The organism is Pseudomonas sp. BS3767 (assembly GCF_900099665.1).
GTDB lineage: Bacteria > Pseudomonadota > Gammaproteobacteria > Pseudomonadales > Pseudomonadaceae > Aquipseudomonas > Aquipseudomonas cerasi.
The window spans coordinates 57035-172377 of sequence record NZ_FNCX01000005.1; the positions used below are offsets into that span (position 1 = coordinate 57035).

At 60.1% G+C, this 115343-nt stretch carries 102 protein-coding genes and 4 pseudogenes (1 of these 106 cut by a window edge); 50 read left to right on the plus strand and 56 right to left on the minus strand.

What is annotated here, in order from left to right; all coding sequences use genetic code 11:
* Window positions 1-175 precede the first annotated feature (175 nt).
* Window positions 176-1336: an efflux RND transporter periplasmic adaptor subunit gene (locus tag BLR16_RS15710; protein ID WP_003367240.1), complete on the plus strand. Its 1161-nt coding sequence runs from the start codon at window positions 176-178 to the stop codon at window positions 1334-1336.
* A 33-nt stretch (window positions 1337-1369) separates the two neighbouring features.
* Complete coding sequence (locus tag BLR16_RS15715) at window positions 1370-4513, plus strand: efflux RND transporter permease subunit (RefSeq protein WP_074808151.1); 3144 nt, start codon at window positions 1370-1372, stop codon at window positions 4511-4513.
* 21 nt (window positions 4514-4534) lie between these two features.
* Here the strand turns inward: BLR16_RS15715 and BLR16_RS15720 are convergent, their stop codons facing one another.
* Window positions 4535-6127, minus strand: coding sequence for a sensor domain-containing diguanylate cyclase (locus tag BLR16_RS15720; RefSeq protein WP_054081814.1), 1593 nt, complete (start codon window positions 6125-6127; stop codon window positions 4535-4537).
* Between the two features lie 319 nt (window positions 6128-6446).
* Window positions 6447-7547: a dimethylsulfone monooxygenase SfnG gene (gene sfnG, locus BLR16_RS15725; RefSeq protein ID WP_003432900.1), complete on the minus strand. Its 1101-nt coding sequence runs from the start codon at window positions 7545-7547 to the stop codon at window positions 6447-6449.
* A 323-nt stretch (window positions 7548-7870) separates the two neighbouring features.
* On the opposite strand from sfnG, the gene BLR16_RS15730 reads away from it, so the two are divergent.
* Both BLR16_RS15730 and BLR16_RS15735 read left to right on the plus strand, forming a co-directional pair.
* A complete protein-coding gene (locus BLR16_RS15730) occupies window positions 7871-8206 on the plus strand; it encodes a hypothetical protein (protein WP_074808158.1) in 336 nt (111 codons plus the stop codon).
* Between the two features lie 207 nt (window positions 8207-8413).
* A complete protein-coding gene (locus BLR16_RS15735) occupies window positions 8414-9451 on the plus strand; it encodes an LLM class flavin-dependent oxidoreductase (protein ID WP_074808161.1) in 1038 nt (345 codons plus the stop codon).
* Window positions 9452-9742: 291 nt separating this feature from the next.
* Here BLR16_RS15735 and BLR16_RS15745 read toward each other — a convergent pair whose 3' ends face one another.
* The 5 genes from BLR16_RS15745 to glnT form a co-directional block, all read right to left on the minus strand.
* Window positions 9743-11068 (minus strand): ammonium transporter, encoded by a 1326-nt coding sequence (locus BLR16_RS15745; RefSeq protein WP_044308355.1) that lies wholly within the window; start codon window positions 11066-11068, stop codon window positions 9743-9745.
* Between the two features lie 666 nt (window positions 11069-11734).
* Window positions 11735-13075 carry an FMN-binding glutamate synthase family protein gene (locus BLR16_RS15755; protein WP_003423978.1) on the minus strand — a complete coding sequence of 447 codons (1341 nt, stop codon included), beginning with the start codon at window positions 13073-13075 and terminating at the stop codon, window positions 11735-11737.
* 15 nt (window positions 13076-13090) lie between these two features.
* The gene (locus tag BLR16_RS15760; protein ID WP_003432904.1) at window positions 13091-13774 is read right to left on the minus strand and encodes a GltB/FmdC/FwdC-like GXGXG domain-containing protein; all 684 of its coding nucleotides are present in this window, start codon (window positions 13772-13774) and stop codon (window positions 13091-13093) included.
* Window positions 13771-14691: a class II glutamine amidotransferase gene (locus tag BLR16_RS15765; protein WP_074808165.1), complete on the minus strand. Its 921-nt coding sequence runs from the start codon at window positions 14689-14691 to the stop codon at window positions 13771-13773. The genes BLR16_RS15760 and BLR16_RS15765 overlap by 4 nt, the downstream gene beginning before the upstream one ends.
* Before the next feature lie 117 nt (window positions 14692-14808).
* Complete coding sequence (gene glnT / locus BLR16_RS15770) at window positions 14809-16143, minus strand: type III glutamate--ammonia ligase (protein ID WP_092194353.1); 1335 nt, start codon at window positions 16141-16143, stop codon at window positions 14809-14811.
* A gap of 289 nt (window positions 16144-16432) precedes the next feature.
* On the opposite strand from glnT, the gene BLR16_RS15775 reads away from it, so the two are divergent.
* The gene (locus BLR16_RS15775; RefSeq protein ID WP_003423969.1) at window positions 16433-17038 is read left to right on the plus strand and encodes a helix-turn-helix domain-containing protein; all 606 of its coding nucleotides are present in this window, start codon (window positions 16433-16435) and stop codon (window positions 17036-17038) included.
* 48 nt (window positions 17039-17086) lie between these two features.
* Here BLR16_RS15775 and BLR16_RS15780 read toward each other — a convergent pair whose 3' ends face one another.
* The 4 genes from BLR16_RS15780 to BLR16_RS15795 all read right to left on the minus strand — a co-directional run bounded on the left by BLR16_RS15780 (window position 17087) and on the right by BLR16_RS15795 (window position 20865).
* On the minus strand, window positions 17087-18253 hold the full coding sequence (locus BLR16_RS15780; protein WP_003432906.1) for an acetyltransferase domain-containing protein: 1167 nt from the start codon (window positions 18251-18253) through the stop codon (window positions 17087-17089).
* Between the two features lie 51 nt (window positions 18254-18304).
* Window positions 18305-18865, minus strand: a complete 561-nt coding sequence (locus BLR16_RS15785) for a gamma carbonic anhydrase family protein (RefSeq protein ID WP_003367212.1) — start codon at window positions 18863-18865, stop codon at window positions 18305-18307.
* 11 nt (window positions 18866-18876) lie between these two features.
* Window positions 18877-19782: a GTP cyclohydrolase FolE2 gene (gene folE2 / locus BLR16_RS15790; protein WP_054081820.1), complete on the minus strand. Its 906-nt coding sequence runs from the start codon at window positions 19780-19782 to the stop codon at window positions 18877-18879.
* Window positions 19783-19956: 174 nt separating this feature from the next.
* Window positions 19957-20865 (minus strand): LysR substrate-binding domain-containing protein, encoded by a 909-nt coding sequence (locus tag BLR16_RS15795; RefSeq protein WP_054081821.1) that lies wholly within the window; start codon window positions 20863-20865, stop codon window positions 19957-19959.
* Window positions 20866-21073: 208 nt separating this feature from the next.
* Between BLR16_RS15795 and BLR16_RS15800 the strand changes: the two genes are divergently transcribed.
* The 8 genes from BLR16_RS15800 (at window position 21074) to BLR16_RS15835 (ending at window position 30786) form a co-directional block, all read left to right on the plus strand.
* On the plus strand, window positions 21074-22594 hold the full coding sequence (locus tag BLR16_RS15800; RefSeq protein ID WP_003367204.1) for an ABC transporter substrate-binding protein: 1521 nt from the start codon (window positions 21074-21076) through the stop codon (window positions 22592-22594).
* Window positions 22595-22696: 102 nt separating this feature from the next.
* Window positions 22697-23614, plus strand: a complete 918-nt coding sequence (locus tag BLR16_RS15805; RefSeq protein ID WP_002553855.1) for an ABC transporter permease — start codon at window positions 22697-22699, stop codon at window positions 23612-23614.
* 8 nt (window positions 23615-23622) lie between these two features.
* Window positions 23623-24531, plus strand: coding sequence for an ABC transporter permease (locus BLR16_RS15810; RefSeq protein WP_003367201.1), 909 nt, complete (start codon window positions 23623-23625; stop codon window positions 24529-24531).
* Between the two features lie 16 nt (window positions 24532-24547).
* Window positions 24548-25549, plus strand: a complete 1002-nt coding sequence (locus BLR16_RS15815) for an ABC transporter ATP-binding protein (RefSeq protein ID WP_004418028.1) — start codon at window positions 24548-24550, stop codon at window positions 25547-25549.
* Window positions 25546-26568: an ABC transporter ATP-binding protein gene (locus BLR16_RS15820; protein ID WP_003432910.1), complete on the plus strand. Its 1023-nt coding sequence runs from the start codon at window positions 25546-25548 to the stop codon at window positions 26566-26568. The genes BLR16_RS15815 and BLR16_RS15820 overlap by 4 nt, the downstream gene beginning before the upstream one ends.
* On the plus strand, window positions 26565-27992 hold the full coding sequence (locus BLR16_RS15825; RefSeq protein WP_074808175.1) for a M20 family metallopeptidase: 1428 nt from the start codon (window positions 26565-26567) through the stop codon (window positions 27990-27992). Before BLR16_RS15820 ends, BLR16_RS15825 begins: the two co-directional genes overlap by 4 nt.
* Window positions 27989-29140: a M20 family metallopeptidase gene (locus BLR16_RS15830; RefSeq protein WP_074808180.1), complete on the plus strand. Its 1152-nt coding sequence runs from the start codon at window positions 27989-27991 to the stop codon at window positions 29138-29140. Before BLR16_RS15825 ends, BLR16_RS15830 begins: the two co-directional genes overlap by 4 nt.
* Before the next feature lie 122 nt (window positions 29141-29262).
* Window positions 29263-30786, plus strand: a complete 1524-nt coding sequence (locus BLR16_RS15835; protein WP_074808182.1) for an amidase — start codon at window positions 29263-29265, stop codon at window positions 30784-30786.
* A gap of 62 nt (window positions 30787-30848) precedes the next feature.
* On the opposite strand, the gene BLR16_RS15840 is transcribed toward BLR16_RS15835, so the two are convergent.
* The 16 genes and pseudogenes from BLR16_RS15840 to BLR16_RS29305 all read right to left on the minus strand — a co-directional run.
* Complete coding sequence (locus BLR16_RS15840) at window positions 30849-33230, minus strand: glucose/quinate/shikimate family membrane-bound PQQ-dependent dehydrogenase (RefSeq protein ID WP_074808186.1); 2382 nt, start codon at window positions 33228-33230, stop codon at window positions 30849-30851.
* A gap of 207 nt (window positions 33231-33437) precedes the next feature.
* On the minus strand, window positions 33438-34187 hold the full coding sequence (phnP, locus tag BLR16_RS15845) for a phosphonate metabolism protein PhnP (RefSeq protein WP_074808189.1): 750 nt from the start codon (window positions 34185-34187) through the stop codon (window positions 33438-33440).
* Complete coding sequence (gene phnN, locus BLR16_RS15850; protein WP_024663751.1) at window positions 34178-34744, minus strand: phosphonate metabolism protein/1,5-bisphosphokinase (PRPP-forming) PhnN; 567 nt, start codon at window positions 34742-34744, stop codon at window positions 34178-34180. Before phnN ends, phnP begins: the two co-directional genes overlap by 10 nt.
* The gene (locus BLR16_RS15855; protein ID WP_074808192.1) at window positions 34744-35889 is read right to left on the minus strand and encodes an alpha-D-ribose 1-methylphosphonate 5-triphosphate diphosphatase; all 1146 of its coding nucleotides are present in this window, start codon (window positions 35887-35889) and stop codon (window positions 34744-34746) included. Before BLR16_RS15855 ends, phnN begins: the two co-directional genes overlap by 1 nt.
* A complete protein-coding gene (gene phnL / locus BLR16_RS15860; protein ID WP_003367180.1) occupies window positions 35883-36599 on the minus strand; it encodes a phosphonate C-P lyase system protein PhnL in 717 nt (238 codons plus the stop codon). Before phnL ends, BLR16_RS15855 begins: the two co-directional genes overlap by 7 nt.
* A gap of 41 nt (window positions 36600-36640) precedes the next feature.
* Entirely contained in the window at window positions 36641-37462 is an 822-nt protein-coding gene (phnK, locus tag BLR16_RS15865; RefSeq protein WP_032609383.1) for a phosphonate C-P lyase system protein PhnK, read from the minus strand.
* Complete coding sequence (locus BLR16_RS15870; protein WP_003432920.1) at window positions 37459-38331, minus strand: alpha-D-ribose 1-methylphosphonate 5-phosphate C-P-lyase PhnJ; 873 nt, start codon at window positions 38329-38331, stop codon at window positions 37459-37461. Before BLR16_RS15870 ends, phnK begins: the two co-directional genes overlap by 4 nt.
* Window positions 38332-38342: 11 nt before the next feature.
* Complete coding sequence (locus BLR16_RS15875) at window positions 38343-39422, minus strand: carbon-phosphorus lyase complex subunit (RefSeq protein WP_044308344.1); 1080 nt, start codon at window positions 39420-39422, stop codon at window positions 38343-38345.
* On the minus strand, window positions 39422-40018 hold the full coding sequence (phnH, locus tag BLR16_RS15880) for a phosphonate C-P lyase system protein PhnH (RefSeq protein WP_074808195.1): 597 nt from the start codon (window positions 40016-40018) through the stop codon (window positions 39422-39424). The genes BLR16_RS15875 and phnH overlap by 1 nt, the downstream gene beginning before the upstream one ends.
* On the minus strand, window positions 40018-40482 hold the full coding sequence (phnG, locus tag BLR16_RS15885) for a phosphonate C-P lyase system protein PhnG (RefSeq protein ID WP_003367168.1): 465 nt from the start codon (window positions 40480-40482) through the stop codon (window positions 40018-40020). Before phnG ends, phnH begins: the two co-directional genes overlap by 1 nt.
* A 14-nt stretch (window positions 40483-40496) precedes the next feature.
* Window positions 40497-41246, minus strand: a complete 750-nt coding sequence (gene phnF / locus BLR16_RS15890) for a phosphonate metabolism transcriptional regulator PhnF (protein WP_042930461.1) — start codon at window positions 41244-41246, stop codon at window positions 40497-40499.
* Window positions 41247-41282: 36 nt separating this feature from the next.
* Window positions 41283-42071: a phosphonate ABC transporter, permease protein PhnE gene (phnE, locus tag BLR16_RS15895; RefSeq protein ID WP_003367163.1), complete on the minus strand. Its 789-nt coding sequence runs from the start codon at window positions 42069-42071 to the stop codon at window positions 41283-41285.
* A gap of 28 nt (window positions 42072-42099) precedes the next feature.
* A complete protein-coding gene (gene phnD / locus BLR16_RS15900) occupies window positions 42100-43110 on the minus strand; it encodes a phosphonate ABC transporter substrate-binding protein (RefSeq protein WP_058396779.1) in 1011 nt (336 codons plus the stop codon).
* 44 nt (window positions 43111-43154) lie between these two features.
* Entirely contained in the window at window positions 43155-43988 is an 834-nt protein-coding gene (gene phnC / locus BLR16_RS15905) for a phosphonate ABC transporter ATP-binding protein (RefSeq protein WP_044308342.1), read from the minus strand.
* Between the two features lie 241 nt (window positions 43989-44229).
* Window positions 44230-44994, minus strand: coding sequence for a methyl-accepting chemotaxis protein (locus tag BLR16_RS29300; RefSeq protein WP_371124460.1), 765 nt, complete (start codon window positions 44992-44994; stop codon window positions 44230-44232).
* Window positions 44995-45087: 93 nt separating this feature from the next.
* Window positions 45088-46119: pseudogene (locus BLR16_RS29305) on the minus strand (cache domain-containing protein); the annotation flags it as partial.
* Between the two features lie 333 nt (window positions 46120-46452).
* Between BLR16_RS29305 and BLR16_RS15915 the strand changes: the two are divergent.
* The 3 genes from BLR16_RS15915 to BLR16_RS15925 all read left to right on the plus strand — a co-directional run bounded on the left by BLR16_RS15915 (window position 46453) and on the right by BLR16_RS15925 (window position 49892).
* A complete protein-coding gene (locus tag BLR16_RS15915) occupies window positions 46453-47280 on the plus strand; it encodes an HDOD domain-containing protein (protein ID WP_032609424.1) in 828 nt (275 codons plus the stop codon).
* A 170-nt stretch (window positions 47281-47450) separates the two neighbouring features.
* Entirely contained in the window at window positions 47451-49427 is a 1977-nt protein-coding gene (locus BLR16_RS15920; protein ID WP_074808200.1) for a DNA topoisomerase III, read from the plus strand.
* 63 nt (window positions 49428-49490) lie between these two features.
* Window positions 49491-49892, plus strand: a complete 402-nt coding sequence (locus tag BLR16_RS15925; protein WP_003367150.1) for a RidA family protein — start codon at window positions 49491-49493, stop codon at window positions 49890-49892.
* 6 nt (window positions 49893-49898) lie between these two features.
* Here the strand turns inward: BLR16_RS15925 and BLR16_RS15930 are convergent, their stop codons facing one another.
* Window positions 49899-50210 carry a DUF6482 family protein gene (locus tag BLR16_RS15930; RefSeq protein ID WP_032609388.1) on the minus strand — a complete coding sequence of 104 codons (312 nt, stop codon included), beginning with the start codon at window positions 50208-50210 and terminating at the stop codon, window positions 49899-49901.
* 206 nt (window positions 50211-50416) lie between these two features.
* On the opposite strand from BLR16_RS15930, the gene BLR16_RS15935 reads away from it, so the two are divergent.
* Complete coding sequence (locus BLR16_RS15935) at window positions 50417-50788, plus strand: PH domain-containing protein (protein WP_003367147.1); 372 nt, start codon at window positions 50417-50419, stop codon at window positions 50786-50788.
* A gap of 45 nt (window positions 50789-50833) precedes the next feature.
* Here BLR16_RS15935 and BLR16_RS15940 read toward each other — a convergent pair whose 3' ends face one another.
* The 3 genes and pseudogenes from BLR16_RS15940 to BLR16_RS29315 form a co-directional block, all read right to left on the minus strand.
* Complete coding sequence (locus BLR16_RS15940; protein ID WP_054081831.1) at window positions 50834-52630, minus strand: methyl-accepting chemotaxis protein; 1797 nt, start codon at window positions 52628-52630, stop codon at window positions 50834-50836.
* Window positions 52631-52791: 161 nt separating this feature from the next.
* Entirely contained in the window at window positions 52792-53655 is an 864-nt protein-coding gene (locus BLR16_RS29310; RefSeq protein WP_371124462.1) for a methyl-accepting chemotaxis protein, read from the minus strand.
* Window positions 53650-54405: pseudogene (locus tag BLR16_RS29315) on the minus strand (MCP four helix bundle domain-containing protein); the annotation flags it as partial. The gene BLR16_RS29310 and the pseudogene BLR16_RS29315, both read right to left, overlap by 6 nt.
* 208 nt (window positions 54406-54613) lie before the next feature.
* Here BLR16_RS29315 and BLR16_RS15950 point away from each other — a divergent pair.
* Window positions 54614-55558 carry a DNA/RNA non-specific endonuclease gene (locus BLR16_RS15950; RefSeq protein ID WP_003367137.1) on the plus strand — a complete coding sequence of 315 codons (945 nt, stop codon included), beginning with the start codon at window positions 54614-54616 and terminating at the stop codon, window positions 55556-55558.
* A gap of 124 nt (window positions 55559-55682) precedes the next feature.
* Here BLR16_RS15950 and BLR16_RS15955 read toward each other — a convergent pair whose 3' ends face one another.
* The 5 genes from BLR16_RS15955 to BLR16_RS15975 form a co-directional block, all read right to left on the minus strand.
* Complete coding sequence (locus BLR16_RS15955) at window positions 55683-56519, minus strand: DUF1206 domain-containing protein (RefSeq protein ID WP_003423890.1); 837 nt, start codon at window positions 56517-56519, stop codon at window positions 55683-55685.
* A gap of 108 nt (window positions 56520-56627) precedes the next feature.
* A complete protein-coding gene (locus BLR16_RS15960; RefSeq protein ID WP_074808204.1) occupies window positions 56628-57719 on the minus strand; it encodes an SMP-30/gluconolactonase/LRE family protein in 1092 nt (363 codons plus the stop codon).
* Window positions 57720-57834: 115 nt separating this feature from the next.
* The gene (locus BLR16_RS15965; RefSeq protein ID WP_074808209.1) at window positions 57835-58146 is read right to left on the minus strand and encodes a hypothetical protein; all 312 of its coding nucleotides are present in this window, start codon (window positions 58144-58146) and stop codon (window positions 57835-57837) included.
* Entirely contained in the window at window positions 58143-58673 is a 531-nt protein-coding gene (locus BLR16_RS15970; protein ID WP_074808212.1) for a DUF2778 domain-containing protein, read from the minus strand. Before BLR16_RS15970 ends, BLR16_RS15965 begins: the two co-directional genes overlap by 4 nt.
* 22 nt (window positions 58674-58695) lie before the next feature.
* The gene (locus tag BLR16_RS15975; RefSeq protein ID WP_003432945.1) at window positions 58696-59196 is read right to left on the minus strand and encodes an Hcp family type VI secretion system effector; all 501 of its coding nucleotides are present in this window, start codon (window positions 59194-59196) and stop codon (window positions 58696-58698) included.
* 503 nt (window positions 59197-59699) lie between these two features.
* Here BLR16_RS15975 and BLR16_RS15980 point away from each other — a divergent pair.
* From BLR16_RS15980 to BLR16_RS15990, 3 genes are all read left to right on the plus strand, one after another.
* Window positions 59700-60071 carry a hypothetical protein gene (locus tag BLR16_RS15980; protein WP_003432947.1) on the plus strand — a complete coding sequence of 124 codons (372 nt, stop codon included), beginning with the start codon at window positions 59700-59702 and terminating at the stop codon, window positions 60069-60071.
* 2 nt (window positions 60072-60073) lie between these two features.
* Complete coding sequence (locus BLR16_RS15985) at window positions 60074-60256, plus strand: DUF1289 domain-containing protein (RefSeq protein WP_003315517.1); 183 nt, start codon at window positions 60074-60076, stop codon at window positions 60254-60256.
* Window positions 60257-60361: 105 nt separating this feature from the next.
* Window positions 60362-61615 (plus strand): MFS transporter, encoded by a 1254-nt coding sequence (locus BLR16_RS15990; RefSeq protein ID WP_003432948.1) that lies wholly within the window; start codon window positions 60362-60364, stop codon window positions 61613-61615.
* A gap of 6 nt (window positions 61616-61621) precedes the next feature.
* On the opposite strand, the gene BLR16_RS15995 is transcribed toward BLR16_RS15990, so the two are convergent.
* On the minus strand, window positions 61622-62371 hold the full coding sequence (locus BLR16_RS15995; RefSeq protein ID WP_074808220.1) for a carbon-nitrogen hydrolase family protein: 750 nt from the start codon (window positions 62369-62371) through the stop codon (window positions 61622-61624).
* 239 nt (window positions 62372-62610) lie between these two features.
* Between BLR16_RS15995 and BLR16_RS16000 the strand changes: the two genes are divergently transcribed.
* The 11 genes and pseudogenes from BLR16_RS16000 to BLR16_RS29325 all read left to right on the plus strand — a co-directional run bounded on the left by BLR16_RS16000 (window position 62611) and on the right by BLR16_RS29325 (window position 75557).
* Window positions 62611-64722: a TonB-dependent siderophore receptor gene (locus BLR16_RS16000; protein WP_003432952.1), complete on the plus strand. Its 2112-nt coding sequence runs from the start codon at window positions 62611-62613 to the stop codon at window positions 64720-64722.
* Window positions 64723-64775: 53 nt separating this feature from the next.
* Window positions 64776-65504, plus strand: coding sequence for a DUF4198 domain-containing protein (locus BLR16_RS16005; RefSeq protein ID WP_003367111.1), 729 nt, complete (start codon window positions 64776-64778; stop codon window positions 65502-65504).
* A gap of 361 nt (window positions 65505-65865) precedes the next feature.
* Entirely contained in the window at window positions 65866-66321 is a 456-nt protein-coding gene (locus BLR16_RS16015; protein ID WP_024663487.1) for a hypothetical protein, read from the plus strand.
* Between the two features lie 294 nt (window positions 66322-66615).
* A complete protein-coding gene (gene purU / locus BLR16_RS16020) occupies window positions 66616-67482 on the plus strand; it encodes a formyltetrahydrofolate deformylase (RefSeq protein WP_003407853.1) in 867 nt (288 codons plus the stop codon).
* A complete protein-coding gene (gene folD, locus BLR16_RS16025) occupies window positions 67479-68381 on the plus strand; it encodes a bifunctional methylenetetrahydrofolate dehydrogenase/methenyltetrahydrofolate cyclohydrolase FolD (protein WP_072364746.1) in 903 nt (300 codons plus the stop codon). The genes purU and folD overlap by 4 nt, the downstream gene beginning before the upstream one ends.
* Entirely contained in the window at window positions 68363-69604 is a 1242-nt protein-coding gene (locus BLR16_RS16030) for an FAD-dependent oxidoreductase (protein WP_003432957.1), read from the plus strand. The genes folD and BLR16_RS16030 overlap by 19 nt, the downstream gene beginning before the upstream one ends.
* 13 nt (window positions 69605-69617) lie before the next feature.
* Window positions 69618-69923 (plus strand): sarcosine oxidase subunit delta, encoded by a 306-nt coding sequence (locus BLR16_RS16035; RefSeq protein ID WP_003367099.1) that lies wholly within the window; start codon window positions 69618-69620, stop codon window positions 69921-69923.
* Window positions 69920-72826, plus strand: a complete 2907-nt coding sequence (locus BLR16_RS16040; protein ID WP_074808223.1) for a 2Fe-2S iron-sulfur cluster-binding protein — start codon at window positions 69920-69922, stop codon at window positions 72824-72826. The genes BLR16_RS16035 and BLR16_RS16040 overlap by 4 nt, the downstream gene beginning before the upstream one ends.
* A 3-nt stretch (window positions 72827-72829) precedes the next feature.
* Complete coding sequence (locus BLR16_RS16045; protein WP_058416754.1) at window positions 72830-73402, plus strand: sarcosine oxidase subunit gamma; 573 nt, start codon at window positions 72830-72832, stop codon at window positions 73400-73402.
* A gap of 370 nt (window positions 73403-73772) precedes the next feature.
* Window positions 73773-74699 (plus strand): annotated as a pseudogene (locus BLR16_RS29320) (cache domain-containing protein); the annotation flags it as partial.
* Window positions 74700-74828: 129 nt separating this feature from the next.
* Window positions 74829-75557: a methyl-accepting chemotaxis protein gene (locus BLR16_RS29325; RefSeq protein ID WP_371124464.1), complete on the plus strand. Its 729-nt coding sequence runs from the start codon at window positions 74829-74831 to the stop codon at window positions 75555-75557.
* Between the two features lie 104 nt (window positions 75558-75661).
* Here BLR16_RS29325 and BLR16_RS16055 read toward each other — a convergent pair whose 3' ends face one another.
* On the minus strand, window positions 75662-76552 hold the full coding sequence (locus BLR16_RS16055; protein ID WP_241689259.1) for a LysR family transcriptional regulator: 891 nt from the start codon (window positions 76550-76552) through the stop codon (window positions 75662-75664).
* A gap of 108 nt (window positions 76553-76660) precedes the next feature.
* Here BLR16_RS16055 and BLR16_RS16060 point away from each other — a divergent pair, with 108 nt between their 5' ends.
* The 3 genes from BLR16_RS16060 to BLR16_RS16070 all read left to right on the plus strand — a co-directional run bounded on the left by BLR16_RS16060 (window position 76661) and on the right by BLR16_RS16070 (window position 78603).
* Window positions 76661-77536 (plus strand): MBL fold metallo-hydrolase, encoded by an 876-nt coding sequence (locus tag BLR16_RS16060; RefSeq protein WP_074808233.1) that lies wholly within the window; start codon window positions 76661-76663, stop codon window positions 77534-77536.
* A gap of 121 nt (window positions 77537-77657) precedes the next feature.
* Window positions 77658-78056, plus strand: a complete 399-nt coding sequence (locus BLR16_RS16065; RefSeq protein WP_003367095.1) for a hypothetical protein — start codon at window positions 77658-77660, stop codon at window positions 78054-78056.
* A 61-nt stretch (window positions 78057-78117) separates the two neighbouring features.
* The gene (locus tag BLR16_RS16070) at window positions 78118-78603 is read left to right on the plus strand and encodes a GNAT family N-acetyltransferase (RefSeq protein ID WP_003367094.1); all 486 of its coding nucleotides are present in this window, start codon (window positions 78118-78120) and stop codon (window positions 78601-78603) included.
* A 71-nt stretch (window positions 78604-78674) separates the two neighbouring features.
* Here the strand turns inward: BLR16_RS16070 and BLR16_RS28905 are convergent, their stop codons facing one another.
* The 6 genes from BLR16_RS28905 to BLR16_RS16100 form a co-directional block, all read right to left on the minus strand.
* On the minus strand, window positions 78675-78800 hold the full coding sequence (locus tag BLR16_RS28905) for a hypothetical protein (RefSeq protein ID WP_003315538.1): 126 nt from the start codon (window positions 78798-78800) through the stop codon (window positions 78675-78677).
* A gap of 55 nt (window positions 78801-78855) precedes the next feature.
* A complete protein-coding gene (locus tag BLR16_RS16080) occupies window positions 78856-80343 on the minus strand; it encodes a chemotaxis protein CheW (RefSeq protein WP_054081842.1) in 1488 nt (495 codons plus the stop codon).
* Window positions 80340-82472 carry a methyl-accepting chemotaxis protein gene (locus BLR16_RS16085; RefSeq protein ID WP_074808242.1) on the minus strand — a complete coding sequence of 711 codons (2133 nt, stop codon included), beginning with the start codon at window positions 82470-82472 and terminating at the stop codon, window positions 80340-80342. Before BLR16_RS16085 ends, BLR16_RS16080 begins: the two co-directional genes overlap by 4 nt.
* Before the next feature lie 770 nt (window positions 82473-83242).
* Window positions 83243-84778, minus strand: coding sequence for an amidase (locus BLR16_RS16090; protein ID WP_074808246.1), 1536 nt, complete (start codon window positions 84776-84778; stop codon window positions 83243-83245).
* Between the two features lie 222 nt (window positions 84779-85000).
* Window positions 85001-85633 (minus strand): ANTAR domain-containing response regulator, encoded by a 633-nt coding sequence (locus tag BLR16_RS16095; protein ID WP_003367076.1) that lies wholly within the window; start codon window positions 85631-85633, stop codon window positions 85001-85003.
* A complete protein-coding gene (locus tag BLR16_RS16100) occupies window positions 85630-86778 on the minus strand; it encodes a transporter substrate-binding domain-containing protein (protein ID WP_074808250.1) in 1149 nt (382 codons plus the stop codon). Before BLR16_RS16100 ends, BLR16_RS16095 begins: the two co-directional genes overlap by 4 nt.
* A 727-nt stretch (window positions 86779-87505) precedes the next feature.
* On the opposite strand from BLR16_RS16100, the gene urtA reads away from it, so the two are divergent.
* The 11 genes from urtA (at window position 87506) to BLR16_RS16155 (ending at window position 97405) form a co-directional block, all read left to right on the plus strand.
* Window positions 87506-88687, plus strand: coding sequence for an urea ABC transporter substrate-binding protein (gene urtA / locus BLR16_RS16105; RefSeq protein ID WP_016567925.1), 1182 nt, complete (start codon window positions 87506-87508; stop codon window positions 88685-88687).
* 66 nt (window positions 88688-88753) lie between these two features.
* Window positions 88754-89656 carry an urea ABC transporter permease subunit UrtB gene (urtB, locus tag BLR16_RS16110; protein WP_003432973.1) on the plus strand — a complete coding sequence of 301 codons (903 nt, stop codon included), beginning with the start codon at window positions 88754-88756 and terminating at the stop codon, window positions 89654-89656.
* 1 nt (window position 89657) lies between these two features.
* Window positions 89658-90800 (plus strand): urea ABC transporter permease subunit UrtC, encoded by a 1143-nt coding sequence (gene urtC, locus BLR16_RS16115; protein WP_092194355.1) that lies wholly within the window; start codon window positions 89658-89660, stop codon window positions 90798-90800.
* The gene (gene urtD, locus BLR16_RS16120) at window positions 90797-91534 is read left to right on the plus strand and encodes an urea ABC transporter ATP-binding protein UrtD (RefSeq protein ID WP_003367067.1); all 738 of its coding nucleotides are present in this window, start codon (window positions 90797-90799) and stop codon (window positions 91532-91534) included. The genes urtC and urtD overlap by 4 nt, the downstream gene beginning before the upstream one ends.
* 2 nt (window positions 91535-91536) lie before the next feature.
* Window positions 91537-92226, plus strand: coding sequence for an urea ABC transporter ATP-binding subunit UrtE (gene urtE / locus BLR16_RS16125; RefSeq protein ID WP_003432976.1), 690 nt, complete (start codon window positions 91537-91539; stop codon window positions 92224-92226).
* A 22-nt stretch (window positions 92227-92248) separates the two neighbouring features.
* Complete coding sequence (ureE, locus tag BLR16_RS16130) at window positions 92249-92689, plus strand: urease accessory protein UreE (RefSeq protein WP_003432977.1); 441 nt, start codon at window positions 92249-92251, stop codon at window positions 92687-92689.
* Window positions 92686-93417: an urease accessory protein UreF gene (locus BLR16_RS16135; protein WP_003367062.1), complete on the plus strand. Its 732-nt coding sequence runs from the start codon at window positions 92686-92688 to the stop codon at window positions 93415-93417. Before ureE ends, BLR16_RS16135 begins: the two co-directional genes overlap by 4 nt.
* 34 nt (window positions 93418-93451) lie before the next feature.
* On the plus strand, window positions 93452-94147 hold the full coding sequence (locus BLR16_RS16140) for an urease subunit beta (protein ID WP_074808255.1): 696 nt from the start codon (window positions 93452-93454) through the stop codon (window positions 94145-94147).
* Window positions 94148-94150: 3 nt separating this feature from the next.
* Window positions 94151-95863 (plus strand): urease subunit alpha, encoded by a 1713-nt coding sequence (gene ureC, locus BLR16_RS16145; protein ID WP_074808258.1) that lies wholly within the window; start codon window positions 94151-94153, stop codon window positions 95861-95863.
* 25 nt (window positions 95864-95888) lie between these two features.
* On the plus strand, window positions 95889-96551 hold the full coding sequence (gene ureG, locus BLR16_RS16150; RefSeq protein WP_003367054.1) for an urease accessory protein UreG: 663 nt from the start codon (window positions 95889-95891) through the stop codon (window positions 96549-96551).
* A complete protein-coding gene (locus tag BLR16_RS16155) occupies window positions 96548-97405 on the plus strand; it encodes an urease accessory protein UreD (RefSeq protein WP_092194357.1) in 858 nt (285 codons plus the stop codon). The genes ureG and BLR16_RS16155 overlap by 4 nt, the downstream gene beginning before the upstream one ends.
* A 41-nt stretch (window positions 97406-97446) precedes the next feature.
* Here the strand turns inward: BLR16_RS16155 and fabF are convergent, their stop codons facing one another.
* From fabF to BLR16_RS16175, 4 genes are all read right to left on the minus strand, one after another.
* The gene (gene fabF / locus BLR16_RS16160) at window positions 97447-98736 is read right to left on the minus strand and encodes a beta-ketoacyl-ACP synthase II (protein WP_032609396.1); all 1290 of its coding nucleotides are present in this window, start codon (window positions 98734-98736) and stop codon (window positions 97447-97449) included.
* Window positions 98737-98738: 2 nt separating this feature from the next.
* Window positions 98739-101858 carry an efflux RND transporter permease subunit gene (locus BLR16_RS16165; RefSeq protein ID WP_074808265.1) on the minus strand — a complete coding sequence of 1040 codons (3120 nt, stop codon included), beginning with the start codon at window positions 101856-101858 and terminating at the stop codon, window positions 98739-98741.
* On the minus strand, window positions 101855-102958 hold the full coding sequence (locus BLR16_RS16170; RefSeq protein WP_092194359.1) for an efflux RND transporter periplasmic adaptor subunit: 1104 nt from the start codon (window positions 102956-102958) through the stop codon (window positions 101855-101857). The genes BLR16_RS16165 and BLR16_RS16170 overlap by 4 nt, the downstream gene beginning before the upstream one ends.
* A gap of 77 nt (window positions 102959-103035) precedes the next feature.
* On the minus strand, window positions 103036-103650 hold the full coding sequence (locus BLR16_RS16175) for a TetR/AcrR family transcriptional regulator (protein ID WP_032609397.1): 615 nt from the start codon (window positions 103648-103650) through the stop codon (window positions 103036-103038).
* Window positions 103651-103737: 87 nt separating this feature from the next.
* Here BLR16_RS16175 and BLR16_RS16180 point away from each other — a divergent pair, with 87 nt between their 5' ends.
* Complete coding sequence (locus BLR16_RS16180) at window positions 103738-105210, plus strand: efflux transporter outer membrane subunit (RefSeq protein WP_003432990.1); 1473 nt, start codon at window positions 103738-103740, stop codon at window positions 105208-105210.
* Window positions 105211-105248: 38 nt separating this feature from the next.
* On the opposite strand, the gene BLR16_RS16185 is transcribed toward BLR16_RS16180, so the two are convergent.
* On the minus strand, window positions 105249-106340 hold the full coding sequence (locus BLR16_RS16185) for an NADH:flavin oxidoreductase/NADH oxidase (protein WP_003367039.1): 1092 nt from the start codon (window positions 106338-106340) through the stop codon (window positions 105249-105251).
* Between the two features lie 59 nt (window positions 106341-106399).
* Between BLR16_RS16185 and BLR16_RS16190 the strand changes: the two genes are divergently transcribed.
* Window positions 106400-106735 (plus strand): ArsR/SmtB family transcription factor, encoded by a 336-nt coding sequence (locus tag BLR16_RS16190; RefSeq protein ID WP_003367037.1) that lies wholly within the window; start codon window positions 106400-106402, stop codon window positions 106733-106735.
* A gap of 12 nt (window positions 106736-106747) precedes the next feature.
* Here BLR16_RS16190 and BLR16_RS28910 read toward each other — a convergent pair whose 3' ends face one another.
* From BLR16_RS28910 to BLR16_RS16220, 7 genes are all read right to left on the minus strand, one after another.
* On the minus strand, window positions 106748-106876 hold the full coding sequence (locus BLR16_RS28910) for a hypothetical protein (protein ID WP_255301099.1): 129 nt from the start codon (window positions 106874-106876) through the stop codon (window positions 106748-106750).
* Between the two features lie 56 nt (window positions 106877-106932).
* Entirely contained in the window at window positions 106933-108555 is a 1623-nt protein-coding gene (locus BLR16_RS16195; RefSeq protein WP_032609426.1) for a methyl-accepting chemotaxis protein, read from the minus strand.
* A gap of 580 nt (window positions 108556-109135) precedes the next feature.
* Window positions 109136-110458: an MFS transporter gene (locus BLR16_RS16200; protein WP_003432993.1), complete on the minus strand. Its 1323-nt coding sequence runs from the start codon at window positions 110456-110458 to the stop codon at window positions 109136-109138.
* A gap of 83 nt (window positions 110459-110541) precedes the next feature.
* Window positions 110542-111420, minus strand: a complete 879-nt coding sequence (locus tag BLR16_RS16205) for an SMP-30/gluconolactonase/LRE family protein (RefSeq protein WP_003367029.1) — start codon at window positions 111418-111420, stop codon at window positions 110542-110544.
* Window positions 111421-111467: 47 nt separating this feature from the next.
* A complete protein-coding gene (locus BLR16_RS16210; protein WP_003432995.1) occupies window positions 111468-112400 on the minus strand; it encodes a 3,5-dioxohexanoate:acetyl-CoA acetone transferase in 933 nt (310 codons plus the stop codon).
* Between the two features lie 90 nt (window positions 112401-112490).
* Entirely contained in the window at window positions 112491-113279 is a 789-nt protein-coding gene (locus tag BLR16_RS16215; protein WP_003432996.1) for an SDR family oxidoreductase, read from the minus strand.
* Window positions 113276-113998, minus strand: a complete 723-nt coding sequence (locus BLR16_RS16220) for a GntR family transcriptional regulator (protein WP_003432997.1) — start codon at window positions 113996-113998, stop codon at window positions 113276-113278. Before BLR16_RS16220 ends, BLR16_RS16215 begins: the two co-directional genes overlap by 4 nt.
* A 193-nt stretch (window positions 113999-114191) precedes the next feature.
* Here BLR16_RS16220 and BLR16_RS28915 point away from each other — a divergent pair.
* Window positions 114192-114493, plus strand: a pseudogene (locus BLR16_RS28915) (site-specific integrase); the annotation flags it as partial.
* Window positions 114494-114929: 436 nt separating this feature from the next.
* Window positions 114930-115343 carry the 5' portion of a hypothetical protein gene (locus tag BLR16_RS16230; RefSeq protein ID WP_092194450.1) on the plus strand. The gene runs 216 nt beyond the window's last position, so only the first 414 of its 630 coding nucleotides appear in the window; it begins with the start codon at window positions 114930-114932; its stop codon lies beyond the right edge, outside the window.

Consider the following 115343-nt stretch of genomic DNA (forward strand, 5'->3'; position numbering starts at 1 on the left):
TACGTATTCAACTCGTATAAGTGGCAGGCGGCGCATTGTGCAGAAACCTTACCGGGTTCTCAAAGCACATACACAATTAGTCACTAAAGGCTCATGTGAGTCAATATTGACTCACCGGCTTTCAGAGTGGATCATTCGCGGCTTTAGCATCTGATGGGCTGCGGCCGGGTGAACGATGAGTAGTTTCAGCGATTGGCGTGTGATGCCTGCAGTAGCCCTGCTGGCAGCGTTGGGTCTGGCCGGGTGCGAGCAGAAACAGCAGCAGGATCACGCGGCATCGAAAGCGCCCAAAGAGGTGGAAGCCATTACGGTCAACGCCGAATCGTTCACGGTCGTTGACGAACTGCCCGGCCGTATCGAACCGGTGCGTGTGGCGCAGGTTCGCGCGCGGGTGGCCGGCATCGTGCTGAGCCGCAACTTCGAGGAAGGCGCCGATGTGAAAGCCGGCGCAGTGCTGTTCCAGATCGATCCGGCGCCGTTCAAGGCTGCGCTGTCCAAGGCGCAGGGAGATCTGGCCCGCACTGAAGCCACGCTGTTCGAGACTCAGGCCACGGTCAAACGTTACGAGTCGCTGGTGGAAATTGAAGCGGTCAGCCGCCAGACTTTCGACACCGCCCGCTCTGCACTGCAAAACGCAATCGCCGCTAAAAAGTCGGCTCAGGCTGATGTCGAAACGGCCAGGCTGAACCTGGGCTATGCCACCGTCAAGGCGCCGATTTCAGGCCGCATCGGCCGCGCGATGGTGACCGAGGGCGCGCTGGTCGGTCAGGGCGAAACCACGCTGCTGGCAACCATTCAACAACTCGACCCGGTCTACGCCGACTTTACCCAGCCGGCTGCCGAGGCCTTGCAGATGCGCGCCGCGATACAGGAAGGCCGCTTGCCCAAGGGCGGCGAAGACGCGTTATCACTGAGTGTCGACGGCACCGATTACACGAGCACCGGCACCCTGCTGTTTACCGATGTCGCAGTAGACCGGACCACCGGCCAAGTGTCGTTGCGCGCCCGCTTTGCCAATCCCAAGGGCGTGCTACTGCCCGGTATGTATGTGCGGGTGCGCACACCGCAGCGCGTCGACAGCAACGCCATTCTTGTCCCGCAGCGCGCCGTTCAGCGCTCCGGCGACGGTGCGGCACGCGTGCTGGTGATTACCCAGGACGGCACGGTCGAAGCGCGTCCGGTCAAAACCGGGGCGATGCAGGATTCGCGCTGGCAGATCACCGAAGGCCTGAAGGCAGACGAACAGGTCATTGTCGGCAATATGACCGGGCTCAGCGCCGGCGACAAGGTCGCGCGCAAATCGCCATCCGCCCAACCGCAGGCCAAGGCGCAATAAAGCCGCCTTCAGCGCGACCGAGGATCACTGTCAATGTCTCTCTTCTTTATCAAGCGCCCCAACTTCGCCTGGGTACTTGCCCTGTTCATCCTGCTCGCCGGGTTGATGGCTCTGCCGTCCCTGCCTGTGGCGCAGTACCCGGACGTGGCGCCACCGCAGATCACCATCACCGCCACCTACCCCGGCGCATCCGCGAAGGTGCTGGTCGATTCGGTGACCAGCGTTATCGAGGACGAACTGAACGGCGCCAAAGGGATGCTGTATTACGAGTCGACCAGCAACTCGACTGGCAGCGCGGAAATCAACGTCACGTTCGTGCCGGGCACCAACCCGGACCTGGCTCAGGTCGAAGTCCAGAACCGTATCAAGAAAGCCGAAGCTCGCTTGCCGCAGACGGTCCTCAGCCAGGGCCTGCAGGTCGAACAGGCCAGCTCCGGTTTTCTATTGATCTACACCCTGAACTACAAGGACGGCGCGGCCAACAAGGATACCGTCGCGCTGGCCGACTACGCGGCACGCAACGTCAATAACGAAATCAGCCGGGTGAACGGTGTCGGCAGGCTGCAATTCTTCGCTGCCGAAGCCGCGATGCGGGTATGGATCGATCCGCAGAAGCTGGTGGGCTTGGGGTTGTCCATCGATGACGTGAATGCTGCGATTCGGGCGCAGAACGTGCAGGTTCCGGCAGGCAGCTTCGGCAGCAGCCCGGCCTCGTCACTGCAGGAATTGACGGCCACCCTGGCGGTAAAGGGCACTTTGGACAACCCGGAAGAGTTCGGGCGCATCGTTCTGCGTGCCAACGAAGACGGCTCTGCGGTGCACCTGTCCGATGTGGCGCGTGTAGCGGTCGGCAGCCAGGATTACAGCTTCGAATCACGCCTGAACGGGCAACGTGCCGTCGCCGGTGCCGTACAGCTGTCGCCGGGCGCCAACGCGATCCAGACGGCCAGAGCCGTCGAGCAGCGGCTCACCGAGCTGTCGGTCAATTTCCCGGAAGGCGTCGGGTTTTCGATACCGTACGACACCTCGCGCTTCGTCGACGTAGCCATCGACAAGGTGATCTACACCCTCATCGAAGCCATGATCCTGGTGTTTCTGGTGATGTTCCTGTTTCTGCAGAACATCCGTTACACGCTGATACCGACCATCGTGGTCCCGGTGTGTCTGGCGGGAACGCTGGCGATCATGTACCTGATGGGCTTCTCGGTGAACATGATGACCATGTTCGGCATGGTGCTGGCCATCGGTATTCTGGTCGACGACGCCATTGTGGTCGTGGAAAACGTCGAGCGGATCATGGCTGAAGAAGGCCTCTCTCCCGCCGCCGCAACGGTCAAGGCGATGCAGCAGGTTTCCGGAGCGATTTTCGGCATCACGCTGGTCCTGGCCGCTGTGTTTCTGCCATTGGCGTTCATGGGCGGCTCGGTCGGGGTCATCTACCAGCAGTTCTCGCTGTCGCTGGCCGTGTCGATTCTGTTTTCAGGTTTCCTGGCCCTGACGTTCACCCCGGCGCTGTGTGCCACGCTGCTCAAGCCGATCCCGGCCGGGCACCATGAAAAGCGTGGTTTCTTCGGTGGTTTCAATCGTCTGTTCGGCACGTTCACCGACCGTTACGAGCGCGTCAGCTCGAGCATGATCAAGCGCGCCGGCCGCTACATGCTGCTGTACCTCGGTATCGTCGGTCTGCTGGGCTTTTTCTACCTGCGCCTGCCTGAGTCCTTTGTGCCCGTTGAAGATCAGGGCTATCTGATCATCGATGTGCAACTGCCTCCCGGCGCCACCCGGTCGCGTACCGACCTCACCGCGCAATTGCTCGAGAACTACATGCTGTCCCGCGAAGCCACGGGGGCGGTGACCATGCTGCTGGGGTTCAGCTTCTCGGGCATGGGTGAAAACGCCGGTCTTGCGTTCCCGACCCTGAAGGACTGGTCGGAGCGCGGCAAGGGCCAGTCAGCGGCTGAGGAAGCGGCGGCATTCAACCGGCATTTTGCAGGGCTCGGCGACGGCACGGTGATGGCGGTGACGCCACCGCCTATCGACGGCCTGGGCACCTCGGGCGGCTTCTCGCTGCGCCTGCAGGACCGTGCAGGCCTGGGCCGCGAAGCCCTGCTGACGGCACGCGACAAGCTGCTCGGCGAGGCCAACGGCAACCCGAAGATTCTCTACGCGATGATGGAAGGTCTGGCCGAAGCGCCGCAATTGCGCCTGAACATCGACCGCGAAAAGGCCCGGGCGCTAGGCGTGAGTTTCGAATCGATCAGCAATGCGCTGTCCACCGCCTTCGGTTCCTCGGTAATCAGCGACTTCGCCAATGCCGGACGTCAACAGCGCGTGGTCGTGCAGGCCGAACAAAGTTCGCGAATGACCCCGGAAAGCGTGCTCAAGCTCTACGTACCCAATAGCAGCGGCACGCTGGTGCCGCTGGGCGCCTTCGTTTCGACGCACTGGGAACAAGGCCCGGTGCAGATCGCCCGCTACAACGGCTACCCCGCATTCAGGATTTCCGGTGATGCAGCACCGGGCGTCAGTACCGGTGAGGCCATGGCGGAAATCGAACGGATCGTTTCCGGGCTGCCGCAAGGCATCGGTTACGAATGGACCGGCCTCTCCTATCAGGAAAGAGTCGCCAGCGGCCAGGCGGTCGGACTGTTCGGCCTGGCGCTGCTGGTGGTGTTCCTGCTGCTGGTCGCGTTGTATGAGAGCTGGGCAATCCCGCTGGTGGTGATGCTGATCGTTCCCGTCGGCGCGCTGGGCTCCGTGCTGGCCGTGACGGCCGTCGGCATGCCCAATGATGTGTATTTCAAAGTCGGCCTGATCACCATCATCGGGCTGGCCGCGAAAAACGCGATTCTCATCGTCGAGTTCGCCAAGGAACTCTGGGATCAGGGCCATTCCCTGCGCGACGCGGCACTTCAGGCTGCACGGCTGCGCTTTCGGCCAATTGTCATGACTTCGCTGGCCTTCATCCTTGGCGTGGTGCCGCTGACCCTGGCCACCGGCGCAGGCGCTGCAAGCCAGCGCGCCATCGGCACTGGCGTCATCGGCGGCATGCTCAGCGCGACGCTGCTGGGCGTGGTTCTGGTGCCTATATTCTTTTTCTGGGTGTTGACCGTGCTGCGCCGCAAACCGCATGCGCAACAGATTACCGACGATCAGCAACTGACGGAGAAGCGATAGGCAGCAAGCGGCCAGCGGGTATCAATCCCGCTGGCCCGACCTTGGCTCCGTGTCGGCTTGCGCGTCCATAGAGGACTTGACGCGGGTCCAGGCCGGTAATGTGCCGGTCGCGATTTCCGACGCCACATTCACCCGGTTGCGACCCTGCGACTTGGCGGCATACAACGCGCGGTCGGCAAGCTCAATCAGGCCACGCTGATCGAGTTGGCGATCGGTGCCGACGAATGTCGCGACACCGAGGCTGATCGTCACGATGCCAAACGGGCTGGCGGGATGCTCGATCTGCTCGTCACGGATGGCCTGCAGGATGTTCTCGGCCACCTGGCGAGCGTTCGACTCGTCAGTACCTGGCAACACCACGGCGATCTCTTCACCGCCATAACGGGCGGCGACGTCGCTGGGACGACGAATGAACTGCTCGACCACTCGGGCCAGCGCAATCAGGCATTCGTCACCGGCCAGGTGGCCGTAATGATCGTTGTAGCGTTTGAAATGATCAGCATCGATCAAAATCAGCGACAGCAGGCTGCGCTCGCGTCTGGCGCGCTTGAATTCGACTTCCAGAAACTGATCGAAACGTCTGCGATTGGCCAGCCCGGTCAGCTTGTCTTCGGAGGCAATCAACTCCAGGTGCTGGTTGAGCTGGATCAGGGCTGCCTGTGAATCGAGCAACTGGTCTTCTGCGCGTATGCGGCTGTGAATGTGCCCAATCAGACGAACGCCGAGTCCGATCACCAGTCCGAGCAGCACCAGCATGACCAGAATGGACTGTTTGGTCTGGCCCAGCCAGTCGAGCATGGCTTCTTTCTGACCCAGCGCAACCACGGTGACGATCGGGTAGACATCACTGCGTTTGAACGCATAAAAACGCGCAACACCGTCAATCCTGGAAACGAACTGGGCGGTACCTGACACTCGGCCGCGTTCCGACCTGAAAATGGGCGTCGATGACAGATCGCGACCGATCTCCTGCTCCAGATGGGGATAGCGCACCCGCAACTGCCCTGCGGTCGACGTCAGACTGATAATGCCGGTTTGCCCGACCTTGATGTCCGAATAGAACTTCAACAGGTGGTCGACACCGATGGTGGCGACCATCAGCCCGGCAAAACTCGCGTCGGGATTATTGATGCGTCTGCTGACCGATATGACCCATTCGCCGGAGGCACGGCTGCGAATCGTCGGACCGATGTAAGGGGCTTTGTCAGGCATCTTCAGGTGGTGCTGAAAGAACTCGCGCTGCGCGCTGTTGATGCCGATAACCCTGGGATTGCTCGAAAAGATGCAAATCCCGTCGGCGTTGTACAGCGACACGGTATCGATCTGCGGCAGCGCGCCCATTTCACGCGCAATGACCCACCTGAGACGCTCGATCTGTTCAGGCCCGACGCCGTCCTTTTCGACACGCTCCGTCAGGCCGATCAGCATCAGCTCGCTTTGCTTGAAAATGCCATCCGTATAGGTGCTTAGCGCTCCAGCCAGATTGATCGTGCTGGTCTGGATGTTTTCCAGGGTGTTGCGGCGTGCGGTCCATGCTTGCCAGGCCATCAACATCACCACGCAGGCGCACACTACGAAGATCAGCCATGACGCAAGCCGAAGGTCGCGTTTCAAAACTTGCCTCCACAACAGGTGAGAACCAGTGCATCTGGTTTTTCTGAAAACCGGACCTGATTGCTCAGGGGCCATCGACAATCCTTTCGCTACTAACTGCCATTGTCGGCAAGTGCTCGGCCATACCTGGAAGGCCTGGCATCGATAAAAGCATGCCAGTGAGTGGCATCATAATGCCACGTACAGCTGTCTATGGGTTGATCGGGGATGAACATACGAAAGCAGGCGCACACTGGATCACAGTGGCGCCTGATTTTATGGAGGGCTGTAAGCGCGGCCGGCTTACAAGGGCATGGCGGGTTGTCGTTATTGGCGGGGGTCAAGCCGTCTCGGCGACAGGCTTGCGTTGTGCAGCGGCTTCCAGTTCGCGTACCAGAGGCAATACGTGCTGGCCGAAATAGGCGACTTCTTCCTGGAAATGCAGGAACGCTGAAAGCACCAGGTCTACGCCAACGGACTTGAGTTCGACGATGCGCTCGGCAATCTGCCGCGGTGTGCCAATCAGGTTGGTCTTGAAGCCATCGTTGTACTGCACCAGATCCTGAAAGGTGGATTTGGCCCAGTTTCCCTCGCCTTCCGGACTGGCCTTGCCCGCCTGCTTCGCGGCATCACCAAAGGCGTTGACGGCTTCCGGATCTGCCTTTTCGACGATTTCGGCCAGCACGGCACGCGCCTCTTCTTCGGTATCCCTGGCAATGATGAAAGCATTCACACCGATCTTCACCGAATGCCCGTTCGCGGCAGCCTTGGCTCGGATGTCATCGACCTGGGCCTTGATGCCTTCGACGGTATTGCCGTTGGTGAAATACCAGTCCGACACCCGCGCCGCCATATCACGTGCGGCCCGCGAGCTGCCGCCCTGAAAGATTTCCGGGTGAGGACGCTGGATCGGCTTGGGCTTGAGGGTGTAATCATGGAAGCGATAGAAATCCCCCTTGAAGGTGAAGTTGTCGGTGGTCCAGATCCCCTTGAGGGCGCGGATGAACTCCTCGGAGCGGCGATAACGTTCATCATGCTCCAGCCAGGGCTCTCCGATAGCCTGAAACTCGCCCTTGAACCAGCCGCTGACAATATTGACCGCCACGCGCCCGGCGGTGAGCTGATCGATGGTCGCCAGTTGCTTGGCGGCCACCGATGGGGTCCATGGCCCGGGCAATATCGCGGCAATGACCTTGAGCTTCTCGGTGGCCGCGAGTAGCGCATGGCTGAAGGCTACGGATTCATGCTGGAATTCGGCGCCATAACCGGCGGTAAAGCGAATTTGCGTCAGCGCGTAGTCGAAACCGGACTGCTCGGCGATCTGCGCCAGCTTGCGGTTGTAGTCGATGGTCCAGCTGGTGCGCTGTTCGATCTTGCTGACTACCAGCCCACCGCTGACGTTGGGTACCCAGTACGCAAATTTTATGGACGATTGGCTCATATCGGTACTCCTCTGGCTGCAAGCTTCCCGAGCGCATTAAGCACAAGGGCCTGCACATCCACAGAGCAGCAACCGTGCCATTCAATAAAACACTGGCATATCAAAGCGTTGCGACAGCTGACTTACAGCGCCAACTGTCCGTGTCAAGCCAGGGTGTGGAACTGCTGTTGGCGGAGCAACAGCTTTGCGGATTTCCTGACCATGCGCAGGACGTGATTCGCTGAAAACAAGCCGACGAGAGGCAGCTCGCCCTGCTATCCAGAATCGCATGGCTGGGGTAAATTTTGGATCCAATGAAACCGCATTCATCTGCAGGAGCACCGATGAAATTGCATGCCTGTTTTCTGACCCTGATGATCCCTGCCCTTTCGGCGCATGCCGAAGGCAAAAGCATATCCATACCTCATGATCCAGCCGGCCAGCACGCACTGGTAGAGAAAAGCGGCAGCGCAAAGGAACGCGTGGTGATCACCCGGCGTGAAGGCATGCTCGGGGTGATCTACTTCAAGCGGATCTATAACTGCGCCAACCACACGGTGAACCTGGTCGGCACCGGTTCCACGCTGGAAATCATGGAACAGGCAAAGGCCGTGAGTGGCATGGGACCGGTGATTCGCGACTCCACGGCCGACTACATCGAATCCGAGGCCTGCAGTTGATTCTGACCTGATCAATCCTGCCCCGGCTGAATATGCGACATCCGAAAGCGCCTCCCATGAGGCGCTTTTTTCGTTCCTGCCGTTGGGTTTTACAGCAGGGAGCAGCACCGCAAAAAACACTTGCACCGAAAGTATTACGGTATACCATCAGACAACAATAACTCATCACGCCGGTGCAGGCGCCAGGATTTAAGCGAGGTAAGTGTCATGAAGTTTTCGTTGTTCGTGCACATGGAGCGCTGGGATGAAAGTGTCAGTCATCGCCAGCTGTTCGAGGACCTGACCGAGCTGACGCTGATGGCCGAGCAAGGCGGCTTCAGCACAGTCTGGATAGGCGAACACCACGCGATGGAATACACCATCTCGCCAAGCCCGATGCCGTTGCTGGCGTATCTGGCGGCCAGGACCACACAGATTCATCTGGGCGCCGGCACCATCATTGCGCCGTTCTGGCACCCATTGCGGGTCGCGGGTGAATGCGCGCTGCTGGACGTGATCAGTAACGGGCGTATGGAAGTCGGCCTGGCACGCGGCGCCTATCAAGTGGAGTTCGACCGCATGGCCGGTGGCATGCCGGCCTCCGAAGGCGGCAAGGCGTTGCGTGAAATGGTCCCGGTGGTACGTGCGCTGTGGCAGGGTGACTACGCCCACGACGGCGATATCTGGAAATTCCCGACCTCGACTTCCGTGCCCAAGCCGATCAACACGCCGCCGATGTGGATCGCTGCGCGCGACCCTGACTCGCACAATTTCGCCGTGCAGAACGGCTGTAACGTGATGGTCACCCCGTTGATGAAGGGTGACGAAGAAGTTGTCGACCTGAAGAACAAGTTCGCAGCCGCGCTGGCCAACAATCCCGACGTGCCCCGCCCGCAATTGATGGTACTGCGCCACACGCATGTGCATGCCGCAGACGATCCTGAAGGCTGGAAAGTGGGCGCCACTGCCATCGCGAAGTTCTACCGCACTTTCGACGCATGGTTCGGCAATAAACAGACGCCGGTCAACGGTTTTCTGGCCCCCAGCCCGGAAGAGAAGTTCAAGGACCGTCCGGAGTTCGAGCTGGAGAATATCCGCAAGAACACCATGATCGGTACTCCTGAGGAGATCATTCCGCGCATTCGTCATTATCAAGAGTTAGGTGTCGACGAGTTCAGCTTCTGGTGCGACAACAGCCTGCCGCACGCCGAGAAGAAAAAGTCGCTTGAGCTGTTCATCAAGCACGTGGTGCCGGTGTTTCGTTGAGCTGAGCGCGCGGTCTCCAGGCTGTATTGATTATCGTCCCCACGCTCTGCGCTCAACGTTATGCGCAAATCCAACTGCTTATCGTGCCAATGCTCCGCGTTGGCATGCAGTTCGTGACGCTCTGCGTCACACAGCGGTCTTTCTTTGTCAGGTGGATTGGTGGTCGACTCAGGTCACCTTTTCTCCCCTCGGCGACCTGCTTTGATGGGCCGAAGCAGGCAAAACACGCAGCTCCGTTTCCGGCCCGACGTCGTCGGGTTCCCTCGCCCTGACACTGATCCGACAGCCTTCTCAATGGTTGTAGGCCCGCTCGTTATGCTCGGCCAGATCCAGGCCCATTTCCTCCACTGACTCATGCGCGCGTAGGCCGATCAGTGCCTGCACAGCCTTGAGGATGATCCAGCTGACCGCGAAGCAGTAGACCGTGGTGAACAGCACGCCTTTGATCTGGGCAATCACTTGGGCGCCCATGCTGACATCGGGCACCAGACCGCCCAGTGAGGGCACGCAGAACACGCCGGTCAGTAGTGCACCGATCATGCCGCCGATGCCGTGCAGGCCGAAGACGTCGAGGCTGTCGTCATAGCCCAGGCGTTTCTTCAGCACAGTCACGCTCAGGTAGCAGAACACTCCGCACAGCACGCCGATGGCCAGTGCTCCGCCGACTCCGACGTAGGCACACGCCGGGGTGATGCCGACCAGGCCCGCCAATGCGCCGCTTGCCAGACCCAAGGCGCTGGGCTTGCCGACCTTGAACCACTCGGTGAACATCCAACCGAGTATCCCGGCGCACGCCCCCACTTGCGTGTTGAGCATGACGATACCGGAGGTGCCGTTCAGGCCGCCACCGGAACCGATGTTGAAACCGAACCAGCCGACCCAGAGCATCGCCGCGCCGGCCATGGTCAGGCTCAGGTTGTGCGCCGGCATCGGGGCGTTCTGATAACCCTTGCGCTTGCCCAGTACCAGGCATGCCGCCAGTGCGGCGACACCGGCGTTGATGTGCACTGCGGTGCCGCCGGCGAAGTCCAGCACGCCCCAGTTGTGCATCAAGGCGCCGGCACCACCCCAGACCATATGCGCGACAGGCGCATACACCAGGGTGAACCACAGTGCCATGAACAGCAGCGCCGCAGAGAACTTCATGCGTTCGGCGAAGGCCCCGGCAATCAGCGCCGGAGTGATGATCGCAAAGGTCATCTGAAAGGTCACGAATACCCCTTCAGGGATGTCGCCGACCAGGCTGTCGGGCGTCATGCCGGCCAGAAACGCACGACTCAGACCGCCCACGAAACTATTGAAACTCACTTGCCCTTCGACCATGTTGCTGGTGTCCACCACCATGCTGTAGCCATAGATGACCCACAGCACGCCTACCACTCCGGCAATGCCGAAACACTGGGTGAACAGCGAGAGCATGTTCTTGGCCCGTACCAGCCCACCGTAAAACAGTGCCAGCCCCGGAAGGCACATGAACAGCACCAGCACGGCTGCGGTGACCATCCAGGCCGTGCTGCCGGTGTTCAGTACGGGGGCGTCAGCTGCCTGCGCAATCGGAGCAAAGGCGCCGAGCGCGAGTAAAGCTGTAAGGGATTTGCCGTGTAGACGATTGACCATGTTCAAAGCTCCCGCAAATGAATGGAAAGTGTCTGGCAGCAAAGAGGTTCATTGGGACAGGCGAGGCTCTTCGGCCTCTTGTGGGTCAAGTTCTCGTTGCGCGAATGGCGTTATATATAAGTCCGATGAGCCCGAAAGCGGGGCTTAACCACCAAGGTTCTCGTTCCCACGCTCCGGGTGGTAATGCATTTCGTGACGCTCCGCGTCACACAGTTCTGCGACTCAGTGAGATTCAGGCTCGACTTGAGTTACCTTTTCGCCCCTCGGCGACCTACTTTGATGGGGCCGAAGTAGGCAAATCCCTTCGCTCCTGTTTCCGGCCCGACTTCGTCGGGTTCCTTCGCCCTGTCACTGATCCGGGGGGCGCCGCAACGGGCCATCCATGGCCCAAGGTGTGTAAAAAACGTCACGAGCGAAGGCAAGACAAGGCAAAAACAGGCGAAAACGGCCGGGGTCGCGACCGACTCTAGGTGTTCTAAATGAGCATTTTTCGCCTGTTTTTAACGCAGTATTGCCAAGCGCAGTAGTTTTTACACAGCCTGGGCCCGGTGCGGCTAGCCTGGCGTCATGCCAGGCTACCCCCGGATCAGCGCCAGGACTCAGCCGTCACTTAGGTCGCACTCTGCGTCAGTCGGTGCCATTGCGGTCGATAAGCCCGTTAAGGCGTCAGTATCCAGAGCCAGACCCCGGAATCCACGATGTTCCGGCCAGGGGCACTCGGGCCATGGCCGCTGATTCGACGGTCAGTGCCACCAGATCTTCCGGGTCGAGGTTGTGCAGGTGTGATTTACCGCACGCGCGGGCCATGGTCTGGGCTTCGAGGACGAGTACGCGCAGGTAGTTGGCCAGACGCCGACCGCCTTCGACCGGGTCGAGACGTTTGGACAGTTCCGGGTCCTGGGTGGTGATGCCCGCCGGGTCGCGGCCGTTCTGCCAGTCGTCGTAGTAACCCGCTGCCGAGCCGATCTTTTTCAGTTCTTCGTCGAGCCGCGGATGGTTGTCGCCCAGCGCTATCAGCGCCGCCGTGCCGATCGCCACTGCGTCGGCACCCAGCGCCATGGCCTTGGCCACGTCGGCGCCGTTGCGGATGCCGCCGGAGACGATCAACTGCACCTTGCGATGCATGCCCATCTCCTGCAGCGCCTGCACGGCTTGCGGGATGGCAGGCAGAATCGGGATGCCGACGTGTTCGATGAACACTTCCTGAGTCGCCGCCGTACCGCCCTGCATGCCGTCGAGTACGATCACGTCGGCGCCGGCTTTCACGGCCAGTTTCACGTCATAGTAAGGACGGCTGGCACCGATCTTCACGTAGATCGGTTTTTCCCAGTCGGTGATCTCGCGAATCTCGGCAATCTTGATCGCCAGATCGTCAGGGCCTGTCCAGTCCGGGTGACGGCATGCCGAACGCTGATCGACGCCGACCGGCAAGGTACGCATGCCAGCCACACGTTCCGTCACTTTCATGCCCAGCAACATGCCACCGCCGCCCGGTTTGGCGCCCTGCCCCAGCACGATCTCGATGGCGTCGGCCTTGCGCAGATCGTCCGGGTTCATGCCATAACGCGATGGCAGGTACTGATAGACCAGATGCTGCGACTGGCCACGCTCTTCCGGGGTCATGCCGCCGTCGCCGGTGGTGGTGCTGGTTCCCGCGATGGTTGCGCCACGGCCCAGTGCTTCCTTGGCGTTGGCCGACAACGCGCCGAAGCTCATGCCTGCAATGGTTACAGGAATTTTCAGGTACAACGGCTTCTTGGCAAAACGATTGCCGAGCACCACGTCGGTCCCGCACTTCTCGCGGTAGCCTTCCAGCGGGTAGCGCGACACGCTGGCGCCGAGCAGCAACAGGTCGTCGAAGTGCGGCAGCTTGCGCTTGGTGCCGCCACCGCGAATGTCGTAGATGCCGGTTTCCGCAGCGCGCTGGATTTCCTGAATGGTCAGGCGATCGAAGGTGGCCGATTCGCGCAGGACTGGAGCAGGTTTGTGGCTGATGGGGTCGCTCATGGTAATGCTCCTGAATCAGTACGCGGAGGCGTTATCGACTTTGAAGTTGTAAAGCTGACGGGCCGAGCCGTAGCGTTTGAAATCCGCTGCCTTCTCGTTGAAGCCAGCGCGATTGAGCAACTCCTGCAGCTCCTGCAGATGCTCTTCACGCATCTCCTTGGCGATGCAGTCAGAGCCCAGTGACTCGACCTTGCCTTTGACGTAGATCCGCGTTTCATACAACGAGTCGCCCAGCGCATCACCGGCGTCGCCACAGACCACCAGCCGACCGGCCTGGCCCATGAAGCAGCTCATGTGGCCGATGCTGCCGCCGACCACAATGTCGATACCTTTCATGGAAATACCGCAACGCGCTCCGGCATCGCCTTCAATCACCAGCAAGCCGCCATGTGCCGTCGCACCGGCCGCCTGCGAGGCGCTGCCCTTGACCCGCACAGCGCCGGACATCATGTTTTCCGCGCAGCCGACGCCGACGTTGCCGTGCACAGTGATCGACGCTTTCTGGTTCATCCCCGCGCAGTAGTAACCCGCGTGGCCCTGGATATCGATGGAGATGGCTTCGTTGACGCCGACCGCCAGGTTGTGTGCGCCATCGGGATGCGTGACCAGCCATTCGCGGTCCTGCAATTCCTTGACCTGGTCGTGCAGGGCCTGATTGAGATCACGCACGGTGGCGTTGGAAAGATCGACGGTTTTCATGGACGTGCTCCCTCGGCTGGCTCGCGTTCCCAGATGTACATGGTGGCCGGGACCGGTTCCCAGACCCTGGCGTTTTCGATCCCCGGCAGGCTGGACAGCGCCTGATATTCCGAAGCCATGGCGACGTAGTCATCGGTTTCGGCAAGGATCGCCGGTTTGCAGGCGATCGGGTCGCGAATCACCGCAAAGCCATTGCGTGTGCCGATGGCGAAGGTAAAGAAGCCATCAAGGTCTTCGAGCGACTTGTCGAGCGCCTGTTTCAGGCTGTCGCCCTGTTGCAGACGCCAGGCCAGATACCCCGCCGCCACTTCGGTGTCGTTGTCGGTCTCGAAGTGAATGCCTTCGCGGCGCAGGTTCTGGCGCAGACGAAAGTGATTGGACAACGAGCCGTTGTGCACCAGGCACAGGTCGGAGCCCGTGGAAAATGGATGACTGCCCTCCATGGTCACGGCGCTTTCGGTGGCCATGCGCGTGTGGCCGATGATGTGACTGCCTTTCATGGACGCCAGACCGAAGCGTTCGGAAATCTCCCGCGGCAGGCCCATGCCCTTGAGGATCTCGATGCTCTGCCCGGCACTCATGATGCGCACGCTCGGTGCCAGTTCCGTCAGCGCGGCACGCACCGGGGCTTCTTCGGCCTGAATCTTCAAGACCACGGCGCTGGCGTTCTGAAACCAGTCCAGAGGCGCGCTCAACCTGTCTTGCAGCGCCGCGATCAGCGCCGTGAAATCATACTGTTCGGTGGTGGCCTGCAAGGTCAGCTTGACCCAGCCCTGCGCCACTTCATCGCCATAGATGGCGAACCCGGCACTGTCCGGTCCGCGGTCGGTCATGGCTTCGAGCATCGGCTCGAACAACTTGCCGAGTTGCGACTCCAGCGCCGGGTTTTTCAGATACAAACCAACGATTCCGCACATAAGCCTCACCTTGTTCGGGAGCGGCAAGCTTCACGCTGCAAGCCAACCGCATAGACAGAAAAATCAAATTCGCCGCAATCCAGCTTCTTCTTGCAGCCTGAAGCCTGAAACGTGCCGCTAGAAAAACTCGATATAGCGTTTCACTTCCCAATCGCTCACGTGGCGGCTGTATTCCACCCACTCCATGCGCTTGAGGCGGATGAATTCATCGACAATCTCGCTGCCCAGCACTTCGCCAAACAACGGGTCGGCCTGCAGCGCGTCGCAGGCTTCGTTGAGCGACTGCGGCAGGGTCTTGATGCCCCGTGCGGCAATCTCTTCGAGGCTCAATGTGTAGAGGTTCTCGTTGCAGACGTGATCGATCTCCAGTTGCCGGTCGATGCCGTCCAGCCCTGCGGCAATGATTGCGGCACTGACCAGATACGGATTGCACCCGGCGTCGGGCAGACGAAACTCCAGGCGGCCATAGGGCACGCGTACCATCGCCGAGCGGTTGTTGGCACCAAAGGCAATGAAAGCCGGGGCCCAGGTGGCGCCCGAAAGTGAGTTGCCGACCACCAGGCGTTTGTAGGAGTTGACCGTGGGCGCGGCAAAGGCACACAGCGCATGCCCATGAGCCAGCAGGCCCGCAGCGAAGTGATAGGCCAGCTTCGACAACCCCATGCCGCTCGGGTCACTGGCATCGTGGAACAGGTTCTTGTTGCTGGCACTGGCGATCGACAGGTGAAAGTGCATGCCGTTGCCGGCACGTTTGGGGTCAGGCTTGGGCATGAACGAGCAGATCATGCCCATATCATTGGCGATCTCTCCGGCGGCCATGCGGAAGAAGGTGAAGCGGTCGGCCGATTCCATGGCCTCACTGTAGGTGTAATTGATCTCGAACTGGCCGTTGGCATCTTCATGATCGATCTGATAGATGTCGAAACCCACCGGCTGCAGTGCCTCGGTCAGGCGCTCGAGAAACTCGCGAGAGCGCGACAGCCCCTTGTAGTCGTAGCAGGGCTTGTCGAGGTTATCGCTGGCATCGACCATCTGCAGGCTGCCGGTGACATCGCGCTTGAACAGGCTGAACTCGGGCTCCAGACCGGTATTGAGGGTCCAGCCACGCTGACTGAGGCGTTCGACCTGCTGCTGCAGCACGTAGCGGCTGTCATAGGGCCAGGGTTTGCCATCCACATGGCCGATGCACACCACACGTCCATAGCCCGGCTGCCACGGCACGGGTGTCAGCGACGACAGATCGCCCTTGGCCATGAAGTCTGGCCCGTGGGGCTCCATGCCCATGCCGCAGATCGCGAAACCGGCAAAACCGGCGCCGTCCTCTGCAACCATTTCCAGACCTGTCACAGGAACGGATTTGGTCTTGGCCGAACCATGAATGTCGACGAACTGAGCCAGTACGTACTTGATGCCGTGCTGTTCGATCAGACGCTGTGTTTCGGGTGGCAACATGGGACGTGTCTCCTGGCAAAAGCAAAACGTTTCAGGGAAGGACCGCTGTTCACTGCCTCTCGGGATATATTCCGAACAGGAAAGTTACTTTCCCTTTAGGAATGCAAGGCGCTTGCCAGTTTGGTATGCCAGTTAAACGAAGTGACTCGGGAGGGGTAATTCGGCTGTTTATATGGGAAACTCGTTTTCCCTCTGGGAATAATCTGCGACTCGGCCAGACCAAGGCTGCTTCAAAACGCACATTCCCAGTGCGAAATAAAAATTATTGAACGGAAACTGTGCAAAGCCGATGAATATGCCGACCGACCCTCATCCGAAATTGAAGCTCGAGCAGTACCTGGGCATTCAGATCAAGCGTCAGCGCCAGGCTCAGGAACTGAAGCTCGCCGACGTGGCGCGCATCGCCGGCATCAGCCAGGGCATGCTGAGCAAGATCGAGAACGCGCAGGTCTCGACCAGCCTCGACAACCTCAGCCGCCTGTGCGACGTGCTGGGCATGCCCATGTCCAAACTGTTCAGCCAGTACGACCAGCAAGGCAGCAGTGCCTTGCTGGTGAAGGCCGATGAAGGACTCGAAGTGGTGAGGCGCGGCACCGAGAAAGGCCACACCTATCACCTGCTCAACCATACCCGTGGGCCGAAGAAGAGTTTCGAGGCATACATGGTGACGATGGACGATGCCAGCGAAGAGTTTCCGACCTTTTCACACCCAGGTACGGAGTTTCTGCACCTGCTGGAAGGCGAGCTGATCTACCGCCACGGCAACCAGTTGTATCCGATGCAGGCCGGTGACAGTCTGACCTTCGACGGCGACATCCCCCATGGCCCCGAGCAACTGGTGCAGGTGCCGATCAAACTGCTGTCGATCATGAATTACGGGGCGCACGGAGATTGACGCCAGGCGAGACGCGGTACGCCAGCAGGCGTACCGCTGTTGCGGGGATTAGAAGTATTTCAGCCAGCTGATATCCCGACGACGGGCCTTGAGCGCGGCGAACCAGCGCACCGCCGGGAACAGCAGAACGGCCAGTACCACCGAGGTCAGCCAGACTCCCCACATGTGGTCGAAACCGAAGTACGTGCCCTGATTGGTGCCCCAGATCGCCAAGGCAATCAGGTACAGGACTTTCAGCACGTAAAGGTGCAGCAGGTAGAAAAACATCGGCGCCGAACCGAGCACCACCAGCGGCCTTAACCCGCTTTTCTCCTGACTGCGTTCGAAGGCGATGAGGATCAGCAGACCAATCCCCAGCGTCAGGCAGATGAACAGCAGCGAGGGCGGGTATTTGGTGATGTTGAAGAAGCTCATGACTGTCTGTATGCCGCTGTCGCCGACGCTCCACGGTTTTTCACCGTAGCCGTTGATCAGGCGCAGGACCACGAAGCCCAGCAGTGCCCCTGCCCCACACTTCCACAGATTCGCACGGCGTTTCGCCGCGTCGTAGCTGCTTGAGAACCAGGGGCCTGCGGCGTAGCCCAGTGCGATGATGCCGATCCACGGCAACAACGGATACGACGTGCGCAAGCGCAGGTTATCGGAAGCCTCGATCCAGCCACGGTCGTGCAGGACCGCCCACGGCACGTGCATGGCCGACTCGACACCGAAATGCACCGTGTCCAGCAGGTTATGCCCGGCAATGATCACCACACCGATGACCACCAGCGCCCAGCGCGGCAGAAACACCATCAACGACAGCGCGACCATGCTCAGGCCGATGGCCCAGATCACTTGCAGGTAGATGATGGTTGGCGGGAACTGGAAGGTCCAGGCAAAGCTCACCAGCGTGAATTCCAGCGCAATCAGAAACAGTCCGCGCTTGAGCAGGAACGCCGAAACGTCGCTTTTGCCCTGATGTTTCTCGCCGTAGAGAAACGCCGAAAGCCCGGTCAGCAGGACGAACAGTGGCGCACACAAATGCGCCAGCGTCCGGCTGAAAAACAGCTCCGGCGCGGTGGTCGTGACGTCCATCGGGTCGATGACCTGGTGGTGCATGAAGAACGTTTCGCGGACATGGTCCAGCAACATGAAAAGAATGATCAGCCCGCGCAGAGCATCGATCGAGCGCAGCCGTGATGCGGGTGCCCGGGTTGAGTGAACAGCTGTTGTCATGAAAGATCCAGATCCGTGGGCGGAAGTGCAATGAGTCAAGGGTGTCTTGGGTCAGAACTCGTTCTGAAGCGCCTTGTAGCCGCGCACCAGATCAATGTTGGTGTGCGCCACATCTTCGGAAAATTCCGAAGCCGAAATGCTCACCGGTGGAAATTGCGAAAGGTCAGTGCCCGGCCCGATCCGGGTGGTGGACGGCACGTAAAAGTGCTCCGGCAAATCGCGACCATCGACCACCGAGTTGTGCCTGACCACGCTGCCGTTGCCGACCTGGCAATTGAACAACACGCTATTGAAACCGATGAACACGCGATCTCCGACCATGCAAGGTCCGTGCACGATGGAGCGGTGGGCAATCGAGGTGAACTCGCCGATGGTGACAGCAGCACCTGATTTCGAATGGATCACCACGCCGTCCTGAATGTTGGAATTGGCCCCGATGACGATCGGCTCCATGTCCCCGGTGGCATCGACTTCGTCGGCGCGGATCACGGCGTAGGGGCCGACAAATACGTTGTCCTTGATGATCACCTTGCCGCAGATGATCGCGGTTTTATCGATGTAGGCGGACTCGGCAATGACCGGCAGATGGCCGGAAGGATTTTTACGGATCACGGAATGAAACCTCAGGACAGGTAGTTGGAAGTCTGGGCAGCGGCATCGTGCGGATGCAGGCTTTCGAAATGGCGGACACTGACGCTGGAAGCTGCATAGCGGCCTTCAAGTGCTTGCTGGACCTTGCGCGCAGCGTCTTCGACGTACATCAGGTTCTGGCCGTTGAGCCGCGCGAAGGCCTGCTCGTCGGCACGCTTGACCGCGGTTTGCACCGGGGTGCCCAACGCCTGTTCGACAAGATCGATCAGCGTCATCAGGCCCAGCTCGGTCGCCTGGTCCGCCACCCGCACCTGCACCGTCGCAACGCTGCGCTGGCTGTGCGGCGTGGCAAACGATGCGTTCTCGCGCAGCCAGCTCGCGACCTGCATCGGATCGACAAACGACTGCCTGCCGAAGCGCGCTGCGAATGCCTCTTCCAGCAATTGGCGAGACAATGCAGCCGAGCACGGGCAGGTGGAGGAGTAGGTGATATCCACCGAACTGTCGAGGCACAGCCGACCGGCATGCCAGGTGGCATCGAGCTTCACGGGGTAGGATTTCCAGCCGCTGAGCCCTTCGGTAATCAACGCCGGGCGGCGGCACAGCAGATTGAAGCTCAGCATCAGTCGGGCATGACTGGAGTGGCAGTCGAGGTGGCTCTCGACCATGGCTTCCAGCAAGGCCGACAACGTATAGGGGCTGACGATCTGATGCTCGGCGTAGCCGTCGAGCAGCCGATAGAGTCGCGACATGTGGATACCCTTGACGCTCGGGTCAGCCAGATCGACCTGCAGATCGACATGCGCGTGAACAGGATGACGGATGCCCGCTTCAGCCAGTCTGATCGGCACTTCCACACCTTGCATGCCGACCCAGTCGAGTGAAACCAGCGCCGGGGAAATTTCCGTCAGGGCAACATCCGGGAGAGGTTTGTTCATGTGCGTCGTTCGTCTCTTTGGCGAACTTCACCACGCGGGCGAAGCCTGATGTTGGCGGTTCACAGCCGTACAGTGCACGGCCATAAATTCGTTACACTATAACATCATGATTGTTAACTTCATCAACCAAACGTTACTCACCCCGCACGGCGCCCACGTAACACCGCCAGCGGCTCAGGTCTTTGCCAGCTCCTCGATCAGAAAATCCCGGAAGGCAGTGACTGCTGCGGGCAGGTTGCGCCCGGCCATGCTTTGCAACTCGATACGCCGTGCCTTCATGCCATCGTCGCTGATCGGCAGCGATTTGAGCTGTTTCTCATGGGCGCGTTTATCCAGGGTCATTTCGCTGGACAGGCTGATTCCGCCCTCCTCCCGAACAAACCGCAGCAAGGCGCCGATGTAGTTGCTGGTCAGCACCGGGTCGAACAGCAGGCCCTGCACGCCGCAGCAGATATCAAACAACTGGCGCAAGGTCGTGTCGGTATTGGTCAGGGCGATGGCGTAAGGCTGCAGTTCAGCCAGCGTGACCTCCTTGCGTGCCGCCAACGGATGGTTATGACTGACCACCGCGCAGATCGCGCCGCTGTGGATGTGCTCGACCTTGATCTCATTCTGCGGCGTCAGGCTGAAGGTCAGGCACAGGTCAGCGTCGCCCGAGCGCACCCGCTCGGTGGCCTGCGCCGGAGCACAGACCTCCATCGAGAAATGGATACCCTGATACTGCCGCCGAAAACGCGCAATGCACTGCGGCAGAAAATCCAGGGCAAAGCCCTCCGAGCATGCGATGCGCACATGCCCACGCTGCAAGCCTTGCAGCTCGGTGATTTCCAGCACCACCTGCTCGGCCTCAAGCTGTGATTTGCGCGCGTAGGCCGCCAGGCGAACGCCCGCCTCGCTGAGCATCATGCCGCGCGCCTGGCGCTCAAAAAGCACTGCGTCCAGCTCCCGCTCCAGTTTACTGATCTGTCGACTGACCGCCGAAGACGCGACATTGAGGCGGATCGAGGCTTCGCTGATCGATCCGCACCGCGCCACTTCGAGGAAGTAGCGCAAGGCCGTGGACTGTACGCCATAGAGTTGCATGACTGCTCCTGCGTTGCCTTTTCAGCAATGAAAGGTTCGAAATATTGTGCTTGTGGCATTGATACGCTTTGCCTAGAGTCATGTCGAGGCGCAACTCACCAAAAGAACCCAATCAAAAGAACACTGCGGCCTCGTTGTTTCCCCCTCTTCTCGCATTTGCGACCCACTGCCCTTTGATACATCCACTTTGCCTTTTGGAGACGACGGCATGGGAATCAAGGGTTTCGCTCGCAGCATCGCGCTATTGAGCCTGTTCAGCAGTTTCTCCGTCCTGGCCGGCAAGGCCGACGACACACTGGTCTACGCCTCCGACAGCGAACCGGAAAACATCAGCCCCTATCACAACGATTTGCGCGAAGGCGTGATCCTCGGTCGCCTGATCTGGGACAACCTGGTCTACCGCAACCCGGACAATGGCGAGTACCAGCCGATGCTCGCCACCAGCTGGAAACAGGTCGACGATACGACCATCGATTTCCAGCTGCGCCAAGGCGTGAAGTTTCACAACGGCGACCCGTTCACCGCAGATGACGTGGTGTTCACCCTCAATTATGTGGTGTCTCCAGAGTCCAAGGTGGTCACGGTACAAAATGTCGACTGGATCAAGAGCGCCGAAAAGCTGGGCGACTACAGCGTTCGTCTGCACCTGAAAAAGCCTTTCCCGCCTGCGCTGGAATACCTCTCCAACGCCGTACCGATGTTCCCGAAAAAATACTTCGAAGAAGTCGGGCTGGCAGGCTTCAGCCGTAAACCGATCGGCACCGGGCCTTACAAGGTGACGGCCATCGCCACCGGCGAAGGCGTGAAAATGGACAAGAACCCGGACTACTTCAAGGACAGCCCACAGGGTCAACCGAAGATCGGTCACATCAACTTCCGGGTGATCGCCGATGCCGAAACGCGTCTGGCCGAGCTGATGACCGGCGGCGTCGACTGGACCTGGCGGGTTGCACCGGATCAGGCGGAAAACCTCAAGGCCATGCCCAATCTGGTGGTCACCAGCGGCGCGACCATGCGTATAGGTTTTCTGATTCTGGATGCGCGCGGCACCTCCAGCGCCGATTCGCCGATGAAACACCTGAAGGTGCGCCAGGCGATCAACCACGCGATCAACCGTGACGGTCTGGCCTCGCAACTGGTCGGCGGCGAGAGCAAGCCGTTGCAGGTCGCCTGCTACCCTGGCCAGTTCGGTTGCGACACCAGCGCAGCCACGGTCTACAACTACGACCCGGCAAAGGCCAAGGCGCTGCTCGCCGAAGCCGGCTACCCGAACGGCTTTGAAACCGAAATCTTCGCCTACCGTGACCGCGATTACGTGGAGGCCATCATCGGCAACCTGCGCGCCGTGGGCATCAACGCCAAGCTGCGCTACCTGAAGTACGCTGCTCTGCGTGATCAGCAGCGTGGCGGCAAGGTACCGATGTCGTTCCAGGCGTGGGGCTCGTTCTCGATCCTCGATACCTCGGCGTCGGCCGGCACCTGGTTCAAGGGCAATCCCGACGACAACATCAAGGACCCGCAAGTCCAGGGCTGGCTGCAGACCGCCGACAACGCGCTGGACCCGCAGGTGCGCAAGGACAACTACCGCAAGGCGTTGCAACGCATCAGCGAGCAGGCTTACTGGGCGCCGTTGTTCAACTACTCGATGAACTACGCCTATGTCTCGGACCTGAACTTCAAGCCTTACCCGGACGAGTTGCCGCGCTTCGTGCTGTCGAGCTGGAAATAAGCGCCTGACCAAGACCGTCGGCAAGCCTGGCTGTGAGGCGCATGACGCGCCTTGCAGTTGGGTCAGCCCCCCCGTCATTCCCTGAACACAAGGTCACTTGCCATGTTCGGATTTCTCTTGCGCCGCCTGGGCATTGCCCTGTGCGTAGCGATTACCGTGTCGGTGATCAGCTTTTCCCTGCTGCACCTGTCCGGCGATCTGGCCACTGCCATCGGCGGGCCGGAAGCCACCAGCGAGCAGATCGAACAGATCCGGGTGCAGTACGGCCTCAACAAGCCGTTGGTTACGCAGTATTTCGAATGGCTGGCCGACGTGGTGCGTCTTGATCTGGGCGACTCGTTCTTCTTCCAGGAGTCGGTTTACAACCTGATCGCCTCGCGCCTGTCGATCACCCTCGGGCTGGGCGCAATGGCCCTGAGTATTGCGCTGCTGATCGCCATTCCGCTGGGTGTGCTGGCCGCCGTGAAACGCGACACGTGGATCGATCGCCTGGCACTGAGCATCGCGGTACTGGGTCAGGCCATGCCCAGTTTCTGGTTCGCGCTGATGTTGATCGTGGTGTTTTCGGTCACCCTGAAATGGCTGCCGGTGTCGGGCAATTCGACCTGGGCGCACTTCGTGATGCCGGCCATCGCCCTCGGTTACTACGCCACGCCCGCGATTATGCGCCTGACCCGTGCGGGCATGCTCGACGTGCTCAACTCCGATTACATCCGCACCGCGCGGGCCAAGGGCCTGCGCCCCGCCACCGTGCTGTTCAAGCATGCGCTGCGCAACGCGCTGATTCCGGTGGTGGCCCTCGCCGCGGTGGAATTCGGTTTCATGCTCGGCGGCTCGGTGGTCATCGAGACGGTTTTCTCGCTGCAGGGCATTGGCCAGTTGGCCTGGGACGCGATTGCCCGTGACGACTTTCCGGTGGTGCAGGCGGTTGTGCTGTTGATCGCGGTGATCTACATCGTCCTCACCCTGCTGGCCGACGTGCTCAACGCACTGCTCGACCCGCGCATCCGCGTGAAATAGGAGGCCCCATGAGCACAACCACCTCATCGCCGCTGCTGATCAACGATTACCAGCCTCCGGCGCGCAGCGTCTGGCGCACATTACGCAGCAGCTTCGCGCATCGCGGCTTCGCCATCGGCGCAGTATTGCTGCTGATTATCCTGCTCGGCGCCCTGTTCGCGCCCTGGCTGGCCCCCTACGACCCTTATGCGCAGGACGTGATGCTGCGCATGAAACCGCCTGTCTGGATGGCCAACGGCACCTGGGACTACGTGCTGGGCACCGACAAACTGGGCCGCGATTACCTGTCGCGACTGCTCTACGGCGCACGCATCTCGCTGTTCATCGGCTTCTCGGCGGCACTGATTTCCGGCGTTATCGGCACCATCATGGGCCTGCTGGCCGGCTACTTCGGCGGCAAGACCGACGCGGTGATCAGCTACCTGATCACCACCCGCCTGGCGATGCCGGTGGTGATGATCGCGCTGGCCTCCGCGTCGCTGATCGGTGGCTCGCTGAAAGTGGTGATCGTGCTGCTTGGCTGCCTGCTCTGGGACCGCTTTGCCGTGGTGGTGCGCGCTGCCGTGCAGCAGATTCGCGACGCTGAATACGTCGCCTCGGCCCAGGCCCTGGGCTGCTCGACGCTGCGCATTCTGGCCAGCGAAATCCTGCCCAATCTGGTCGGCGCGCTGATCGTTGTCGCTACCCTGGAAATGGCTCACGCGATCCTCCTCGAGTCGGCACTGTCGTTTCTCGGGGTCGGCGTGCAGCCGCCCATTCCTTCATGGGGGCTGATGATCGCCGAGGGCAAACCGTACATGTTCTTTTCCCCTTGGGTCATCGCCATTCCCGGCGTCGCCCTGATGGTGCTGGTGCTGGGCATCAATCTGGTCGGTGACGGCCTGCGCGACCTGATCCTGCCCGACGGGCGCAACTGACAGAGGAGATACGCACATGGCGCTGTTGCATGTTGAAAACCTGCGTGTCGAGATTCCTCTCGGCCAAGACACGCTCCACGCAGTGCGCGGCCTGGACTTTCAGGTCGAGCGCGGCGAAATGCTGTGCATCGTCGGCGAGTCCGGCTGCGGCAAATCCCTGACTTCGCTGGCACTCATGGACCTGCTGCCGCGCAAGGCCCGGCGTACCGCAACGACACTGAGCCTGGACGGCATCGACATGCTGACCCAGAGCGAGCGGCAGATGTGCGACCTGCGCGGCAACCGCCTGGCGATGATCTTTCAGGAGCCGATGACCTCGCTGAACCCGGCCTACAGCATCGGCGATCAGCTCAGCGAAGTGCTTACCCGACACCGCAAGGTGTCCCGCAAGGAGGCCCTGCAGCGCGCCGCGCAGATGCTTGAGAAAGTCGGGATCAGCAATGCGGGCGAGCGCCTGCGTCAGTACCCGCATCAACTGTCGGGCGGCCTGCGCCAGCGGGTAATCATCGCCATGGCCCTGATGTGCGAACCGGACGTGATCATCGCCGACGAACCGACCACTGCGCTGGACGTGACCATTCAGGCACAGATCCTGCGCCTGATCCGCGACATTCAGAAGGAGCTGGGTCTGGCCGTGATCTTCATCACCCACGACCTGGGGCTGGTGGCACGTATCGCCGACCGGGTTGCGGTGATGTACGCCGGGCAGATCGTCGAAACCGCCCCGGCCATCGAGTTGTTCGAGAACCCGCAACACCCCTATACCCGCGGCTTGCTGGCGAGCATACCGATCCCCGGACGCACTCAACCGGGTCAGCCGCTGGGGTCGATTCCGGGGCTGGTGCCCAGCCTGGTCGGCGAACAACACGGCTGCGCATTTCGCAATCGCTGCCCGCAAGCGATCCCCGCCTGTGCCGACGACGTCCCGCCGATCAATAGCCACAACCATATGACTCGCTGCCTGTTTGCCGCAGCGGGTGCCGAACCTGTGTTTCACCGTGAGGGCGTACCGTCATGAATACCGCCGTGAAACAGGTCCCGGCTGCCAGCGTCAAGAAAGACATCGCGCTGGAGCTGTGCGATATACGCCGCGAATTCAGCATCAGCCGTGGCTTTTTCAAACCCAATGCCACGCTCAAAGCCGTCGATGGCGTGTCGCTGCGTCTGATGCGTGGCGAAACACTCGGGCTGGTCGGCGAATCGGGCTGCGGTAAAAGTACCCTGGCGAAGATGCTGCTGGGGCTGCTTGCGCCCAGCAGTGGCGACGTACTGGTCAACGGCAAGCACCTTGCCGGCACCGATCGCAAGGAGATGGCGCGGCGCATTCAGCCGATCTTCCAGGACCCCTACTCGTCACTCAACCCGCGCAAGACCCTGCGCGAGATCGTCACGCTGCCGCTGATCGTGCATGGCATCGGCACCCCGGCCGAACGTCGCCAGCGCGCCGAAGCGATGATGGACGTGGTCGGCTTGCCCAAGCGCGTGATCGACAGTTACCCGAGCCAGCTTTCCGGTGGCCAGCGCCAGCGCGTGGCGATTGCCCGGGCGCTGGTGATGCGCCCGGATGTATTGATCTGCGACGAGCCGACTTCGGCGCTGGACGTTTCAGTGCAGGCACAGATTCTCAATCTGTTGCAGGACCTCAAACAGGAATTCGGCCTGACTTACCTGCTGATCAGCCATAACCTGGCCGTCATCGAACATCTGGCCGACCGCGTGGCGGTCATGTACCTGGGGCGGATCGTCGAAGAGCGCAGCCGCGAATCATTGTTCGCCCGGCCTGGCCATCCCTACACCCAGGCGTTGCTGGACTCGGTGCTGACCCCGGACCCGCACTTGGGCATTCCCGATCTGGGTTTGCACGGGGCCTTTCCCAATCCCATGTCGCCGCCGTCCGGCTGCGCCTTTCATCCGCGCTGCCCGGCCTGCATGCCCCAGTGCAAGGAAAAAGCCCCGGCCATTGGCCGCATCGAAGGCGGAACCGTTCGCTGCCACCTGCACGACACCTCAAAACCTCTGGAGCAGATGCCCTCATGAGTAGCCGTTCGCACGCCATCGAAAACGTCACTGAACAGTTCGACAACGGCGCGTTTTTCGCCCTGCTCGGCAAAAGCGTTGCCTACCCGACCCAGAGCCAGGAGACCGAAAGCCTGCCCGAGCTGTATCGTTATCTTCATGAGTTCATCACCCCGCATGTCGAGCGTCTGGGTTTCAGCGTTACCGTGCATGACAACCCGGTCGCCGGACGCGGCCCGCTGATGATCGCCACGCGCATCGAAGCCCCTGAACTGCCAACGCTGCTCAGTTACGGCCACGGTGACGTGGTTCGCGGCTATGACGCACAGTGGCAGACAGGCCTGTCGCCGTGGCAGGTGATCGAACGTGGCGAGCGCTGGTACGGACGTGGCACCGCCGACAACAAGGGCCAGCACCTGATTAACCTGACGGCACTGGAGCAGACCCTCAAGGCGCGCGACGGCAAGCTGGGTTTCAACGTCAAACTGCTTCTGGAAATGGGCGAGGAAGATGGCTCCCCCGGCCTGAGCGCGTTCTGCCAGGCGCACGCAGAAGAACTCGCCGCCGACATCTTCATCGCCTCCGATGGCCCGCGCCTCGCAGCGGCACGCCCTACCCTGTTTCTCGGCTCGCGCGGGGTGTTCAACTTCGAGCTGACGGTGAACCTGCGCGAAGGCGCGCACCATTCCGGCAATTGGGGCGGTCTGCTGGCCAACCCGGGGATCATTCTGGCCAATGCCATCGCGAGCATGGTCGATGAGCATGGCCGGGTGAAAGTCGCGGGGCTCATGCCCAAGGCCATCCCCGACGCGGTGAAGGCCGCATTGGCGGATATCGAGGTCGGCGGCGGCCCTGGCGATCCGGACATCGACGCCGACTGGGGCAACCCGGCGCTGTCGCTCAGCGAAAAAGTCTTTGGCTGGAACACCCTCGACGTGCTCGCCTTCAAGACCGGCAACCCGGACGCCCCTGTACACGCCATTCCCGGCAAGGCTCACGCGTTGTGTCACATTCGCTTTGTGGTCGACAGTGATTACAACGCTTTCATCCCCGCGGTGCGCGCGCACCTGGATGCCCATGGCTTCGATCGTGTCGAGGTCAGACAGACGCGCATGGACGTGATGCACGCCACGCGCCTGTCACCGGACAGCCCGTGGGTCGGCTGGGCGCTGGATTCGCTGGCCGCCACCACGGGCAAGAAACCCGCGCTGCTGCCCAATCTGGGCGGTTCGCTGCCCAATGACGTATTCGCTGAAGTGCTGGGCCTGCCGACGGTCTGGGTGCCACACTCATACCCGGCGTGCTCGCAGCATGCACCTGACGAGCACTTGCTGGCTCCGGTGGTCAAGGAGAGCCTGCAAATCATGGCCGGACTGTTCTGGGACCTGGGCACGGACGGCGCACGACTGACCCGGGAGCAGCGGGCACAGGAGCTGAGTGAATGAATGAGGCACAACTGCACGCCACCGCGTGGCTGGCCGAGCAATATGAGGCGATGGAAGCGCTGCTGCAGCGCCTGGTCGATACCGATTCCAACAGTTACGACAAGGTCGGCGTCGACGCAGTCGGTGACCTGCTCTGCGCACAATTGCAGGCTGACGGAATCAGCGTAGAGCGTATCCCGGTCGAGGGTTTCGGCGATGTGCTGCTGGCTGAATTGCCCGGTGGCCCCGGCAAACCAGTGTTGTTGCTGGGTCATCGCGACACGGTATTTCCCAAAGGCACCACGTCCGCTCGCGGTTATACCAAAGATGCTGAACTGGCCTACGGCCCTGGCGTGGCCGACATGAAAGGCGGACTGGTGCTCAACTGCTTTGCGCTGAAGGCCTTGAAGCGCGCAGGCCCGCTGCCGTTCCCGGTGCAGATTCTGTATACCGGCGACGAGGAAATCGGCTCCGCCAGCGCTCGCACTCACATCGAACACTACGCCCGCCAGGCGCGCGCGGTGCTTAACCCCGAACCGGGACGCGCCAGTGGCAATGTGGTCAGCGCGCGCAAAGGCGGTGCCACGCTGATTATCGAAGTCAGCGGCCGCGCGGCGCATTCCGGGGTCAATCACGCCGACGGTGCAAGCGCCATTCAGGCGCTGGCGCACAAGGTGATCAAGTTGCATGCGTTGACTGATTATGCAGCGGGCATCACCACCAATGTCGGGCTGATCTCTGGCGGCACCTCCAGCAACACGGTAGCGCCCAGCGCTACGGCGAAGCTCGATGTACGTTTTGTGGAGCTTCGGCAATGGGAGGAAATACTTGCAGCCGTGCAAGCGATCGTCGCCGAAGAGGAACTGCCCGGCACGTCAGCCAGACTGCTGGAAGCCACGACCTTCCTGCCGATGGAAGCACGGCACAGCACTGAACTGCTGGGTATTTATCAAGGTCTTGCGCAGGAACTGGGGTTCAGCGTGGAAGGCGAATTCACCGGGGGCTGCGCCGACTCGGGTTTTACCGCCAGCCTGGGGATCCCGACCCTGTGTGGCCTCGGCCCGGTGGGCGGCAAGGTTCACACCGACCGCGAGTACCTGGAACTGAACACCCTGGTGCCCAGAGGCCAGGCGCTGGTCGGGACGATACTGGCGTTGGGGGATGTTTGAAGAGACTGCCCACGTGCGCCCAATCTGGAAAAAGAGGCGCGACGCAAATGTGTGATGCAGAGCGTCACGAAATGCATTCCCACGCGGAGCGTGCGGAACGATGACATTCGGGAGAACACTCCATGCAAAATTCGTCCGAGCTGCTCGGTAAATCCGCCACCGAACTGCGTGCGCTGATCGGCAACAAACAGCTCTCTCCGGTGGAATTGCTGGACGCTTGTATCGAGCGGATTGAAAGTCTGAACCCGAAGCTCAATGCCTTTGCCGCGACCTGTTTCGAGCGCGCCCGCGACGAGGCACTGCTGGCCGAACATGCCGTCCTGCAGGGTAAGCCACTGGGGCTGCTGCATGGCCTGCCAATCGGCATCAAGGACCTGGAAGAAACCGCCGGGGTACTCACCACCTACGGCTCGCAACTGTTTCGCGACAACATTCCCGCGCAGGACAACCTGTTCGTCGCACGCCTGCGTGCTGCCGGGGCAATCGTGGTCGGCAAGACCAATGTTCCGGAACTGGGCGCAGGCGCCAATACCCGCAATGTGGTGTGGGGCGCGACCGGTAACCCGTTCAATCCTGAACTGAACGCCGGCGGTTCCTCGGGTGGATCCGCCGCCGCACTGGCCGTCGACATGGTGCCGTTGTGCAGCGGCTCGGACACCGGCGGTTCGCTGCGCATTCCCGCGGCGCTGTGCGGTATCGTCGGCCTGCGTCCCTCACCAGGGCTGGTACCGAGCGAACGCAAGAAGCTTGGCTGGACACCGATTTCAGTGGTAGGCCCGATGGGTCGCAACGTTGCCGATACCCTGCTGCAACTGCGCGCCAGCGCCGGGCTGGGGCAGTCCGATCCGTTGAGTTATGCCATTGCCGATGACGCGTTTGCACCACGCACCGTCGACCTAAGCCAGCTGCGCGTCGGCTACAGCGAGGACTTCGGCGCGTGTGCTGTGGATGACAGGATCCGTGCCGTCTTTCGGGAAAAGATCAGCGCCCTGAAATCGCTGTTCAAGTCCTGCGAAGCCATCGACCTGAACCTGACCAACGCCCATCGCACCTTCGACGTCCTGCGCGCCGAAGCGTTCGTCGCCGGGCTGCAGGACGCTCACGACCGCGATCCTGATGCACTGGGGTCCAACACCCGCGCCAATTTCGACATGGGTGCCGCGATGTCACTGCAGGACTGCGTCAAGGCGCATGGCGAGCAAAGCCGGATCTTTCGCGGCTTCCAAAAACAATTCGAGCACTACGACCTGATCCTCGCGCCCACCACGCCAGTCTCGCCCTTCCCCTGGAGCGAGCTGTACCTGCGCGAAGTCAACGGCGTGCCTCTGGACAATTACTATCGCTGGCTGGCGCTGTGCTACACCATCACCCTGACCACCAACCCCGCGCTGTCCCTGCCCTGCGGCACCGACCACAACGGCATGCCGTTCGGGCTGCAGGTGATCGGCGGGTTCCGCGGCGACGCAAAACTGCTCGCCTGCGCCGAAGCGCTTGAACAGGCGACGGCGAATGACCCACGCTTGTCTCGCCCACGCCCGGACCTACAGAAACTGCTGGCCTCGGCGGTCGACCTGACGCACATCGTCACGCATCCGCCGGTTTACGGCGGATCGAGAACGGGCAAGCCGGAGATTGGTGCGATGTGAAAGCGGCGCAGCAAGATAAACAAGGCTGAGGGGCAGCATCTGCCCCTCAGAGGTGACATGCGTTACTTGGGTAACGCGTAGGCAATCACGTAATCGCCACGATCCGGCGATTGGCGGGCGCCGCCTGCGGTGAGCAGGATGTACTGCCTGCCGGTCTTGGGCGACACATAGGTCATCGGGCCGGACTGGCTGCCGACTGGCAGACGGGCCTTCCAGATTTCATTGCCGTTGCCGCTGTCGAAGGCACGCAGGTAGAAGTCCTGAGTACCGGCGAAGAACAGCAAGCCCGACTGGGTGGACAACGAAGCGCCCAGCGTCGGCATGCCAATCGGAATCGACAGGCCCATGCGGATGCCCATCGGGCCTGTGTCTTTCACGGTGCCGACCGGAACCTGCCACATCAATTTTTTGGTTTTCAGGTCAATTGCCGACATGGTGCCGAACGGCGGAGCCTGGCAGGGGATGCCGACGGCAGACAGGAAACGCTGACGCATGGCCCCGAAAGGAGTGCCGGTCTGTGGCACAACGCCCATTTCGATACCGCTGGCACCGGCGGCGATCTTGTCGCGCGGGATCATGTAGTTGGCCAGGCCCAGGCGCATGTCATTGACGAACATGTAGCTGTTGGTCGGGTCAACCGAGACACTCCCCCAGTTCATGCCGCCCAGCGAACCGGGGAACTGCAACGCCGGGTCGAGCCCCGGTGGCGTGTAGACACCCTCGTGACGCATGCCTTTGAAGGCGATCCGGCACATCAACTGGTCGAATGCCGTGGCGCCCCACATGTCCGACTCTTTCAAGGTCTGGTTGCCGATCGACGGCATGTCCACCGAGAAAGGCTGGGTAGGCGAATAGCGTTCGCCCGGCACGTTACCTTGCGGCACAGCGCGTTCCTCGACCCGCGAGATCGGCACGCCGGTTTCGCGGTTGAGCAGGAAGATCTCGCCCTGCTTGGTGACTTGTGCCAGTGCCGGCTGGGTACCGCCCTTGCCGTCCGGGATGTCATACAGCAACGGCTGCGCCGGAATGTCGAAGTCCCACAGATCGTGGTGAGTCATCTGGAAGCTCCAGCGCACCTGACCGGTCTTGACGTCCACCGCCACGACTGACGAGGACCACTTGTCATCCTGCTCGGTACGCGTCCCGCCGAAGAAGTCGGGTGTTGCGTTACCGGTCGGCAGGTAGATCAGGCCAAGCTTGTCATCGTAGGACATGGCCGACCAGACGTTAGGCGTGCCACGGGTATAGGTTTCGCCTGCGGGCGGACGTTTGGTGGTATTCGGATTACCCGGATCCCACGCCCAGACCAACTCACCCGTGTGCACGTCGTAGGCGCGTACTACGCCCGGTGGCTCACCGGTAGAGAAGTTGTCGGCAACACGACCACCGACAACCACTACATTGCCCGCCACCAATGGCGTCGAGGTTTGCTGGTAGTAGCCCTCCTTGACTTCGCCCATGTCGGTTTTCAGATCAACCACGCCTTGACTGCCGAAGTCCTTGCAGGTCTCGCCCGTCTTGGCGTCGAGTGCGATCAGACGCGCGTCGCCAGTCGGCAGGAACACGCGCGCGACGCATGCGCCTGAGACTGATGGTGCTGGCGCATTGGCTGTCGCTGCTTCGGCTACAGGTGCCGCGAAGTAGCCCAAGCCTCGGCAACGTTGCCAGTTGGGCGCACTGCCCTGAGGATCGAACTTCCAGCGCTGTGTGCCGGTATCTGCATCGAGTGCGAAGACCTTGCCGTAAGCGGTACAGGTGTAAACCGTGTCGCCGATTTGCAGCGGGGTGTTCTGGTCCTCTGCGCCGGCCCCGGTACTTTGCGGGATGTCGCCGGTATGAAAGGTCCAGGCAACCTGCAGCTTGTCGACGTTGCTTTTGTTGATCTGATCCAAAGCGGCAAAGCGATTGCCTGCCGGGGTATTGCCCCAGTGCGCCCAGTTCTTCTGCTCGGAGCCCGGAGCCACCGGAATCACATCAGGCATGCTGGCGGCGCTGACCACATGGCTCGGGACGAACATATAACCGATGGTCGCTACAACACCAATGGCCAACAGACCGGCCAGGCCATAGGCACCGCGGCCTGCCTGAGCACCCGAGGCGCGAACCAGTGTCGGATAGATCAGTGCCACCACCAGGCCGATAACGGCGAAGGTCAATACTCGGGAAACCAGCGGCCAGTAATGCAGGCCTGCATCCCAGACAGCCCAGATGGCGGTCAGTATCAGGGCAATGCCATACAGTAACGCACCTTTGGGCTTGCGGGCGGCGATCAGTGCACCACTGACCAGCATCGCCAGGCCCATCAGTAGGAAGAACCAACTGCCGCCGAGCGCTACCAGATAGCCACCTACACCTGCCAGCCCGAGTCCGATCAAGGCGATCAACCCACCCAGTCCAGGCAGCAGGAACCTGCCGGCTGCCCCTGTATTTTGCGCATTTGTCATTTTTCAAACCTGTCGGATTTTCACAGGCGCGCAGAATGTACTAAACGGTTCATTAAGACAAATTGTCGCAGCCTGCCAGGCATGGATAAAGTCATGGCCGAGCGACATCAGGCAGACTCAGGTTACTGACAGGACCGGGCAAAGCCGCGAGGCGTCTGGCGCGATGGATTGCGGGCGATCAGCGAACAGAATTTTCGCGCCAGCGTCTTACAGGATCATCCTGTCCTGACCGACGAACACTTGATCAGGCAGTTGCCCCGCTCGCCCCATCAACCACGCATCCAGCGTATGGCCGACATGCGTCAGCACCGCCCTGCCCGGTCTTAGCCACTCGATGGTTTGCAGCGCCAACGTCAAGTCGTTGTGATTACGCGGCGGCTGAGGCTGTGGAGGCATCGAGCAGTCGAGTACCAGCAGGTCCAGCGGTGCACGTTGCAGGTACTCGCGGGTGTCGTCGGGCAGGCCGACGGTGTCGGTCAGGTAGGCAAAACGTTGCCCGTCGCCTTCGAACAGGTAACCGAACGTAGGTTTTGAGTGCGCCAGTGGCAGCGCTGTGACCTGCAACGCACCCAGTGCACGGCGTTCGAAGGCCGCGAATGGCTGGCTGAAATCCAGAATACCGGGGTGTTTGTAGAGGTCGGCCAAGCCTTCCGGATCCGCCGGGCCGTGGACCGGAATCACCAGCCCCTGGCCCCAGCGCAGGTGCAACAGCCCCTGCGCATGGTCGGCGTGATAGTGCGTCTGCAGAATCCCGCTCAGGCTGCGCGGTGGGAAACGCTCGGTGAGGTCGGTCAGGCCGCTGTCGATCAACCAGCGTTGGTCGGCGCACTCGATCAGCGCGCTGCACGGCAAGCGGCGCAGATCATGGTCGGCCCGCGCGGCAGCACACGCCACGCACTGACAACCGTAGACCGGCACCTGCCGGGCGTCACCGGTGCCCAACAGGGTCAGGCGCATGCGTGACGCTTGTCGAGCAAGCCGAGCAGCGTGGCAACGGTGTGTTGCAGATCAGCGGAATTATCCAGCGGGAAAACCTGCGGATTGCTCGCCAGCAAATCTCCGGCAAAGCGCGAGTTGCGCGCAAGGCGCTCCTCGATTTCCGCGAGGCTTTCCCGGTTGCGCGCCAGCAGGCGCTTGCGTAACACCTCCTGATTGACGGTCAGCAACACCGCCAGCAGCGTGGGATAGCGCGCCTGCGCCTTTTGCAGATGCGCCCTGGAGCCGTTGATAAGGACGTCATGGCCTTCCAGCAGCCACTGATCGATCTCGACGGGAATGCCGTAGTGAAGACCATTGGCCTGCCAGCTCAAGGCGAACGCGCCTCGCTCGCGCATCTGCTCGAACTGCTCGACGGTCACCGCCTGGGCTGCCTCGCCCACCGCTTCGGCGGAACGGGTGATCACCCGCCGAACGACCCGGCAATCACGTTGCGCCAGGGTATCCCGGGCCGCGTCCAGCAGGCTGTCCTTGCCTGATCCGGACGGCCCGATGAGATAGATCAACCTGCCAACCATCAAAACACCCTCTTGCCTTGTCGCCAGACCCTGTCGATAACCGGCAGGCCGGCATGATCACGCGCCTGGATCAGATCAGCGCGCAGCCCCACACGTATTTCACCACGATCCGCCAACCCGGCAGCCACGGCCGGCGTACGGCTGACCATGTTGATCGCCTGCGGCAGGTCACATGCGTTGTCCTGAGCGGCGAGCATGAATGCAGACTGCAACAGGCTGGCCGGGTAGTAATCGCTGGACAGAATATCCAGCAACCCGTCACGGGCCAGCGATGCTGCCGCCACGTTACCGGAGTGCGAGCCGCCGCGCACGATGTTCGGTGCGCCCATCAACACGCTCATGCCCAGTTGCCGACAGCCACGGGCCGCTTCGAGCGTGGTCGGGAACTCGGCGATGTTCATGCCGAAACCTGCCGACTCCTCGACATGCGCCATGGTTGCATCGTCGTGACTGGCAATCGACAGGCCGCGCGCCAGGCACAGTTCGACAATCGCACGCCGGTAACGGTCGGCGTACTCGTTGGAGTTGGCCACCTGTTCAACGATGAAACGGTCCATTTCCTCATTGTTCATGTGGTACTTGCCCATGTAGTACTCACGGTACTTGGACTCCAGGGCAAACTGACGCTGGCCGGGCGCGTGGTCCATCACCGAGACCAGTTGCACCATTGGCTGGTCCACCAGATCGCGAAACACGCTCAAGGTGTCCGGGTGACTGACCTCGCAGCGCAGGTGCAACACGTGCTCGGCGCGAGTCAGGCCTGCCGCATTGGCGTCGGCAATCGCCTGTAGCATGGCGGGCAATTGCTGCATGCGCTTGCCTTTGGGGTTGATGTCGCCGATCGACAGCGCGTCGAACACGGTGGTGATGCCCGCCGCGACGATTTGCGCATCGTGGCTGATCACCGCCGACATCGACGGCCAGTCGACACCCGGACGCGGCGACAGATGCTTTTCCAGGTTGTCGGTGTGCAATTCCACCAGCCCCGGCAGCAGGTAATCGCCCTGCATGTCCTGGGCCTGACTCAACTGGCTGCATCCACTCTCGACCTCGGCAATCAGGCCGTCACGGACCACCACAGTGCCGGTGAATACCTGCTCGGCCGTCACCACGCGGGCGTTACTGAAAACCTGTTCATTCAGCATTGCAGCAACTCCTTGGCGGTAAGGTCCACCGGGGTCATGTCGAGTTGACGATTGGCGACAGCGTCACGGGCGTCGCGGTCATGGAAGATACCGATCAGGGCGGCACCGGCCTGTTTGGCCTCATCGACCAGTTCCAGCACCACCCGGCGATTGGCGTCGTCCAATGACGCAGTCGGTTCGTCGAGGAGCAGCACCGGCCACGGCACCATGAACGCGCGCGCAATGTTGATGCGCTGCTGTTCGCCACCGGAAAACGTGCTGGGCGCCAACGGCCACAGGCGCTGCGGAATATTCAGCCGCCCCAGCAGCAGTTGCGCGCGCTCCTGCGCCTGCTCACGGGACCAGCCGCGCGCCAGAGCCGGTTCCATGACCACGTCCAGGCTGGACACACGCGGAATCACGCGCAGGAACTGGCTGACGTAGCCGAGCGTTTTGCGCCGCACCTCAAGCACCTGGCGCGGGGTTGCGCCGACCAGCTCGGTCCACTCGCCTTCATGCTGCACGCGAATGCTGCCGGCGGCAGGCAGGTAGTTGCCATACAGGGTGCGCAGCAGCGTGCTCTTGCCCGCGCCGGATTGCCCGCTGAGCACCAGGCATTCGCCGGCGCGCACCGAGAAATTCAGGCCGCGCAGCACATTGAGGACCACGCCGTTGTGCTGATGCAGGGTGAAGGTTTTCGACAGGTCACGGACCTCGATCAAGGTTGTCATCGGGCTCACCTCTTCTGTACAGGCTGTTCGGACAGTGCGACTCATGGCTGCAATACCGAGGACACCAACAGTTGCGAATACGGGTGTTGCGGGTCATCGAGAATCTGGTCAGTCAGGCCGCTTTCGACCACTTCCGAGCGACGCATGACCATCAACCGGTCGGCGAGCAGCCGCGCGACCGCCAGATCGTGGGTAACGATGACCACGGCCAGATCCAGCTCCCGCACCAGGCCGCGCAACAAATCGAGCAAGCGGGCCTGCACTGACACGTCGAGCCCGCCGGTGGGTTCGTCCATGAACACCAGTCTGGGGCTGGAGACCAGATTGCGGGCGATTTGCAGGCGCTGCTGCATGCCGCCGGAAAAGGTCCGCGGCAGGTCGTCAATGCGCTGCGGATCGATCTCCACCTGGGTCAGCCAGTCCAGCGCGGCACCCCGCAACTGCTGATAATTACGTACCCCCTGCGCCATCAGACGCTCGCCGATATTGGCGCCGGCCGACACGCCCATGCGCAGGCCATCGCGCGGGTTCTGTTCGACAAAACCCCACTCGGTGCGCAGCAAGGTGCGCCGCTGCGCCTCACTGGCGCTGTACAGGTCGAACCAGTCGCCCGCCTTGCTGCGATAGTCGATGCTGCCGCGGTCCGGCGGGCAACGTCCGCTCAACAGCGAGAGCAGCGTGGATTTCCCCGAGCCGGACTCGCCAACGATGCCCAGCACTTCGCCGGGGTACAGATCGAAACTGACGTCCTGACAGCCCTTCTGCACACCGTACAGGCGAGTCAGGCCGCGTACCTTGAGCAGCGGCTGCACCGCATCAGGAAGGCGCCCGCCCGCCGCGTCCAATGAACGTGCACTGATCATCGGTCGTTCTCCTGCTGTTTGACGCGCTGGGCGCAGTAATCGGTGTCGGAGCAGACAAAGCTCTGCGTCCCGGCATCGTCGAGAATCAGCTCGTCGAGAAAGGAATCATGACTGCCGCAGATCGCACAGCACTGCTCCCAGCGCTGCACCTCGAACGGGTGATCTTCAAAGTCCAGGCTTACTACCTGCGTATACGGCGGCACGGCGTACAGACGCTTTTCGCGCCCCGCACCGAAGAGCATCAATGCCGGGCTCATGTGCAGCTTGGGGTTATCGAATTTGGGAATCGGCGACGGGTCCATCACGTAGCGTTCATCGACCATCACCGGGTAGGCGTAACTGGTGGCGATATGGCCGAAGGTGGCGATGTCCTCGTAGAGTTTGACGTGCATAACGCCATAATCATCCAGCGCGTGCATGGTCCGGGTCTCGGTTTCCGAGGGCTCGATGAAACGCAGCGGCTCGGGAATCGGCACCTGATAGACCATGATCTGATCGGCCTGCAGCGGCGTTTCCGGGATCCGGTGACGGGTCTGGATGACGGTCGCCTCAGGCGTGCGCTCGGTGGTGGCAATGCCGGCCGTGCGGGCAAAGAAACGCCTGATCGAGACAGCGTTGGTGGTGTCGTCAGCGCCCTGATCGATGACCTTGAGCACATCATCAGCGCCCAGGATCGCAGCGGTCAGCTGCATCCCGCCAGTGCCCCAGCCATACGGCAGCGGCATTTCGCGCCCGCCAAACGGCACCTGATAACCGGGGATCGCCACCGCCTTGAGCAAGGCGCGACGAATCATGCGTTTGGTCTGCTCGTCCAGATAAGCGAAGTTGTAGGCCTCATCCCGTGCAGGCCTTTGCTGTGCGGTGTTCATCGGTGCATTACTCATTGGTCGCTCCCCGGTTTCGGTGCAGACTTGCGCAGCTTGCGGATCAACTCCAGTTCGGACTGGAAATCGACGTAATGCGGCAGCTTGAGGTGCGAGACGAAACCCGCCGCTTCGACGTTGTCGCAATGCGCCAGGACGAACTCTTCCTGCTGGGCCGGTGAGCGGACTTCTTCGTTGAATTCCTCGGCGCGCAGCGAGCGGTCCACCAGCGCCATGCCCATCGCCTTGCGCTCCGCGTTGCCGAAGGCAAGGCCGTAACCCCGGGTAAACTGCGCGGGTTCGCTGGCCGAGCCGACGAACTGATTGACCATCTCGCATTCGGTGACTTCGATGTCGCCAATCGCAATCGGGAAGCCCAGTTCTTCAGGTTCGATCCAGACTTCCACCTCGCCGATGCGGATTTCCCCGGCGAACGGGTGATTGCGGCCATAACCGCGCTGGGTCGAATAACCCAGCGCCAGCAGGAACCCCTCATCGCCACGCGCCAGCGCCTGCAGGCGCTGGGCACGACTGGACGGATACTCCAGCGGTTCGCGGGTGATGTCCGCCACGCGCTCACCGTCGTCGACTTCGGGCTTCATAAGCCCCTCCTTGGCCAGCAACCCGAGCACTCGCGGACAGGGCTCAAGGGTGGCGTGCGGGGTAACTTCCGGGCCCGGGTGCTCGCCTTCGGCCAGCAAGGTGAAATCCAGCAGGCGGTGGGTGTAGTCGAAGGTCGGCCCCAGCAATTGACCGCCGGGGACGTCCTTGAACGTGGCCGACAGGCGACGGTTGAGCTGCATGTTCGAGGTGTCGATGGGCAGGCTGGCGCAGAAGCGCGTCAGCGTGGTGCGATAGGCGCGCAGCAGGAAGATCGCTTCGATCAGATCGCCCGCCGATTGCTTGATCGCCAGCGCAGCCAGTTGCGGGTCGTACAGCGAACCCTCGCTCATGACCCGCGCGACCGCCAGCGGCAGTTGCTGGCGGACCTGCTCGACGTCGAGTTCGGCAATGCCGGTGTCGCCACGACGCCTGCTGGCCAGCAGACGGTGAGCGTTATCGATGGCCTGTTCGCCACCCTTGACCGCGACGTACATCAGGCACACTCCTGCACGCGGGTGCTGCGTGGCAAGCCGAGCAGTCGATTGCCAGAGATAAAGAACACATCCAGCCCGCAAGGGAAGACATTACGTGCTTCACGTGCGGCCCAGAAACCTTCATCCAGCGGCAGCGCCACCGAATGGTGTCGCTCGATGCCGGGACCGCTCCAGGCAAGCATCCGCCCGCCTTCCAGGTCAGGCAGCTGGGTCAGCAAGGTGCAGGATTGATCCGGGTAGCGATCATTGCCGGTATCGAAATCGTGCAGTTGCAGAGCAGTCGATGCATCGAGCAACGCGAAGCGGGCCGCGTGCCGGTCAGTGACAATCGGGCTGCCGCAATGAAAGGCAATGTTTGCGCGAATCGCCGGGGTATCGAATGCCGGTGCCAGCCACACTGGCGTGTCCAGGTCCAGCAACGCCAGGCACAGGGCATGGGTTGCACTGTCCAGGCCCTGCAAGGCCGGCGGTTGGTGCGCGGTGGGCAGGGTCTGAATCACGCCCGGCCCGGACAACGCCTTGAGGGCGACGCGAAAACTGCGTTGGGCATCCAGTACCGGATCGGTGAAGGCAGGTTTCAAAAGGACGGCATTCATCAGTCTTCTCCTCGGACCAGGGTAAAGAATTCGACTTTGGTGGCAGCGGCCTCCGCGTCCTTGCGCGCCCGACGCTCGGCTTGCGCACGCGCCAGCGGCTCGATCAGTTCGGACAGCCACCAGGCCTGCTGCGCGCCCTGCAAATGCGCGTCGGCCAGAGCCGCCAGTTCGGCGTGGCGCTTGTCGCGTCCGGCCAGATAGCTGTAGCCGGTGCGACCATCGGCCAGACGCACCACACAGCGCGTCACACTCATTTCGCCGAGGTTGAAAGCTGAACCGGTGCCGCCCATACGGCCCCGCACCAGGGTCATGCCGATTTCCGGAGCGCGGATCATCTGGTAATCGGTGTCGCGCAACGCCGCTTCGTGACGCTGCAATCGCTCGCGACTCGGCTCATCGACATGGGCACGTGCCAAGACGCCCATCCAGTGTTGACGTGCGGCTGTTTCAGGGGATGCTTGCATGGAACACCTCGGGGTCAGTCCGTCGTTGGGTGGCCAGCCATCTGGCTGTCGGCAATCGGGTTGAATGCCACTTGGTACTGGAAGCGGTCTGAACGGCTGACCGAGCGTGAAAGCTCTACGGGCCGCCCCGACCGGTCACACGAAACCGTCAACACCGTCAGCGCAGGCATGTGTCGGGGCATCAGCAGCAACCCGGCCTCTCCGCGGGACGGTAAGCGTGCACCGATCAGGCTCTGTGCACGGCTCAACGGCAACTCGCGCTCGGCCAGGTACTGGCGCACCGAGCCGCCCTGATACTCAGCCAGCAACTCGCTGTAACGGGCGCTGTAGCGATGGCAGATCAGACTCACGGCCTGCCCGTCCAGCTTGCGCAAGGTCTGCAGTTCAATCAGTGGCGCATGCTCGGCCAGCCCCAGATGCAGCGCATCTTCCTGGCTGGCGATGCATTCGCGGCGCACCAGCAGCACGGCCTCGACCCCGATGCCCTGCGCCGACAGCGACTTGCTATAGGCGCTTTCGGCCTGCATCGGGTAGATCAACGGGCGTTCCAGTACCTGAGTGCCCTTGCCCTGCCGGCGCAGCACACTGCCCTCGCGGACCAGTTCGTCGACAGCACGGCGAATCGTGTGGCGGTTGACGCTGAAGCGTTCGGCCAGCTGAAACTCGGCGGGCAGGTAATCGCCAGGCAGGTACGTGGCCAGCTCGTCACGCAGCGTCTCGGCCAGTTCCAGGTACATCGGCTCAGCTTGTCTAGACAACTGCATGGTTAAAAAAAGTGTTCATTGAACACCCCTCTTCTGTCAGATGAATTGCTTGCGCAGGCGCTGCGACATGATGTCGATGACGCTTACCACAACGATGATCACCAGCAGCACGGCGCTGGTCTGGACGAACGCAAAGGCGCGAATGTTTTCCCAGAGGATAACCCCGATGCCCCCTGCGCCGACCATCCCGACCACGGTTGCCGAGCGCACATTGGATTCGAACCGGTATAGAGCATAGGAGATCCACAGCGGCATGACCTGCGGAATGACCCCGTAGATGACTTCCTGCAAGGCGCTGGCACCGGTGGCGCGCACCCCTTCGACAGGTCCGGGCTCTATGGCTTCGACAGCTTCGGCGAACAGTTTGGCGAGGACCCCGGTGGTGCTGATCCACAGTGCCAGCACCCCGGCGAACGGCCCCAGCCCGACGGCGACCACAAACAGCATCGCGAACACCATCTCGTTGATCGAACGAAAAGCGTCCATGCAGCGCCGCAGCGGCAGATGAATCCACCACGGCGTGATGTTCTCGGCGCACAGGATGCCCAACGGTATCGAGCAGACAATCGCCAGCGTCGTACCCCAAAGGGCGATCTGGATAGTCACCAGCATTTCCTTGAGGTAGCTGCGCCACTCACGGAAGTCCGGAGGGAAGAAATCGGCGGCGAATGTGGCCATGTTCGACGAGTCGCGAACCAGTGCCATCGGGTTCATTTCTGCGCCCTGCCAGGCCCAGGCCAGTGCAGCGAGCAACAGGCCCCAGCCCAGATAACGGGACCAGTTGGGTTTGCCTGCAACCTGGGCGTAGGCAACGTGAGTGGTCATGACGAACTCCTGATCGTGAACGGCTGGCTCAACCTGCGGAGCTGCCTGCGGTTTTCTGGTTCAGCTCAGTGATACGCTCCTGCAACTTGCTCAGGCTGGCATCGATATCCTTGAGACGGGCAGTTTTCTCCTGGGCGTCCAGCGTGGTGCTGGCAGCCACTTCGGTGCGCTGCTTGAACAGTTCGAGCTGGCGGATGGGCAGCAATTGGTCATCGCTGGACTTGAGAAACTTGCCCATCTGCATGTTCTTCAGGACGGTTTTCTCTTCATCGGTATTGCCATAACTGGTGAAGAACTCACGAATCTTTGCCTTGTCCTGGTCCGACAGCGCCTTGCTCCAGACAATCGGGTCGGCCGGGATCAGCGGCGATTTCCAGATCACCTTGAGTTGCTCGACCTTGTCGGGTTGGGTCACAGCCAGGCGATCCCAGCTTTCGGTATTGAAGGTCGCAACGTCCAGCTGCCCCTTGGCAACACTCAGGGCGTTGACTTCATGACTGGAGTTCAAGGTGCGCTTGAAGGCAGTGGACGCATCGACGTGGTTTTTCGCAAACACGTAATAACCTGGCACCAGATAGCCCGAGGTGGAGTTCGGGTCGCCGTTGCCGAAGGTCAGGCTCTTGGCATTCTTGAGCATGTCTTCGACGCTATTGATCGGGCTGTCCTTGCGCACGATCAGCAGGCTCCAGTAACCCGCGTCACCGTTGGCGGCGGAGGTCTGGGCAAAGATCTCGCCGTTGGAGCGGTCCACCGCTTCCATCGCCGCCTTGTTGCCCAGCCAGGCCACGTCCACCTTGTTGAAGCGCATGCCCTGAATAAGGCCGGCGTAGTCCGAAGCGAAGGTGGCATTGATCTTGAGACCGGTCTTGCGGCTCATGTCATCAAGGAACGGCTGCCAGATACTTTTCAGGTTTTGCGAAGACTCGGTGGACATGATGCCGAAATTGATGGCTTTTTCTTCTGCGGCCTGGACGGTGCCCAACGCGCAGGCAGTCAGCAAGGCGGCAGAGGCGAGAAGACGACCGATACGCTTGAACATGCAGGCTCTCCGGAAAATGTCAGGTGGGGGATGTTGAAAGGACGTCAGACCTTGGCCAGCGTCAGGCTGGCTTTTTGCCGCACGCGCCGACTTCGTTCGGTGATCATCAGACTCGCGTCCGCGTCTGCACCGTAGAGGTCGTTGAGGAACTGTTTGCTGAGCTCCTGCGCCAGGCCATCAAAATGAATACGCCCGGATTTGAGCGCCACCGCACGCGGGCAATAGCGCACGGCATAATCGACCTGATGCAGGGTCACCACGACCGTCTTGCCGTCGCGGCGGTTGATGTCGGCGAGGATTTCCATGACGCGGCGGGCCGATTCCGGGTCCAGTGAGGCAATCGGTTCATCGGCGAGGATCACTTCGGCGCGCTGGGTCAAGGCGCGGGCAATCGCTACCCGCTGCTGCTGCCCGCCGGACAGGGTCGAAGCCCGTTGCGCGGCAAGGTCCGCCAGCCCGACCCTTTCCAGCGCGGCCATTGCACGCTGTTTTTCCTCGTTGTTGAACAGCGCCAGACTGCCGCGCCAGCGTGGCATGCGCCCCAGACAACCGAGCAGGACGTTGTCCAGCACGCTGAGGCGATTGACCAGATTGAATTGCTGGAAGATATAACCGATATCGGCGCGCAGACGTCGCACCTGGCTGTTGAGGCGGCCGGAGGACTGAACCTCGCGGCCCAATACCTGAACCTGACCGCCATTGCTGCGATCACAGCACGCCAGACCGGCGAGATGCCGAAGCAGCGTTGACTTGCCCGAACCGGAAGCGCCAATCAGCGCGACCATCTCACCAGGTTGTATAGACAACGCGAGATCAATGAGAGCGCTTTTGTGGGAAAAGGTCTTGTTCAGGCCTTGTACATGAATGGCTTCGTTCATGAGGCTTCTCGGTCTGTGCACGACCCGGGACAGGTCGCATTTGGTTGTCAACCAAACTGAACCTGTGTTGTTGCAGCGTCATGAACCGCGAGTGACCAAGTGATAACAGTTTGTCACGAATCGTGTGGCAACGGACAGCGGTGGGACCCTCATCCGCTGCATTGCCACGCTGAAGCATTGGGACTGAAAGAAGCCCAGGCAGCCGCTCCCGGTACTGCGGAGCGGCGCAAACGCAGCCGGATCAGATCCTGAAGCTGCCCACCAGTTGCTGCAGACGCGCAGCCTGCTCTTCCAGCGAGTTGCAGGCATCCAGGGTCTGGCGCAGGTTGTCGACGCCCAGCTGGTTGAGGGTGTTGATGTGAGTGATGTCGACATTGATCGACTCAACCACCGAGGTCTGCTCTTCAGTTGCCGCCGCGACCGACTGGTTCATGCCGTTGATCTCTTCGATGCGGCGGGTCACGCTGCTCAGACGCTCGCCGGCCAGGTTGGCGATGCCGACGCTGTCCTCGCTCTGACGCTGGCTCTCGGTCATGTTGGTCACTGCTTCGCGAGCGCCGACCTGCAGCTCTTCGATCATGGTCTGTACTTGCTGGGCAGAATCCTGAGTGCGGTGCGCCAGGTTGCGCACCTCGTCGGCCACTACCGCAAACCCGCGCCCTGCTTCACCGGCACGCGCCGCTTCGATGGCGGCGTTGAGCGCCAGCAGGTTGGTCTGCTGGGAAATGCTGGTGATCACTTCGAGAATCTGCCCGATGTTGGCGGTCTTGCCATTCAGGCTTTCGATGTTCACGCACGACTCGCTGATCTTGCCGGACAGCTCGTTCATCGCCTTGATAGTCTGCTGCACAACGTTCTGACCGTCGCTGGCCAGGCCGCTAGCATCGCTCGACTGCTGCGAGGTGCGCGCCGCATTCTGGGCAATTTCCTGGGCAGCGGCACCCAATTCGTTGATCGCCGCTGCCACGCTTTCAGTGCGATTGGCCTGCTGGTCGGAGTTGCCCATCGACGCGTTGGAGACCTTGACCACCCGGGTGGCAACCTCGCCCAATTGCGCGGCAGTCGAAGCCACTTCGCGGATCGAGGTATGGATACGTTCGACAAAATGGTTGAACGACTCGGCCAGTGCGCCGAATTCATCCTGCGAAGTGATGGCCAGACGCTTGGTCAGATCGCCCTCGCCATCGGCGATATCACGCATCGCGCGGCCCATCTGATGCAGGGGTTGCATCAACACCCGGATCAACAGGCCCAGCAACAGGATGATCACCATCACCACAACCACCATCGCAGTGATGGCCGAGGTACGGAACTCGGTCAACATGGCGTAGGCGGAATCCTGCTCCAGTACCAGTGCCACGTACCAGTTGGCCGTCGAGACACCTTGAACGGGCGTGAAGGAAATGATCTCGGGCTTTTTACCGGAGTCGATTTCACTCACCCCGGCAGCAATTTTCGGCGTATTGGTCGGGTAGGCTTCACTGATGTTCTTGAGCACCAGTTTGCTGTCCGGGTGCACCAGAATCTTGCCGTCGGCGCTGACCAGAAACGCATAACCATGGCCATCGAAGTTCAGCGAGTTGATGATCTTGGTGACGTTGTCCAGAGCGATATCGGCACCGGCCACGCCCACGAACTGATTCTGGAACTTGACCGGTGTGGCCATGGTCATGACCAGCTTGCCGGAAGATGCCGCGATGTAGGGTTCGGTCACAATGGTGCCGGGGGCATTCTGTGCCGCCTTGTACCAGCCACGTGCACGCGGATCGTAGTCAGATGGGCGATTGGCGGACGGCACCGAGAACATCACGCCATCGGTGCTGCCAAAGTAGCTCAGCTGAAAACTGTCACTGTAGGCAGGCAGGCCGATGGCGCGTTGCAACTGGGGCAGTTCCTTGCCATCCGCGGCGATTTGCTGCGACATCGATTGCAGCAATTGCATGCGGCTTTCCAGCCAGGTTTGAATGTTCTGCGTGGTGAGCGTACCCAGTTGTTGCAACTCGGACTTGACGCTGGATTTGAGCGACTGACGCTGTCGATAGTCATTGACGACAATGAATACACTGAACGCCACGACCACAATCAATGCAGCGGCGAGAAGAATCTTTTTGCTGAAACCCAGACTTTTCATAGCGGTTACTTCCACGGCAAAAAACCAATAAGGACGATCTCTGGATCGCCAATCAAACTTCACAACAGTGCCGTCTATTTCACATTACAACCCACAGGCCGTTCAGCAACCGGAGCCGATACGTCTGCCACGGCGTCAATCACCAGGCAGGTCCGAGTATCGAAACCTTACAGAGACGCTTGTATCGCCATATCGGCGCGATCCACGAGTCCTTGATTATTTTTTTCGTCGCAGGTCGAGACGCCCTTCCCACAATCGACACTCAAGCGTGCAGAACAGGAAAAACTGGCTATGGTTGAAATCATCCCCCGCCCTGCACAGGATGGTCTCGCCATGCCAAGTATCGAGCAACTTTTTGACGGTTTGCATAGCCTCCCGAGTATTCCCAAAGTGGCTCAGGATCTGATGCTGCAATTTGACAATCCCTCTTCGAACCTGGAAAGCATTGCGCGCAATATAGAGAAAGACCCGGTGATTGCGGCCAAGGTATTGCGTCTGGCCAACTCGGCGCGCTTTCGCGGCTCAAGGGAATCCTCGAGTATCGAAGACGCGGCCATGCGCCTGGGTTTCAATACGCTGCGTACGCTGGTGATGGCCTCGGCAGTGACCGGTGCATTCAAGGCCGGGCCGAGTTTTGATCTCAAGGGGTTCTGGCTGAAAAGCTTTCAGGTAGCAGGGATCTGCCGGATGCTGGCGAAACAGACGGGCGCCGATCCTGAAATCGCCTTTACCTGCGGGGTGATGCATAACATCGGTGAGTTGCTGATCCAGACCGGCGCGCCCGATGTTGCCGAACGCCTGAACAACGCCGCCAAAGCCGGGACGCCAGGACGTGCGGCCAGCGAAACCCTGCAACTGGGTTTCAGCTACCCGGAAGTCGGCGCAGAGCTGGCCAGTCGCTGGCATTTGCCCAAGGTTATTCAACAGGCTATCGCCTATCAGGCAACGCCGATGAGGGCACCGGCTGACGCATCGCTGCCGAGGATCGTCGCCCAGGCCATTACCATTTCGGATGCGCTGGAGGCCCACGGCGGCGCGACACCTCAGGCGCAGCAGGCGTCAGGCGGTCCGCTGATGGAAGGCATCGATCTGGACGCGCTGTTTGCCGGGTTGCCGGCGGTGCTGGAAGCAGACAAGGCGTTCTCCGAATTACTGAACTGAACCAAAAGCAATTCTCCAGGCTGACCAGCGTATGCGGGCATGGCGTCAGGCGGTCCATTTTTGAGGCCGTATAGCGCGTTTATCTGTATATCCATACAGATAAACCTTGCCCGCTACGCATTCAACGTTCATCCTTGCAGCCCTTGCACCGGTAATCGACGACGGTAGTCATGCGGCTGTTTCTCTGCGAAAAACCTTCCCAGGCCAAAGACATTGCGGCTGCGCTCGGCGCAACCCGGCGTGGCGACGGCTGCTGGGTGGGTGCCAATGCGACGGTCACCTGGTGCATCGGCCACCTGCTGGAAACCGCCCCGCCCGACGCCTACGATGCACGTTACAAACGCTGGGTACTGGAGGACCTGCCCATCGTGCCGGAAAAATGGAAAATGCTGGTCAAGCCCAGAACCGCCAGCCAGTTCAAGGCAGTCAAGCGGCTGCTGAGTGAAGCCCGGGAACTGGTGATCGCCACCGACGCCGACCGTGAGGGCGAAATGATCGCCCGCGAACTGATCGAGCACTGTCGCTATCGCGGGCCGATTCAGCGTTTGTGGCTGTCGGCACTGGATGACGCCTCGATCCGCAAGGCGCTGGCGGCGCTCAAGCCCGGTGCCGATACGTTCAGCCTGTATCACTCGGCGCTGGGTCGATCACGCGCCGACTGGCTGATAGGCATGAACATGAGTCGCCTGTTTACACTGCTGGGTCGACAATCCGGTTATCAGGGCGTGTTGCCAGTAGGTCGGGTACAAACCCCGACCCTGCGACTGGTGGTAGACCGTGATCGCAGCATCGCCGACTTCGTCCCGGCGCCCTACTGGGCTATCGACGTCAGGCTGCTGCATGACAATCAGGCGTTCATCGCCCAGTGGCGCGCACCATCGGATGCCTGCGACGACCAGGACCGTTGCCTGAACCAAGCGCTTGCGCAACAGGCTGCGCACGACATGCGCGGCGCGGCCAGCGCACGACTGGTCAAGCTGCGCACCGAGCGCATTCGCGAAGCGGCGCCTTTGCCGTTCGACCTGGGCACCCTGCAGGAAATCTGTTCGAAGAAGCTCGGGCTCGGCGCGCAGGAAACCCTCGACATCGCCCAGTCCCTGTATGAAACCCACAAGGTCATCACCTATCCGCGCAGCGATTGCGGGTACCTGCCGAACAGTCAGCATGGTGAGGCCGCAGGCATTATCGCGGCGCTGTGCAAGGCCGATCCTGCGCTGGCAGGCCTGTCGCCGCACCTCGACCCACAACGTCGATCACGGGCCTGGAATGACAGCAAAGTGACAGCCCACCACGGCATCATTCCCACCGCGGCGGTGCGCGGCGTAGAACGTCTGACCGGCAAACCGCGAGCGGTGTATACCCTGATCAGGGCGCGTTACCTGGCGCAGTTTCTGCCCAACCATGAATTCGATCGCACCCAGGCTGACTTCGACTGTGCAGGCCACGCGCTGCGTGCGGTGGGCAAGCAGATTGTCGAGCCAGGCTGGAAGCGTGCGATGCCCGAAGCGCTGGCCCCGGCCAAGGGTCGCGAAGCGCCTGCCCCGCAGCCGTTGCCGGCATTGTTTCAGGGCTGCGAGTGTGCGGTCGCCGAGGTCATCCTCAAGGACCTCTGGACCCAGCCGCCCAAGCCGTTCACCGAGGGAGACCTGATCAAGGCAATGAAGAACGTCGCCAGACTGGTGGAAGACCCGCTGCTCAAACAGAAGCTCAAGGACACCACCGGCATTGGCACCGAAGCCACCCGCGCCGGGATCATTCAAGGCCTGCTGGACCGTGGCTACCTGACCAAGCAAGGCAAGTCGCTGTGCGCAGCACCGGCAGCCTTCAGCCTGATCGACGCCGTGCCCCGTGCCATCGCCGATCCGGGCACCACCGCCATCTGGGAACAGGCGCTGGACATGGTCCAGAGCGGCGAAATGAGCCTTGAAGAGTTCGTCGCCAAACAGGCGGCGTGGATGAGCAAACAGGTCAGCCGTTGCGTCGGCATGCGTATGAGTATCAGCGGACCAGCCAGCCCGGCAGGCGTTAAACCGCCCTGGAAGAAAAAGCGCAATACCACTAAACGCGCCGCCAAGACCTCCACCGCCACGACGGATACTGCGGCGAAAAAGCCGCGGCGCGCTGCCAGACCGGCCGCCAAGGCGTAGGCCGGAACAGCGATAACCAGATCAGCCATTGCACATTCAAGCGTTACGAACAGGTGTTACAACATGTCAGACCGAGAGCTCATCATTCCGTCCACCATGCAGTCGATCATGGACCGTGCAGGCTATGCACCTGCGGTCAGGGTTGGGGATACCCTGTACTGCGCGGGCCAGGTGGGGCGCACGCGGGATATGGAAGTCATCCTCAACCCGGAGGCGCAATTCATCGCCTGCTGGGAGAATCTGCGCACGGTGCTCGCCGAGGGCGGTTGCACCTTCGAGGATATAGTCGACATGACGACTTACCATGTCGCCATGAGCGAACACATGGCGGTCTTTCGTGAAGTAAAAAACCGCATATTCCCGCGTGGCCAGTGCGCCTGGACCTGCATCGGCGTTGCCGAACTGGCGCACCCCGGGTTGTTGCTCGAAATCAAGTGCGTTGCGATCAGGCGCAACAACGCCTGATCGACATCACAGACTCGAGCGCAGGGGTATCTCGTGCCGCGAAGTTTGTGCCTGAACATCGTCCAGACCGACCATTTCGTCATGCGCCACGGCCTGGGTCATGAACAGTTTTACGTCAGACACCGAAGACAGCACCTTGCGCGCCTCTTCCACCGAAGCAACGTGCAGGGTTTTTCCGCTCGAATCTTCCACTGGCACAGACTTGCCCTCGAGCTTTGCGTGCAGCACGTAGGAACCGCCTTCCATGGAGATCAGATCGAGTTCACGAACCGTTTGATCCTTTACATGTTTGGTCAGGTCTTGAATGTTCAAAGTCACACCTCCGGTGGCGTTCTGGAAATCAGCGCCGCTTGAAAATGGAGCTTTTATTGGCGCAAACGTTCAGTCGTTTGGGGGACGGCCAGCCTGAATATCCATGTCGCAAATACATGAGACAGGTTGAGCGATGTTATTCTGCGGCGGCTTCGGACACCTGGCTGCGCACGTCGCGTACCCCCCCCGAACAGATATTCAAGGATAGACAGATGATCGACTTCAACAACAAGGGCTTCTTCAAACTCAAACAGAATGACGAATACGCGGACCGGGTCAAGGACCTGCTGCTCGACGGCGAAGAGGTTATCGATGCCTACAAGTCCATGCGTGATGGCGTAGTGTTCACGAGCAAACGCATCATTGCGGTCAACGTCCAGGGGCTGACAGGCAGCAAGAAGGACTTCACCTCCTTGCCGTACAAGAACATCGTGGCGTGGTCGGTCGAGACGTCGGGTACGTTCGACCTGGACTCTGAACTGGAAATCTACTTCTCGGCGGTCGGCAAGGTAAAATTCGAATTCACCGGCAAGACCTCAATCGTTCAGATATCCAGGTACATCTCCCAACACCTTCTGGGCTGAAAAACGCCATCAGCCTGCGCATGGCGCAGGCCCTGGCATCTTAGGTCACTTGCCCAACAGCAGCGCTGCGTCGAAGCCCATCCGCAAGTTGCCCCAGTGGCGCCCCTCGAAAAAGAACGGCACATCGATTTCGGTCATGATCTCCCCGGTATCGCGCAAATAAGTCTGCAACAGAAAACGCTGCTTGTTGCCTGCGGCGCGCAGACCAATCGGGTCGGAGAACATGCGTTTGTTGCGGCACACCGGCAGATCGACTTCGCGGTTGCCGGTAGGCTTTTGCGATACCCAACTGTTGTTGACCGGGCAATAGCCTTTGCTGTCGACGATGAAGGTGACCTTGCCGCCGCGTGTGCCCTTGGTCAGCTTGTCGCATTCTTCCTGGCAGACTTGCGCAAAACGCTCGGTGTAACCGGTGGTGTATTGTTTGGGGTCTGTGCCCGGAATCAGCTTGTAACTCTGATCGAACAGATTGACGCCCTGTTTGTGCAGCTCGGCCAGGCGTACTTGCAGAATGTCACGGCACTGACTGGCGCGAGTGATCGCTGCATCCAGTTCGCCATGCCCAAGCACGAAACGCCCCAGCAGCGCCTGCACTTGCTCAGCCACACTGGACAGATCCCGAGTAGCCGTTGCGGAATGCTGCATGCGCTGATCGATGGCCTGGCTATCGGAATAGATCCGCGTTACCCGTTCATTGATCCCCGTGTTGGTAGAGGCGAACTGCTGAATGTGTGCAGCGATGTCGGCGAGCTTGTCGTTGGTCGACTCGAAATCGCCGATCATGCTCTCGAAATGGCCGGATGCGCGCTCCACCACCAGTTGGGTTTCACGGGCGCTGTGGCTGATCTGGATGGTCTGTTCGTGTGTGGAACTGACTTCCTGAAGCATCGCGTCGATGTTGCGCGAGATGTCGTCAGTGGCTTTGCTGACGTTTTGCGCCAGCGTGCGCACCTCGTCGGCCACCACCGCAAAACCTCGACCACTCTCCCCCGCCCGCGCCGCTTCGATGGCCGCATTGAGCGCCAGCAGGTTGGTTTGCGAAGAAATCTGCTGAATCAGCCCGACAATCGACTTGATGCTTGATGAACGCTCGTTCAGGCCGGAGACCAGCCCACCGAACTCGTTGAGACTGGTGGATATCTGGCTGATATTGCCGGTCACCTCAAGCAGTTCGGCGTAAGAGTCGCGTGCCATGCTCAGATTCTGCGCAGTGGTGCTGGAAATACCCTGGGTCTGCTGCGAAACATCCTCGATGCTGCCCACTGCCATATTGCTCTGGTCCATCACTTCTCTGGCGAAGCGTGCCTGATCGGTCGCGCTGTCGCTGGAGTCACTGATGTTCTTCAGCGAACGCGCCGACTCGACGGCGATCTGCACAGTCAGCCCCTGAATGCTGCTGATGATCTCGCGCTGTTTGGCCAGAAAGAGATTGCAGGTACTGGCCAGCCCGCGAATTTCATCATGGGTGAGCAGCGGCAGATCCCTTGATAGATCACCTTCGCCACTGGCGACCTCTTCGAGCGCGCGAGTCATGGACATCACCGGACGCACGATCAGGTGGCGGAAATACCACACCATGAAGCTGACCATGACCAGCGTGAACAGGGTGCTCAGCAGAATTGCGTTGCTCAGCAGATCGAGCTGACTCTGGATCACGCCCAGCGCGGCAGGGTCCGTTTGCGTGCCGCGCAATTGCAGCATGATATCGGAACGAATGTTCAGCGCCACCCAATACAGAAAGGCGCTGACCAGGACCAGCAGGAAAAGGCTTGATAGCTTCTTGGTCAGCGTGTTGAAAAACTGCTTTTCAACTGACTCGTACAAAGCCTTTAACGTCTGCATTTTCCTGCTCCCGGGTACAAGGGTGATTCTCATGCGATGGTTAACGTCTGTCGCGACCAAAGCTTTAATGCGTTCGCCTTCAGCGGAGGCGGAAAACTTCGACCACACAGCTCGCGGCGCTTTTCGCGCCGCAGAGTACTGCAGAGCTGGGCAATTTGATATCACAGTTGAAAGCGATCAACCGATTGTGAAAGCTGCCCGGCCATCAACGACAGTTCATCAGTGGTACTGGCTGTCTGGCCGATGACACGGCTATTGCCCTCGGACATGCTGGCAATCATTTCTACCTGATGGGCGATTTCGTTGCTGGCCAGGCTCTGCTCGCCAATGGTACGGGTGATGTCATTGACCAACTGCGTGGTGCTCAATGTGGCATCCAGGATATCGCTGATCGCACGCTCCACTTCAGCGGTGACCGCCATGCCCTTGTCGACCTGGGCCACGCCGGCTTCCATGCTGGTAACCGCCTCGCGGGTGCTCTGCTGAATGCGCGCGACCATGGTGGTTATTTCCTGAGTGGAAGCACTGGTGCGCCCTGCCAGGCTGCGCACCTCGTCGGCCACCACGGCAAAACCACGGCCCTGCTCGCCAGCGCGGGCAGCTTCGATGGCCGCGTTGAGCGCCAACAGGTTGGTCTGGTCGGCAATGCCCTTGATGACCTGAATAATATTGAAGATGCCTTCTGAATCCTTGTCCAGCGTGCGGATCACCTGAGCCGACTGCTGTGCCGAACGGGCAATGCTGTCCATGTCACTGACCACCTGATGGATCACCTTACCGCCGTTCTTGGCCAGGGATTCTGCCTGACTGGCCATATCCAGTGCCTGCCCCGCATGTCGGGTGATTTCTTCAATGCTTGCGGTCATCTCGCTGGTCGCCGCCGACATGGTGCCAGCTGCTGAACTCTGTTGCCGGCTGCTGTCGGCCACCTCATGGCAACCACTGCTGAGCTGACGGCTCATGCCACTGACGTCATTGGCATTGCTGCGCACCACTTCGATCATGCTGCGCAGATCACGCTGCATGATCGCCAGGCTGCGAATCAGCATGCTGGCTTCGTCACGGCCACTTGACTCGGCGATGGGTTCGCGCAGGTTGCCATGGGCAATACTGTCGGCAATACGGCTGGCGGACGCGAGCGGGATCATGATGCTGCGCGTCACCCAATGCCCCTGCACCAGCAGCAGCAAAATACTGATCGAAAGCACGACTACCAAGGTGACATTGGCACTAAGAGTGGTCTGACGGGTGCGTTCGCCGCTGGCTTTGGCGTTGCCCTCGATCAGGTCACTCAAGCTCGACATCTGCCCCTCCAACTGCGTGAAGGCACTGGAAAAAGTACCCAGCTCTTGCTGCGCGCGGTCCGGGCTGTCGATGGCCAGCCCGACAATTCGCTCGCCTGCGCTGATATAAGCGTCGAGGCTTGGCTTTATCCTGCTCAGCTCTGCCTTGATGGCATCAGTGAGCGGCAATTGCAGGTTATCGCCCACGACCTTGCGAAACAGCGCGGCATGCTCTTTGAGGGATGCCTGCACTTCGTCGCGCGTACTGTTGCTCTTGCCCAGGCCGAACAGCATCGCTGACAGCACATCGGCGCGCAGCGCATCGTGCATCATGTCGGCTTCGAGGTGATTGCCCAGTGCAGCCATGCTGACTTCACTGTCGAGCATCGCCGCCTCCATGCGCGTATTACCCAGGTAGTTGACCAGGCTGATGATCATGACGGTCAGCACACTGGTGCCTATCAGCAAGAACAGACGTAGTTTTATCGACATCCTGTAGCCCCTCCGGTCAATGAAATAACGCGAGCTGCGGATTGCTCTTATTCAAGAGCTTATCGACGCACGTTGCCAGATACTTAAGCTTATTTAACGGATATTGCCGAATCCGCAGACGATCACGTTGAACGTCAGGCCTGACGCCGCTCTGTAACGCGTCTATGGTGAACTGAGGACATTCAATCCACACACAGGAGCCAGCACCGTGCCTGACAAGAAGTTCGCCATCGATCTCGCCTACCGGCCCCGCCTTGCCGACCTCAAACCGCTGACGTCGACTACCACGCTGCTGGAACCTCAGGCGTTGGCCGCACCACGCACTACACCGGCAAGCGACTTGAAAAAACGCACCGGCTACGCCGAGAACTTCCTTGGTGATTTCATCGTGCCCTGGCCGACCACCGACGAAGAACTTGCGCCTGATGTCTACCCGTTAAAGAACACCGGTAATCGCCTCGATTACACGCACTTTTCCATCACCATGTCGCGCAGTCGGCGTCTGGCGCTGTATGTCGGCGTCAACATTGATGGTGCCAACAGCGTAGAGGTCAAACGCAGCAAGGATTCCTGGGCATTTGACGGTCGCCTGCCCGCCGAGGCGCAGATTGGCGAAAGTGTGTACGCCGACAACCTGCTGGATCGCGGCCATCTGGTTCGGCGTCAGGACCCTAACTGGGGCAAGGAAGCCGAAGTTGCCAACAGCGATACCTTCCACTTCACCAACTGCTCGCCGCAGATGGGTGCGTTCAATCAGAAGACCTGGCTGGAGCTGGAGGACTACATTCTCGACAACACACGACGCTGGAAGTCACGGGTAACGGTGTTTACCGGCCCCGTGCTGCGCGACGACGACCGCAGCTACCGCAATGTCAAAATCCCTTCGGCATTCTGGAAAGTCGTGGCGTTTCTCGGCGATGACGGCAAGCCTTCGGCCAGCGCCTATATGATCGACCAGACCCGCGAGCTGGGTAAGCTGGACATCATGTTCGGCCCGCTCAAAACCTGGCAACGCAGCGTGGCGCAGATCGAGCAACTCACCGGTATCCGTTTTGGCGATCTGTCCAGCTACGACGGCTTCTCCAACGAAGAGCGCCTGACCGGCACACGCATCGAAGCCCAGATCCGCGGACCACAGGATATTCGGATCTGACTTGCCGGTAAGCGTATCGGCACATCGAGGCTGACAATTACACGCAAATCCACCTGAATGCGTGCCAATGCTGTGCATTGACACGCAGCGGTTAGTTTTCCGCGTCCCTGACGGGGTGGTAGAGTCAGCGGAAATGACGCGCCACGGCTTCCGGCGCATCAGGCACGTCCATATTGATCCGGCGCCAGGCCGCCTGCGCGAAGCTGTACACCGAAAACGCAATCAGCCCGAGCGCCACAATCAGCAATACCAGGCCACCTGCGGGCAAATCCTGCAAACCGTTGAGCGCGTCCTTCATGCCCGGCGGGTGCATGGCCTGATAACTGGAACCGCTTACCGCCAGTAACACGGCAATTTCAATGAATGCCACGCCCCGGGCGATCAAGCCGAAGCGCGATACCGGACGCACGTACTTCATGACGTCCTCGTCGGCCTCGAAATACTTCTCGAAGGAAGCCTTGTAGCCCTTGATGATGTGCACAATGCCCAACCCCAGGGGCACCAGGGCGACCACGTAGACCAGCAGATTGGAGTGATCCCAGGACAGAATGGCTGCCAGCAGGTCCTTGGCCTGACCACCGTCCGATGAGCCACCGGAGCTCTTCAGCCCACTGACCAGCAGGCCAAGGGCGAAGAACGCCAGTGCGCCGTACGTAAAGCCGCCCACCAACAGACCACCGCGAATCACCAGCCCTTTGAATTCGCGGCCATGATGATCAACGTCCCGGGTAGCCTGCAAGACACGCCATGCCGCAAACGCCAGCAGGCCGACGATCACCACCCCGACCAGAACACCGCCGAATGGCTGGCTCAACAGCGCTTCAAGACTGCTGTGGCTGTCGGCAGGCTGCGATGAGCCTTGCGCCGCCAGTACCGCGAACAGACCGATAATCAGATAAACAACACCACGGGCGGCATAACCGCCCCGTGCAAGTAGAACAAGGCCGCGTTGCGCCGACATAATTAACTATCCCTGAAAGTGATTACAGGAACAGACCGGGCACAGCCCGGGGGGTTCGACCCGATTGACGACGCGTCATGCCAGGCGCCGTCATCGGGTCACACACCGTCAGGCAAACGTGGCACCGCGCGCGTTGACGAACACCGAATAAAGCGAATGGCTGCTGGCCATGAACAGCCGATTACCCTCTCGCCCGCCGAAGCAGATGTTGGCGCAGCGTTCGGGCAGGCTGATGTGGCCGATGGCCTTGCCTTGAGGGTTGAACACGCGCACGCCGTCGAGTTTCTCCATATCCGCCTTGGGGTCACCATTGCCGCCCCAGCCGCACCACAGATTGCCGCTTTCGTCGCACTTGATGCCGTCGATGGCCGCGTAGTCCAGACCTTCGATGTGCTTGCGCCGTTCGCCCAGCGTGCCATCTTCCTTGACCGCTATAGACCAGATAAGGCCATTGGGTTTGGCCCGCCCTTCGACCACATACAAGGTTTTCTCGTCCGGCGAAAAGCACAGACCATTCGGACCGGCCAGATCATCGATAACCCTGGAGACCTTGCCGTTCGAGGGGTCTATGCGATAGACGCCGAAGGGTTGCTCCTGCTTGACCTTTTGACCTTCATAGTTGCTTTCGGCCTGAAAGGTAGGGTCGGTGAACCAGATAGAACCATCACGTTTGCAGGCGATGTCGTTGGGCGAATTGAAAGGTTTGCCCTCGAAGCTGTCGGCCAGCACGGTGATACGCCCGTTGTACTCGGTACGCGTCACCCGCCGCCCTTCGGTGGTGGTGCTCGACCCCTCACAAACCAGCAACCGGCCCTGACGGTCGCGGCACATGCCATTGGAAAAGTTCGAGTGCTCGCGGTACACCGACAGCTCACCCGTTACCTCGTCCCAGCGCATGATGCGATTGTTGGCGATATCGCTGACCAGCAAGTAGCGACCGTCTCCGATCCACACCGGCCCTTCGGCCCAGCGCATGCCGCTGGCCAGCTTCTCGACGCTGGCATTGAATATTCGTATGTCAGTAAAGCTGTCATCCAGCACACGGACCAACGGGTCGGGATAGCGCTGGGTCAGCGGCTGAGCGCTGGAAAGACGCGGCAATGCGCCGATGGCGGCAACGGTTGCTGAAACGGCCAGCGATTTTTTCAGAAAGCTCCGACGGCTTGGCTCCAGAGCGGGGCTTGAGGTTGAGAAATCCATCATGCGTCTCCTTGTTATTTTTGGAATGGCGCCGGCCTTGCGGCCGAACGTCATCCTACAAGATAACGCTGCATGGCTTGAATGATAGCCGTGTGAAATCAGGCAGCACTGCGTATTATCTGCCAGCTCTCTTATTAGCTGCTGACTGCCGTTCTGCTCTGAACGTATGAAGCCTTTTAGCTGCAGCGCATACAAGAAACGCCGATGGAACCAGCATTACGAATACCATTAAGGCAAGAATCAGGAACTCTCCATCCTCGCCACCGATTATGCCTAGCGCACTCACTGCTGAAGCATACATATCGAGGCCTGTTTCAGTTCCAAGAAGCCAGCCAATAAAGCCTAAAGCGACAACCCACTTAGTGAGCAGCGTAGCCAGTAGCGAAACCAAAATACCCATTACGATGAGTTTTATTATCTTCTTCATTTGGAATTCTTCTCGCCAGCATCGACCACATCTATTATCCCATAGTACTTGAGATTCGTTCCATCAATAACCGCCCCCCTCTGGCTGCGAAGATACTTCTTAAGCTCATCGAAACCAATCTGAGAGTTAAGAGTAACGCAGCCTTCGCTTACACCACGCGGCCCGACGGGGTGGAGCCTAAACGCGCCACGCCGTATATTATCAACAGTTGTCTGATCATCAACTTCCCCGTCATCTCTGTAGAGACCAAACCACTCTCCTCTGTCTGTGCCAGCCAAAAAGTCTTGTAACGGCTCTCTAACCCAACCGAACCTGCCCCCACTTTGCCGATCAACAATAAAATATCGCCCAGTTGGAATTGCACCTTTCCCCTGAACAGACTGATATTGAGGATTGTTAACAAATGGAGCCCCCATACCCGAGAACGCTTCATCGCTAGCTTGGCCACAACGTAAGGTGCTCACGGATTCACTATTTAATGAAAAGCTGCAATATGCAACATTAGGATTATTGGTATTTTCCGACATGTAACACCCTTCTTTGGCAAAACTAGGCGTAGACTCTACTTTTTATACCATCCCAACCACCCGCTACTTGTCCGCCGCCTTGACCATCGGATCGCTTCTGCTGGGTATAGAGCATTTTTATGCGCCCATAATTAAGGCGCACTGTTTCAGTTGGAAAACCACTTTCAATCGAGCCATTACCATTCAGAGATACCGAAGAAATTATTACCTCTTCAAGCTTTATCTCTAGATATTTTATTTTTTCCGTACCTGCACGATTTACAGCGATAGTAACCTCTTTGAAATGCTTACCACTGCAGCAAGCCTCATGGAGCTTGGGGGTAGATTTATCAACAGCTTTACGGAAAAAGAAATCGCTCATACTGGCTCGCCCGCTGCTTGCCCCGCCAGCGCTTGTTGTCGTCGCCGACGCTGACTGGCTTGCACCAACATCAAAATCCGAAAGCTCTATCCAATCTTTAAATACAGCGTCAAGAGACTCGCCAGGAATACCTTCGATCTGCATATAAGTATCAAACGCCATAGCACCACTCCCTGTGTACATTTAACAAAAGACTTATAGTAACTGATTTTTTTAGGCTGAAAACTTTTTTCCTATAACTCACCCAAGAGAATTCAAGAGAAATTCTCGCAGAGCTTACAACTCAACACTGAATCATTAACAGCGCCACTAGCATATCAAGTGTTGACACCTACAAATAATGCGCCAAACACACCTTTATGAAAAACCATCACTGAATACTCCTTAGCCGATATTAAAACGTCGCCAGCTCGACAAGCAATAAGTCAAGGCACACAAGGATGCCCGAACGGCACATGTTAACGCTATCGTCTTTATCTGAAGACCATGAAGGATAAGTCATACTGAAACATTTAAAAATAAACAAGACCTTATAATTATGTGCTTAACCTGATTTGCAGGCCAACTCGAAGCACAGCTTTCACGTTCTTGATTGCCTCAAACTGTAAGCAAAACCAGCAATCAGGTATCGTGACCATCTTTCTCTCTACACTCCAAGGTCCCCCATGCCATCCAGCAAACGCGAACAGGCCCAGACAGATCGGCGTCTGGTGAGCGCACTGACGCACGCCTGCGAGACCGCCAAGGCCGAGATGCCCGGTTTTTGCTGGCTGACTCATGAAGTCGATTACGCGGCGTTCCCGGCCAGCCTGCAGGTGGTATGGGTGTTTGACACGCTGGCTGACAAGAACGCTGCACTGGAGCGCGGGTTGGGCGAGCGGATGATCGGTCTTACGGTAGAGGCACTTGACGATGCACAGGTCAGCCTGTCGAATCCAGCGGCTCATGTGCATGTCGACTGCGAAGAGCAGTGCCTGCGCGAGAACGCGGGCGACTGGCAGCAGCGCATCAAACGCAAATACGCCAGACGAGGTTGAACATGGCCAAGGACATCGAAAACCCGTGCATTTCCGTATGCCAGCTCAGCGGCGATCTGTGTGTGAGCTGCGGGCGTACCAAGGACGATATCCGCAAGTGGAAGCGCATGAAGCGGCCAGAAAAAATGGCTGCCGTGCAACGCGCGACCCAGCGACTGAAAAGCCTGCAGAAAAAGAGCATTTGAAGCCTAAATTTCATCTTCGGTGCGGAAACTTCTTTAAAACGGCCCGGGTCAGTATTACCCGTGACTCGGTTGCCTGGAGTCGGACGAATTACAGGAACTTCACTCTTGGTCAGTCATGCAGATCGCCGCAACACCCTTTCACTGGACAGCCTGAATTTCTTCCTTGCCGATGTGCGCGATGGCCTGGGCCCGTATCTGGCGATCTACCTGCTGGCGGTGCACAAATGGGACCCGGCCAGCATCGGTGTGGTGATGACCATCGCCGGCATTGCCGGGCTGCTGACCCAGACACCTGCCGGGGCGCTGATCGACCGTACGCCCTACAAGCGCGCCATGATTGGTGTGGCGGCCTTGTTGGTGACGCTGAGTTGCGTGATTCTGCCGTTTACCTCGTCCTTTTCCATTGTCGCCCTGACCCAGGCGTTGAGCAGCATTGCGGCCTCGGTATTTGCACCGGCCATCGCGGCCATTTCGCTGGGCATCACCGGGCCAAAAGCGTTTACCCGCCGTACCGGACGCAACGAAACGTTCAACCACGCTGGTAACGCCTGCGCAGCCCTTCTGGCTGGCGGCTTCGCCTATCTATTCGGCCCTATTGCGGTGTTTTACCTGATGGCCGCGATGGCGCTGGCGAGTATTGTCGCGGTCAGCTTCGTTTCCGCAGACGCCATCGATCACGACGTGGCTCGGGGCTTCGACGCCAGTCACGACGTCAGTGGTCATCAGCCGTCGGGGCTTTCTGCACTGTTGAGCAACAAGCCGCTGCTGATGTTTGGTATCTGCTGCGCCCTGTTTCATCTGGCCAACGCAGCGATGCTGCCGCTGGTGAGTCAGAAGCTGTCACAGATCAACATGCAAATGGCGACACCGCTCACTTCAGCGTGCATCGTCGCGGCCCAACTGGTGATGGTGCCAGCCGCGTTGCTGGTAGGTATGAAAGCGGATGTCTGGGGGCGCAAGCCGCTGCTGCTGGCCGGTTTTCTGTTCTTGCCGATTCGCGGTGTGCTTTACACCCTCTCCGATGATCCCTATTGGCTGGTAGCGGTGCAGATGCTCGACGGCATCGGTGCGGGCCTGTTCGGTGCCCTGTTCCCATTGATGGTCAAGGACCTCACTCAAGGCAGCGGGCGTTTCAACGTGAGTCTGGGTGCGCTGTCCACGCTGTTCGGGCTGGGTGCAGCGCTGAGCAATAGCCTGGCGGGTTTTGTCGTGCATGCGGCAGGTTACAGCGCGGCATTTCTGACCCTTGCCGGTGTGGCAGCGGTAGCGTTCTGCCTGTTGTGGCTGGCCGTGCCAGAGACCCTTTCGCGCTCGCATAACGAACCCGGGCTCAAGCCGGACACAGCCGTGGGCGCGTGAAACGTCCTACTCCAGCGTAACCGCCCTGACCTGCCAGCCCTCGCGCTGGCGGGTCGCGACTACCAGACCACCTCCTTCACCTTCCATCCCGCCGACCCAACGCCCTTCCTCGTCCCACAGACCACTGCGCCCCGCCGACTGCCAGCCGCCAGTCGGCCCTCCATGATTGGCCATCAACACCGGCAGCGAGTGGCGGCGGGCATGCCCCGAAAGCAGTCCGGCGTCGTATTCATAGCCTCCCGGCGAGATCAGCACACTGGCTGCGTACATCCAGGCTCCCCCTTGCGCCAGGCGGCGCGCATGCTCGGCGTGGGCAAAGTCTGCACACACGCACAGACCGATCCGCTGCTGACCAAGTGGCAGATAGCAGTCCGCATTGCCTGCGCTAAACACCGCGTCTTCACCGGGATGCAGGTATTGCTTGGCATAGGCGATGACATCGCCCGCAGCGGTGAAGGTAATTGCGCCAATCAGGACGCTATCGTCCGGCCCCTTGAGCGGCACGCCAAGGGTGGTCGTCAATCGCAACTTCACCGCCAGTGCCGCGAGCGGCGCCAGACGCACATCGTCGGCAAGCAGGGCGAGTTCGCGAGCCAGATCCGGTTCGTAGCCTGTGAGTGACAACTCTGGAAACAGCAGGTAAGTGGCGCCCTGTTCAGCTGCCCGTTGCATGAACGCCAGGTGCCCGGAGAGGTTGTGCTCGATAGCTCCCCGTGCAGAGCAGAATTGGGCAGCGGCGAGTATTGGAAACGTCATTGGCTCTCCAGAGCACACAGGAATCACAGGCGAGAGGTTCGCCGACCTCAATAGCCGGGTTGACGCATATTACATTTTCAAGGCCCAGCGAAGTTGTACGACGTAGTCCCCCACCTGAGCGCTGAGTTGCAAGGATCGCCCCCCCTACTGATCAGCCCGATGTTACATCCCCAGCAACAAACAACAATAATTCTCAACGGAGATGTTATATTGTATCTATTATCATCAGGAAGTCTCACATGTCGTCTCGTAGAATCGCATCTCTGGCAGGCTTGGCAATCGGCGTTTTGGGCAATACGGGTTACGCGGAGGAAAGCCCGCAGACCATAGAACTGGAAAGCGTCAACGTCACGTCCGACTATCAGTACGAGACGGCGACCAGCCCGGTCCAGGGCTATCGCGCTACCCGCTCGGCCACGGCCACCAAAACCGATACCGCCATCGCGGATATCCCGCAGTCGATCAGCGTGGTACCTGCCTCGGTGCTCAAGGACCTTGGCAGCAACAGCGTCGAGCGTGCGCTGGATTTTGCCGGCGGCGTGTCGAAGCAGAACAACTTCGGCGGTCTGACGCTCTACGAGTACAGCATCCGGGGCTTTACCACTTCCGAATTTTACAAGGACGGCTTCAGCGCCAACCGCGGCTACCCTGCCACGCCGGATGCCGCAAATATCGAGCGTATCGAAGTGCTGAAAGGCCCCGCCGCCAGCCTGTACGGGCGTGGCGATCCGGGCGGCACGGTCAATATCGTCACCAAGAAACCCCAGCGTGAAGCCTTTACCACCTTGCAGACCAGCGCAGGCAGTTGGGATCGCTATCGCACCGCGCTGGACGTCAACACCCCGCTGGATGAAGAAGGCAATCTGCTCTCGCGGGTCAATCTGGCCGTCGAAGACAACAACAGCTTTCGTGACCATGTAGAAAGCAAACGGGTGTTTGTCGCCCCGTCCTTCAGTTGGCAACTGAACCCAGACACCCGTCTGCTGGTGGAAACCGAATTCGTGCGCCACACATCGACTTTCGACCGGGGCGTGGTCGCCCCCAACAACACCTGGAGCGGCGTGTCTCGCTCGACCTTCCTCGGTGAGCCGGACGATGACATCGATAACGACAACAACATGGTCCAGTTCGCGTTGGACCACCAGCTCAACGATATCTGGTCACTGCGTCTGGCCAGCCATTACAAACAGGGCGAGATGTCGGGTTTTGCCAGCGAGGCGCGCCCGTTGAATGCCGACGGGCACACGGTCAATCGCCGTTATCGGGAGCGCGACAACAATTGGCATGACAGCATCACTCAGTTGGAATTACGCGGTCGTTTCGATGGTATGGGAGTCGAGCACGAAGTGCTGATCGGCACCGAGTACGAGAACTATCGCAAGAACGAGCGCGTCACGACCATCGCCGGCAGCCCCTACGCCATCGACATCTACAACCCGGTCTACGGCCAACCGAAACCCGCCGGCGCACGCTCCGGTACTGATTTTTACGAGCATGTCGAAAGCCGCGCGCTGAACCTGCAGGACCAGATTGTCTTTACCGACAAGCTGCGCGGCATGATCGGGGCACGCTACGAGCACTTCGATCAGCAGGTCGATGACTTCACCACCAACGCCACCTCCGGGCAGCGCCAGGACGCTTTCACTCACCGCGCCGGGTTGCTTTATCAACTCACACCGCAAGTCGGTCTGTTCGCCAACGCGTCCACCTCGTTCAAGCCCAACAATGGCCTGGATGCCGCCGGCAAAACCTTCGACCCGGAAGAAGGCGTCGGCTATGAAGTCGGGATCAAGAGCGAACTGTTCGACGATCGCCTGAGCACGACCCTCGCCGCCTTTCATATCGAGAAGGAAAACGTTCTCGCCCTTGATCCTGGCACCGACACCAATCGTGCGGTGGGCAAGGCTCGCAGCCAGGGCTTGGATCTGCAATTGACCGGGCAGGTCAGCGAAGCCATTCGGGTCATCGGTGCCTTCGCCTACATTGACGCCGAAGTGACCAAGGGCGACCAGACCATCCCCACCGGCAGTCGCATCCTCGGTGTCGCCAAACACAGCGGCAGCCTGCTGGGCGTCTATGAGTTCCAGGAAGGCGCGTTGCGCGGCTCGGACGTGGGCGCGGCGTATACCTACGTCGGCGACCGCTCTGGGCAGTCGGGCGCTGACTTCGAGTTGCCGGCCTACCAGACCGTAGACCTGCTGGCGCATTACAAAGCCAGCGAGAACGTCACGGTGGGTCTGAACCTGAACAACATTTTCGATGAAAAATACTACGAGCGCTCCTACAGCAATTACTGGGTCGCGCCTGGCGAACCGCGCAACGTTACGGTGAGCCTGACCCTCAGCCTCTGACGCCCATGACAACCCGACTCAATACACCCCGCTCCCAACAACAAGGACGCATCATGCTTTCAAACAAACCTTTCCTGGCCCTGGGCCTGCTCGGCGCTTTGTTCGCCAGCCACGTCAATGCGCACGGTCTGTGGACCGAACAGCGTCGCGGCAATATCGAAGTGGTCTACGGTCATGGCGCCGAAGACAACGCTTTCAAGGCGCAGAAAGTCAGCGGCGCGTGGGCCTACGACCTGCAGGGCAAAATGATCCCGGTGACGGTACAACGCCTTGAAGACCACGCGCGTCTGGTGCCGCTCAAGCCGCCTGCGGTCATGAGCGTTGCGCTGGATAACGGCATGTGGACGCGCGACGCCGAGAAGCGATGGGTCAATGAAGGTCGCAGCAAAGTACCCAATGGCACCGACTCCATCCACACCTTCAAATACAGCGTGGCCATTTACGCCGAAGGCGCGCACCTGCCAGCGTTCAACAAGTTGAATTTCGTGATCGTGCCGCAGACCGACCCTTTGAAAGTCGGCGCAGGCAAACCACTGCCGGTGCGCGTACTGATCGACGGCAAACCCGCCGCCGGCATCAAACTGATCGGCGATTACCGCAGTGCACCGGATGTCGTCAGCGCCGAAACCGATGCACAAGGTCTGGCCAGCGTCATCGTGCGTAACGAGGGGCTGAATATCATCGCCGCCGAAGTCACGCTGCCGGTCAAGGACAACGCCGACATCGCTGAACGCGGCTTGTTTACCTCGCTGACGTTTGTTGGTGAAGCGCATCACGACTGATGACGCGCAGTAGCAAATAACTTCTACTCAGCCACGCAAGGTATCTTCGGCCGACGTTGCCGGAGAACCTTGCTGATCGCACTTTGCGCGTGCCTGCTCGATTGCCTGCCTGTTGATGCTTGCCCATGCGGACAGCATTTCCAGCTGCGGCTTCAATGAGTGGCCGAGTTCGGTCAAGTCACAGCAAACATCGTCGAAGCCTTGGTCAGGCAGTCAGGTTCAACCCAAGAGCCTGACCATGGAATGCGTGCGCGAATATACAATTTTGTACAAAATAGATACATCAATCTAAAGGCCCGCTGTTGCGGGCCGATAGGCTTACTAAACAAGACTCCACAAATCCTCCGGGACCGGAACCTCAATGAAAATCGCACCTTTCGACACCCCTCCGATCATGAATATTCAAGTCGTGAGCTCAACGCCAGCTTCGGTGACAGAAAGCTCCGCAGTATCCAGTGTTACACCTGCCGCTGTTAAGGTTCAGATCTCGAAGGAAGGTCAGGAAAAACTCGAAAGTGAAAGGAACGCGGACATTGATCGGTCCGGCCTGCCTGAGGACGTCAAGGAAGTCTTGAAAAACATCCGTAAGCTTCAGGATAAGATCGCTGAAAAGAACCAGGAATTGATGGAACTGCTGAACGACAAGACCCTGTCGGAAGATGAGAAGAAACGGCAGAGAGAGCTTTTGACGTCCACCATCAGGAGCATGCAATCAGCGTTGTCCCAAGCCATGAGCGCGCTGAATAACGCGATGTCGTCCAATAATATGGACTCCGATAGCCGTAGCCAGGCCAAGGGCCTGATCGGGATGAAATAGGCGTCACGCATTGACCGGGCCGTGAATATTTCCAGCGGGCGCAACGCTCCGCCGGAATAGCAGCTTGCCACTACAGTGAAATCCGGCGACCCCGCCCCCCACAAGAAACCTGCAATATTCCCTTTAGTAAACAAAGTTTCCAGAAACCTCTGGACGCTGGATTTCCTTTCGCCTATAAAACAGCCTTCAAGAATATTAAATTCCTTTAGAGAATTTTATTCATCGACGAAAAACCTCTGCACCTGACCTTTTTCGCCCTGCGCCAAACTGCCGCTACCCTTCAGAGGACACGCCATGCAACACGAGAAGAACCATTTCATCCTGAAGATCAGCTGCCCGGCGACCTCCGGGATTGTCGCGGCGGTGACTTCCTACCTGGCTGGCAACAGCTGCTACATCGGTGAAATGGCCCAGTTCGACGATGAGTACAGCGGCACTTTTTTCATGCGTGCAGTGTTTCGCTTCAACGATGGTCATGAGGGCGACATCCAGCAGTTGAAAGCCGGCTTCGACGCCGTTGCCAGCGACTTTGCCATGCAGTGGGAGCTACACGACACGCGCCGGCCGATGCGTGTGCTGCTGATGGTCAGCAAGTTCGATCACTGCCTGACCGACCTGCTGTACCGCTACCACAAGGGCGAAATGGACATGACCATCACCGCCATCGTGTCCAATCATCTTGACCTGCGACCGATGGCCGAACGTGAGGGGATTCGCTTCATCTACCTGCCCGTGACCCGGGAAACCAAGGCCGCGCAGGAAGCCGCACTGATGAAGGTGGTCGATGAAACCGGCACCGAGCTAGTAGTACTGGCGCGCTACATGCAGATTCTCTCCGACGACCTGTGCCAGCAACTGGCTGGCCGGGCGATCAATATCCATCACTCGTTTCTGCCGGGTTTCAAAGGCGCCAAGCCCTACCATCAGGCTTACGAGCGCGGTGTGAAGCTGATCGGTGCCACCGCGCACTACGTCACCAGTGACCTGGACGAAGGTCCGATCATCGAGCAGGAAGTGCAGCGCGTCGATCACGTCTACCTGCCTGCCGACCTGGTCGCGGCGGGACGCAATAACGAAACCATCGCGCTGTCGCGGGCCGTCAAATATCACCTGGAGCACCGCGTGTTTCTCAACACGGATCGAACGGTGGTGTTCCGATGAGCGCACACATCATCGACGGCAAGGCCGCCGCCGCTCGCGTTCTGCAACAGGTCAGACACGATGTGAACACCTTGAAGGTCGAAGGCATCGAACCGGCACTGGCGGTCATTCTGGTCGGTAATGACGCGGCCAGTGAGGTTTACGTACGCAACAAGGTCCTGCGTGCCGAGGAAGCCGGCATTCGCTCGCTGGAACACCGCCTGCCGGCCGACAGCAGCCAGGCCCGCTTACTGGCGCTGATTGCCGAATTGAATGCCGACAACACGGTACACGGCATTCTCCTGCAACTGCCCTTACCCGCTCACATAGAAGAAAACCGCGTCCTGCAGGCTATCGATCCGGGCAAGGACGTAGACGGCTTTCACAGTGAAAACGTCGGTGGTCTGAGCCAGGGGCGCAACGTATTGAAGCCCTGCACCCCCAGCGGCTGCCTGCACTTGCTCGAAGAAACCTGCGGCGATCTGAGCGGCAAGCATGCGGTGGTAATCGGTCGTTCCAACATCGTCGGCAAACCCATGGCCGCCCTGCTGCTGCAAGCGCACTGCTCGGTGACGGTGGTGCATTCGCGCAGTAATGATGGCAGGGCCTTGTGTCAGTTGGCCGACATCGTCGTGGCAGCGGTTGGCCGCCCGCGCCTGATAGATGCCAGCTGGCTCAAGCGCGGCGCGGTGGTGATCGATGTCGGTATCAACCGCATCGACGACCACGGCCGTAGCCGCCTGGTGGGCGATGTGGACTTCGACAGCGCCATCGAAGTCGCCTCTGCGATCACGCCCGTTCCCGGCGGGGTCGGACCGATGACCATCGCTTTTCTGATGAAAAACACCGTGACTGCTGCCCGGCAGCAGGCCCACGCGCAACGCAGCCAATCGGAGGCCGTATGCCTTTCAACCTGTTGAAATACGGGCTCAGTTCGGAGTACCCGGTCGAGGTAGATCTGCCTGCGCCGAAGGAACTGAAGTCCTCCTACGACGTGGTGATCATCGGCGGCGGCGGGCATGGCCTGGCCACCGCCTACTACCTGTCGAAATACCACGGCATCACCAATATCGCCGTGCTGGAAAAAGGTTACCTGGGCGGCGGCAACACGGCGCGCAACACGGCGGTGATCCGCTCCAATTACCTGACCAGCGAAGGTGTGAAGTTCTATGCCGAGTCGGTGAAGATGTTTCAGGGCCTGTCCAACGAGTTCGACTTCAACATTATGTACTCCGAGCGCGGCCAACTGACTCTCGCGCATACCGATGCCACGGTCCGTTCGTTCCGCCAGCGCGCCGAGGTCAACAAGCATTTCGGCGGCCGCACCGAGATGATCGACCGCCAGCAGATCCGCGAACTGGTGCCAAGCCTCAATCTGGACCCCGGTCATCTGCCGGTGCTCGCCGGCCTGTGGCACATCGACGGCGGCACCGCCCGGCATGACGCGGTTGCCTGGGGCTACGCCAAGCAGGCGGCCAAGCGCGGTGTGGAGATTCATCAACTGACCGAAGTGCAGGAACTGGTGATCGAGAACGGCACCATCACTGCGGTGAAGACCAATCGCGGCACCCTCCAGTGCGGCTGCGCCGTACAGGCGGTGGCGGGCATGAGTTCGCAGATGATGAAGAAGGCCGGGATTCGCTCGCCGATCCAGACCTTCCCGCTGCAGGCGATGGTCACTCAACCTTTCAAACCCTTTCTCGACCCGCTGGTGAGTTCGTCCGCCCTGCACTGCTATGTGCAGCAGACCAGCCGTGGCGAAGTGGTGTTTGGCGGCGGTTCTGATCCGTACCCGTTGTTCAACAGCCGCTCGACGCTGGACCTCAAGGAAAGCCTGCTGGCCCACGCCATCGAGATGTTTCCGTTTCTGGCCAACGCCAAACTGATGCGCCAATGGGCCGGGATCACCGACATGACCCCGGACTACAGCCCGATCATGGGCCTTTCCCCCGTCAGGAACTACTACCTCGATGCGGGCTGGGGCACCTGGGGCTTCAAGGCCACGCCGATCTGCGGCAAGACCATGGCAGAACTGGTGGCCAGCGGCGGCAAGGTGCCCGAGTTGATCAGGCCATTCGCGCTCGAACGCTTCTCAACCTTCCAGCAAGTCAACGAAATGGGCGCAACAGCGGCCAGCCACTGACGGAGAGCGACACATGAAAATCATGACCTGCCCGCTCAACGGGCCGCGCAACATCAGCGAGTTCACCTACGGCGGGGAATTCAAACACATGCCCGACCCGCAAACCTGCAGCGACAGCGAGTGGGCCGATTACGTGTTCAACAGTGAAGACACACTGGGCGTGGTGTGCGAGTGGTGGATGCACAACCCCTCCAGCTACTGGTTCCTGGCCGAGCGCCACACCGGCAGCGACGAGATCATCCGCACCTTCGACCCACGCGACCTGTTTACCGCACGTATCGACTTCGCCCCCCTCGCCTCCAAGGAGATCGCAGGATGACCACCCCCGCCCGCCTGCCCGCGCCCATGGGCCTGCTGATCGATCGCACCCGGCCGCTCACGTTCAGCTTCGATGGCAAAACCTATCAGGGCCTGCAGGGCGACAGTATCGCCAGTGCTCTGCTGGCCAACGGTCGCTTCCTGCTTTCGCGGTCGTTCAAGTACCACCGCCCGCGCGGCCCCCTGACCATGGCCGGGCAGGACGCCAACAGCCTGATCCAGTTGCCTCACGAGCCCAACGTAATGGCCGACACCGTTGCCCTGCAGGAAGGCTTGCAGGCCACCGGCCAGAACTTCAACGGCTCGCTGGACAACGACCGGGACGCGTACCTGGGCAAGTTCTCGAAGTTCATGCCGGTGGGTTTCTATTACCGCTCGTTCTACAAGCCCAAGGGCATGTGGAAAGTCTGGGAGCCGATCATTCGCAAGAAGGCCGGCCTTGGCGTGCTGGACCTGGCGTTCCAGCCCGAGTACTACGACAAGGCCTACCTGTTCACGGATCTGGCGGTGATCGGCGCGGGACCTGCCGGCTTGCAGGCAGCACTGAGCGCCGCCAATGCAGGCGCCAAGGTGTTGCTGATCGAACAGCAGCCCATTCTCGGCGGTTCGCTGGCCTATGCCCGCTTCGATGTCGACGGCCTGCGTGCCGAACAGCTGCGGCGTGAACTGGTCGCTGCGGTAGAAGCACATGACAATATCCAGGTGCTCAAGCAAGCGACCTGCAACGCATGGTTCACCGACAATTACCTGCCGGTGATTCAGGGCAAGCGTTTGTACAAGGTGCGCGCCACACACTGTCTGGTATGCAGCGGCTCGTTCGATCAGCCGGTGATTTTCCGTAACAACGACCTCCCCGGCGTCATGCTGACCAGCGCCGTACAGCGCCTGATCAAGTTGTACGCCGTCAAGCCCGGCAAACGCGCGGTAGTGCTGACCGGCAACGATGACGGTTACCTCGCCGCACTGGACTTGCACGATCAGGGCGTCGATGTGGTCGCAGTGGCCGACATGCGCAGCAGCCCGTCGGACCGGACGCTGCGGCTTGCGCTGGAGAAGCGCGGCATCGTCTGCCACATGAACACAACGGTCTATGAAGCGCTGCATGAGAAAGGCATGCGCCATGTGAGCGGTGCCGAGCTGCGCAAAATCACTGGCCAGGGTCAGGTGGCGAACAGCGGCTCGCGTGTCGACTGCGACCTGCTGTGCATGTCCGGCGGCTACATGCCGGTCTACCAGTTGTTGTGTCAGGCCGGCGGCAAGCTGGCCTATGACGATCAGCAGGCCGAATTCGCCATCAGCAGCCTGCCGAAGAATCTTGGCATTGCAGGCTCGGTCAACGGTTACCACGCGCTGGACAACGTGCTGGCCGATGCGGCGCATGCTGCCGCCGGCGTGGTCACGGCACTGGGCCTGACATCGGCTGAAAGCCCTGCTCCGCTGCGCAGCGAAGCGCAGGTCAACTTCACCTGGCCGATCTTCCCGCACCCTGACGGCAAGGATTTTGTCGATTTCGACGAAGACCTTCAGGTACGCGATATCGTCAATGCCACGCGCATCGGCTATCGCGACATCCAGTTGGTAAAACGCTATTCCACGGTAGGCATGGGCCCGTCACAGGGTCGTCATTCGGCACTGCCGACCGCGCGACTGGTGGCCGCTTCGACACAGCGCAGTATCAGTGAAACCGGCGTGACCACAGCCCGACCGCCCTTCGAGGCAGAGAAACTGGCACACGTTGCGGGCCGTGCCTTCGATCCGTATCGGCAGACGCCCATGCACCAGCGTCATGTGCAGGCCGGTGCGAAGATGATGCCGGCCGGGATCTGGCAGCGTCCGGCGTTCTATGGCAAAGCCTCGCAACGCGATGCCTGCATGCAGCAGGAAGCGCTGCACGTGCGTAACAAGGTCGGCATCATCGACGTGTCGACACTCGGCGGCCTGGACGTGCGCGGCCCCGATGCCGCCGAGCTGCTCAACCGCATGTATACCTTCGCCTTTCTGAAACAGCCGGTCGGGCGTTCGCGTTATGCGCTGATGACCAACGAACAAGGTGTGGTCATCGACGACGGCGTTTGCGCGCGCTTTGCCGAACAGCATTTCTACGTTACCGCCACCACCAGCGGCGTGGATCGCATTTATCAGCAGATGCTCAAGTGGAATGCCCAGTGGCGTCTGAACGTGGACATCACCAACGTCACGGCGGCCATTGCCGCGGTCAACGTGGCGGGGCCGGATTCACGCAAGGTGCTGGAGCAGGTCTGTACCGACCTTGATCTGTCTGCCGAAGGTTTCCCTTATCTTGGCGTGCGCCTGGGCACTGTTGCCGGTATCAAGGCGCGGCTGCTACGGGTCGGTTTCGTCGGCGAACTGGGCTACGAGATCCACGTCCCCGCTCGTCACGCGCTCAGGCTCTGGGATGCACTTGTCGAGGCTGGCAAGGTCTTCGACATGCGTCCGTTCGGCGTCGAGACGCAACGTCTGTTACGTCTGGAAAAAGGCCACGTCATCATCAGCCAGGACACCGACGGCATGACCCATCCGGCCGAAATCGACATGGGTTGGGCGGTCAGCCGGAGCAAACCTTTCTTCGTCGGCCGCCGCTCGGTGGACATCCTCGAAGCCCAGCCGCCAAAGCGCAAACTGGTTGGCTTCACCCTGCCCAAGGCCAGCCCGCTGCCGCTCGAGGGGCATCTGGTGCTCAAGGGCCCGGACATCAGTGGCAACGTGACGTCCTGCGAGTACTCCTCGACCCTGGGCATGATCATCGGCATGGCCTATGCCGCGTTCGACCAGAGCACACCCGGCCAGCAGATTCCGATCCGCGTCGAAGATGGCGTGGTGGTTCAGGCAACCGTCGTGAAACTGCCCTTCTTCGACCCTGAAAACCAGCGCCAGGAGCTCTGACCCATGACCAGCCTTCTCCAGAACAGCCCTCTCGGCGCCAACGCGCGCGCCTTGTGCACGCTGCAAGACCTGACCGATCGGCCACGCGTGGGATTTCGCGGTACGCAAAGCGCTGACTACCTGACGGCAAGCGGCTTCAATCTGCCCGAGGCACCGAACCGCGCTGTCACACAGGCGGACGGCAGCCACGTCGCGCGCCTTTCACAGACCGAATACCTACTGCTGGGCAGCCCGCACGATGACGGGCAGCGCATCGCCGATGAAGAAGCTCGCTGGGAGCTCGACCACAGCGCCAATTACCTGCTGCCTCGCGAAGACAGCCATGCCTGGCTGCAACTGAGTGGCGCGTGCATCGCCGAGGTGATGGCCAAACTGTGTGGCGTGGATCTGCGCCCCGAAGCGTTTGCGACAGGTTCGGTGGCGCAGACCTCGGCAGCGCGCATCAATGTGATCGTCATCAACCTCGGCGCGCAGGCTGAACCCTGTTTTCAGATCCTCTTCGATCGGGCTTCACTGGCTTACTTCAAGGACGCGATGCTGGATGCCATGACCGAGTTTGGGGGGCGCCTCTCATGAACAACGGGTTACTGCTTCGGTGAATAAAGGCCGTTTCGTACTCATGAACGACAACAAGTGTCTGTTACCGCCAAGCCGCCTAAAGAATGCTGGCAAAAAGTCGTTGACCTCTTGGTAGACCATAAGAGCGACCCTCAGCTCAATGCCTCGGGTCGCAGACTGCATCCATGCAGCACCCGACACTTGCGGCAGTAACACGCCCCCCGGAGCTCAAATGAATATCAAACAGAAATTGACGTGGGCGTTCGCAGTCATTGCGTGCTTGCCCATATTAGTCGTCGCCGCCATCGTGGTCGTGAACCTGCGCGACAAGGCGACCAGTGATTTCGTGGACGGTAGCGCACGTGAGATTCGCCAGGTCGACAATGCCATGCAGCTGTTTTTCGACGGCATTACGCAGAACGTCAATTACATCGCGGCGCACCCGCTGATCGCCGGGGCGAGCGATGATTTCCGCAACTACATGGGCGCCACGCCTCCCCCGCAGTCCGAGAATGACAGGCAGGCGACCGAGCTGTTCGCCAATATCGCCAAGGCTCACCCGGCCTACTCCTACGTTTCTTATGGTCTGATCAACGGCAGCTACATCATGACGCCGGAAGACCCGAAAATGAGCAACTACGACCCGCGTGTGCGGCCGTGGTACAAGACGGCGATGGCCAATGCCGGCAAAACCGTGCGCAGCGACGCCTATTACTGGGCCAACGACGACGCGGTACTGGTCAGTACCATCCGGGCGATTCCCAATAAACTGGGCAACCCTGGTGGCGTGGTCAATATCGACGTATCGCTCAAGCAACTGACGAACATCGTCAAGCAGATCAAGCTCGGCGAAAGCGGCTATCTGATGCTGATGGAAAAGAACGGCACCGTGCTGGTCGATCCCAAACAGCCCGAGCATAACTTCAAGAAACTGGGAGAACTGGGCGACGGCTTCAGCGATTTGGCGAAAACCGCCAGTGGTCTGGTCGAGGTGACACTCAACGGCGAGCGTTACATGGCCAATGTGTACTCGTCCGAGCAACTGGGCTGGAACTTCATCGGCCTGATCAAACAGGACGAAGTGATGGCCTCGGCCACCCGCCTGACCTGGTTGATCGGCATCATCGCGGTGGTGCTGGCGGTGGTCTTTGCGATTGTCGGGGCCAGTTTTGCCCGGGTCATCGTGCGCCCGATTCACAGCGTGTCCAGCGGCCTGGAAGGTATTGCAGGCGGTGAAGGCGACCTGACCCAGAACCTCGCCGTGCGCGGCAAGGATGAAACTGCGCAGTTGGCGGGCTGGTTCAACAAGTTCCTGACCGCGATCCGCAGCCTGATTCAGCACATCGGTCAGGCGGCCGGGAAGATTCTCGAAGCCTCACACAGCTCGACGCGTGTCTCCAACGACATGGCCGAAGCTGCTGGCCGGCAGCGCGAAGCGGTGGATATGGTCTCCACGGCGTTTCATGAAATGGTCGCCACCTCCAATGAAGTCGCCCGTTCCTGCAGCCAGGCCGCAGACTCGGCCGACAGCGGCCAGCAACAGGCGCGTGAAGGTCAGCGGCAGATCGATGATGCGGTGCGCAGCGTCGACCAGCTCAGCGAAGAACTCACCCGCTCGGCCAAGGACATGACGCAACTGGAAAAGGACAGCGCAGGCATTCAGTCGATCCTCAATACCATCCGTTCGATTGCCGAGCAGACCAACCTGCTGGCCCTCAACGCGGCCATCGAAGCAGCACGTGCAGGCGAACAGGGGCGCGGCTTCGCCGTCGTAGCCGACGAAGTCCGCGCACTGGCCAAACGCACCTCGGACTCGACCGCAGAAATCGACAGCCTGCTGGGCAACCTGGCCAAACGCACTGCCTCGGTGGCGCAACAGATGCATGCCAGCCTCGACGTATCGCAGCAATCGGTGACCAAGATCGGGCAGGCACGCAGCAGCTTCGGGCAGATTCGTGAGTCAGTGGATGTGATTCGCGACATGAACACCCAGATCGCAACCGCTGCCGAGGAGCAGCATCAGGTGGCCGAAGACATCAACCGGCACATCAGCCAGATCCATGGCGACGCCCAGTTGATCGCCGAACTCTCGGACTCGGCCCGCGCGGATTCCAGAAGCCTGGAGATCCTGTCAAGCGAGCTGGACGGCCTGGTGCGCAAGTTCAAGACCTGATCCTGCCTATGCGGAGCGTGAGGAACGATGGGCGTCTGTGTCTCCCTATCGTGCCCATGCTCCGCGTGTTCTGGACGCTCTGAGTCCTGTCCACAGCAGGAGATCTAATCTCCACCCCTCTCAAACCATTCAGTCAGAAAATCCAGAAAAGTGCGCAGCGTTGCCGACTGATGGTGCCTTGAGGTGTAGATCGCGTGTATCCCCAAAGCCCGTGGCTGGTACTCCGGCATCAGGGCGATCAGCTTGCCGCTCGCCATCAGCGGCGCCGCCGAATGCACCGGTTGCAGGCTGACACCGGCGCCAGCCACTGCGGCCTCCAGCAGCACCACTGAATCGTTGGCACTGAGGTTGCCGCCGACCGGCACACTGAGCGGCATCTGCTGGCGGGTAAACTCCCACAGGCTTTTACCGAAGTACGAATAGGTCAGGCAGTTGTGAGCAGACAGTTCCTGCGGCCTGGACGGTGTGCCGTGCACGGCGAGATAGGCCGGAGAAGCACACACCACCGAAGCGCACTGCCCCAGCGGACGGGCAATGACATTGGGGTCCAACTGATTGGTGATGCGGATCGCCAGATCGATTCGCTCGCTGACCAGATCCACGGCCTCGTTACCGATAAGCAGGTCTGCCGAGGTGTCGGGATAGCGTTGCAGGTAAGCCGTCACCGCGGGTGCCAGAACGGCCTGGGCCAGTGACTGCGAACAGGCGATACGCAGCATGCCGCGTGGCTCGTCGACTTGCGTATCGGCTGCCAGTGGCACCGCGTCGGCCAGCTCGACCAGTTGCTGACACCGCAACAAGGTCACTTGCCCTGGGGCGGTCAAGCCGAGCTTGCGCGTGGTCCGGTGCAGCAGTCGCGCTCCGGCCCAGCGCTCCATCTGCGCCAGATAACGCGTGACCATGGCCCTAGACATATCCAGCGCCTCGGCGGCGGCGATGAGGCTGCCCCTCTCGTTGATGGCGATGAATACCCGTGCAGCTATGATCCGATCCACAATTCGTCCGATATAAGCAATCAATAGTTGCCAATACTGAGGCTTTTGTTTCACTTGAGGCAACCTAAGATAACGACCTCTGCCCTGTCCAAACAAAGGTCGTATCCCATGCCGCGCAAATCCCTGCTTGCCCTGTCCTTCGCCGCTCTGTTCCCTCTCGCAGCCCAGGCCGCCGCTCCCTTGGCGATCGAGGTATACAACCCGGCTGAAAAAGCCGTCTTCCCGGTTTCATCCGAACTGATCACCGGCAAGCATGACGCGGTGCTCATCGATGCGCAGTTCCAGCGCAACGACGCCGAGGCACTGGTGCAAAAGATCAAGGACAGCGGCAAGCAACTCACCACCGTCTACATCAGCCACAGCGACCCGGACTACTACTTCGGTCTGGACGTCATCAAAGCCGCGTTCCCCGAAGCGAAGATCGTCGCCAGCGCGCCTACCGTGAAGGCGATCAAGGCTTCGATGCAGGGCAAACTCGCCTATTGGGGCCCGATTCTCAAGGACAATGCGCCAACCAGCCTGGTTGTGCCGGAAGAGCTCAAGGACGACCACCTGACGCTTGAAGGCCAACCATTGCAGATCAAAGGCCTTAACGGCCCGGCACCCGAGCGCAGTTACGTATGGATTCCCTCCCTCAAGGCAGTGGTTGGCGGTGTCGTGGTCTCCAGCGGCATCCATGTCTGGGTCGCTGACACGCAAAGCCCGAAATCGCGTCAGGACTGGCTCGCGACACTCAAAGGCATCGAGGCGCTGAAACCGGCCACCGTAATTCCGGGTCATTACCTGGGCAAGATTCCGTCAGGCACCCAGGCTGTGACATTCACCGCCGACTACCTGAAGTCCTTCGAAGAACAGGCCGCCAAAGCCAAGGATTCCACCCCCCTGATCGACGCCATGCACAAAGCCTGGCCGCAACTGGCCGAACCGGCTTCGCTGGAGATGAGTGCAAAAGTCATCAAGGGCGAGATGAAATGGCCGAATTGATCCGGCACCTGTAAGGCCTCGGCGAGGCGGCGCGAATATCGCAGTGGACGGACTTTTACGTGCGCTGCGGACACGCACGGAGGTATGGTCAGACGCCCTTGTCAGTCGTTATGCTGAGCCCATGAACGCCCCTCTGAAAATCCGTAACCCCTGTCCGCCCGGCGCTTGCGACTGCAAGCGCGAGCTGCTGGATGCGGAAGGTGCAGATCTGCGGATTCTGCTGCTGTCCCGCGACGCAGAAAAAACCCTGCTGGATCGCCTGGAGCGTATCGAAAGTCTGGAAGATCTGGAGCACATGCAGCGCAAGATTTTCCAGCAACTGGGCGTGCGTGTCGACGTCGCTCCGGGCTTCAATGAAGTGCGCACCATGCGCGGCATCAGCATTGTCGTCGAGGAAAAGGTCGGGCTGTGTCGCAAGACGCGTCAATCGATACCTGCCGCCATCCGCCGCGCCCTGGAAGCACGTCCACAGATCGCCTATCAGTTGCTCAACGCCAACGACCTGCTGCGTGACGCCTGACTATCGAGCGCCTGGCGAGTGCGGCTATCATGCTGCGCCCATTAGCCAAGGATTGCCCTCCGTGTCCCTCGAAATCCGTCCAGCCACTGCCTCTGATGCCAGTCAGATTCTGACGTTCATTACCGAACTTGCCATCTATGAACGCGCAGGGCATGAGGTCAAGGCCAGTACCAACGACATTCAACGCAGCCTGTTCGCCGACAACGCACCGGCCAGGGCGCTGATGTGCCTGCATGACGGCCAGCCCATTGGCTATGCCGTTTATTTCTACAGTTACTCGACCTGGCTGGGACGCAACGGCGTGTATCTGGAAGACCTGTACATCACTCCTGAGAAGCGCAGCATCGGCGCCGGACGCGCACTGCTTCGACATATCGCTCGCGAAGCGGTAGCCAACGATTGTGGTCGCCTGGAGTGGAGCGTGCTGGACTGGAACGAGCCAGCCATCAAGTTCTACGAAGCGATCGGCGCTGCGCCGCAAAGTGAATGGGTTCGCTACCGAATGGAGGGTGCCGGGCTGCTGGACTTCGCCAAAGGCGGCGATTGAAGCACAAAGGCCTGACACGAAAACGCCCGGCCTGTGTGGGCCGGGCGTTTAAGAAAAGCATTCAACAGCGGTCAGCAAACCCCAGGCGGGATACCGTCCTTGTTGAAGTCTTTCAGGCGTTCCTTTTCTTCGGGCGTCGAGTGCGCGGGCACGTCGCTTTGCGGTTCCGGTTTTTTCTCGTCTTTCTTGTCAGTCATGGTCGTTGACTCCGCTGGTGAACACTCAAATAAGGCCACGCGCGGAGCATTCGGTTCAGACTGATTGCACAGTGCGGCGCTGATCAACGTTGCATTCCAGCTGTCGGGCCAGGCCCTGCAGATCAAGCAGGGTCGCACGCCAACTGCGCTCCTGACTGCCGACGCTGACCAGCGAGCGGACCCGGTCATTGACCGAAATGCCCTTGCCAGTACTGGCTTGCCAGCCTTGTTCCAGCATGGCCGGATCGAACTGATTGAACGCGTCGATCGCATCGACGCGGTTCACTGCAAAACCGAAGCACAGCCGCTCGCCACGCACGATCAATACACGCGACGCTTCGCCCTGGACCTGTGCGCCTTCGCCCAGCAGACTGCTCAGGCAGATCAGCGGCACCTGTTCGCCGCGCAGATTGAACTGTCCCAGCAAATGCGTTTCCGGCTGCGACAGGCCGATCAATTGCTGCGGCATGCTCATGATCTCCACGATCTGGCTCAACGGTGCCACGAAGCGGGTCGGCGCATCGAACAGCAGGCAGGCGTGGCGCAGCATGGCCTTGGTCACATCGTGCGAGGCCTGGGCAGGTTTGACGTCGTGCTGGTAAACCTGGGTGTAGCTTTTGACTTCCGGGCGCTGCAACAGCATCGGATGATCGAGCAACAAGGCCTGCTGCCCCTCTTCCAGGTTCATGACCCCGGCCAGCAGCTCTGGGTGCGGCAGGCCATAATGCGGTGCCGCCAACAGGCTGTCCGGATCCTGACGCTGAATGGCGACCATGCGGTCGTAGCCAAACCCGCACACCCGCCCGTCCGGCGCAGTCAACAGCAGCAACTGCGGCTTGGACGTCTGACGCTGGTGGTCCAGGCCAAGCACTTCGGACAGGTTGAGCGCCGGGACCTTGGTGCCACGCACCGAGGTGACGCCGAAGCAGCAGTCACTGGCAAAATCCGACGCCGTGATCTCGGGATCGTCCACCAACTCGGTCACAACGCTCGCATCGATACAGAAGTTGCGGCCGTCGCACTCAAACACCAGGTAATGCAGCAAGCGGCCCTTGGCGGCCAGTGCCTCGTCCTTGAGCACTTGCGCGCTCGGATCGGCAGCGAACATCACGCCTGGCAAACCACTCATGAAGTCGAGGTCAAGCTTGTAGATCATCCGCGACTCTTCGGCGCCGAGCAGCAGAGAGGGCAGCAAGCCGACACCGCTGCCCGCTGGCCCCAGTGGACTGAACTGAGAATCACGGGCCTTGAGAATGTCGCACACAGCGTCAATCGCCAGCCCGAGGTAGCCACCGCCGTACTTGAGAATCGCCACCAGTGGCGTCGGCGAAGACATATCGCCGCCCTCCGCCAATTGAGCCCGCAGGTCGACCAATGGCACCGGTTTGCCACGCAAGGTAAACACCCCACGCAGCGCTCCCCGTGTCAATGGATGGGGATGCAGATCAGCGGGCCAGTGCACGGCCTCCATCAACGCATCGGCAACCACCGCCAGATACACACCGTTGATCTGCACGACGCCATAGGCATTCAGGCTGCTCATGCAGGTTGTCCGATGGATACCTTGTCCAGAGTCTGGGTGTAGCCGGTCAGGTTGGCTTTGTGCAGCTCGACGATCAGTGCCTCGACTTCCTGCGCCGACAGACGTTGCTTCTCTGTCGCCGTGTTGATCCCGTCAATCGCCTGAGTGGTCTGCATCACGCCTTCCACGATGTGTTCGAAAGCTTCGCCGGCACTGCGCGAAATCTCGTTGCCCGACTCGATCCGGCTGACCGTTTCCAGAATCAGCTTGTTGATTTCCTTGGTCGCACGCGAAGACTTCTCGGCCAGCCTGCGCACCTCGTCGGCGACTACCGAAAAGCCCAGGCCATGTTCACCGGCCCTGGCCGCTTCGATAGCCGCGTTGAAGGCCAGCATGTTGGTCTGACTGGCGATCTCGCTGATCACCTGAATAATGTCCTGAATACCCTCGGCGGACTTGGCAATCATGCCCATCGCGTCGGAGGCCTTGACCAGCGTCTGCGAACCGGTGCTGGCCTGCTCACGCGTCATTCTGGCCAGATCGGTGGCCGTCTCGGTACTCTGTGCCACATAGGAAATGGCATTCATCAGTGCTTTCACCGACTCGCCCATGGCGCGGGTCTTGGCCTCTATCGCCTGTTCCATCTCGACCTGACGGGTAATGTCAGTGGCGAATTTCACCACTTTGAACGGCAAGCCGTCGTGGTCGAAAATCGGGCTGTACGTCGCCTGAATCCAGATTTTCTGCCCGTATTTGCTGACGCGCATGAAGCGCCCGGAGTAGAACTCGCCCTGCCCCAGCCCGTGCCAGAATTCACGGTACTCGGTGCCGCGCACGTATTCTTCCTCACAGAAGATACGGTGGTGCTTGCCTTTGATTTCCTGAAGGCCATAACCCAGCGCTTTGAGGAAGTTGGCATTGGCGGTGATGATGTTGCCGGCCATGTCGAATTCGATGACGGCCTGGGCGCGGTCGATGGCATTCACCTTGCCCTGGTCCTCGACGGCGGTTTCCTTGGCCACAGTCACGTCGAGCGCGAATTTGACGATCTTGTAGGGTTTGCCCTGCGCATCGAAAATCGGGTTGTAGGTGGCCTGAATCCAGATCTCCTTACCGTCCTTGCGCTTGCGCTTGTATTCGTTGGCGTCGTACTCGCCGCGCCCCAGCTTCTCCCAGAGCTCACGATACTGCAGGCTGCTGACAAATTCCTCGGAGCAGAACATGCGGTGGTGCTCGCCGACGATTTCATCGAGCTCGTAGCCAAATACCGCCAGAAAATTGCGGTTGGCATGCAGCACCTTGCCCGTCAGATCGAATTCGATCACCGCCTGAGAACGTTCGATGGCTGTCACCTTGCCCGCGGACTCAGCCTGACGAATGCGGCTCTCGGTCACATCGTTGGCGAACTTCACGACCTTGTAAGGACGACCATCCGGGTCGAATATCGGGTTGTAAGTGGCGCTGATCCACAACTCGCGACCGTTCTTGCCGATGCGCTTGTATTCGCCGGAGTCATACTCGCCACGTTCGAGCTTGGCCCAGAAGGCACGATAGGCCGGACTGTTCAGGTAGTCGTCTTCGCAGAACATGCGATGGTGCTGACCCTGAATCTCGTCCAGACGATAACCCAGGACCTTGAGAAAGTTTTCGTTGGCGGTGAGCACGCGACCGTTAAGGTCGAATTCGATGACACCCTGCGAGCGATCGATGGCCGCAACCTTGCCTTCGTACTCGGAATTGGACTTGCGCTGCGCAGTCACGTCCGTGGCGAACTTCACCACCTTGAACGGATTGCCTTGCTCGTCAAACACCGGGTTATAAGTGGCCTGCAACCAGATCTCGCGCCCGTTCTTGCCCAGGCGCTTGTACTGCCCTTCGTCGAAAGCGCCCTTGCCCAGTTTTTCCCAAAACGTCGCGTATTCGACGCTGGACGCATATTCCGGCGTGCAGAACATACGGTGATGCCGACCCTGGACCTCATCCAGCCGATAACCGACGCAATCCAGAAAATTGGTATTGGCCCGCAGGATATTGCCTTCAAGATCGAACTCGATCATCGCCTGGGAACGGTCAATGGCCATCAACAGCGAGTGAAGATCAAGTTCCAGCCCGGCCCGTTCCCTGTAGGTGCTTTCAATTGTGGTCGACATGTGGAAGTACTCTGCGAGTAAGCATCTGTGGAAGTATTGTTATAAAGCCCCGGTCTCTGCGAGCCCTGTCAGACACACCGATGTGCGGACTATGGAGGCTGCCGGTCAAGCCGGTTAATCGTCTTTTTCAATGCCGTCCATAGCGCAAACCGTCAGTTCATCAGCGCCGATGGAACGACTGATCCCAGTTGGCATATAGCTACAGCATTAACATCGGCATCAATTGGAACAGCTTTAGGGCCGGCGGGTCGCCACTACACAGATACGTATCCTTTGGCCCAGCCGGTGGTCGGCCAAGAGCGCTTCGTGCATCACGCCTTTACCCGCTTTGAACACCTCGCCGCCATCAAGAGTAAAACCAGATGACGAGAATCACGGCGCCAGTCCAGCCCAGGGTCAGCAAAAAGGAAAGTCCAGCAAGACGTGGATCCATGGAACTCCTGTTCTAGAAGACGTGGGTAAACAGAGCGCTGCATACGTAGGCCTATATCGGCCGGATCACCGACATATCAATTATTTTCGTCACCTTGAAATACTGTAGACGTGCAGGTTTTGCCCAGGATCAATATTTGTTCGTTGCGACCCGATCAGGTACTTGAGCAAGGCGTAGACCTGGCCGTGAGGTGCTGATAACCAAGGTCGGGGATGACGTACAGGTCGCCAGTGCGTTATCCGCAACCGATTTGCTGTACAAGGCGCGAAGTGTGGAGGTGTCACGGGTGCATACACACTCACCTCGAGTAATGTATGCCCCCGTTCAAACGCTGAACTCAAACACCCGGCGGCGTTGGAAACGCTCCGCGAGCGGTTTCATAAGCCTGCGCGACACGCAACGCCAGGGCATCCTTGAAGCGCGGCGCGACGATCATCATGGCGACCGGCAGTCCGTCGGCCAGACCGGCAGGTATCGACGTGGCCGGGTGGCCGGTCAGGTCGAACGGTGCGGTGTTGGCCAGCATGTTCAACGCGCTGTGCACGTACTCTTCGATTGGCGCGTCGGCGGCGGTCAGCGTGGTGGCCACGAACGGCATGGTCGGCATGACCAGCACGTCGAACTGCTTGAAGGCTTCATCGTATTGACGGGTCAGCTCTGGCACCAGCATCCGCGCCTTGGCGTAGTACGCACCGTGCAGGTTTTTCAGGCTGTAATGCCCGGTCAGCGCCACGGCACGCACGCTGCTGGATAACGCATTGGCGTGTTCGCGACGCTTGGCGCCGAAGTAACTCATGATCTCGGGGTCGTAATAGCCGTCGACATTCATGCCATAACCGTTGCCTTGCAGCATCTGGTACGCCGCGCCATCGGTGGCGATGACATTCCACATGTCCAGCGCCACCCCGCGGTGCCACGGCGCACTGGCGTCACCGACCGTCGCACCGAGACTTTCCAGCTGAGCCACGGCGGCGCGAACCAGTGCGTCAACCTGCGGCTCGGACATGCCGGGAATCGCGAAGCCTTCACTCAGCAGGCCTATTTTCAGGCCCGCAACGCCTTGATCGAGGGTCGCGACGCAACTGACGACTGGCGGGTTTTTCTGCCTTGAGTCGAGCCCGTCGGCGCCGGCGATCACATCGAGCATGATTGCGCAGTCGCGCACGTTATTGGCCATCGGGCCGACATGGTCGATGGTCCGTTCAATCGGGAAGGCGCCGGTGTAAGGCACCAGGCTATAGGTGGGCTTGTGTCCGACGATGCCGCTCCACGCCGACGGCATGCGGATCGATCCACCCTGATCGCCACCGATGGCCATGTCCACTTCCTGCAGAGCGACCAGCACGGCACTGCCGCTGGATGAACCGCCGGCGTTACGGGTCAGGTCCCAGGGGTTTTTCACCGCGCCGGTGGCCGAGGTAAAACTGGCGCCGGAGAAACACAGGTCTTCGCACACCGACTTGCCAATGACCGTCGCTCCGGCGGCCAGCAGACGCTTGACCACCGTGGCGTCTTCGGACGGCACGTAACCGTCAAGGCTCAGTGAGCCGTTGGCCATCGGTACGCCGGCCACTGAGACGTTGTCCTTGATGACCACCGTTCTGCCCGCCAACGGGCCACTGGCAGCACCGGTGATGTGGGTCTTGACGTACCAGGCACCGTACGAGTTCTCGGCGGCAGCCGGTTTGCTGTGTTCGCGCAACGGCGCAGGCTGGGCGACATGGGCAGCGTACAGGGCATCAATGGCTTCATAGGAACCCAGGGTTTCGTCTGCAAGACTGAGGAACGACTCCATCTGGCTGTCTGACAGGTCATAGCCATGGTCCTGGGCGGCAATCAGAAAGTCGGCTTTGCTGGGGCGTTTTACGGACATGGTGTTCTCCAGATAACGGTAAGGACAGCCCGGGTTCAGGCCGTCATTGACTGGAGCCGCCTGCGCAGGGGCGCACAGGCCTGGGCTCGATCCGGAGGACGTCGTTGTCCACGCCGGTCGCCACGCGGTGTTCCATACCTGCCGGTTCAGGGCGTATGGCAACCGTCCACGCAGAAGAGGATCAGGCGTGGCGCCCGATACTCGAAGCTTGTCTGCAACCTGTCAGGAACAGGCTTGTTGAAACAGTTCATGGGCCTTGACCAGCGCCTCGGCGATTTTTTCCACCGGCTCGCGCTTGGCCATCGCCTGATCACGCAACGCGTTATAGGCGTCCGTTTCAGACAGGCCCTTGGTTTCCATCAGGATGATCTTGGCCTGCTGCACGGTACGCATAACCGCCATGCGCCCTTCCAGGCGCTTGACATGCTTTTCCCTTTCCCGCGTCTTGCGGGCCTGGCTGAGGGTGATGGCCAGAGCGGTCAGCAGGCCGAACGAGCGGACCGGCGACGGAATCACCGAGCAGGCGTTGAGCTGCACCAGCGCCTCGACAATGATCGGGTTTTCATAGGCGATCACCGGAATGATCGGTGGTGTCGAACTGTGCAGCAGCCAGGGTGTGTTGGTCGACAGGCTTTCCGGCGATACCGCCAGTACGATTACGTCAGCCTCGCTGTGCAGACGCTCGGGAATCGGCCATTGCACCCGCACCTGACAACCAATGCGCTGCAACTGAGCGATCAGGTTGCGACCGTCTTCGTCATCGGGATGCATCACCAGCACGCTGATATCGCGCAGGTCCTTGATGCCGCCTGCGCTGTCGTTGCGCAAACGTTTCTTGGCGGCACGCAGGGTCATGGACGCCTCCCGGTCAGGCTGGACCAGCCATTGAAGTCAGGCGCCACCGCATAAGGATCGGGCTTCAGCGCTTTCTGACTTTCGTAAAGGATGTCGAACTGCCCGTCGGCATTGGCACGGCCGATCCGCGAGTACAGGTAGGTATGGTGATTGTGTTCATCGATACGCACCCGTCCCTGAGGCGCGTCGTATTCCAGACCGCGCATGGTCTGCAACACACTCTCCACTTCGGTACTGCCTGCACGGGCGATCGCCTTGGCCAGCAGATGGACCTGAAAGTAAGCGGCCTCCCAACAGCGGTCGGTCACCTGATGCTGGCCAAACATTTCCCGATACTGGGCAATGCACTGGCGATTGAGCGGCGTGTCGATCGACTGGAAATAGGTCGCTGCCGAAATGTGCCCGGTGCCCAGATGGACGCCCATCTGCTGAATGTCGGTTTCGCTGGTAGTGACACTGGCAATCGGCATGACCGCAGGGTCGAAACCGGCATCAGCGTAGGCCTGATACAAGTGGGCCATGGTGTCGCCGACCACTGTCGAAAAAATGAACGAGGGTTTCAGTTCCCGAGCTTTGACCATGAGCCTGGCGAAGTCCTCTGCCCTGGCGTTTTTCAGTGGCAAGTAGTACTCACCCAGCTTGCTGCCGCCCCGCTCGTAAAGCAGGTCGCTCATCAACCGGTTGGTTTCGTAGGGGTAGACGTACTCGGAGCCGATCATCAGCACGCGACTGCCGAAGTGATCGAACATGTAGCTGCCCAGTGGCACCGCATTGTGATTCGGCGTAGCGCCGGTGTAGATGATGTTGCGCGAATACTCGAAGCCCTCGTAGTACACCGGATAAAGCAGCAATGCGTTGTAGCGTTCGACGACAGGCAATACCGCCTTGCGCGCCGCCGAGGTGTAGCAACCGAAGAAAAACCGCAGATTCTCTTCGCGAATCAGCGATTCAACATGCATGGCAAACAGCGCAGGCGTGGAATCCGGGTTGCGGGTGATCAGTTCCAGAGGACGGCCATTCACGCCCCCGACGGCGTTGATCTGATGAATTGCAAACTGTGCGCCGCGCATTGTTGAACACTCACCGGCAGCGGTGACGCCGGTATTGGAAAACAGACCTCCTATGCGGATCGACGGGTCAGTCATGCCTATAAACCTTTCACGTGAGATGAGACGCCCGCAGGTGGCCGGGAGCCTGAAAAGAAGACTGAGCGAATAACCGTGGATCAACGGTGGCTCTCAGGCGGTTGTGCCTGGGGCTGGCGTGACGGCAGTGTCAGGACCAGTCGTGCGAGGGGCCTTCCACACCTGCCGAGAATGGGCGTGTGGCAAGAGACCCTGCGAGGGTGTCGGGCAGGCTCATGCAGGGAGCGGGCCATACGTGACGCGGCGCGTCGGGGAGAAGCGAATTCGATGGCGAAGACGGCCATGCATTCATGGGGTTTATGTTGCCTCGAACATTGCTTTCGCGAACTAGTTCGCTCCTGCAAAGCAAAATATCTCAGCCTATGCATGAGTACACATCGCGAAAAAAAAAGCGTCTTCCGCCTCACGCTTTTGGTGCGCTAGAGCCCTGTTCGCGCCAAAGCGGCGCATGTCGGTGTGTGCGTGCAATTAATGCAGGGATGCTCTGCCTCAGGGTTTCGAAACGCGCGCCAACAGCCGTTTCGCCAGTTGGCATTGCCCTTGCTAAGTTCCTCCTGAGACATCGCGCCAGCTGTTTGCCCTACGCCCCTCTCGGCAAGTAGGGAGACACCTCGCGTACGACTGGATCGGACGCAGTTGTCCCGCCAGATTCGGCACAAAAGCCTGACCTCCCGCCCATTGATTTGGCCGGGACGTCGGGCTTTTTTCATTCCTGGGAGATAAGTGAATGCACAACGACAAACGCCGTTTGATCAAGCATGCTCTGTTGCTGGGTGCGATCAGCCTGCTGCCGTTTTCCCTGATCGGTCAGGCGCAGGCGGACGAGACTGTGAAAGTCGGCATCATCCACTCGCTGACCGGCACCATGGCCATCAGTGAAGCCTCGGTGGTCGACGCAGAAAAACTCGCCATCGAAGAGATCAACGCCAGTGGCGGCGTGATGGGCAAAACCATCGAGCCAATCGTCGAGGACGGTGCCAGCGACTGGCCGACCTTCGCCGAGAAGGCACGCAAGCTGCTGGAAAACGACCACGTCGCAGTCACCTTTGGCGCGTTCACCTCGGCCTCGCGCAAAGCGGTGCTGCCAGTCTTCGAGCGCAACAAGGGCCTGCTCTACTACCCGACCTTCTATGAAGGGCTGGAGAAATCCCCGGCCATTATCTACACCGGTGCCGAAGCCTCGCAGCAGACCCTTGCCGCCGTCACCTGGCTGATGGCCAACAAGGGCAAAAGCGTCTATCTGGTCGGTTCCGACTACATCTGGCCACGCACCACCAACAAACTGGCACGGGCATCGGTGACCAAACAGGGCGGCTCCATCGTCGGCGAAGACTATCTGCCGCTGGGGGCCATCGAGTTTTCCTCGGTGATCAACAAGATCAAGGCGGCCAAGCCGGACATCGTGCTGTCGACCATCGTCGGCGGCTCCAACGTGGCGTTTTACAAACAGCTCAAGGCCGCGGGTATCGACAGCAGTAACCAGACGCTGATGGGGCTGGCGATCACCGAAGAGGAAGTCACCGGCATCGGTGCGGAGAACCTCGTTGGCTTCCTGACCTGCATGAGCTATTTCCAGAGCCTGAAAAACCCGGTCAACGAGAAGTTCGTCCAGGCGTTCAAAACACGCTACGGGCAGCAGCGCGTCGTCGGTGACCCGATGGCTGCGGCGTATACCGCAGTGTACCTGTGGAAAAAGGCCGTCGAGAAAGCAGGCAGTTTCGACGTGCCGAAAGTAATCGCCGCGTCCTCGGAACTGACCCTCGATGCGCCCGAAGGCGAGATCAAGGTGCACAAGGACAACCACCACCTGTGGAAGCGTGCGCGCATCGGCACCCTCAATGCGCAGGGCCAGGTCGACGTGATCTACGAGTCGGCACCGATCGAGCCCAACCCCTTTCCGAAACTCTGATCCCGGCACGGGCGCGATCCGCTTCGCGCCCGCTTTCGTCAATGTGCAGCAACAGGTAGCGACGGCATGACTCTCGATACGCTGGTAATGCAAGTCTTCAGCGGGTTCTCGCTGTTTTCCGTGCTGGTGCTGATGGCACTCGGGCTGACCATCGTGTTCGGCCTGATGGGCGTGATCAACATGGCGCACGGCGAACTGATGGCGATGGGCTCATACATGACCTACGTCACCTCCGTGGTGTTTCAGCGCTACTTTCCGGAGCTCATGGGCTGGTATTTCATCATCGGCATCGGGATGGCCTTTGTGGTGACCTTTGCCTTCGGTCTACTGCTGGAACGCTGCTTCATTCGCTTCATGTACAACCGACCGCTCGACACCCTGCTGGCGACCTGGGGGCTGTCTCTGGTCCTTCAGCAGCTGTTTCGCCAGGTCTTCGGCCCCAAGGAAGTCAGCGTGCCCACCGTGCAGTGGTTGCAGGGCGCATGGAAAATCAGCGACGGGCTGGAGCTGCCCCTCAACCGGATTTTCATCATTGGTCTGACCTTCGTGATTGCCGCTGCGGTGTTCCTGTTCCTCTACCGCAGTCGCTGGGGCCTGCGCATTCGCGCCGTGACCCAGAACCGCGCCATGGCCGGTGCAGCCGGGATCAACACCGCGCGGGTCGACTCGGTGACCTTCGCGCTGGGCTGCGGACTGGCAGGCATTGCCGGCAGTTCATTCACCATGCTCGCCTCCACAGGCCCGGTCAGCGGTCAGCAATACCTGGTGGACACCTTTATCGTCGTCGTGTTCGGCGGCGTGGAAAGCCTGCTGGGCACCTTCCTTTCGGCGTTCGCCATCGGCCAGACCCAGGTTTCGCTGGAATACCTCACCACCGGCTCCATGGCCAAGGCGATCACCCTGCTGGTGGTCATCGTGCTGCTGTTCTTCCGCCCCAACGGCCTGTTCGCCACGAAAGTGAGACGTTGAGATGAATGACATGACTGAAAAGCCGACGCTGCGGCCGCAGGCCACAGTGCCGGGCGCAGGCAAGCCAGCGGGTGGCTGGTTGACGCTGATCGAGCGCTACAGCCTGATCTGGCTGTCGCTGCTGTTGCTGGTGGCGTTGCCACTGATACTGGGGGATTTTCGCCTCGGGCTGGCCGGCAAATACCTGAGCCTGGCGTTCTGCGCAGTGGGCATGGTGATGATCTGGGGCTACGGCGGCATCCTCAGCCTCGGTCAGGGGATTTTCTTCGGCCTGGGCAGCTACATGATGGCGATGTACCTCAAACTCGAAGCCACCGCCACGGATGAAGCGGCCAGCGCCCTCGCCGCGTTCTACGGTTCGGCACTGCCGGACTTCATGATCTGGAACAGCGTCGAAGCCCTGCCCTGGTGGTGGAAACCGTTCGAGTCGGCGACCTTTACCCTGGCCGCGATCCTGATCCTGCCTGCACTGCTGGCGTTTCTGTTCAGTTATGCCTACTTCAAAAAACGCGTGGGCGGCGTGTACTTCTCGATCATTACCCTGTCACTGGCCTCGATCATGTCGATCATGATCATCGGCCTACAGGGCTACACCGGCGGCGTCAACGGCCTGACCGATTTCAAGACCGCCTTCGGCCTGAGCCTGCAGACGCCCCAGACGCCCTGGATTCTCTACCTGATCACCACACTGTTGCTGCTGGCCAGCGTCGCGATGTGCGGGTTCATTCTGCGCAGCCGCCTGGGCAAGGTGATCGTGGCAATCCGTGATCGCGAAGACCGGGTGCGTTTCTCCGGTTACAACACTGCGCTGTTCAAGGCCTTCATTTTTGCCGTGGCCGCACTGATTTCCGCGCTGGGCGGGGTGATGTTCACCTTGCAGGTCGGCCTGGCGTCGCCCTCGCTGGTGGGCATCATTCCGTCCACCGAGATCGTCATCTACGCCGCGCTGGGTGGACGCCTCTCGCTGGTGGGTGCGGTGTACGGCACGCTGTTGATCGGCACGGCCAAAACCTGGCTGTCGGAAAACTTCGTCAGTTTCTGGCAGTACTTCATCGGTTTCCTGTTCATGGCCGTCGTGCTGTTCCTGCCCACCGGGCTGGCCGGACTGCTGCAGCGCCTGAGCAACAAGGGGGCGCAGTCATGAGCGCGATGTTACTGAGTGTCGAAGACCTGACCGTGTCATTCGACGGTTTCAAGGCTGTCGACAACCTCAATTTCTATGTCGAGGAAAACCAGGTGCATGTGGTGATCGGGCCCAATGGCGCGGGCAAGACCACCCTGCTCGACATGATCTGCGGCAAGACCCGCCCGAGTGCCGGCAGCATCCGCTTCAAGGACCTGCAACTGGCCAACATGATCGAGTACCAGATAACCCGCGCTGGCGTGGGCCGCAAGTTTCAGAACCCGTCGGTCTACGAAGACCTCACCGTGCGTGAAAACCTCGACATTTCCTCGCCGGACAAGCGCGGCATCTTCAACTGCCTGTTCGCCGGGAAGAACGCAGCGCTGAATGCCGAAATCGATCAGACCGCCGAAATGATCTTTCTCAAGGACCAGCTGGGACGCAAGGCCGGGCTGTTGTCCCACGGCCAGAAACAGTGGCTGGAGATCGGCATGCTGTTGATGCAGCGCCCGGAACTGCTGCTGCTCGACGAGCCCGTCGCCGGCATGAGCGCAGGCGAGCGGGAGAAAACCGCTGGCCTGCTCAAGCTCATCGCCAAGGGTCGCGCGATGGTGATCATCGAGCACGACATGGAGTTCGTGAAATCGGTGGCTGACAAGGTCACCGTCCTGCATCAGGGCAAGACCCTGGCCTACGGCTCGATGGATCAGGTGCAGAACGATCCTCGCGTCATCGACGTCTACCTGGGGCACTGAACATGCTGAATGTCTCTCACCTCAACGTGTATTACGGCGACAGTCACGTGTTACGTGACCTCAGCCTGGAGCTGGCGGCAGGCGAGTCACTCGCGGTCATGGGCCGCAACGGCATGGGCAAGACCACACTGCTCAGAAGTCTGGTCGGCATGTTGCCGACGCGCAGCGGCAGCATCACCCTGGCCGGGCAGGAACTGACCGGCAGCAAGAGTTATGAGCGGGTCGCCGCCGGGGTCGGTTTCGTGCCTCAGGGGCGGATGATCTTCCCCTACCTGAGTGTCGAGGAAAACATCCTCACCGGCATGCAGGGTGCGCCTGCCGCGCCGATTCCCGACTACATCTTCGAATACTTCCCGGTGCTGTTCGAGATGCGCCGACGCAAGGGCGGCAACCTGTCCGGCGGTCAGCAGCAACAGCTGGCCATCGCCCGGGCGCTGGTCTCCAACCCCAAGGTGTTGATCCTCGATGAGCCCACCGAAGGCATCCAGCCGTCGATCATCAAGGACATCGCCAAAGCCCTCAACCTGCTGAAAAAGGAACGCGGGTTTTCGCTGATTGTTTCCGAGCAGGTGCTGTCGTTCGCCATGGCGGTGGCAGACCGTTACCTGATCATCGAAAAAGGCGAATTCGTGCACAGCGAAGTCCGCGAAACCGTCGACCGCGAGCGCATCCTGCGCTACCTGACAATCTGAACAACGTACGGGAGCCATCGCCATGCTGATACTCGACCGCATTCTGGGCCAAGCCAGCGACCCTGCCCTCGCCGACCGCCTGCATGACCTGAGCCATGCCGGTCAGGTCGAAACCCTGAGCCTGTCCGGCAGTGACATTCAGCGCCATCGCCTGCGCCTGGCCAGTGATCGGGGCACCGACTGCGCGATTCGTCTGGAACGTCACCAACACCTGCGCAACGGCTCGGTGCTGATGCTCGACAGTCAACGCGCCATCGTCGTGCAAATGCAGGATCAGCAATACCTCGACCTGCAACCACGCGATGCGGCGGCCGCGCTGGAACTGGGTTATTTCGCCGGCAACATGCACTGGGCAGTGCGCTTTGCCGGAGACACCTTGCAGATCCCGCTCAACGGCCCGGAAGCTGACTACCTCGAGCGTCTGGCGCCCATGCTCGCGGACGGCCGGGTGCAGCGCGCATGAACGCCTCGAGCAGCCTGTTGCTGGCCCTGCAGCAGGCCGACAGTTTCTTTCCCGGCGGTGCGGTGGCGTGGTCATGGGGTCTGGAAACGCTGGTCGCTGACGGACACCTCGGTCACGGCGAAATCGTCGCGCCACGACGCCGGCAACGAACGGTTCGCCATAGCCGCAGTGCCGAGGTACATGGCTTCGTCGAGGGCCAATTGCGCCATCGCTGGAACAGTTTTGATCGAGTGTTTCTGCTCGCCGCCTGGCACGCGGCCGATGACCAGCCGGCGTTGATGGCTCTGGACACTCAGATCGAAGCACTCACCCTGGCCGAGGAACTGCGCCAGGGCTCACGACGTGTCGGCCAGGCATTGCTGGGCGTGCATGTCGCGCTGGGCACATCGGGCGCGGCGTCCTATCAACAGCAGATTCTGGCAGGCCACACACCGGGCCATCTGCCCGTGGTGCAGGGCCTGCTCTGGAATCACCTGGGCATGCACCGCGATCACTGCCAACTGGCTGCCGCACACGCCTTGTGCACCGGGCTGGTCAGCGCCGCCGTACGCCTCGGGGTCATGGGCCACATCGATGCGCAACGGGTGCTGACCGATATTCAACCGCTGATCACCGAACTGCTGGCGCAGGAACCGCCTGAGCCAGACGACGCGTGCGGCTTCACACCCATGGCCGAAATCGCCGTGATGCGCCACGAAACTCAGGACCTGCGCCTGTTTGCCAATTGAACCGGCCCTCTACTGACAGTTCTGGAGCCCCCTCATGTTGCTGACCCCTACCGAACTTGAACGACTCACGCTGTACACCGCCGCCGAGCTGTCACGCAAACGCCGCAGCAAGGGCCTGCGCCTGAATTTCCCGGAAGCCTCGGCCCTGATTGCCGACGAGATTCTTGAAGGCGCACGCGAAGGCCGAAGTGTTGCCGAGCTGATCGGGTTCGGCTCGACGATCCTCAACACCGATGACGTGATGCCAGGGGTCGCCGACCTGCTGCCGGTGCTGCAGGTCGAGGGCACGTTTCCGGATGGCACCAAACTGGTCACCGTGCATCAACCGATCCGGCCGGGCCGACTGCCGCTGGCGGTCATGCCGACACCGGGGGAGATTCTTTCACCTGACGGCGATATCCACCTGAATGGCGAGCGGCCGACCGCCACCCTGCGCGCGATCAATACCGGCGACCGACCGGTGCAGATCGGCAGTCACTATCACTTTTTCGAAGTCAACAAGGCGCTGGATTTCCCGCGTGAACGTGCCTTCGGTATGCACCTGGATATTCCCGCAGGCACGGCGGTGCGCTTCGAACCCGGCGAGCTGCGCGAAGTGCAACTGGTGCAGTTTGGCGGAACTGGCGACATCCACGGCTTCAGTGGCCTGACCAATGGCAACCTGCACGATCCGGCCTGCAAGCTCGCAGCGCTGGAGCGTGCCCGCGCCCAACATTTCAAGGGAGCCTGAAGCATGGCGACGATGACCCGCAAGGAATACGCGGCCATGTACGGCCCCACTACGGGCGATGCCGTGCGCCTGGGCGACACCTCGTTGCTGGCTGAAGTCGAATTCGACTACTCGGTGCCCGGCGATGAGTGTCTGCACGGTGGTGGCAAGACGCTGCGTGACGGCATGGGCCTGATGCCCGGGCACGACAGCGCTGACGGGGCCTTGGACATGCTGATCTGCAACGCGCTGATCATTGACCCGGTGATCGGCATCGTCAAAGGCGACATCGGTATCAAGGACGGCAAGATCGTCGCCATTGGCAAGGCCGGCAACCCGCAGATCATGGACGGCGTGCACCCGCAACTGATTTGCGGCGTCGCCACGACCGTACGCGATGCCGAGGGCTTGATCGTCACCCCCGGCGGTATTGACGTGCATGTACATTTCGACTCGGCGCAACTCTGCGATCACGCGCTGGCGGCAGGTCTGACCACACTGATCGGCGGCTCGCTGGGGCCGATCACGGTAGGCATCGACTGTGGCGGGGAATGGAACGTCGGCAAAATGTTGCAGGCCGCCGAAGCCTGGCCGATCAACTTCGGTTTTCTGGGGCGCGGCAATTCCAGCAAGCCTGAATCGCTGCTCGGGCAGCTGCGTGGCGGTTGTCTGGGGCTGAAGATCCACGAGGACTGGGGCGCCATGCCGGCGGTGATCGACACCTGCCTGAAAGTCGCCGACGAATACGATTTTCAGGTTCAGTTGCACACCGACACGCTCAACGAATCCGGGTTTCTTGAAGACACGCTGGCGGCCATTGGCGACCGCACCATTCACATGTACCACACCGAAGGCGCAGGCGGCGGGCATGCGCCGGACATCATCAGCGTCGCTGGCAAAAGCAACTGCATCCCCTCCTCGACCAACCCGACCAACCCCTACACCGTGAACACGTTCGACGAGCATCTGGACATGATCATGGTCTGCCACCACCTTAATCCGGACGTGCCGGAAGACGTGGCGTTCGCCGAATCGCGGGTGCGCCCGCAGACCATCGCTGCCGAGGACATCCTGCACGACACCGGCGCCATTTCGATCCTGGGCTCCGACAGCCAGGGCATGGGCCGTATCAACGAGGTGATCTGCCGGACCTGGCAACTGGCGTCGAAAATGAAAGACCAGCGCGGTCGCCTGCCGGAAGAAACCACGGCACTGGGCGACAACGAACGGATCAAGCGTTACATCGCCAAATACACCATCAACGCCGCGCGGGTATTCGGCATCGACAGCTACATCGGCTCTCTGGAGCCCGGCAAGCTGGCCGACCTGGTGCTCTGGCGGCCGGCCTTCTTCGGTATCAAGCCGGAGCTGGTGGTCAAGGGCGGCTTCATCGTGCACGCCGTGATGGGTGATTCCGCCGCCTCGCTGTATACCTGCGAGCCCTTGGTGATGCGTCCGCAATGGGGCGCATTTGGCGAGGCCAAACAGGCGCTGTCAGTCAACTTCGTCAACCGTCTTGCCGTCGAGGCTGACACCGCCACACGCCTGGGGCTCAAGAAGCAACTGCTGCCCGCGTTCGGCACTCGCACCCTGCGCAAGTCCGACATGCTGCACAACGATGCCTGCCCGGACATCCGCGTCGACCCGCAGACCTTCGATGTGTATGCCGACGGCGAGCGCCTGCACTGCGAGCCGGTCAGCGAAGTGCCACTTGCGCAACGCTACATGCTGCGTTGAAACCCTCCCGCACAGGAACCCCGACATGAGCCTGCCTCTGAATGCATCCGCCCCGCACACCGACGCCCAACCTCATCCCGGCGCAGCGCGCGTCGGTATCGGCGGGCCGGTCGGCTCGGGCAAGACACGTCTTCTGGAACAACTGATCCCGCGCTTCATTGCGCGCGGCACCGAGCTGGCGATCATCACCAATGACCTTGCGACCCGCGAGGATGCCGAGCGTGTGCAGCGCAGCGGCCTGATCGATCCTCAGCGGGTTCGTGCGGTGGAAACCGGTGCCTGCCCGCACACGGCCATTCGTGAAGACCCGACCCTCAACCTGCAAATGGCCGATGAGCTGGAGGCGCGCTTCGGCAATCTCGATCTGGTGCTGATCGAATCCGGCGGCGACAACCTGGCCTCGACCTTTTCGCTGGATCTGGTGGACTACTGGATTTTCGTCATCGATGTCGCAGGCGGTGACGATATCCCGCGCAAACGCGGACCCGGCGTGCTGAGCTGCGACCTGCTGGTGGTCAATAAATACGACCTGGCACCCTATGTGGGGGTCGACCTGCCGCGTATGCGGCGCGAGTCGGCGCAGGCGCGCAACGGCCAGCCGGTGCTGTTTACCAACTGCAATACCGGCGAAGGCGTCGACGCGGTGGTTGAAGCGATAAGCCGTGCCGTGTTGTTCGACCGCACATGAACGCCCATCAATCGTCACTGCCCGCACAGGCAAAAAGCACGGCGCATATTGCTTTCAGCAAGGCGCCTTCCGGGGCCAGTTATGTGTCTCGTCAGGAAGTCGGCTACCCCTTCCATCTGGGCCGTAACCTGACTCTGCCACAAGACCCGCCCGGCATGGCGGCGGTCTACCTGCAGTCGTGCTCGGGAGGCCTGTTCGCCGGGGAACAACTGCACCTGCATCTGCACGCAGGGCCAGGCACACAAGTGCACGTCAGTACCGGCGCTGCGACGGTCGCGCACAGCATGCTTGAGCAGTCGGCGCAGCAGACCGTGACGCTGGTCGCCGAAGCCGATGCACTGCTGGAGTACCTGCCGATGGCCACCATTCTGTTTCCACAGACGCGGCTGCATAGCCAGGTAAACGTAACGCTGCACCCCGGCGCAAGAGTGTTGCTGTGCGACGCATTCTGCCTGCACACACCTCCAGGCAGCGAAGGGTTGCCCGACTTTTACCGCGCCGATCTGCAGGTCTACAGCCCGGCCGGAAAACTGCTGGCCGGTGACCGACTGGCAATGACTGGTGCAGACCTGCAACGCCGACTGCCTGCTGTGAGCGGTCAACGGCAAGCCTTGGCGACGTTCATGCTGGTGGGCCAGGGTTTGCCGATAGAGGATTTGAAACGGACGTTGCGCGAAGCGTTACACGACGTTGCCGATAGCTACCAAGGCGTCAGCGCATTGCCGAACGATTGCGGCGTGTCCGTACGCATGATGAGCGCCGATGCAGTGGCGTTGCGTAATGCGCTGCACCTGGCCTGGGCATGCGTTCGTCAGCAATTGACAGGACTTGCGCCACGGGTGCGGCGCAAGTGAGCAGTCAGGCCACTGCAGAGCACTTTCCAGGCTGAAACGACTTACGGCATGCCTTCCCAGCGCCGAAAAAGAACGCTGGCATTGACCCCGCCGAATCCGAACCCGTTTGAAAGGGCGTGGACGATTGGGGTCTCTCGGGCGACCATGGCCACCAGGTCAAGCCCTTCGGCAGCCTCGTCCGGGTGAGTGAGGTTCAATGTGGGTGGCACGATTTGGTCTCTCAGTGCCAGCACTGTGAAAACTGCCTCGATTCCGCCGGCCGCACCCAGCAAATGTCCGGTGGCCGATTTTGTAGAGCTGATGGCGACGCCTGATCGAGCGCCGAACAATGAACGAATGGCAGCCAGCTCACCCTTGTCACCGACAGGCGTCGAGGTGGCGTGGGCATTGATATGCTGCACCTCATCAACCCCTGCGCCACCTTGATGCAGTGCTTGCTCCATTGCTCTGCGCGCACCGCGACCGTCTTCCGGCCCGGCTGTCAGGTGATAGGCGTCCGCACTGGTGCCGTAGCCTGTCAGTTCCGCAAGCGGCGTCGCGCCCCGCGCCAGGGCATGCTCCAGTGATTCGATGACCAGCAGGCCCGCCCCTTCAGCCATGACGAAACCGTCACGGTCCCGGTCAAACGGGCGTGAGGCCTCTTGCGGCCGACCCGTAAAGCTCGTGGAAAGCGCACGAGCCGCAGCAAAGCACCCCAGCGTGACGCGATCGATGGCGGCCTCGGCACCACCGCAGATTGCAATGTCGGCCTCACCGCTTCTGATCAACCGCGCTGCGTCGCCAATGGCTTGCACGCCGGCTGCGCAGGCAGTCACGGGGGCGCCCAACGGACCTTTAAAGCCATAACGGATGGAAATCTGGCCAGCCGCCATGTTCGCCAGAAAAGATGGCGCAGTGAATGGCGACAGTCTGCGAGGTCCACGTGTATCCGTGACACGCACAGCGTCGGCAATAGCGCCAAAACCGCCGACACCCGACGCAATGACGGTCGCCGTTCGCTGCTGTTCCACCTCGGAGTCAGGATGCCAACCAGCCTGCGCGAGCGCTTCATGAGCAGCGACGAGCGCGAACTCGATGAAGCGGTCCATCTTCTTGCGCTCTTTCATCGGGATCACGCTATCCGGGGCATACCCGGCAACCGGGTCTTCTCCGAGGGTCGGCACCTGGCCTGCGACTGAAACACCGGTGCCATCACTGACACTGCCCGGCAGCAAGCCAATGCCCGAGCGGCCACCCAACAATCTGTGCCATACCTTCTCGACTCCGCACCCCAAGGGACTGACTATGCCGCAACCGGTTACGACGATCCGCTTTTGGACATATTGATTCATGATCAGATCCTCTTCATCTCTGTGCCCGTTGAGGCATGACTGCTGGAGTTTGGGGGTAGCGATCCTCTATCCGGACGGATTTTGAACCAGATCGAATACATGGCTGGCAGGAACACCAGCGTCATCACAGTCCCGCCGAGGGTGCCTCCGATCAGCGTGTAGGCAAGCGTCCCCCAGAACACCGAATGGGTCAGAGGGATGAACGCCAGGATCGCCGCCAGTGCCGTGAGCAGCACCGGGCGTGCCCGCTGTACGGTTGCTTCGACCACCGCCTGAAACGGGTCTAGCCCTTGCTTTTCGTTGTGGTCGATTTGCCCGATCAGGATCAAGGTATTGCGCATCAGAATGCCGGACAGCGCGATCAGCCCGACGAGAGCGTTGATACCGAACGGCTGATTGAACAAAAGCAGTGTCGGCACAACACCGATCAACCCAAGTGGAGCGGTGAAAAACACCATCATCATCGCCGACATCGAACGCACTTGAAGGATGATGATCAGCAAGGTGACGGCAATCATGATCGGAAACAGCGGGGCCAATGCCGCAGTAGCCTTTGCCGATTCCTCTACTGATCCGGCCTGCTCGATCCGATAGCCCTCCGGGAGGCTGTCGATGATCGGCTGCAGTGCTTTCATGATCACGGCGGAGACATCCGGCGGTTGCAGATCTTCCGCGATATCACCGCGCACGGTGATGGTCGGCACACGATCTCTACGGCGCAGAATCGGGTCTTCCATACGCACTTCAACCACTCCGGCCTGCGAAAGAGGAATGCGCTGACCGGCAGCCCCCACCAGCGTGAAGCCCTCGATCTTCGCGGGGTCCAGGCGGATGTCACCCGCCGCCCTGCCCATCACTTCCACCGAGCGGATATCTTCGCGTACAGACGTGACAGGGATGCCCGAGAGCAGGAACTGTAATTGCCGGGCTGCTGCGCTTGAGGTCAGCCCGACGGCCTGCAAGCGATCCTGATTCAGAGAGAAGTGCAGCGTAGGCACTCGCGTTCCCCAATCGCTGTTGACAGTGCGCATCATCGGACTCGCCGCCATGATGGTTTCGACCCGACTGGCGATCTCGCGCAATGTGTCAGGGTCTGGCCCGCGCACGCGATACGCCACAGGAAACGGCGAATAAGGACCGAACACGAGCTGTGTGACCCGGACCCGGGCCTCAGGTGCAAGCCCGTTAGCAACGGCCTCACGAATCCGCAGCTTGAGCGCTTCTCGTGCGTCCTGGCTTTCAGTCAGTACAACGATTTTTGCAAACGACGGATCCGGCAGCTCCGGCGCCATTGCCAGATAAAACCGTGGCGAGCCCTGTCCGATGTAGGACGTGACGATCTTCGCGGCATCCTGCTGTTGCAGCCACGCCTCTACCTTGGCGGTGGTTGCGCTGGTCTGCTCGATGGATGTGCCATAGGGCATCTGCACTTCGATCAGTACTTCCGGACGATCGGAGGTCGGGAAGAATTGTTTCTTGACCGCCCCCATCCCGAGAACTGCCACGACAAATGCAGCGATCACCGCACCCGCCACCCACCACTTCCTGGCAATGACGTGGGTCAGAACCCGTCTGAAACGATTGTAATGCGCAGTGTCGTAGATGGCGGCGTGTCCGCCTTCAACCGGCTTGATTTCCGGCAGCATCTTCACCCCCAGATAAGGTGTGAAGACCACTGCAACTATCCAGGAGGCAATCAAGGCGATGCCGACAATCCAGAACATGTTGCTGGTGTACTCACCGGCAGTCGACTGCGCAAAGCCGTTCGGCATGAAGCCGATAGCGGTCACCAGAGTACCGGCAAGCATGGGCGCTGCGGTGTGGCTCCAGGCATAGGCTGACGCCTTGATCCGGTCGTAGCCCTCCTCCATCTTCACCACCATCATTTCGATGGCAATGATTGCGTCGTCCACCAACAGGCCCAGTGCCAGGATCAATGATCCCAGGGTAATCCGGTCGAAGTTCTTGCCCGTCGCTTCCATCACCACGAAGACAATGGCCAGCGTGAGCGGTACGGCTGCAGCGACCACCACACCGACTCGCCAGCCCATGCTGAGAAAGCACACCAGCATCACCACAAGCAGGGCGACGAAGAACTTGATCATGAACTCGTCAACCGCCGAACTGATGTTCACCGACTGGTCAGTGACCTTCGAAAGCGTCATTCCCAATGGCATGCCTTGATTGATTCTGGCTGTTTCCGCGTCCAGCGCCTTACCCAGGTCCAGACCATTCCAGCCGTCGCGCATCACGATGCCCAGCAACAGGGTCGGCTCGCCCTGATTGCGGACCAGAAAGGTCGCGGGGTCTTCGTAGCCGCGTTCCACTGTCGCCACGTCCTGCAGCTTCAGCGTTTTACCCCGCGCCACAATCGGCGTGTTGCGGATTTTCTCAAGGGTGTCGAAGGCACCGTCCAGACGTATAAACACCTGCGGCCCGCTGGTTTCAATCGAACCGGCGGGGGTCAGGACGTTCTGGTCGTTGAGCGCCGAAAAAATGTCCTGGGGAGCGATACCCAATGTTGCCAGCCGCTCGTGGGAGAACGACACGAAGATTCGTTCGGCTTGCTCGCCGATGATATTGATCTTCTTCACGCCCGGCACATGCAGCAGACGCTGACGCAGTGACTCGGCATCGCGTACCAGCAGCCGCTGCGGCTCACCTTTTGCTTTCAACGCAAACAGCGCAAAGGTCACATCCGAAAATTCATCATTGACCAGCGGACCAATAACCCCCGCAGGTAACGACTTCGCGGCATCACTGAGTTTCTTGCGCGCTTGATAAAACTCTTCCTGCACCTGAGAAGGTGGGGTCTTGTCCTGGAATGAAACCATGGTGAATGCCAGACCCGGCCGGGTGTAGGTCTCGCTACGGTCGTACCACTTCAATTCCTGCATGCGTTTTTCAAGCGGCTCGGCGATCTGATCCTGCATCTCCTGAGCGGTTGCGCCAGGCCACGCAGAAATAACGGTCATTTGCTTGACAGTGAAAGGCGGATCTTCCGCACGCCCCAGTTTGAAAAATGAAAGCGTACCGGCCACGCCGATCAAAACAATCAGAAACAGCGTAATGGAGCGTTCGCGAACCGCCAGTGCAGAAAGGTTGAAACGTCCCGGATTCATGGTCGCGCCTCAGCGGTGATACCACCCTGCTGCACACGCACTTCTTCACCGTCATGAAGTAAATGCGTACCCAATGCCACGACCTGCTCGCCGGCCTCTAGACCACCACTCACGTTTGCCGAATCTTCACTCACACCCAGCAGTTGCACAGCGCGCCAGGTGACTTTTGCAGGCGTACCTGCGATGACCCAGACACCAGGGCCTCGACCCGGATCATGCAGAGCGGCAATGGGTATCGCCAGCGACTGCCGGGCAGGCTTGCCAACAGCGATATCGAGGGACACCGTTGAACCCAGAGGCGCACTGACGTTTGAACCTTCAAGCACATACCTGGCTTCAAAGGTACGCGTCAGCGGATCTGCTGCGTCAGAGAGCAGCCGCAGCCTTGCCGGTATGACGCTCGCACTGTTTCCATACAGTCTGGCCTCAGCCCGATCACCCATCGCCGGCCGCAAGGTTTCAGGCAGATGGACAATGGCTTCGCGTGGCCCGGCCTTTGCCAGCCTGACCACGGGCTGGCCTGCGCTGACGACCTGCCCAGGCTCGACCAGGGTGTCGACCACCACGCCGTCGGCGTCCGCCAGTAAAACGGCGTACCCGGTTGCGTTACGTGCCACGCTGGCCTGCGCTTGAGCCGCATTCAGTTCTGCCTTGGCGGTGTCGGCCAGGGATTTGATCCGGTCGTAGGCGGAAGCGGATATCGCACCAGCGACGACCAGGTCACGGTTGCGCGCTTCGTCATCTGCAGTCTGCCTGGCTCGCGCCACAGCGGCGGCAACCGCCTGCTGTTGGGCCTGAGCCTGAAGCCCAAGGTCAACGGGGTCCAGGCGCATCAGTGGCTCACCGCGCTTGACGGTCTGGCCGGTATCAACCAGGCGCTCGAGCACCTTCCCGGAAACCCGAAACCCCAGGTCGCTCTGAACCCGAGCGACCACGACACCTGTGAAAGAACGGAAGGCTTGATCAGCATTTGCAACAGTGGCCGCCCTTACCAGCGGCGGCTGGGTACGTGGATCGCGCACCTCGGACGACTCGCTGCACGCAGTCAGAAAGAGAGGCAATAACAGCAAGGCAGTGGTTTTGGGTCTGGACAGGAGCATGGGATCCCTTACTTGAAATCAAGTGAGCAGGGAAACGATTCTCCGTAAAGTGACCAAATTAGTCAATGGTCACAACTTCATGGTGCCAGACTTCGCAGTATCAACGCCGACAGCTGGACCGGAGCCGTCGACACAATGTCGAGGTTGTATTGCAATTGCACCGGGTTGATGTACGGGCGCATGACCAGGTGAATGGCTTGAACGGCCTCGTCCAGAGGTGTCTTGCGCTCGAACTCTCCCGACTCCCTGCCTTCAAGAACGATTTGCTGGATGAGCTGGCGAATACGCTCGTCGTGCGCGGCAGCAGAAGGCCACTGATCGCGGCCTGCGACAGCGGCTATGTCATACAGCTTCCGGTCGTGAAAAAACAGATCGCTACCGGCTTCCACAAGCGAGCGGAACAGGCGGCGCAGCCTTTCGGAGGCCGTTGGCGCCTCGCTGATTGCCGAGTTCACCAGCGCCATGATCATGGCCAGCCGGTTCGAGCAAATCACTTCGCCAATGGCTTGCTTGGAGTCGAAGAACTTGTAGATGTAGGCCTTGGAAAAACCAATGGCTTTGGCCAGATCGGAGACCGTGGTTTTCTCATAGCCGTAGTGGCCGAAATGCTGTGTTGCCGCTTCGACAACCTGATCGCGAACGCTGTGGTCGGAGGGACCGCGCATTGGCGATGTTTTGATTTGATTAGTCATGTTTCCAGCTTAGCTATGTGAACACTCGTTGACAACAAGTGACCAAATCGTAATATAGTCACAACCTGATCAACTCAAGGAATTTCCATGCGCCCGATTTGTACTTATGTACTGGTCATGAGCACCGGCCTGCTGTCGGGCTGCGCCGTGGGCCCGGATTACCAGCGCCCGGATGCGCCCCTGCCTGACCGTTATCTGACTCAACCACGTGGCGCTGCGAATATTACCGCGCATCCGCCTGTCAGTGCCGCGTGGTGGGACGGTTTTGATGATCCGTTACTGAGCAGCTTCGTGTCACGCGCACTGGCGCAGAACCTCGATCTCGCCCAAGCCCGTGCGCGGCTTGCTCAGGCACGCGCCGGAGCAGATGCGGCAACCGCCGCCCTGCTCCCATCGGGCAACATCGATGCACAGACGGCTCGCGCGCAGCAATCGGTAGAGACTCCACTCGGTCAGGTCCTGAACTCGACACCTGGCTACGATCGTTATGGCAATTCCTATGAAGCCAATCTGACGGCAAGCTGGGAGCTGGACGTTTTTGGCGGTTTGAGACGCAGCCGACAGGCTGCACTGGCTGAATATCAAGCTTCGCAGGCAGGTGTTGCGGCTGCCAGGCTGGCTGTGGCAGCCCGGACCGCTGATACCTACATCACCGTCCGTGGTCTGCAAGCCAGACTGGCAATCGCGAACCGACAGGTTAAAACCCGGCAGGATCTGCTGGAAAAAGTCCAGCTCCTTCATGAGCGTGGTCTGTCCCCGAAATATGAAGCTCGTCAGATCGAAGCGGAGCTTTTACAGGTGCAGGCAACAGTGCCTATTCTGCAAACAGGTCTCGACGCGGCGATGAACGCGCTAGATGTGATGTTGGGCGTGCCGCCTGGCACTCACCGGAGCTCTCTGGCTGAAACAGGTCGAATCCCACACGCACCCGAGCTCACGTCGACAGGAACGCCAGCCGATCTTCTCCGTCGCAGACCTGATCTGATCGTGGCCGAGCGGCGCCTCGCCGCTTCCAACGCACGTATCGGCGTGGCGATCAGCGAGTATTACCCCAAACTCTCACTCAGCGCACTGCTGGGCAGCGCCACAGCCGTGTCGAGCGGCAACCTGTTTACCGATGGTGCCAGTCAGTCAGCAGGTATTTTGGGGCTTCGCTGGAGGCTTTTTGATTTCGGCCGGGTGAACGCCCGGATCAGACAAGCCAAAGGACAAGAGGCAGAAGCTCTGGCGGCTTATCGACAGTCAGTTTTGCGCGCCACTGAGGACGTTGAAAACGCTTTTTCTTCGTTGACCAGCCGCGAAACTCAAGCTGCAATGCTGGGTAAAGGAGAAACTGCACTTGCTTCAGCCCGGCAATCCTCATTTGCAAGCTACAGCAAAGGTGCTGCCAGTTTGATCGAGGTTCTGCGCGCTGACGAGAAAATGCTGCAGGTCGCTGACGCCAAGGCGCAGGCACAGGTCGAATCCGCACAGGCGGCGGTCGCCGTCTTCAAAGCGCTGGGTGGTGGTTGGCAAATGCCTTCCACCACTTCACCTGAAGAGAAGATGCCTACGCTGTAGGTGTCACCAACGAACGCATCCTTTCAGATCAGGCGTACTCAGCGATAACGTTCAAGCCAGTGAGCGTAAGGCGCCGGCAAGGTCCAGGCCGACTTTTCAACGCCCAGTTCTTTCGCCGCGAAATAGGCCCAATGAGGATCGGCCAGATGCGCACGGCCAATCGAGACCAGATCGAGCTGGCCTGACTTGACCGCCTCTTCAGCCAGCTTCGGCTCGCCGAAGCCCCAGGCGCTGGTCACTGCAATATCCGCTTCACGACGCACACGCTCGGCGATCGGTCCCATGAACGCAGGCCCCCACGGAATGTTGGCGTCCGGCGTGCTGAAACCGACGCTGACGCTCAACAGATCCAGCCCGCCAGCCTTGAAGCGGCGCGCCAGTTCGATTGACTCGGCAAGCGTCTGCTCGTCGCGACCGTCGTATTCGATCACGCCAAAACGTGCGGTGAGCGGCAGGTTCTCAGGCCAGACTTCACGTACTGCGGCCAGGGTTTCCAGCAGGAAACGGCTGCGGTTATCGAAGCTGCCGCCGTACGCATCGGTGCGTTGGTTGGAGTGCTCGGAGAAGAAGCTCTGCCCCAGGTAGCCGTGGGCAAAATGCAGCTCGATCCATTCAAAGCCGGCATCGCGGGCGCGACGCGCAGCATCGACGAAGTTCTGGCGAACACGCGCGATGTCGTCCAGGGTCATGGCGCGCGGGACTTTCGGCAGGTTGGCACCGAACGCAATGGCGGACGGAGCGATAGTGTCCCAGCCACGCGAATCGGAAGCAGCGATATGGTCATCACCTTCCCATGGACGATTGGCACTGGCCTTGCGACCCGCGTGGGCAATCTGAATACCCGGCACGCAACCTGCGGCCTTGATGGCTTTGACGACAGGTACGAATGCCTGTGCCTGTTCATCGTTCCAGATACCGGTGCAACCGGGAGTGATACGTCCTTCCGGCGCAACGGCGGTAGCTTCGACCACCAACAGACCAGCACCGCCACGTGCCATGCTGGCCAGGTGCACGTGGTGCCAGTCGTTGATGACACCTTCGGTTGCCGAGTACTGGCACATCGGAGGAATGGCAATTCGGTTGCGCAGCGTAACGTCTTTCAGTTTGAAGGGTTCGAACAATGCAGACATTGGAAAGCTCCCGTAGGCCAGATGACTTTTGATTTCAGTTGTTCGATGGTAATCGAACTATGGCAATAAACGGAAGCCTTGATATCATCCCCTCCATGCGAACCTTCCAACACCCCGATCCTGAAGACCTCACACTCGAACGCTTACTCTATGCCTTGAGTGATCCCGTTCGCATGGGAATCGTGCGCTGCCTGGCCGGCGTCGCAGAAGCCACCTGCGGCGAACTGGACGGCGGACGCCCTAAATCGAGCATGTCCCATCATTTCCGCGTGCTGCGCGATGCCGGGCTTGTACAGACGCGCAACGTGGGCACCACGCACATGAACTCGCTACGCAAACAGGTGCTTGAGAGCCGGTTCCCGGGTCTGCTGGACAGTATTCTGGCTCAGCATTGATGTGACAAGGCATCAGCCCTGAGACAGCCTGCGCTGCCATTTCATTGCATGAATTTCGATGCGCTGGACGCGATCGTCATCCAGCGCACCAAAGGTTAGGCGCGTTTTTTGAATATGCAAAAAAAACCCGGCATTAGCCATCGACTAATCCCGGGGGTTTAAGCAGCCTAAGCGTGTTTACGAGCAGTCCTCAGACCTTAAAGCCGAAACTTGCCCACTTCCGTCTGCAGGCTGGTGGCGAGGGTCTTCAGGCCGCCGCTGGTCTTGAGCAGTTCCTGAACCGACATGTTGTTCTGTTCAGCCATTTGCGCGGAGCGCTCGACGTTACGTGCGACATCCTGGCTCGCTGCGGTTTGCTCACGCAGCGCGAAGGATATCTGGTCGACCACCTGCAGAACCTTGCCCGAACTGTCGCGAATCTCGATGATCGCCTGACCGGCGGTGCCAGCCATTTCGACGCCTTCGTTCACTTCCTGAACGCCGCTGCGCATGCTCTCGACGGTCTCCCGTACGCCCGCCTGAATTTTCTCGATCATCCCGGCGATTTCCTTGGTGGATTTGCCAGTGTTCTGCGCCAGCAGGCGTACCTCGTCAGCAACCACTGCGAAGCCACGGCCTTGCTCACCGGCCCGAGCAGCCTCGATGGCCGCGTTGAGTGCCAACAGGTTGGTCTGGTCGGCAATGCCCTGAATCACGCTGACGATCGATGAAATGTGCTCGGAGTGCTGACCCAGGCCTGCGACCTGAGTAGAAGACAGCTGCACGGTCCGGGCGATGCCATTCATGCTGGACAAGGTGTTTTCGATGACCTGCGCACCATCTTTCGACTGCTGCCCCGAACGGCTGGCGAGTTCATGCGCCTCGTCGGCGTTTTCGGAAACGTGATGGATGCTGACGGTCAGCTCTTCGATCGTGGCCGCCATCGCCGAGGCGGACGTCGACTGCTCCTGGATCGCACCGGACAGTTGCTCGGACGCACCGGAAATCTGTTGTACGGCAACGACCAGTTGATTGGCGGCCTGGCTGATCTGTTGAATCATCTCGCGCAGACGATTCTGCATACGATCGAAAGCTTTCGGCAGTTCATCGTGACTGCTGGTGTCGATCACGGTATCCAGCTTGCCATTGGCAATTGCTGTTGCGGCATCAATGGCCAGTTGCAGGCGCGCCGTGGTGCTGCGTCCCAGTGCCGCGGCCAGTATCATCGCCAGAACGGCAGCTGCCAGGCCACCGCACATCAGGATCATGATCGCGAGCCGCTTGGCATCCGCCATTTCCTGGCTGCGTTGAAGCAGCAACTTCTGCTCGGTGCCGCTGATCTCAGCCAGCAGAGCGCGCATGCTGTCCATTTTGGCTTTGTCAGCCCCCGAGGTGATGCGTGCATCCAGTTCATCATCAGCCGCATTGCGTGCTGTCAGATCGCGGCGCAGGGCGATGATCGGATTGATATCCTCGTCAAGCCAGCGCTTCTGGGTTTCACCCAGTGCAGCCAGGCGGCGCTGCTGCTCCGCATTGTCGGCTGTCAGGCGCTTGAGCGAATCGAGCTCTTCGGTGAAGCGCTTTTCCCCCGCCACCAATGGCTCCAGAAACGCATCCTTCGAGGCAATGACAAAGCCGCGCATGCCAGTTTCGATATTGATCAGCTGTTCAAGGGCAAGTTGAGCTTCGCTCAGCACCTGGTACGTATGGACATTGCTGTTGGTGGCTTCCTCGACCTGCTCGAAGCCTCTGTAAGCACTCGCGACAAGGACGGCGATAAATACGATGATCGCGGCAAAGCTGAAGTAAAGCTTTTGCGAGATGCTGAGTTTGCTGAACATGATGTCGATCCTGAACATAGCCGTTCCGTGGCTTGCATGGTGGGCGTTATCGCTCGTAAAAATAGGCTGAACCAACTTTTATGATTGATGTCATTGAGATATTACTCATGTCGCCCGCCAGCTCAGTAACTTTAGAGACCGTCATTTCATCGAACCTGAATAAAGGCTCTAACCCCACCCAACCTGTTGATATTAAAGGTTAAAAAATTTTTATTACACTCGGCATTTCATTCGCTGTACGACTCAAAAAACTTGACGATCCAGTTTTTATGACGTCAATTTTTTGCCTCTGATAGTCAAGGCATGTTCTGATCGCGACAGCTGAGATGTCGCTGCACAACAAGTAATGCCAGTAAAAAGTAATACTTTATTCTTCCACTCCCATTGGCCGTATGGTCCGGCAAACGCATGCTGACGCTCTTGAAAGTGGCACTTTTTGGCTGATACGGGGACAGATGTTGAGAACTGACGTTCTCTTTCTGGTCCCCGTAAGCCGACGCATCTGTGCAGATACAGCGCGTCATTACAGAGTGACTTCCCGTTCTGGAAGATCAAAACCAAGTGACCTTCCTTTTCACCCTTACACGCTCCGCTGCGCTGTCAGCAATTCCGGACGGTGTGAAAACAGTTGCAAAAACGCCCCGCCCAACGCGCAACCGGCCATCACGAAAAAGCACACGGTATAACCGCTGAGGCTGGTCCAGCCGCCGCCCATGGAAATCAGCGTCCCCATCAGCACCGGGGCAATACCGCCGCCGATGAACATCGCCGTGGTGATGATCCCGTTGGCTGTAGAGGTTGCCGAAGGTTGTGCAGAGTCGGAAGCGACTGCGTAGTAGATGGGCCAGACGGCATTGGCGACCAGACCGAAAAGCAACTGTACGGCGATAACGATCAGGATGGTGTTGGCGAAGTAAAAGGCCCCGACACTGAGCGCCATCCATATGCCACAGATGATCAAGGTGATGCGCCGGCCGATGATGTCCGACAGCGAAGGCCAGATCAGTTGCCCGAGAATGCCGGTCAACGTGAACACCACGCTCATCCCCGCCGACTCGGCCAGCGACAGGTTGAGGATGTTGTACAGGTAGGCCGGCAGAACAATATTGACGCCCATGTACACCACCTGCGTGAGCAGGGTGTTGCCGGCAGTCAGGGCGATATTGCGGTTACTCAGCGTCGCTTTTACCGACTTCCAGACCTGGCCTTTTACATTGGTCGACGGCGTGCTGTCCGGCGGGGTCATGCCTTTGGCAGCGATGTCCACGTACAGTTGAGTAATGCGCTCGGCCGTGGAGTAGCGTGCCCAGAAGATCATCAGTGGCAACGCAACCACGAAGGCGAAGAAGAACACATAACGCCAGTTTTCCTCACCGTAGGTGCTGATCACGAAACTGGCGACAATGCCGCTGAGCATGGCGCCGATGGGGTAACCGGTATGGTGCGCGCCCAAGGCAAAACCACGGCGTTCAACAGGCCACCACTCGGCAGTGTTGCTGACGCCGACCGGTTCGCCCCAGCCAGCGCCCAGGTTCACCCCGACCCGCAAGGCAATGAAACTGGCCAGGCTGCCACTCAATGCCTTGAAGCCCGACAAAAACGACAGCGCGGTGTAACCCAGTACCAACGGCACCTGAAAGCGCGCCCGTTTCCAGCCCCCGCCGTAACGATCACTCCAGATGGAGCCGGGTATATCGAGAACGGCCAGCGCCAGCATGACCACCGTAGCTACCGTCCCCCACTGGTCCGCAGACAGGTCGAAATGCTTGGAAATCGTTGGGCCCAGACGCAAGACGATCTCGCGATCGTAGGCATTCAGAATCCAGATCATCCAGCAGACCAGCAACGACACCCACGAAAAACGATGAATCTTGCCCAGCGATGCGTTCTTGTTATTTGGCATGGGAAATCTCCAGGCGTGCCGCACACGCCCCTGCGAGAAAGGGTCCAGTCGTCCTTAACGTTCAGGTTCAGTCTGTCGACGGGTTAACTGGCAAAGCGCCGCTCGGCGATGCCTTTCACACCCAGTCCGGTGATGGCGAACAGGGCACCGCGTTGCTGGCCATCCTCCGGAAAGCGCGGCAATGGCGGCTTGGCCATGGAGGTGACAAACAATGTGTCCAGATTCGGGCCGCCGAAAGTCAGACTGGTCACTTTTTTCACCGGCATGTCGATGATGCGATCCACCTGCCCGTCGGGGGTGTAGCGCACCAGTTTTCCGGCATACACCAGCGCTTGCCACAGACAGCCTTCGGCATCCACGGTGCAGCCATCCGCCGCCCCTCCGCCTGAGGTGTCGACCTTTGCAAACGTACGTCTGTCGGCGACTGCGCCGCTGGCGTTGTCGTAATCGTAGGTCCAGATCTCTCCTGACCAGGTGTCGGCGAAATAAAAGGTTTCTCCGCCCGGACTCCAGCAAGGACCGTTCGACACGATGATGCCTTCATCCAGGGTGTGCAGGCTCAGGTCCGGATCGAGGCGATACAGCTTGGCGCTGGCCTGATCTTCCTGCGTGTCCATCGAGCCCACGATGAACCGGCCCTGCCGATCGACCTTGCCATCATTGAGTCGATTGTTCGGCAGCCCCGGTTCGGGGTCGACGATCAGCTCGAGATCACCGCTCGGCAAGTCAAGGTTGTAGATACCCGTCTGCAACGCCACGAGCGCCGCATCGCCGTGCTTGCGCAAGGCCATGGAGCCGATTTTCTGACCGACATCCCAGGCGCGCAGTTCGCGCCCGTCGTTGGTGCAGCGCAGAACGCGGCCGTCGAAGCTGTCGATCCAGTACAGGCGCTGTTGCTCGACATCCCAGACCGGGCCTTCGCCCAGCGTGGTCTTAACGTCGACAACGATTTCGATACGCATTTTTCACCTCTGTCTTGTTGTTATTGAGATGACACATTTTGCGACGACTAGAAATTAACCTTGTCCTGCCCCTTCAGATCTAGCATTTCACGGGCTTGGTCCGGCGTTGCCACCTGCCCGCCCAGCGCTTCGATCACCGTGCGGATACGCTTGACCTGATCGGCATTGGACGCCGCCAGTTTGCCCGGTCCATCCCACAACGAATCCTCCAGACCGACCCGCACATGGCTGCCCATCGACAGGCCCATGGTGCCCAGCGGAATCTGATTGCGACCGGCCCCCAGGATCGACCACTGATAGGCATCGCCAAACAGGCGATCAGCCGTACGGCGCATATGCGCCAGGTCTTCAGGATGCCCGCCGATACCGCCACGCAAACCGAATACCGACTGTATGAAAATCGGTGCCTTGAGCAACCCGCGCTGCAGGAAGTGCGCTGCGGTATACAGATGACCGATGTCGTAGCATTCAATTTCAAAGCGTGTGCGGTTTTCGGCGCAGGTATTGAGGATGTGCGCGATATCGCGGAAGGTGTTGCGGAAAATCCGGTCGTCGCTGTCGGCCAGATAAGGACGCTCCCAGTCGTGCTTGAATTCGCTGTAGCGATCGAGCATTTCGTACAGCCCGAAGTTCATTGACCCCATGTTCAACGAGGCCAGTTCCGGCTTGAGCTGCGCCACCGGTTGCAGGCGCTCCTCCACGCCCATGGTCGGCGCGCCGCCCGTGGTGATATTGATCACCACGTCGCTCTTGGCCTTGATCTGCGGCAGGAACTGCCGAAACAGATCGACATCCTGACTGGGCCTTCCGTCATGTGGGTCGCGGGCGTGCAAATGAACGATCGAGGCCCCGGCCTCGGCGGCACCGATGGCTGCATCGGCTATTTCCTGCGGCGTGATCGGCAAATGAGGCGACATCGACGGCGTGTGGATCGCACCCGTCACTGCGCAGGTGATGATGACCGGACGTTTCTTGGGCATGAGCATTCTCCATTCTTGTTGTTGGCGAGAAGTCTGATGTGGTACATGACTCGGACGATATCCGGTCATCGTTGCCATCGGGCCGAATCCTCAGAGGTACTCGACGTTGCCATCCACACTGATGGCCTGACCCGTGACGTTGCGGGCGGCGGGCGAACACAGAAAGAGCGCCATCGCAGCAACATCCTCGGCGGTGACCATGCGCTTGAGCGAAATCTTTTTCAGGTACTCCTCGCGCATCTCCTCCTCCGGCACGTTCATCTGCTGTGCACGGGCCCGAATCACCCCGTCCATGCGCGGACCTTCGACGATACCCGGCAGCAAGGCATTGACGCGGATATCACTTTCCCCCAACTCGGACGCCAGCGACTTCATCAGCCCGACAATCGCCCACTTGGTCGCGGCATACGGGGTGCGCCAGGCATAGCCCAGGCGACCAGCGACCGAAGCGATATGGATCAGGTGTGCGTTGGGTGAGGCCTTGAGCAACGGCACCGCGTGATGAGCGAAGCGGTACTGCCCAGTGAGATTGATATCAATGGTGCGCTGCCACTCTTCTTCGCTGATAGCATCGATACCTGCCGTAGGGCCAGCGATTCCGGCGTTATTGATCAGCACATCAAGACCGCCGAACTGTTCACGCTGCACCCTGAACACCGCTTCGATCTGCACCGGATCAGCAACGTCTGCGCGCGTGGCAACGCTGCCTGGATGACGATCAAGGAATGCCGCAATGGCCGCCTCGCTGACATCACACACATGTACCTTTGCCCCGGCTTCCATATAAGCCGCCGCCAACACCTCACCGATCCCGGCCGCACCACCGGAAATCAGGACGCGCAGCCCTGTGTAGGGAACCAGCCGATTGAGAACACTCATGCTTTTTTCACTCCCGAGACCCGCGACCTGGAGCGGTCGCTCTTTGCGATCAGGCGCGTCAGAGAATCAGCCGCCTGCATGATGTCGTCGGTGACCGCTGCACGAGCGGCCGCCCCATCACGCGCCGCCAGCGCCTCGACGATACGGTTGTGTGCTTCCATCGAACGCTGAAGATGCGCCTTGTCAGGCGCAACCAGCGCGAAACACGGACCGATGTGCAGCCAGAAATTCTCCACTGCTGCCACGATGAGTTCGGCCTTGGCCACCGCGTAAATGCGCCGGTGAAAGGCAAAGTTGGTCCACAGATAGAGCGCGACATCAACGCTGTCAGCAGCCGTCTGCATCTGCCCGCAGAGCTGGCTGATGTCAGCAAGATCGGCGTCGTTGATCAGAATGACCGCCTTCTCGGCCAACAGCCCCTCCAGCGCAACCCGCGCATCGCGAATCTCGCGCAGCCGCTCCGGGGTCATCATGGGTACGCGAAGACGAGCGGTTTCGGTGACTTCGAAGGCGTTCTCGGCACTGAGGCGATTCAACGCCTCGCGCACCGGCATCGGACTGGAACCCAGCGCTTCGGCAAGGCCACGAATCGTCAGCTTCTGACCCGGCTGAAAGCGCCCGCTCATCAGTGCTTCACGGATCTGCCGGTAGACTTGGTCCTGGAGGGTATCGCGAGAGACCTGCCGCATGGCGGGCAGGAGGATCGGAAGGTCTGTCATGGGGAGTAACTCATATTAGCGTTCTTATGGGGCTAATATGTGATCACAAATAACATATGTCAAATTGTTTTTTGGAGACCGTGGGAACCATAGCCAGAGCTCGCGTCGCGGGCCTAAGGGCAAAGCGTTGTCGTGGAAGAAGGTCGCCACAGTTTTTAGGTAACAGCTCTTGGCTATTCCGAGCGGCTGGATGTGGACGCTGGCACGGGGCCGCGCCTCTTATAAAAAGCGACAGAATTTTATGTGCAAGCAAGCAGCGCGAGAAGATTTCTTGAGGATCCGCATCCACGACCTCAAGCATTCATTTGGAAGACGGCTGCGTGCCGCTGGCGTTACCGATGAAGACCGGAAAGCTTTGCTCGGGCACAAGAACGGAGTATCAACACCCACTACTCGACAGCGGAGCTGGATCAGCTTATTACAGCGGCAAACAAGGTATCAGTAACCGACTCACGCGCGCCAGCGCTGGTGATTCTGAAGAGGAGGCAAGTGTAGGTCAAAAACCCAAGGGCACTCGAAATTTCACTGGGGTAGAAATGAAAAAGCCACCCAAAGGTGGCTAAGTCATTAAATTATATGGTCGGGACGGAGTGATTCGAACACTCGACCCCTAGCACCCCATGCCTGTGGCAACTCAGTAAACACACAGCCTATGGCTGTTTTCTATGGCGCTCGCTGCAATCGAATAGCCATAGATCATCATAGGTGCAAGAGAAGTCACGCAAAAGTCACGCACCCTCCCCCGGCGTCCTGCCGACGAACACCACTCCCCAAATCCGAAACACTCAACTACTGTATGCACATACAGCAATTGAGAATCACCCCCATGAACGAGAGCAGCAGCTCAGAAGCATTGGCCGAATGGCACAAAAGGCTCAATGACAGGAGACAGTGGACGAACCCTGCGGTCACTTACCGTTTTCTGGCACGCATGGCCGAAGACATGCAGGCCGGTGGCTTGGTCGATCCATTGGAGCGCTTTGAGCTCTTCGAACTGGCCAGCGCCGCTTTCTGCCACTTCACCGAGGAAGGCAACCACGAATGGCGGCATCAGGCGTCGGACTATCTGGCCTACAACAAGGGCGGCGTCGTAGTCGGCAGCCTGCTGAACTCCCGATACGTGCTCCATGAGGCCGACCAGTCGCCCTACCATGCCGCCCATTTCGCCTTTCTCGACGAGAAAAACGAACTCATTATGAGGGATTACAAGAAGTACGGCGTGCTTGAGGGTCGCTACATCTATACCGAAACCGGCCAGACGTTGACGCTGGTTGAGCAATCCAGGCAGATCAACGGCGTGAGCTATCAACGCCTGAGCGATCAGGATCAATATCGAGCGCTCGTC

What these genes read in the sequence shown, in the direction of transcription:
- BLR16_RS15710 (WP_003367240.1), top strand. Translation starts at nt 176, where the DNA reads ATGAGTAGTTTCAGCGATTGGCGTGTGATGCCTGCAGTAGCCCTGCTG.
- BLR16_RS15715 (WP_074808151.1), top strand. Translation starts at nt 1,370, where the DNA reads ATGTCTCTCTTCTTTATCAAGCGCCCCAACTTCGCCTGGGTACTTGCC.
- sfnG (WP_003432900.1), bottom strand. Translation starts at nt 7,547, where the DNA reads ATGAGCCAATCGTCCATAAAATTTGCGTACTGGGTACCCAACGTCAGC.
- BLR16_RS15730 (WP_074808158.1), top strand. Translation starts at nt 7,871, where the DNA reads ATGAAATTGCATGCCTGTTTTCTGACCCTGATGATCCCTGCCCTTTCG.
- BLR16_RS15735 (WP_074808161.1), top strand. Translation starts at nt 8,414, where the DNA reads ATGAAGTTTTCGTTGTTCGTGCACATGGAGCGCTGGGATGAAAGTGTC.
- BLR16_RS15745 (WP_044308355.1), bottom strand. Translation starts at nt 11,068, where the DNA reads ATGGTCAATCGTCTACACGGCAAATCCCTTACAGCTTTACTCGCGCTC.
- BLR16_RS15755 (WP_003423978.1), bottom strand. Translation starts at nt 13,075, where the DNA reads ATGAGCGACCCCATCAGCCACAAACCTGCTCCAGTCCTGCGCGAATCG.
- BLR16_RS15760 (WP_003432904.1), bottom strand. Translation starts at nt 13,774, where the DNA reads ATGAAAACCGTCGATCTTTCCAACGCCACCGTGCGTGATCTCAATCAG.
- BLR16_RS15765 (WP_074808165.1), bottom strand. Translation starts at nt 14,691, where the DNA reads ATGTGCGGAATCGTTGGTTTGTATCTGAAAAACCCGGCGCTGGAGTCG.
- glnT (WP_092194353.1), bottom strand. Translation starts at nt 16,143, where the DNA reads ATGTTGCCACCCGAAACACAGCGTCTGATCGAACAGCACGGCATCAAG.
- BLR16_RS15775 (WP_003423969.1), top strand. Translation starts at nt 16,433, where the DNA reads ATGAATATGCCGACCGACCCTCATCCGAAATTGAAGCTCGAGCAGTAC.
- BLR16_RS15780 (WP_003432906.1), bottom strand. Translation starts at nt 18,253, where the DNA reads ATGACAACAGCTGTTCACTCAACCCGGGCACCCGCATCACGGCTGCGC.
- folE2 (WP_054081820.1), bottom strand. Translation starts at nt 19,782, where the DNA reads ATGAACAAACCTCTCCCGGATGTTGCCCTGACGGAAATTTCCCCGGCG.
- BLR16_RS15795 (WP_054081821.1), bottom strand. Translation starts at nt 20,865, where the DNA reads ATGCAACTCTATGGCGTACAGTCCACGGCCTTGCGCTACTTCCTCGAA.
- BLR16_RS15800 (WP_003367204.1), top strand. Translation starts at nt 21,074, where the DNA reads ATGGGAATCAAGGGTTTCGCTCGCAGCATCGCGCTATTGAGCCTGTTC.
- BLR16_RS15805 (WP_002553855.1), top strand. Translation starts at nt 22,697, where the DNA reads ATGTTCGGATTTCTCTTGCGCCGCCTGGGCATTGCCCTGTGCGTAGCG.
- BLR16_RS15810 (WP_003367201.1), top strand. Translation starts at nt 23,623, where the DNA reads ATGAGCACAACCACCTCATCGCCGCTGCTGATCAACGATTACCAGCCT.
- BLR16_RS15815 (WP_004418028.1), top strand. Translation starts at nt 24,548, where the DNA reads ATGGCGCTGTTGCATGTTGAAAACCTGCGTGTCGAGATTCCTCTCGGC.
- BLR16_RS15820 (WP_003432910.1), top strand. Translation starts at nt 25,546, where the DNA reads ATGAATACCGCCGTGAAACAGGTCCCGGCTGCCAGCGTCAAGAAAGAC.
- BLR16_RS15825 (WP_074808175.1), top strand. Translation starts at nt 26,565, where the DNA reads ATGAGTAGCCGTTCGCACGCCATCGAAAACGTCACTGAACAGTTCGAC.
- BLR16_RS15830 (WP_074808180.1), top strand. Translation starts at nt 27,989, where the DNA reads ATGAATGAGGCACAACTGCACGCCACCGCGTGGCTGGCCGAGCAATAT.
- BLR16_RS15835 (WP_074808182.1), top strand. Translation starts at nt 29,263, where the DNA reads ATGCAAAATTCGTCCGAGCTGCTCGGTAAATCCGCCACCGAACTGCGT.
- BLR16_RS15840 (WP_074808186.1), bottom strand. Translation starts at nt 33,230, where the DNA reads ATGACAAATGCGCAAAATACAGGGGCAGCCGGCAGGTTCCTGCTGCCT.
- phnP (WP_074808189.1), bottom strand. Translation starts at nt 34,187, where the DNA reads ATGCGCCTGACCCTGTTGGGCACCGGTGACGCCCGGCAGGTGCCGGTC.
- phnN (WP_024663751.1), bottom strand. Translation starts at nt 34,744, where the DNA reads ATGGTTGGCAGGTTGATCTATCTCATCGGGCCGTCCGGATCAGGCAAG.
- BLR16_RS15855 (WP_074808192.1), bottom strand. Translation starts at nt 35,889, where the DNA reads ATGCTGAATGAACAGGTTTTCAGTAACGCCCGCGTGGTGACGGCCGAG.
- phnL (WP_003367180.1), bottom strand. Translation starts at nt 36,599, where the DNA reads ATGACAACCTTGATCGAGGTCCGTGACCTGTCGAAAACCTTCACCCTG.
- phnK (WP_032609383.1), bottom strand. Translation starts at nt 37,462, where the DNA reads ATGATCAGTGCACGTTCATTGGACGCGGCGGGCGGGCGCCTTCCTGAT.
- BLR16_RS15870 (WP_003432920.1), bottom strand. Translation starts at nt 38,331, where the DNA reads ATGAACACCGCACAGCAAAGGCCTGCACGGGATGAGGCCTACAACTTC.
- BLR16_RS15875 (WP_044308344.1), bottom strand. Translation starts at nt 39,422, where the DNA reads ATGTACGTCGCGGTCAAGGGTGGCGAACAGGCCATCGATAACGCTCAC.
- phnH (WP_074808195.1), bottom strand. Translation starts at nt 40,018, where the DNA reads ATGAATGCCGTCCTTTTGAAACCTGCCTTCACCGATCCGGTACTGGAT.
- phnG (WP_003367168.1), bottom strand. Translation starts at nt 40,482, where the DNA reads ATGCAAGCATCCCCTGAAACAGCCGCACGTCAACACTGGATGGGCGTC.
- phnF (WP_042930461.1), bottom strand. Translation starts at nt 41,246, where the DNA reads ATGCAGTTGTCTAGACAAGCTGAGCCGATGTACCTGGAACTGGCCGAG.
- phnE (WP_003367163.1), bottom strand. Translation starts at nt 42,071, where the DNA reads ATGACCACTCACGTTGCCTACGCCCAGGTTGCAGGCAAACCCAACTGG.
- phnD (WP_058396779.1), bottom strand. Translation starts at nt 43,110, where the DNA reads ATGTTCAAGCGTATCGGTCGTCTTCTCGCCTCTGCCGCCTTGCTGACT.
- phnC (WP_044308342.1), bottom strand. Translation starts at nt 43,988, where the DNA reads ATGAACGAAGCCATTCATGTACAAGGCCTGAACAAGACCTTTTCCCAC.
- BLR16_RS29300 (WP_371124460.1), bottom strand. Translation starts at nt 44,994, where the DNA reads ATGGGCAACTCCGACCAGCAGGCCAATCGCACTGAAAGCGTGGCAGCG.
- BLR16_RS15915 (WP_032609424.1), top strand. Translation starts at nt 46,453, where the DNA reads ATGCCAAGTATCGAGCAACTTTTTGACGGTTTGCATAGCCTCCCGAGT.
- BLR16_RS15920 (WP_074808200.1), top strand. Translation starts at nt 47,451, where the DNA reads ATGCGGCTGTTTCTCTGCGAAAAACCTTCCCAGGCCAAAGACATTGCG.
- BLR16_RS15925 (WP_003367150.1), top strand. Translation starts at nt 49,491, where the DNA reads ATGTCAGACCGAGAGCTCATCATTCCGTCCACCATGCAGTCGATCATG.
- BLR16_RS15935 (WP_003367147.1), top strand. Translation starts at nt 50,417, where the DNA reads ATGATCGACTTCAACAACAAGGGCTTCTTCAAACTCAAACAGAATGAC.
- BLR16_RS15940 (WP_054081831.1), bottom strand. Translation starts at nt 52,630, where the DNA reads ATGCAGACGTTAAAGGCTTTGTACGAGTCAGTTGAAAAGCAGTTTTTC.
- BLR16_RS29310 (WP_371124462.1), bottom strand. Translation starts at nt 53,655, where the DNA reads ATGCAGCGTGATCTGCGCAGCATGATCGAAGTGGTGCGCAGCAATGCC.
- BLR16_RS15955 (WP_003423890.1), bottom strand. Translation starts at nt 56,519, where the DNA reads ATGTCGGCGCAACGCGGCCTTGTTCTACTTGCACGGGGCGGTTATGCC.
- BLR16_RS15960 (WP_074808204.1), bottom strand. Translation starts at nt 57,719, where the DNA reads ATGGATTTCTCAACCTCAAGCCCCGCTCTGGAGCCAAGCCGTCGGAGC.
- BLR16_RS15965 (WP_074808209.1), bottom strand. Translation starts at nt 58,146, where the DNA reads ATGAAGAAGATAATAAAACTCATCGTAATGGGTATTTTGGTTTCGCTA.
- BLR16_RS15970 (WP_074808212.1), bottom strand. Translation starts at nt 58,673, where the DNA reads ATGTCGGAAAATACCAATAATCCTAATGTTGCATATTGCAGCTTTTCA.
- BLR16_RS15975 (WP_003432945.1), bottom strand. Translation starts at nt 59,196, where the DNA reads ATGGCGTTTGATACTTATATGCAGATCGAAGGTATTCCTGGCGAGTCT.
- BLR16_RS15980 (WP_003432947.1), top strand. Translation starts at nt 59,700, where the DNA reads ATGCCATCCAGCAAACGCGAACAGGCCCAGACAGATCGGCGTCTGGTG.
- BLR16_RS15985 (WP_003315517.1), top strand. Translation starts at nt 60,074, where the DNA reads ATGGCCAAGGACATCGAAAACCCGTGCATTTCCGTATGCCAGCTCAGC.
- BLR16_RS15995 (WP_074808220.1), bottom strand. Translation starts at nt 62,371, where the DNA reads ATGACGTTTCCAATACTCGCCGCTGCCCAATTCTGCTCTGCACGGGGA.
- BLR16_RS16000 (WP_003432952.1), top strand. Translation starts at nt 62,611, where the DNA reads ATGTCGTCTCGTAGAATCGCATCTCTGGCAGGCTTGGCAATCGGCGTT.
- BLR16_RS16005 (WP_003367111.1), top strand. Translation starts at nt 64,776, where the DNA reads ATGCTTTCAAACAAACCTTTCCTGGCCCTGGGCCTGCTCGGCGCTTTG.
- BLR16_RS16015 (WP_024663487.1), top strand. Translation starts at nt 65,866, where the DNA reads ATGAAAATCGCACCTTTCGACACCCCTCCGATCATGAATATTCAAGTC.
- purU (WP_003407853.1), top strand. Translation starts at nt 66,616, where the DNA reads ATGCAACACGAGAAGAACCATTTCATCCTGAAGATCAGCTGCCCGGCG.
- folD (WP_072364746.1), top strand. Translation starts at nt 67,479, where the DNA reads ATGAGCGCACACATCATCGACGGCAAGGCCGCCGCCGCTCGCGTTCTG.
- BLR16_RS16030 (WP_003432957.1), top strand. Translation starts at nt 68,363, where the DNA reads ATGCCTTTCAACCTGTTGAAATACGGGCTCAGTTCGGAGTACCCGGTC.
- BLR16_RS16035 (WP_003367099.1), top strand. Translation starts at nt 69,618, where the DNA reads ATGAAAATCATGACCTGCCCGCTCAACGGGCCGCGCAACATCAGCGAG.
- BLR16_RS16040 (WP_074808223.1), top strand. Translation starts at nt 69,920, where the DNA reads ATGACCACCCCCGCCCGCCTGCCCGCGCCCATGGGCCTGCTGATCGAT.
- BLR16_RS16045 (WP_058416754.1), top strand. Translation starts at nt 72,830, where the DNA reads ATGACCAGCCTTCTCCAGAACAGCCCTCTCGGCGCCAACGCGCGCGCC.
- BLR16_RS29325 (WP_371124464.1), top strand. Translation starts at nt 74,829, where the DNA reads ATGGTCTCCACGGCGTTTCATGAAATGGTCGCCACCTCCAATGAAGTC.
- BLR16_RS16060 (WP_074808233.1), top strand. Translation starts at nt 76,661, where the DNA reads ATGCCGCGCAAATCCCTGCTTGCCCTGTCCTTCGCCGCTCTGTTCCCT.
- BLR16_RS16065 (WP_003367095.1), top strand. Translation starts at nt 77,658, where the DNA reads ATGAACGCCCCTCTGAAAATCCGTAACCCCTGTCCGCCCGGCGCTTGC.
- BLR16_RS28905 (WP_003315538.1), bottom strand. Translation starts at nt 78,800, where the DNA reads ATGACTGACAAGAAAGACGAGAAAAAACCGGAACCGCAAAGCGACGTG.
- BLR16_RS16080 (WP_054081842.1), bottom strand. Translation starts at nt 80,343, where the DNA reads ATGAGCAGCCTGAATGCCTATGGCGTCGTGCAGATCAACGGTGTGTAT.
- BLR16_RS16085 (WP_074808242.1), bottom strand. Translation starts at nt 82,472, where the DNA reads ATGTCGACCACAATTGAAAGCACCTACAGGGAACGGGCCGGGCTGGAA.
- BLR16_RS16090 (WP_074808246.1), bottom strand. Translation starts at nt 84,778, where the DNA reads ATGTCCGTAAAACGCCCCAGCAAAGCCGACTTTCTGATTGCCGCCCAG.
- BLR16_RS16095 (WP_003367076.1), bottom strand. Translation starts at nt 85,633, where the DNA reads ATGACCCTGCGTGCCGCCAAGAAACGTTTGCGCAACGACAGCGCAGGC.
- BLR16_RS16100 (WP_074808250.1), bottom strand. Translation starts at nt 86,778, where the DNA reads ATGACTGACCCGTCGATCCGCATAGGAGGTCTGTTTTCCAATACCGGC.
- urtA (WP_016567925.1), top strand. Translation starts at nt 87,506, where the DNA reads ATGCACAACGACAAACGCCGTTTGATCAAGCATGCTCTGTTGCTGGGT.
- urtB (WP_003432973.1), top strand. Translation starts at nt 88,754, where the DNA reads ATGACTCTCGATACGCTGGTAATGCAAGTCTTCAGCGGGTTCTCGCTG.
- urtC (WP_092194355.1), top strand. Translation starts at nt 89,658, where the DNA reads ATGAATGACATGACTGAAAAGCCGACGCTGCGGCCGCAGGCCACAGTG.
- urtD (WP_003367067.1), top strand. Translation starts at nt 90,797, where the DNA reads ATGAGCGCGATGTTACTGAGTGTCGAAGACCTGACCGTGTCATTCGAC.
- urtE (WP_003432976.1), top strand. Translation starts at nt 91,537, where the DNA reads ATGCTGAATGTCTCTCACCTCAACGTGTATTACGGCGACAGTCACGTG.
- ureE (WP_003432977.1), top strand. Translation starts at nt 92,249, where the DNA reads ATGCTGATACTCGACCGCATTCTGGGCCAAGCCAGCGACCCTGCCCTC.
- BLR16_RS16135 (WP_003367062.1), top strand. Translation starts at nt 92,686, where the DNA reads ATGAACGCCTCGAGCAGCCTGTTGCTGGCCCTGCAGCAGGCCGACAGT.
- BLR16_RS16140 (WP_074808255.1), top strand. Translation starts at nt 93,452, where the DNA reads ATGTTGCTGACCCCTACCGAACTTGAACGACTCACGCTGTACACCGCC.
- ureC (WP_074808258.1), top strand. Translation starts at nt 94,151, where the DNA reads ATGGCGACGATGACCCGCAAGGAATACGCGGCCATGTACGGCCCCACT.
- ureG (WP_003367054.1), top strand. Translation starts at nt 95,889, where the DNA reads ATGAGCCTGCCTCTGAATGCATCCGCCCCGCACACCGACGCCCAACCT.
- BLR16_RS16155 (WP_092194357.1), top strand. Translation starts at nt 96,548, where the DNA reads ATGAACGCCCATCAATCGTCACTGCCCGCACAGGCAAAAAGCACGGCG.
- fabF (WP_032609396.1), bottom strand. Translation starts at nt 98,736, where the DNA reads ATGAATCAATATGTCCAAAAGCGGATCGTCGTAACCGGTTGCGGCATA.
- BLR16_RS16165 (WP_074808265.1), bottom strand. Translation starts at nt 101,858, where the DNA reads ATGAATCCGGGACGTTTCAACCTTTCTGCACTGGCGGTTCGCGAACGC.
- BLR16_RS16170 (WP_092194359.1), bottom strand. Translation starts at nt 102,958, where the DNA reads ATGCTCCTGTCCAGACCCAAAACCACTGCCTTGCTGTTATTGCCTCTC.
- BLR16_RS16175 (WP_032609397.1), bottom strand. Translation starts at nt 103,650, where the DNA reads ATGACTAATCAAATCAAAACATCGCCAATGCGCGGTCCCTCCGACCAC.
- BLR16_RS16180 (WP_003432990.1), top strand. Translation starts at nt 103,738, where the DNA reads ATGCGCCCGATTTGTACTTATGTACTGGTCATGAGCACCGGCCTGCTG.
- BLR16_RS16185 (WP_003367039.1), bottom strand. Translation starts at nt 106,340, where the DNA reads ATGTCTGCATTGTTCGAACCCTTCAAACTGAAAGACGTTACGCTGCGC.
- BLR16_RS16190 (WP_003367037.1), top strand. Translation starts at nt 106,400, where the DNA reads ATGGCAATAAACGGAAGCCTTGATATCATCCCCTCCATGCGAACCTTC.
- BLR16_RS28910 (WP_255301099.1), bottom strand. Translation starts at nt 106,876, where the DNA reads ATGGCTAATGCCGGGTTTTTTTTGCATATTCAAAAAACGCGCCTAACC.
- BLR16_RS16195 (WP_032609426.1), bottom strand. Translation starts at nt 108,555, where the DNA reads ATGTTCAGCAAACTCAGCATCTCGCAAAAGCTTTACTTCAGCTTTGCC.
- BLR16_RS16200 (WP_003432993.1), bottom strand. Translation starts at nt 110,458, where the DNA reads ATGCCAAATAACAAGAACGCATCGCTGGGCAAGATTCATCGTTTTTCG.
- BLR16_RS16205 (WP_003367029.1), bottom strand. Translation starts at nt 111,420, where the DNA reads ATGCGTATCGAAATCGTTGTCGACGTTAAGACCACGCTGGGCGAAGGC.
- BLR16_RS16210 (WP_003432995.1), bottom strand. Translation starts at nt 112,400, where the DNA reads ATGCCCAAGAAACGTCCGGTCATCATCACCTGCGCAGTGACGGGTGCG.
- BLR16_RS16215 (WP_003432996.1), bottom strand. Translation starts at nt 113,279, where the DNA reads ATGAGTGTTCTCAATCGGCTGGTTCCCTACACAGGGCTGCGCGTCCTG.
- BLR16_RS16220 (WP_003432997.1), bottom strand. Translation starts at nt 113,998, where the DNA reads ATGACAGACCTTCCGATCCTCCTGCCCGCCATGCGGCAGGTCTCTCGC.